Origin of the sequence: Sphingomonas sp. GC_Shp_5, from assembly GCF_026540855.1 — a bacterium.
In the GTDB taxonomy this organism is placed as follows: Bacteria; Pseudomonadota; Alphaproteobacteria; order Sphingomonadales; family Sphingomonadaceae; genus Sphingomonas.
Genome location: NZ_JALNUP010000009.1, coordinates 52728 through 140013, shown reverse-complemented (window position 1 = coordinate 140013; position 87286 = coordinate 52728). Strand labels below are relative to the sequence as shown.

At 66.3% G+C, this 87286-nt stretch carries 89 protein-coding genes; 30 read left to right on the top strand and 59 right to left on the bottom strand.

Annotated elements, in window-relative coordinates:
• Window positions 1–97: 97 nt before the first annotated feature.
• From OXR60_RS09560 to OXR60_RS09545, 4 genes are read right to left on the bottom strand one after another with little or no spacing between them, the layout of a single operon-like run.
• A complete protein-coding gene (locus OXR60_RS09560) occupies window positions 98–1405 on the bottom strand; it encodes an MFS transporter (protein ID WP_267395645.1) in 1308 nt (435 codons plus the stop codon).
• Window positions 1406–1425: 20 nt separating this feature from the next.
• Window positions 1426–2220 (bottom strand): fumarylacetoacetate hydrolase family protein, encoded by a 795-nt coding sequence (locus OXR60_RS09555; protein WP_267395644.1) that lies wholly within the window; start codon window positions 2218–2220, stop codon window positions 1426–1428.
• Between the two features lie 51 nt (window positions 2221–2271).
• A complete protein-coding gene (locus OXR60_RS09550; RefSeq protein ID WP_267395643.1) occupies window positions 2272–3720 on the bottom strand; it encodes a mannitol dehydrogenase family protein in 1449 nt (482 codons plus the stop codon).
• Window positions 3717–5186, bottom strand: a complete 1470-nt coding sequence (locus OXR60_RS09545; protein WP_267395642.1) for an altronate dehydratase family protein — start codon at window positions 5184–5186, stop codon at window positions 3717–3719. Before OXR60_RS09545 ends, OXR60_RS09550 begins: the two co-directional genes overlap by 4 nt.
• Window positions 5187–5303: 117 nt before the next feature.
• Here OXR60_RS09545 and OXR60_RS09540 point away from each other — a divergent pair, with 117 nt between their 5' ends.
• From OXR60_RS09540 to OXR60_RS09515, 6 genes are all read left to right on the top strand, one after another.
• Window positions 5304–6329 (top strand): LacI family DNA-binding transcriptional regulator, encoded by a 1026-nt coding sequence (locus OXR60_RS09540; RefSeq protein ID WP_267395641.1) that lies wholly within the window; start codon window positions 5304–5306, stop codon window positions 6327–6329.
• A gap of 83 nt (window positions 6330–6412) precedes the next feature.
• Window positions 6413–7855 (top strand): glucuronate isomerase, encoded by a 1443-nt coding sequence (gene uxaC / locus OXR60_RS09535; protein ID WP_267395640.1) that lies wholly within the window; start codon window positions 6413–6415, stop codon window positions 7853–7855.
• Between the two features lie 23 nt (window positions 7856–7878).
• Complete coding sequence (gene kduI / locus OXR60_RS09530) at window positions 7879–8721, top strand: 5-dehydro-4-deoxy-D-glucuronate isomerase (RefSeq protein WP_267395639.1); 843 nt, start codon at window positions 7879–7881, stop codon at window positions 8719–8721.
• Between the two features lie 94 nt (window positions 8722–8815).
• On the top strand, window positions 8816–9586 hold the full coding sequence (gene kduD / locus OXR60_RS09525; RefSeq protein WP_267395638.1) for a 2-dehydro-3-deoxy-D-gluconate 5-dehydrogenase KduD: 771 nt from the start codon (window positions 8816–8818) through the stop codon (window positions 9584–9586).
• A 68-nt stretch (window positions 9587–9654) separates the two neighbouring features.
• The gene (locus tag OXR60_RS09520; protein WP_267395637.1) at window positions 9655–10662 is read left to right on the top strand and encodes a sugar kinase; all 1008 of its coding nucleotides are present in this window, start codon (window positions 9655–9657) and stop codon (window positions 10660–10662) included.
• Between the two features lie 48 nt (window positions 10663–10710).
• The gene (locus OXR60_RS09515) at window positions 10711–12300 is read left to right on the top strand and encodes a carboxylesterase/lipase family protein (RefSeq protein WP_267395636.1); all 1590 of its coding nucleotides are present in this window, start codon (window positions 10711–10713) and stop codon (window positions 12298–12300) included.
• On the opposite strand, the gene OXR60_RS09510 is transcribed toward OXR60_RS09515, so the two are convergent.
• The gene (locus OXR60_RS09510; RefSeq protein WP_267395653.1) at window positions 12297–12701 is read right to left on the bottom strand and encodes a cupin domain-containing protein; all 405 of its coding nucleotides are present in this window, start codon (window positions 12699–12701) and stop codon (window positions 12297–12299) included. The genes OXR60_RS09515 and OXR60_RS09510 overlap by 4 nt on opposite strands.
• Window positions 12702–12994: 293 nt before the next feature.
• Here OXR60_RS09510 and OXR60_RS09505 point away from each other — a divergent pair, with 293 nt between their 5' ends.
• Both OXR60_RS09505 and OXR60_RS09500 read left to right on the top strand, forming a co-directional pair.
• Window positions 12995–16009 (top strand): TonB-dependent receptor, encoded by a 3015-nt coding sequence (locus OXR60_RS09505; protein WP_267395635.1) that lies wholly within the window; start codon window positions 12995–12997, stop codon window positions 16007–16009.
• Between the two features lie 75 nt (window positions 16010–16084).
• Window positions 16085–17077: an alpha/beta hydrolase gene (locus OXR60_RS09500; protein WP_267395652.1), complete on the top strand. Its 993-nt coding sequence runs from the start codon at window positions 16085–16087 to the stop codon at window positions 17075–17077.
• 16 nt (window positions 17078–17093) lie between these two features.
• Here the strand turns inward: OXR60_RS09500 and OXR60_RS09495 are convergent, their stop codons facing one another.
• The 3 genes from OXR60_RS09495 to OXR60_RS09485 are packed head-to-tail and all read right to left on the bottom strand — an operon-like array spanning window position 17094 to window position 22864.
• On the bottom strand, window positions 17094–18500 hold the full coding sequence (locus tag OXR60_RS09495; protein ID WP_267395634.1) for an efflux transporter outer membrane subunit: 1407 nt from the start codon (window positions 18498–18500) through the stop codon (window positions 17094–17096).
• Window positions 18487–19668, bottom strand: coding sequence for an efflux RND transporter periplasmic adaptor subunit (locus OXR60_RS09490; RefSeq protein WP_267395633.1), 1182 nt, complete (start codon window positions 19666–19668; stop codon window positions 18487–18489). Before OXR60_RS09490 ends, OXR60_RS09495 begins: the two co-directional genes overlap by 14 nt.
• Entirely contained in the window at window positions 19661–22864 is a 3204-nt protein-coding gene (locus tag OXR60_RS09485; RefSeq protein WP_267395632.1) for an efflux RND transporter permease subunit, read from the bottom strand. Before OXR60_RS09485 ends, OXR60_RS09490 begins: the two co-directional genes overlap by 8 nt.
• Before the next feature lie 192 nt (window positions 22865–23056).
• Between OXR60_RS09485 and OXR60_RS09480 the strand changes: the two genes are divergently transcribed.
• Entirely contained in the window at window positions 23057–23944 is an 888-nt protein-coding gene (locus OXR60_RS09480; RefSeq protein ID WP_267395631.1) for a LysR substrate-binding domain-containing protein, read from the top strand.
• Between the two features lie 51 nt (window positions 23945–23995).
• Here OXR60_RS09480 and paoC read toward each other — a convergent pair whose 3' ends face one another.
• The 4 genes from paoC to OXR60_RS09460 form a co-directional block, all read right to left on the bottom strand.
• Window positions 23996–26227, bottom strand: a complete 2232-nt coding sequence (gene paoC, locus OXR60_RS09475; protein ID WP_267395630.1) for an aldehyde oxidoreductase molybdenum-binding subunit PaoC — start codon at window positions 26225–26227, stop codon at window positions 23996–23998.
• Window positions 26224–27174 (bottom strand): xanthine dehydrogenase family protein subunit M, encoded by a 951-nt coding sequence (locus OXR60_RS09470; protein WP_267395629.1) that lies wholly within the window; start codon window positions 27172–27174, stop codon window positions 26224–26226. Before OXR60_RS09470 ends, paoC begins: the two co-directional genes overlap by 4 nt.
• Window positions 27171–27806 carry an aldehyde dehydrogenase iron-sulfur subunit PaoA gene (paoA, locus tag OXR60_RS09465; RefSeq protein ID WP_267395628.1) on the bottom strand — a complete coding sequence of 212 codons (636 nt, stop codon included), beginning with the start codon at window positions 27804–27806 and terminating at the stop codon, window positions 27171–27173. Before paoA ends, OXR60_RS09470 begins: the two co-directional genes overlap by 4 nt.
• Before the next feature lie 378 nt (window positions 27807–28184).
• Complete coding sequence (locus OXR60_RS09460) at window positions 28185–29246, bottom strand: SDR family oxidoreductase (protein ID WP_267395651.1); 1062 nt, start codon at window positions 29244–29246, stop codon at window positions 28185–28187.
• 104 nt (window positions 29247–29350) lie between these two features.
• On the opposite strand from OXR60_RS09460, the gene OXR60_RS09455 reads away from it, so the two are divergent.
• The gene (locus OXR60_RS09455; RefSeq protein WP_267395627.1) at window positions 29351–29743 is read left to right on the top strand and encodes a helix-turn-helix domain-containing protein; all 393 of its coding nucleotides are present in this window, start codon (window positions 29351–29353) and stop codon (window positions 29741–29743) included.
• A gap of 21 nt (window positions 29744–29764) precedes the next feature.
• Here the strand turns inward: OXR60_RS09455 and OXR60_RS09450 are convergent, their stop codons facing one another.
• Both OXR60_RS09450 and OXR60_RS09445 read right to left on the bottom strand, forming a co-directional pair.
• Window positions 29765–30637, bottom strand: coding sequence for a gamma-glutamyl-gamma-aminobutyrate hydrolase family protein (locus tag OXR60_RS09450; RefSeq protein ID WP_267395626.1), 873 nt, complete (start codon window positions 30635–30637; stop codon window positions 29765–29767).
• Window positions 30638–30671: 34 nt separating this feature from the next.
• Window positions 30672–31019, bottom strand: coding sequence for a hypothetical protein (locus OXR60_RS09445; RefSeq protein WP_267395625.1), 348 nt, complete (start codon window positions 31017–31019; stop codon window positions 30672–30674).
• 234 nt (window positions 31020–31253) lie between these two features.
• Between OXR60_RS09445 and OXR60_RS09440 the strand changes: the two genes are divergently transcribed.
• A complete protein-coding gene (locus OXR60_RS09440; protein ID WP_267395624.1) occupies window positions 31254–31769 on the top strand; it encodes a MucR family transcriptional regulator in 516 nt (171 codons plus the stop codon).
• A gap of 68 nt (window positions 31770–31837) precedes the next feature.
• On the opposite strand, the gene OXR60_RS09435 is transcribed toward OXR60_RS09440, so the two are convergent.
• A complete protein-coding gene (locus OXR60_RS09435) occupies window positions 31838–32587 on the bottom strand; it encodes a dienelactone hydrolase family protein (RefSeq protein WP_267395623.1) in 750 nt (249 codons plus the stop codon).
• Here OXR60_RS09435 and OXR60_RS09430 point away from each other — a divergent pair.
• On the top strand, window positions 32576–32704 hold the full coding sequence (locus tag OXR60_RS09430; RefSeq protein WP_267395622.1) for a hypothetical protein: 129 nt from the start codon (window positions 32576–32578) through the stop codon (window positions 32702–32704). The two genes, OXR60_RS09435 and OXR60_RS09430, sit on opposite strands and share 12 nt — an antisense overlap.
• Window positions 32705–32747: 43 nt before the next feature.
• Here the strand turns inward: OXR60_RS09430 and OXR60_RS09425 are convergent, their stop codons facing one another.
• Genes OXR60_RS09425 through epsC form a run of 3 tightly spaced genes read right to left on the bottom strand, consistent with a single transcriptional unit; the run spans window position 32748 to window position 34727 of the window.
• Window positions 32748–32990: a hypothetical protein gene (locus OXR60_RS09425; protein ID WP_267395621.1), complete on the bottom strand. Its 243-nt coding sequence runs from the start codon at window positions 32988–32990 to the stop codon at window positions 32748–32750.
• Complete coding sequence (locus tag OXR60_RS09420) at window positions 32893–33753, bottom strand: gamma-glutamyl-gamma-aminobutyrate hydrolase family protein (RefSeq protein ID WP_267395620.1); 861 nt, start codon at window positions 33751–33753, stop codon at window positions 32893–32895. Before OXR60_RS09420 ends, OXR60_RS09425 begins: the two co-directional genes overlap by 98 nt.
• Entirely contained in the window at window positions 33753–34727 is a 975-nt protein-coding gene (gene epsC / locus OXR60_RS09415) for a serine O-acetyltransferase EpsC (protein WP_267395619.1), read from the bottom strand. The genes OXR60_RS09420 and epsC overlap by 1 nt, the downstream gene beginning before the upstream one ends.
• Window positions 34728–34897: 170 nt before the next feature.
• Here epsC and OXR60_RS09410 point away from each other — a divergent pair, with 170 nt between their 5' ends.
• The 8 genes from OXR60_RS09410 to OXR60_RS09375 all read left to right on the top strand — a co-directional run bounded on the left by OXR60_RS09410 (window position 34898) and on the right by OXR60_RS09375 (window position 48625).
• Entirely contained in the window at window positions 34898–35476 is a 579-nt protein-coding gene (locus tag OXR60_RS09410; protein ID WP_267395618.1) for an alpha/beta hydrolase, read from the top strand.
• A gap of 76 nt (window positions 35477–35552) precedes the next feature.
• On the top strand, window positions 35553–37934 hold the full coding sequence (locus OXR60_RS09405) for a PAS domain S-box protein (RefSeq protein ID WP_267395617.1): 2382 nt from the start codon (window positions 35553–35555) through the stop codon (window positions 37932–37934).
• Between the two features lie 153 nt (window positions 37935–38087).
• Window positions 38088–40943: a TonB-dependent receptor gene (locus OXR60_RS09400; RefSeq protein ID WP_267395616.1), complete on the top strand. Its 2856-nt coding sequence runs from the start codon at window positions 38088–38090 to the stop codon at window positions 40941–40943.
• A 109-nt stretch (window positions 40944–41052) separates the two neighbouring features.
• Window positions 41053–41790 carry a ThuA domain-containing protein gene (locus OXR60_RS09395; protein WP_276046466.1) on the top strand — a complete coding sequence of 246 codons (738 nt, stop codon included), beginning with the start codon at window positions 41053–41055 and terminating at the stop codon, window positions 41788–41790.
• 191 nt (window positions 41791–41981) lie between these two features.
• Window positions 41982–45332, top strand: coding sequence for a TonB-dependent receptor (locus tag OXR60_RS09390; RefSeq protein WP_267395614.1), 3351 nt, complete (start codon window positions 41982–41984; stop codon window positions 45330–45332).
• A gap of 62 nt (window positions 45333–45394) precedes the next feature.
• Window positions 45395–46102, top strand: a complete 708-nt coding sequence (locus OXR60_RS09385; RefSeq protein WP_267395613.1) for a SapC family protein — start codon at window positions 45395–45397, stop codon at window positions 46100–46102.
• Window positions 46086–47129, top strand: coding sequence for a cupin-like domain-containing protein (locus OXR60_RS09380; RefSeq protein WP_267395612.1), 1044 nt, complete (start codon window positions 46086–46088; stop codon window positions 47127–47129). The genes OXR60_RS09385 and OXR60_RS09380 overlap by 17 nt, the downstream gene beginning before the upstream one ends.
• Complete coding sequence (locus OXR60_RS09375) at window positions 47126–48625, top strand: tryptophan halogenase family protein (protein WP_267395611.1); 1500 nt, start codon at window positions 47126–47128, stop codon at window positions 48623–48625. Before OXR60_RS09380 ends, OXR60_RS09375 begins: the two co-directional genes overlap by 4 nt.
• On the opposite strand, the gene OXR60_RS09370 is transcribed toward OXR60_RS09375, so the two are convergent.
• On the bottom strand, window positions 48613–48972 hold the full coding sequence (locus OXR60_RS09370; protein ID WP_267395610.1) for a VOC family protein: 360 nt from the start codon (window positions 48970–48972) through the stop codon (window positions 48613–48615). The genes OXR60_RS09375 and OXR60_RS09370 overlap by 13 nt on opposite strands.
• A 235-nt stretch (window positions 48973–49207) precedes the next feature.
• Here OXR60_RS09370 and OXR60_RS09365 point away from each other — a divergent pair, with 235 nt between their 5' ends.
• Window positions 49208–49633 carry a GAF domain-containing protein gene (locus OXR60_RS09365; protein ID WP_267395609.1) on the top strand — a complete coding sequence of 142 codons (426 nt, stop codon included), beginning with the start codon at window positions 49208–49210 and terminating at the stop codon, window positions 49631–49633.
• Here the strand turns inward: OXR60_RS09365 and OXR60_RS09360 are convergent.
• Window positions 49595–50035, bottom strand: coding sequence for a response regulator (locus OXR60_RS09360; protein WP_267395608.1), 441 nt, complete (start codon window positions 50033–50035; stop codon window positions 49595–49597). The two genes, OXR60_RS09365 and OXR60_RS09360, sit on opposite strands and share 39 nt — an antisense overlap.
• 8 nt (window positions 50036–50043) lie before the next feature.
• On the bottom strand, window positions 50044–50415 hold the full coding sequence (locus OXR60_RS09355; protein ID WP_267395607.1) for a response regulator: 372 nt from the start codon (window positions 50413–50415) through the stop codon (window positions 50044–50046).
• Between the two features lie 208 nt (window positions 50416–50623).
• Here OXR60_RS09355 and OXR60_RS09350 point away from each other — a divergent pair, with 208 nt between their 5' ends.
• The gene (locus OXR60_RS09350) at window positions 50624–53116 is read left to right on the top strand and encodes an ATP-binding protein (RefSeq protein ID WP_267395606.1); all 2493 of its coding nucleotides are present in this window, start codon (window positions 50624–50626) and stop codon (window positions 53114–53116) included.
• 177 nt (window positions 53117–53293) lie between these two features.
• Window positions 53294–53734 carry a hypothetical protein gene (locus OXR60_RS09345; protein ID WP_267395605.1) on the top strand — a complete coding sequence of 147 codons (441 nt, stop codon included), beginning with the start codon at window positions 53294–53296 and terminating at the stop codon, window positions 53732–53734.
• A gap of 57 nt (window positions 53735–53791) precedes the next feature.
• Here the strand turns inward: OXR60_RS09345 and OXR60_RS09340 are convergent, their stop codons facing one another.
• Window positions 53792–54133: a DUF6481 family protein gene (locus OXR60_RS09340; protein ID WP_267395604.1), complete on the bottom strand. Its 342-nt coding sequence runs from the start codon at window positions 54131–54133 to the stop codon at window positions 53792–53794.
• A 286-nt stretch (window positions 54134–54419) separates the two neighbouring features.
• Here OXR60_RS09340 and OXR60_RS09335 point away from each other — a divergent pair, with 286 nt between their 5' ends.
• The 4 genes from OXR60_RS09335 to OXR60_RS09320 all read left to right on the top strand — a co-directional run bounded on the left by OXR60_RS09335 (window position 54420) and on the right by OXR60_RS09320 (window position 56602).
• A complete protein-coding gene (locus OXR60_RS09335) occupies window positions 54420–54683 on the top strand; it encodes a hypothetical protein (RefSeq protein ID WP_267395603.1) in 264 nt (87 codons plus the stop codon).
• On the top strand, window positions 54680–54805 hold the full coding sequence (locus tag OXR60_RS09330) for a hypothetical protein (protein ID WP_267395602.1): 126 nt from the start codon (window positions 54680–54682) through the stop codon (window positions 54803–54805). The genes OXR60_RS09335 and OXR60_RS09330 overlap by 4 nt, the downstream gene beginning before the upstream one ends.
• A 17-nt stretch (window positions 54806–54822) precedes the next feature.
• Window positions 54823–55044 (top strand): hypothetical protein, encoded by a 222-nt coding sequence (locus OXR60_RS09325; protein ID WP_267395601.1) that lies wholly within the window; start codon window positions 54823–54825, stop codon window positions 55042–55044.
• Window positions 55045–56386: 1342 nt separating this feature from the next.
• A complete protein-coding gene (locus tag OXR60_RS09320; protein WP_267395600.1) occupies window positions 56387–56602 on the top strand; it encodes a hypothetical protein in 216 nt (71 codons plus the stop codon).
• A gap of 5 nt (window positions 56603–56607) precedes the next feature.
• On the opposite strand, the gene OXR60_RS09315 is transcribed toward OXR60_RS09320, so the two are convergent.
• On the bottom strand, window positions 56608–57588 hold the full coding sequence (locus OXR60_RS09315) for a glycosyltransferase (protein ID WP_267395650.1): 981 nt from the start codon (window positions 57586–57588) through the stop codon (window positions 56608–56610).
• A 72-nt stretch (window positions 57589–57660) separates the two neighbouring features.
• On the opposite strand from OXR60_RS09315, the gene OXR60_RS09310 reads away from it, so the two are divergent.
• Window positions 57661–57882: a hypothetical protein gene (locus tag OXR60_RS09310; protein ID WP_267395654.1), complete on the top strand. Its 222-nt coding sequence runs from the start codon at window positions 57661–57663 to the stop codon at window positions 57880–57882.
• Between the two features lie 5 nt (window positions 57883–57887).
• Here OXR60_RS09310 and OXR60_RS09305 read toward each other — a convergent pair whose 3' ends face one another.
• The 32 genes from OXR60_RS09305 to OXR60_RS09150 all read right to left on the bottom strand — a co-directional run bounded on the left by OXR60_RS09305 (window position 57888) and on the right by OXR60_RS09150 (window position 82407).
• A complete protein-coding gene (locus OXR60_RS09305; protein WP_267395599.1) occupies window positions 57888–58163 on the bottom strand; it encodes a hypothetical protein in 276 nt (91 codons plus the stop codon).
• 4 nt (window positions 58164–58167) lie between these two features.
• Complete coding sequence (locus OXR60_RS09300; protein WP_267395598.1) at window positions 58168–59538, bottom strand: hypothetical protein; 1371 nt, start codon at window positions 59536–59538, stop codon at window positions 58168–58170.
• Window positions 59539–59628: 90 nt separating this feature from the next.
• Window positions 59629–60150 (bottom strand): hypothetical protein, encoded by a 522-nt coding sequence (locus OXR60_RS09295; protein WP_267395597.1) that lies wholly within the window; start codon window positions 60148–60150, stop codon window positions 59629–59631.
• A 48-nt stretch (window positions 60151–60198) separates the two neighbouring features.
• Window positions 60199–60441, bottom strand: coding sequence for a hypothetical protein (locus OXR60_RS09290; RefSeq protein WP_267395596.1), 243 nt, complete (start codon window positions 60439–60441; stop codon window positions 60199–60201).
• Window positions 60438–60794 carry a hypothetical protein gene (locus OXR60_RS09285; protein WP_267395595.1) on the bottom strand — a complete coding sequence of 119 codons (357 nt, stop codon included), beginning with the start codon at window positions 60792–60794 and terminating at the stop codon, window positions 60438–60440. Before OXR60_RS09285 ends, OXR60_RS09290 begins: the two co-directional genes overlap by 4 nt.
• A gap of 24 nt (window positions 60795–60818) precedes the next feature.
• Window positions 60819–61130, bottom strand: coding sequence for a hypothetical protein (locus tag OXR60_RS09280; protein WP_267395594.1), 312 nt, complete (start codon window positions 61128–61130; stop codon window positions 60819–60821).
• A complete protein-coding gene (locus OXR60_RS09275; RefSeq protein WP_267395593.1) occupies window positions 61127–61657 on the bottom strand; it encodes a lysozyme in 531 nt (176 codons plus the stop codon). The genes OXR60_RS09280 and OXR60_RS09275 overlap by 4 nt, the downstream gene beginning before the upstream one ends.
• 23 nt (window positions 61658–61680) lie before the next feature.
• Window positions 61681–62166, bottom strand: coding sequence for a hypothetical protein (locus tag OXR60_RS09270; RefSeq protein ID WP_267395592.1), 486 nt, complete (start codon window positions 62164–62166; stop codon window positions 61681–61683).
• Window positions 62159–62593, bottom strand: coding sequence for a hypothetical protein (locus OXR60_RS09265; protein ID WP_267395591.1), 435 nt, complete (start codon window positions 62591–62593; stop codon window positions 62159–62161). Before OXR60_RS09265 ends, OXR60_RS09270 begins: the two co-directional genes overlap by 8 nt.
• Before the next feature lie 15 nt (window positions 62594–62608).
• The gene (locus OXR60_RS09260) at window positions 62609–64603 is read right to left on the bottom strand and encodes a hypothetical protein (RefSeq protein ID WP_267395590.1); all 1995 of its coding nucleotides are present in this window, start codon (window positions 64601–64603) and stop codon (window positions 62609–62611) included.
• Window positions 64596–65012: a hypothetical protein gene (locus tag OXR60_RS09255; protein ID WP_267395589.1), complete on the bottom strand. Its 417-nt coding sequence runs from the start codon at window positions 65010–65012 to the stop codon at window positions 64596–64598. The genes OXR60_RS09260 and OXR60_RS09255 overlap by 8 nt, the downstream gene beginning before the upstream one ends.
• Window positions 65013–65032: 20 nt before the next feature.
• Complete coding sequence (locus OXR60_RS09250) at window positions 65033–65701, bottom strand: hypothetical protein (protein WP_267395588.1); 669 nt, start codon at window positions 65699–65701, stop codon at window positions 65033–65035.
• Window positions 65702–65763: 62 nt separating this feature from the next.
• Window positions 65764–67434 carry a hypothetical protein gene (locus tag OXR60_RS09245; protein ID WP_267395587.1) on the bottom strand — a complete coding sequence of 557 codons (1671 nt, stop codon included), beginning with the start codon at window positions 67432–67434 and terminating at the stop codon, window positions 65764–65766.
• The gene (locus tag OXR60_RS09240) at window positions 67434–67868 is read right to left on the bottom strand and encodes a hypothetical protein (protein ID WP_267395586.1); all 435 of its coding nucleotides are present in this window, start codon (window positions 67866–67868) and stop codon (window positions 67434–67436) included. The genes OXR60_RS09245 and OXR60_RS09240 overlap by 1 nt, the downstream gene beginning before the upstream one ends.
• Entirely contained in the window at window positions 67865–68470 is a 606-nt protein-coding gene (locus OXR60_RS09235; protein WP_267395585.1) for a hypothetical protein, read from the bottom strand. Before OXR60_RS09235 ends, OXR60_RS09240 begins: the two co-directional genes overlap by 4 nt.
• Window positions 68470–68937, bottom strand: a complete 468-nt coding sequence (locus tag OXR60_RS09230) for a hypothetical protein (protein WP_267395584.1) — start codon at window positions 68935–68937, stop codon at window positions 68470–68472. The genes OXR60_RS09235 and OXR60_RS09230 overlap by 1 nt, the downstream gene beginning before the upstream one ends.
• A gap of 128 nt (window positions 68938–69065) precedes the next feature.
• The gene (locus OXR60_RS09225) at window positions 69066–71699 is read right to left on the bottom strand and encodes a hypothetical protein (protein WP_267395583.1); all 2634 of its coding nucleotides are present in this window, start codon (window positions 71697–71699) and stop codon (window positions 69066–69068) included.
• A complete protein-coding gene (locus OXR60_RS09220; RefSeq protein WP_267395582.1) occupies window positions 71686–71892 on the bottom strand; it encodes a hypothetical protein in 207 nt (68 codons plus the stop codon). Before OXR60_RS09220 ends, OXR60_RS09225 begins: the two co-directional genes overlap by 14 nt.
• Before the next feature lie 8 nt (window positions 71893–71900).
• Window positions 71901–72494, bottom strand: a complete 594-nt coding sequence (locus tag OXR60_RS09215) for a hypothetical protein (protein WP_267395581.1) — start codon at window positions 72492–72494, stop codon at window positions 71901–71903.
• Window positions 72494–72790: a hypothetical protein gene (locus OXR60_RS09210; protein ID WP_267395580.1), complete on the bottom strand. Its 297-nt coding sequence runs from the start codon at window positions 72788–72790 to the stop codon at window positions 72494–72496. Before OXR60_RS09210 ends, OXR60_RS09215 begins: the two co-directional genes overlap by 1 nt.
• 26 nt (window positions 72791–72816) lie before the next feature.
• Window positions 72817–73761, bottom strand: coding sequence for a phage tail tube protein (locus tag OXR60_RS09205; protein ID WP_267395579.1), 945 nt, complete (start codon window positions 73759–73761; stop codon window positions 72817–72819).
• 30 nt (window positions 73762–73791) lie between these two features.
• On the bottom strand, window positions 73792–74232 hold the full coding sequence (locus tag OXR60_RS09200) for a hypothetical protein (protein WP_267395578.1): 441 nt from the start codon (window positions 74230–74232) through the stop codon (window positions 73792–73794).
• Between the two features lie 2 nt (window positions 74233–74234).
• The gene (locus tag OXR60_RS09195; RefSeq protein ID WP_267395577.1) at window positions 74235–74942 is read right to left on the bottom strand and encodes a DUF6441 family protein; all 708 of its coding nucleotides are present in this window, start codon (window positions 74940–74942) and stop codon (window positions 74235–74237) included.
• Window positions 74923–75282, bottom strand: coding sequence for a hypothetical protein (locus OXR60_RS09190; protein ID WP_267395576.1), 360 nt, complete (start codon window positions 75280–75282; stop codon window positions 74923–74925). Before OXR60_RS09190 ends, OXR60_RS09195 begins: the two co-directional genes overlap by 20 nt.
• A gap of 1 nt (window position 75283) precedes the next feature.
• Window positions 75284–75607 carry a DUF2190 family protein gene (locus tag OXR60_RS09185; RefSeq protein ID WP_267395575.1) on the bottom strand — a complete coding sequence of 108 codons (324 nt, stop codon included), beginning with the start codon at window positions 75605–75607 and terminating at the stop codon, window positions 75284–75286.
• A gap of 12 nt (window positions 75608–75619) precedes the next feature.
• Entirely contained in the window at window positions 75620–75922 is a 303-nt protein-coding gene (locus OXR60_RS09180; RefSeq protein ID WP_267395574.1) for a hypothetical protein, read from the bottom strand.
• A 57-nt stretch (window positions 75923–75979) separates the two neighbouring features.
• Window positions 75980–78181 (bottom strand): prohead protease/major capsid protein fusion protein, encoded by a 2202-nt coding sequence (locus OXR60_RS09175; protein WP_267395573.1) that lies wholly within the window; start codon window positions 78179–78181, stop codon window positions 75980–75982.
• A gap of 11 nt (window positions 78182–78192) precedes the next feature.
• The gene (locus OXR60_RS09170) at window positions 78193–79647 is read right to left on the bottom strand and encodes a phage portal protein (protein ID WP_267395572.1); all 1455 of its coding nucleotides are present in this window, start codon (window positions 79645–79647) and stop codon (window positions 78193–78195) included.
• A complete protein-coding gene (locus OXR60_RS09165) occupies window positions 79644–79850 on the bottom strand; it encodes a hypothetical protein (RefSeq protein WP_267395571.1) in 207 nt (68 codons plus the stop codon). Before OXR60_RS09165 ends, OXR60_RS09170 begins: the two co-directional genes overlap by 4 nt.
• Window positions 79850–80830, bottom strand: a complete 981-nt coding sequence (locus OXR60_RS09160; RefSeq protein WP_267395649.1) for a terminase gpA endonuclease subunit — start codon at window positions 80828–80830, stop codon at window positions 79850–79852. Before OXR60_RS09160 ends, OXR60_RS09165 begins: the two co-directional genes overlap by 1 nt.
• A 26-nt stretch (window positions 80831–80856) precedes the next feature.
• Window positions 80857–82041, bottom strand: coding sequence for a site-specific integrase (locus OXR60_RS09155; RefSeq protein WP_267395570.1), 1185 nt, complete (start codon window positions 82039–82041; stop codon window positions 80857–80859).
• A gap of 75 nt (window positions 82042–82116) precedes the next feature.
• Window positions 82117–82407, bottom strand: coding sequence for a hypothetical protein (locus tag OXR60_RS09150; protein ID WP_267395569.1), 291 nt, complete (start codon window positions 82405–82407; stop codon window positions 82117–82119).
• 644 nt (window positions 82408–83051) lie between these two features.
• Between OXR60_RS09150 and OXR60_RS09145 the strand changes: the two genes are divergently transcribed.
• The gene (locus OXR60_RS09145) at window positions 83052–83237 is read left to right on the top strand and encodes a hypothetical protein (protein ID WP_267395568.1); all 186 of its coding nucleotides are present in this window, start codon (window positions 83052–83054) and stop codon (window positions 83235–83237) included.
• Window positions 83238–83708: 471 nt separating this feature from the next.
• Here OXR60_RS09145 and OXR60_RS09140 read toward each other — a convergent pair whose 3' ends face one another.
• Complete coding sequence (locus tag OXR60_RS09140) at window positions 83709–84212, bottom strand: hypothetical protein (RefSeq protein WP_267395567.1); 504 nt, start codon at window positions 84210–84212, stop codon at window positions 83709–83711.
• Between the two features lie 35 nt (window positions 84213–84247).
• Window positions 84248–84898, bottom strand: a complete 651-nt coding sequence (locus OXR60_RS09135; protein ID WP_267395566.1) for a hypothetical protein — start codon at window positions 84896–84898, stop codon at window positions 84248–84250.
• Window positions 84899–85333: 435 nt separating this feature from the next.
• On the opposite strand from OXR60_RS09135, the gene OXR60_RS09130 reads away from it, so the two are divergent.
• Window positions 85334–85813, top strand: coding sequence for a hypothetical protein (locus OXR60_RS09130; protein WP_267395565.1), 480 nt, complete (start codon window positions 85334–85336; stop codon window positions 85811–85813).
• A 139-nt stretch (window positions 85814–85952) separates the two neighbouring features.
• Here OXR60_RS09130 and OXR60_RS09125 read toward each other — a convergent pair whose 3' ends face one another.
• The gene (locus OXR60_RS09125) at window positions 85953–86180 is read right to left on the bottom strand and encodes a hypothetical protein (protein WP_267395564.1); all 228 of its coding nucleotides are present in this window, start codon (window positions 86178–86180) and stop codon (window positions 85953–85955) included.
• Window positions 86170–86673 carry a hypothetical protein gene (locus OXR60_RS09120; RefSeq protein WP_267395563.1) on the bottom strand — a complete coding sequence of 168 codons (504 nt, stop codon included), beginning with the start codon at window positions 86671–86673 and terminating at the stop codon, window positions 86170–86172. Before OXR60_RS09120 ends, OXR60_RS09125 begins: the two co-directional genes overlap by 11 nt.
• Window positions 86674–87286: the final 613 nt, after the last annotated feature.

Below are 87286 nucleotides of genomic sequence, written 5' to 3'. Positions count from 1 at the left end.
TAGGTCAAGCAGGCTCTCCCTGAAGCTCCCTCGACCTTCGGCGGCATGACCGCTGCGCAAGGACAAGGGGCTACGGTTGGGGCGTGATGGTCGAGCGTCAGGCCGCGTCAACCCGGGTCAGCCGGGGGCTGAGCAGGTGGATGACGACCACCGCGATCAGATAGGTGCTGCCCGCCACCGCGAAGATCGGTGCGTAGCTGCCGGTGGTATCGAGGATGTAGCCGGTGAACTTGGCCATCATCATGCCGCCGATGGCGCCGACGGTGCCGCCGATCCCGATCACCGAACCCACCGCGGCACGCGGAAACATGTCCGACGGCAAGGTGTAGAGGTTGGCCGAGAACGCCTGGTGGGCCGCGGTGGCGAGCCCGACGACGGCGACCGCCAACCACAAACTGCTGATATATTGCGCGGTGAAGATCGGCATCACCAGGATTGCGCAGACCAGCATGGTGATCTTGCGAGCGGCGTTGGCGGACAGCCCGCGCCGCATCAGCCGCGACGACGACCAGCCTCCCGCGACGCTGCCGAGATCGGAGATCACGTAGATCACCACCAGCGGGGGCCCGAAGCTCTTGAGATCGAGGTGGTAGGTCTTGGCGAGGAAATCGGGCGTCCAGAACAGGAACAGCCACCAAATGGGATCGATCAGGAACTTGCCGAGCGCATAGGCCCAGGTCTCGCGATAGCGGATCAGCCGGCCCCAGCTGATCGGCTCGACCGGATCGGCCGGATCGCTCTCGATATGGGCCAGCTCGGCGGGGGACACCCGGTCGCTCTCGCGCGGGCGGCGGTAGACGGCGATCCAGGCAACCAGCCACAGCAGGCTGGCGGCCCCAGTGACGATAAACGCCATCCGCCAGCCGAACGCGATGGTGAGGGCGGGCACGATCAGCGGCGTTACCACCGCGCCGATGTTGGCACCGGCGTTGAACACGCCGGTCGCGAGCGCGCGTTCCTTGGCGGGGAACCACTCGGTCACCGCCTTGATCCCGGCGGGGAAGTTGCCGCTCTCGCCGATGCCGAGGATAAATCGCGCGACCGAGAACTGGAAGGCCGAGCCGACGAAGCCGCACAGCGTGTGGCCGAGCGTCCAGATCACGAAGGCGATGGTGTAGCCGATCCGCGCGCCGACCAGATCGACGATCCGCCCGAAGCTCAGATAGCCGATCGCATAGGCCGCCTGAAACCAGAAGATAACATCGGCATAGGTCGTTTCCGACCAGCCGAGTTCGGCGGAGATGGTCGGTTTGAGCACGCCGATCATCTGCCGATCGACATAATTGATTGCGGTCGCGGCAAACAGCAGGCTGCAGATCACCCAGCGATAGCGACCGATCCGTGGCGGGGGCGCCGCCGCCTGCGGCTGTGCGGCGAGGGCGTCCCTCAATTCCTGTGTGGCCATGTTGTCCTCTCCCTCGGCCTCTAGCGGGCCTTGATCGTGCACCTGACGGTGAGCCGGCCGTCGAACGCCGCTTCCACGGTATCGCCGACCGCCACCTTATGGACCCCGGTGACGGCGCCGGTCGATATCCATTGCCCTGCGGTGAGCGGGATGCCGCGCGCCGCCATATGCTCGAACAGGTAGCGCGCGGCGCCGAACGGTCCGTCGAGCATCGCCGCCGCGGTGGCGGCGCCTATCTCTTCGCCGTTGATCGTCAGCGTCACCGCCCATTGGTTGATGTCGCCCTCGCGCCAGCCATCCGCCTCGGCACCGACGATCAGGCCATTGTTGTTGCCGAAATCGGCGACGGTGACACCGGGGCCATGGCTGTTGATGCCGGGGAAGGGCGAACTCGCGATCTCGATGCCGACGTGCACCGCATCGATCAGCGCGCGCGCCTGTTCGAGCGTGAAGCTGGTCTGTGCGGGATCGGGCGCGGCACCGATGCGCAGCAGGAATTCCGCTTCCGCGGCACCGAAGCCGTCGGCAAAGATCGGCATGGCGACGGGGTCGTCTGCGGCATCGACCACCTGGTCGGCGAAGATTGGGCCGGTCAGCCGGTCGACGCCGTCCTCGGGCGGGTTGATCCGGCCGACCTTCCAGCCGGCGACGGTGCCGCCGGCGATCGCCAGCGCCGCGTCTTGAACCTGATAGCCATCGGCAAGGCTCACGGGCATCGCGCCTGGAAATTCTGCGAGCGCGCTGCCGGTGCGTCGCGCCTCGACAAAGGCATGCGCGATGCGCTCTGCCGGCCTGCTGGATTCGCTCTGCTGCACCCGCCCCTCATCATCTTATGATTGTTGATTCCGGCGTATGGGAAACCGGTGTCATTGGCAAGCCGACAGCAGCTTGTCCCAGTCGTTATCGAGCGCCGCGTTCGCAGCCAGGTCGATCGCCGCGAGCAGCGGTGCATCGTCGAGAAGGGCCGCGGGCAGGGCGATGCGGCGTTCGGCAAGCCAGCGGATCACCGTTGCCGGCGTGCCGTCCGCCGCGGCGGCGGTGAGCATCGATGCCGCCGGATCGATCACCGCTAAGCCGGTGCGAATGCGGGTGATCACGAAGGCGACCCAGCTGCCGAGCGCGGCCACGACATGGCCCGGCATGCGCCCGGCATGGCGGTTCGCCGCCAGCGTGTCGCCGAGCCGGTAGGGTAGCTTCTGCGAGCCGTCCTGCGCGATCTGCTCGAGCCGATGAAGGATCGCGGGGTTGCGGAAGCGCTGGAGCACTGTCGCGCGATAGGTGGCGAGATCGAGCCCGGCGACCGGAGCGAGCATCGGAATGATGTCGCGACTGATCATTGCGTCGACAAAGGCGGCGAGCGGCGCGTCCGCCATCGCCGCGGCGACGCTGGCATGGCCGCGGAGCAGGCCTATATAGGCTAGCGTCGAATGGGCGCCGTTGAGGATGCGGAGCTTGGCCTGTTCATAGCCGCTGACGTTGGCGGTGAGGATCGCGCCGGCACCCGCCAGATCGGGGCCGAGCGGCACGCCGCAGTCCTCGATCACCCACTGGCTGAACGCCTCGCGCTGGACCGCGGCGCGGTCGTCCAGCCCCAGCGCCGCAGCGACATCGCCGTAGAACGGCTCATCGGACGCCGGCGTGATCGAATCGACCATGGTCGAGGGTATCCGAACCTCGCCGGTGATCCATGCGGCTAGCTCAGGATCGCGCACCCGGGCGAAGGCGACCAGCGCTGCGTGGAGCTTGGCGCCGTTGTCGGCGAGATTGTCGCACGGCAGCGGCACGAACGGTGCCACGCGGGCGGCGCGGCGCGCCGCGAGGCCGCCGACCAGCCAGCCGATCACGCTCGTCGGCGCGCCACTGCCGGCAAGATCCGCGGCGATATCTTCGTGGTCGAGGTCGAGCGTGCCATCGGCCCGGAGGCAATAGCCCTTCTCGGTGACGGAGGTGGTGACCAGACGGACCGCTGGATCGGCCAGCAGCGTGGCGGTGCGCGCGGCATCATCCGGGCCGAGGAAGGCGCGATGCGCGTCGATCACCCGCCAGGATGGTTCGGCGTCGCGGATCGCGAGGGTATAGAGCCCGTCCTGCTCGGCGAGCGTTGCGACGGTGCCGCGGCTGCGTAGCGAGACGGCGGCGATGCTCCAGCGCGGATCGTGATCCAGCACCCTGTCGATATAGCTCGCCTGATGGGCTCGGTGGAACGCGCCGGGGCCAAAATGGACCACGCCGACGCCGGGCGCGACGCGGCGGCGGCGGGGAACGTGGATGCCCGCCGGCACCTGTCCGAGCGTGTTGCGCGACAGGCGGCTCACAGCGTTACCCCACGCTTCCAAATCGCGATCTCGCGTTCGCCGTTGCGCTCGGCCGCGGTGCTGGCGCCGGACGCCGTGGCGGCAACCAGCCCCAGCAGCCGCTCTTCGGCGGTCGCAAAGCCGCCATCGAGCACCTGCCCGGCATCGAAGTCGATCCACCCGGGCTTGCGCTCGGCGAGCGCGGTATTGGAGGCGATCTTGATCGTCGGCACCGGGAAGCCCATCGGCGTGCCGCGGCCGGTGGTAAACAGGATCGCGGTGGCGCCCGCCGCAGCGAGGGCGGTGCACGATACCGCGTCGTTGCCCGGCGCCTCGAGCAAGCTCAGCCCGCTGGCTGCGACCCGCTCGCCATAGCGCAGCACCGCGGTAACGGCCGCGCGACCGCCTTTCTGCACCGCACCCAGCGATTTCTCCTCGAGCGTGGTGATGCCGCCGGCGACGTTGCCCGGTGAGGGGTTCTCCGACACCGGCTCGCCATGGTCGACGAAATATTGCTTAAAGCTGCTCACCAGCGCGACGACCTCGCCGAACACCCGCTCGTCCGCGGCGCGATCCATCAGCAGCTGTTCGGCGCCAAACATCTCGGGGATTTCGGTGAGGATCACCTGGCCGCCGGCCGCGTCGATCGCATCGCTGATCCGGCCGACCAGCGGGTTGGCGGTGAGCCCGGACAGGCCGTCCGAGCCGCCGCATTTTACGCCGAGCACCAGCCGATCGAGCCCGACCTGCTGGCGGCGCGTCGTCGCCAGCGCGGCCAGTTCGGCGACCTTGGCGACGCCGTCTTCCACCTCGTCGGCGCTGGCCTGGGCCGTCACCGTACGGATCGCCGGATGACGCCACGACGGGATCGCCGCCATCAAGGCATCGAGCTGATTTTCCTCACACCCCAGCCCGACCAGCAGCACGCCGCCGGCATTGGGATGGCAGGCGAGGCTCGCAAGGATAGCACGGGTGCCGGCGAGGTCCTGGCCAAGCTGCGAGCAGCCGTGCGGATGGTTGAAGGCGTGGACGCCATCCACCTGATTGCCGAGCATCGCCGCCGCTCTTGTCGCGATCCGCTCGGCGGTGCGGCCAACACAGCCGACGGTAGGCAGGATCCAGATCTCGTTGCGGGTGCCAACCCGGCCATCGGCGCGGACGTAGCCGTCAAACCCTGGCAGCGCCGCCAGCGAGGAGATCTCGTTGGCCGGTGCCGGGCGGTAGACATAGGCGCCGGCACCACGCAGCGCGGTCGCGAGATTGTGGCTGTGGACGTGCTCGCCGGCGGCGACGTCACGCGTGGCATGGCCGATCGGGAAGCCGAACTTGATCACCGGCTCACCCGCCGCGATGGCGCGCAAAGCAACCTTCTGACCGCGCCCGATCGGTTCGCGAAGAACGACCTCCTCCACCCGCTCGCCCGCCGTCGCATCCACCAGCAACGTGGCGACGGTATCGGCCGGGACGATCGTCAAGCCTGTACGCATCACATCCTCTTCGTCCGGTGCCTTGCCAACTGCGCCGGTAACCGGTGTCAGCATAGCGGCTGGTGAAGCTCATGTGCAAGGCTAGTGCTGCCGCCGCCATCCGGCTATGCCTGATCGATGCGCAAGACCGGACAGCCGACGATCAACGATGTGGCACGGATCGCCGGGGTGTCCAAGAAGACGGTAAGCCGGGTGATCAACCGCTCGCCGCTGCTCAATGACGACACCCGCAAGCGGGTGGAGGAGGTGATCGGCGGGCTCGGCTATGTGCCCAACCCGCAGGCGCGCGCGCTGGCGCTGCGGCGTAACTTCCTGATCGGGCTGGTCCACGACAATCCCAATGCGCAGACGGTGATGAACGTCCAGCAGGGCATGCTCGAGGCGCTGCACGATACCGAGTTCGAGATGGTGGTGCGGCCGGTCGACCGCGGCTCGGCGACGATGCTGGAGGATCTGCGGCACTTCCTGGAGCGCCAGCGCCTGTTCGGCGTGTTGCTGATGCCGCCGATCAGCGAGAATGAGATGGTCGCCAAATTGTGTGAGGATGCCGGCTGTCGCTATGTGCGGATGGGCTCGGTGGTTCTCGACGATGCCGAGCATATGGTCGCCTCCAACGATCGCGAGGCGGTGCGCAACGCCACCGATTATCTGATCGCGCAGGGGCATCGGCGCATCGGACTGGTCGGCGGCCCGCACGGCTTCCGTTCGGCGCGGGAGCGGCGGGCGGGATTTGAGGAGGCGCTGTCGGCAGCGGGCATCGCGCTGCCGCGAAGCATGGTTGCCGAGGGCAATTACACGTTCGAATCGGGCATGGTCGCCGCCGAACGGCTGCTCGACCTGACGCCGCGGCCGACCGCGATCTTCTCGTGCAACGACGAGATGGCGGCGGGCGTGATCCACGCTGCCTCGCAGCGCGGGCTGGCGGTGCCCCGCGACCTGTCGATCATCGGATTCGACGACACGCCGATCGCCGCCCATGTCTGGCCACCGCTGACTACGGTGCGCTGGCCGATCGCCTCGATGGCGCGCTCGGCGGCACTCAAGCTGATTGCCGACGAGGGCGAGGCGGAAGTCGAGGAACCGTCGCTGTTCCTGTCGACGTTGATCCGCCGCGGTTCGGTGGCCGCGCCGCCGCACGAGTGACGAACACAGTGGTTGCGCGACGTGCTGACACCGGTTACCAACGACGCGGCGCTCAACAGAAGCGATGACGGAGGAGGATAGCGATGGCGGTGCGACTTGAACTCCATCCCGATCGCCTGTTCCCCGCCGATCCGACCATGCGCGACATCGCGCGCGCCCTCTATGCGCAAGTGGCGACGCTACCGATCGTCAGCCCGCACGGCCACACCGACCCTGCCTGGTTCGCGGACAACCGGCCCTGGACCGACGCGACGACGCTGCTGCTCGCGCCCGACCATTATCTTTACCGGATGCTGTACAGTCAGGGCATCGACCTCGACGCGCTGGCCACCCCCCGTCGCGACGGCACGCCGGCGACCGACCGTCGCGCCGCGTGGCGGCTGTTCGCCAGTCACTATCATCTGTTCCGCGGCACGCCGTCGCGGCTGTGGCTCGACCATGTCTTTGCCGACCTGTTCGGGCTCAACGTGACGCTCGATGCGACGACCGCGGATCATTATTTCGATGCGATCGCCGAGCATCTCGCCACCGATGCCTTCCGCCCGCGGGCATTGTTCGATCGCTTCCGGATCGATTTCCTCGCCACCACCGAGGGCGCGCACGACGATCTTGCCGCGCATGCTGCGATCCAGCGCTCCGGCTGGCGCGGCCGGGTGGTGACCACCTACCGCCCGGACGGCGTGATCGACGTCGAGCATGAGGCATTCGCGCCGGCGATGGCACGGTTCGCCGCGCTCACCGGCGAGGATGTGCACAGCTGGCGAGGCTATCTCGCCGCACACCGCCGCCGCCGCGCCGATTTCCGCGCCGCCGGCGCCACCGCGACCGATCATGGCCATCCTACCGCCGCCACCGCTAATCTGTCGACCACCGAGGCCGAGGCGCTGTTCGCGCGGATCGTCGGCGGTCGCTGGTCGGCGGCGGATGCGGAACTGTTCCGCGCGCAGATGCTCACCGAAATGGCGGCGATGTCCGCCGACGACGGCATGGTGATGCAGATCCATCCTGGGGCCTATCGCAACCACAACGCCGGCCTATTCGCGAGCCACGGCCGCGACAAGGGTGCCGACATCCCGACGCGCACCGACTATGTCGGCGCGCTCAAGCCGCTGCTCGACCGGTTCGGCACCGACACGCGGTTGTCGATCATCCTCTTCACGCTCGACGAGAGCGCCTATGCCCGCGAGCTGGCGCCGCTCGCCGGCCATTACCCGTGCCTCAAGCTCGGGCCGGCGTGGTGGTTTCACGACAGCCCGGAGGGCATGCGCCGCTTCCGCGAGATGACCACCGAAACGGCGGGCTTCTACAATACCGTCGGCTTCAACGACGACACCCGCGCCTTCCTGTCGATCCCGGCGCGGCATGACGTCGCGCGGCGCGTCGATTGCGGCTTCCTCGCGCGGCTGGTTGCCGAGCACCGGCTTGCCGACTGGGAGGCGGCCGAGCTTGCCCACGAGCTGACCGACGGCCTGGTGCGCCGCGCCTATCGCATCGACGACACCCCCTCGGCTGCCGCCGCAGCCTGATCCAGCCCCGAACGGAGCCTGCCATGTTCGACCGTACCTATTACGCCACCCACCCCGACATGATGGAGTGCGTGTCCAATGAGGAGCTGCGCGATCGCTATTTGATCGGCGATCTGTTCCGCAGCGGCGAGTGCGTGCTCAACTATACCCATGCCGACCGGTTCGTGATCGGCGGGGTTGCGGTCGGAAGCGGCACGGTGAAGCTGCCCGACCAGACCGAGCCGGCAGCGGCGGCGGGCCATCCGTTTCTCGAGCGGCGCGAGCTCGCGGTGGTCAACGTCGGTCGCGTCGACGGCACCGTCACCGTCGATGGCGAGAGCTTCACACTCGGCAACAAGGATTGCCTCTACGTCACCATGGGCGCGAAGGACGTCCAGTTCGCCGGCGACGGCGCGCGCTTCTATCTCGCCTCCTGCCCGGCGCACCAGGGGTTCGCCACGCGCAAGCTGTCGATCGCCGATGCCAATGCGCTCGATCGCGGCAGCTTGGAGGAATCCAACGAGCGGACGATCTACCAGCTGGTGATCCCCGGTGTGTGCGACAGCGCGCAGCTGGTGATGGGCCTGACGGTGCTGAAGCCCGGCAGCGTCTGGAACACCATGCCGCCACACATCCACGAGCGGCGCAGCGAGATCTATTTCTACTTCGAGCTCGACAATCTCGACAAGGATCGGGTGATGCACTTCATGGGCGAGGGCGAGGCTACCCGTCACATCGTCATGCAGAACGAGGAAGCGGTGATCAGCCCGCCCTGGTCGATCCACATGGGGGCAGGGACCAAATCATACGCCTTCATCTGGGCAATGGCCGGCGAGAACCAGGATTATACCGACATGAAAGTGCTGGATATCTGCCAGCTGGCGTGACGGCTTTTTCCTGCCACGGCGGGGAGGGCGCGGGGGAGGGCCTGTCCCCGCGCGACGCTCGGTCGATCAGGCCTATCTGGGCATTGGAGCCATGATGATCTCTCCCTTCGATCTTACCGGCAAGGTTGCCGTGGTCACCGGCGCCAACACCGGCATCGGCCAGGCGATCGCGCTGGCACTGGCCGCGGCAGGCGCCGATATCGCCTGTGTCGGCCGTACCCGGGCCGACGACACGCTGGCGCAGGTGCAGGCACTCGGCCGCCAGGCAGCGATCATCACCGCCGACTTGTCGACGATCGAGCCGGTACAGCGGGTCGTCGACGAGGCGGTGGCGGCGCTCGGTGGCCTCGACATTCTGGTCAACAACGCCGGCATCATCCGCCGTGCCGATGCGGTCGATTTCAGCGAAGAGGATTGGGACGCGGTGATCGACACCAATCTCAAGAGCGTCTTCTTCCTGTGCCAGGCGGCAGGGCGGCACATGATCGCGGCGCACCAACAGGGACACGGTGGCGGCAAGATCATCAACATTGCCTCCATGCTGACCTTCCAGGGCGGCATCCGCGTGCCGAGCTACACCGCCGCGAAGTCGGGGATCGGTGGCCTCACCAAGCTGCTTGCCAACGAATGGGCGGGCAAGGGCATCAACGTCAACGCAATCGCGCCGGGCTACATCGCCACCAACAATACCACCGCTCTCCAGGCGGACGAGACGCGCAACCGCGCGATCCTCGACCGCATTCCGGCAGCGCGCTGGGGCGACCCGGCCGATCTCGGCGGCGCCGCGGTATTCCTCGCCAGCCGGGCGGCGGACTATGTGCAGGGGCACATCCTGGCAGTGGATGGCGGCTGGCTGGCACGCTAGGCGGTGTCATCCCGAGCCGTCGCCTTGGCGCGGCAGGCGTGACGGGGTGACGAGGGGGAAGAAGCGCAATGGCCAAGTTCCTGGCATTTGGTGAGATCATGCTGCGGCTGTCGCCGCCGGGGCGCGAGCTGTTGCTGCAGACGCCCAAGCTCGACGTGTGGGTGGCGGGTGCCGAGGCGAACGTCGCGACCGCGCTGGCGCGGCTTGGCCACACCTCCGGGATCGCCAGCCGGGTGCCGGACAACGACCTCGGCCGCGGGGCGATCACCACCTTGCGTGGCCACGGCGTCGACACCGGCGGGATCGGCCTCGGCGGCGAGCGGATGGGCCTATATCTGGTTACGTCTGGTGCCGGCATGCGCGCCACCGAGGTGATCTACGACCGCGCCGGCTCATCCTTTGCCGAAGCGCCAATCGATGCATGGGATTGGGATGCGTTGCTGGCGGGCGTCGATCGCCTGCACTTGTCGGGGATCACCCCGGCGCTGGGCCCGGTGCCGGCGGCGAGCGCGATTGCGGCGGCCGAGGCGGCCGTCGCCCGCGGCATCGCGGTGTCGTTCGACGGCAATTGGCGCGGCAAATTGTGGGAGCGCTGGGACAGCGATCCGCGGGCCATTCTTACCCAGTTGGTGGCGCATGCCGACCTGATGTTCGGCAACCATCGCGATATCGCGCTGCTGCTCGGGCGCGAGTTCGACGAGAGCGGCGGCGAGCGGCGCCGGGCGGCGGCCGAGGCGGCGTTTGCCGCTTTCCCCCGGCTCCAGCTGATCGCGTCCACCGCGCGGCATGTCGAGCATGTCGATCTCCACCGCCTGTCGGCGCGGATCGATGCGCGCGACGGCCATGTCGAAACCGACGAGGTGGTGCTGGCGGGGATCGTCGACCGGATCGGCGGCGGCGACGCCTTTGCCGCCGGCGTGCTGCACGCGCTGCGCTCGGACGCCGACATCGGCGAGGCGGCACGCACCGGTCTGGCGCTGGCGGCGCTGAAACACTCGCTACCGGGCGACGCCAGCCTGTTCCGCCAGGCCGATATCGACGCGTACCTTGCCGGAGGGCTCGACGTCCGGCGCTGACGACCATGGCCGAGGCGGAACACCGCCCGGCCCGATGAGGAGAGAGGGATGAGCCTGAATACCGATCGCCGCAGCGTTCTCGTCGGCGGCGCCGCCGCGATGATGCCGTTGTTGCTGCCCGCGGCGGCGCGCGGGCAGGGCGGCGAGCCGATCGCGCATTGTGCCGCCGGCACCTTCATCGGCGCGCGTGACCGCGCCGGCGTCGTCAGCTTCAAGGGCATCCGCTATGGCCGGGCGCAGCGGTTCATGGCGCCGACCCGCGAACCCACCGTCACCACACCGGTGCGCGCGCTCGCCTTCGGTCCGTCGAGCCCGCAGCGCGGTGCAGCCGGGCGCGACGACGAGGGGCTGCATTATGGCGAGGACTGCCTGGTTCTCAACGTGTGGAGCAGCGACCTCCATCCGGGCGCGAATAAGCCGGTGATGGTCTATATCCACGGTGGCGCCTATTCTTCGGGCAGCGCCAATCTGGCGCGGCAGGACGGTCGTCACCTTGCCGCGCGCGGCGACGTGGTGGTGGTCTCGGTCAATCATCGGCTCAACGCGCTCGGCTATCTGTATTTGGCGCGACTCGATCCGCGCTTCGCCGACAGCGGCAATGCCGGGCAGCTCGACCTGATCCTGGCGTTGCAATGGGTGCGCGACAATATCGCCGGCTTCGGCGGCGATCCTGGCCGGGTGATGGTGTTTGGCCAATCCGGCGGCGGCGCCAAGATCGCGACGATGATGGGGATGCCGGCCGCCGCCGGCTTGTTCCACCGCGCGGCGACGATGAGCGGCCAGCAGGTGACGGCGTCGGGCCCGCTCAACGCCACCGCACGCGCACGCGCCTATCTCGCCAAGCTCGGCGTCGCCGACAACGACCTGTCGCCGCTGACGACGATGCCGGCGGAGCGGTTGATGGCGGCGCTGGATGCGGTCGATCCGGTGATCGGCGGCGGCGTCTACATGGGGCCGGTGGTCGACATGAAGTGGCTCGTCCGCCACCCGTTCTGGCCCGACGCCAATCCGCAGTCGCTCGGCATCCCGATGATGCTGGGCAATACCGCAGGCGAGACGCGCGCGTTCATCGCGCCCGATTCGGCCAAGGTGCAGGGGCTCGACTGGAGCAACCTCGCCGCCCGGCTGGCGCCCGAGCTGCGGATCGACATCCTGCCCGAATGGGTGGTGGAGGAATATCGGCTGCGCTTTCCCGACTGGTCGCCGACCGACGTGTTCTACGATGCCACCACCACCGGCCGCAGCTGGCGTGGGCAGGTGATCGAGGCGGAAGAGCGCGCCCGGGCGGGGGCGCCGGCCTATGTCTATCAGGTCGATTACCGCGCGCGGACCGAGCCGCGCCGGGGTGCGTTCCACTCGATCGACATCGGCCTGGTGTTCGGTACGCTCGACACCGCTGATGCGCTGACCGGCACCGGCGCCGAGGCGCAGGCTGCGAGCCGGGCGATGCAGGAGAGCTTCGTCGCCTTCGCGCGCACCGGTGACCCCAACAATCCGGCGATCCCGCACTGGCCGCGCTACGAACTGGCGGCACGCTCGACCATGGTGTTCGATGCGCGGGCGCGGGTGGAGGATGATCCGCGCGCCTGGCAGCGAGCGCTGTTCGCGCGCGTGCCTTACATCCAGCCGGGAACTTAAGCGGCGGGCTGGCGCATCGTCGGCACCGGATAGGCGATGATCAGCGCCAGCGGCGCGGTGCCGTTCTGGCGGATGCCGACGGTGGCGCCATCGTAAAGATAGGCGGCCATGCCGGCGCGCAGAGCGCGAGCGTCTGCACCCGAGGTGACGATGCCCTCGCCGCCGAGCACATAATAGACCTCGTCATGCGCGATGGGGTGTGCGCCGATGGCCGCGCCCGGGTGCAGCACGCGCTTGCGGAATTCGAGGGTGCGCGCCGGGACGGCATCGCTGATGCGATAGGCGGTGCTCATGCCGATCGCGCCGTGCGGCGGTGCTTCCTCTGCTCTTACCGTGGTTTCGTCGATCACGATCATCGCCCGCGGCGCCGACGCGCCGGGCAGCGCTAGGATCATCGGCAGGGCCGCGGCGGATATCATGTAGAGCTTCATTTCGACTCTCCTCGGATCACCATATTGACAGCCGGCAGGGGCCGCGACATGTTGCTGACACCGGTTACCTACCGCAAGGGGGTGAGCGGAGCGAGACCATGAGACATGGCCGCTGCGGGAGGGTAGCTGATCGCGCCGGTGGCGCAGCGGCACAACATCATCACCCCGTCGACGACGTCCATGGCACGTTCGGGCTCACACAGCCCGGATACCGGTGTCATGCGGGCACAACAAGGGCCGCAAAGGCCATGTGTGGGGAGTGGATGACGATGGAATGCAACACCAAGGCGGCTCTGCGCCGGCGCGCGCGGCTCGGCGGGATCTCGGTCGGCGCGCTGACGCTGGCGATGCTGCTGCCCGCTGCGGCGATGGCGCAGGCGGCGCAGATCCCCGACACCACCACGCCGGGGGCCCCTGCCCAAACCGACCCCGCCCCGGCGCAGACCGGCATCGCGCCCGCGGCTGCGCCCGACAATGGCGCGACGGTGACGCAGCGTGCCGGCGATGCCCAGGTCGACACGTCGACACAGATCGCCAGCCCCGAGCCCGACATCATCGTCACCGGCTTCCGCCGCTCGCTCGATGCGGCACTCAACGTCAAGCGCGAGTCGGTCGCCTCGGTGGATGCGATCGTCGCCGAGGATATCGCCAAATTCCCCGATCAGAACCTTGCCGAATCGCTGCAGCGCATCCCCGGCATCTCGATCCAGCGTGACGCCGGCGAGGGCCGCGCGATCACGGTGCGCGGGCTGGGCGCGCAATTCACCCGGGTGCGGGTGAACGGGCTGGAGACGGTGGCGACCTCCACCGACGGCGCCTCGTCGAACCGCGACCGCGCGTTCGATTTCAACGTGTTCGCCTCCGAGCTGTTCAACTCGATCGTGGTCCACAAGACCGCCGAAGCCTCGCTCGACGAAGGCTCGCTCGGCGCGGTCGTGGATCTCAACACCGGCAATCCGCTGGGCGGCAAGGAAGGCTTCACCTTTGTCGCCTCGGGCCAGGCGAGCTTCAACGACCTGTCGAAGAACTGGGGGCCGCGACTCGCCGGGCTGCTGTCGTGGAAGAACGCCGATGGCACCTTCGGGGTCGCCGTGTCGGCCGCCTATCAGTCGACCAACAATTTCGAACTCGGCAACAACACCACCCGCTTCGCCCAGGCGCGGTTCGACTCGGTCAACGGGACGCGCTGCTTCACCACCCAGAATGCGGGCGGCGCCTATATTCCGGGCGCGGCGTGCGACCAGGCGGCGCTCGCCTTCCACCCGCGCATTCCCCGCTATGGCTCGGTCCGCCATGATCGTGACCGGCTGGGGATCACCGCCAGCATCCAATGGGCGCCGACCGATGCGACCAAGGTGTCGATCGACGGGCTTTATTCGAAGTTCAAGGAAACCCGCGAGGAGAAGTGGGGCGAGGTGCTGCTGCGCTCGAACGAGCGCTCGATCGACCTCGTTAACCCGACCTACGATGCCAACAACAACCTCGTCTCGGGCACGCTCAACGATGCCTGGGTCCGCACCGAACACTATCTGCGCCAGTCAAAGACCGAATTCTACCAGCTCGGCGGCAGCTGGGACCAGGACGTGACGGACAAGTTCCGCTTCACCCTGCTCGGCGGCTTCTCCAAGTCCGACGCGACGATTCCGATCGAAACCACCTTCGTGTTCGATGATCGCGACGCACAGGGCTACAGCTTCGATTACACCAACTCGCGCAGCCCGGTGCTGAGCTTCGGCACCAGAGTCACCGATCCGGCCAACTTCCAGCTCGCCGAAATCCGCGACCGGCCGTCCGAGACGGTGAACACCTTCCGCACCGGGCAGCTACGCACCGAGTGGGACGTCACCGACGGCTTCCAGATCAAGGCGGGCGGGCTCTACCGGCGGTTCGAGTTCGATACGCAAGGCTATACCCGAGACGCGGTGGTCTGCCCGACCGCGACCGCAGCGGCGCGCGACGCGGTGCTTGGCCAGATCACCTGCACGCCGTCATCGGTGTTCGGCGCCAACGCGGTCTACGGCTTCCCGGCCGGCACGCTGGGCGAGACCTTCAACCTCGGCAACGCCGGCCAGCCATCCGGCACCACCACCAGCTTCCTGATCCCCAACATCGATGCGTCGGCAGCCTATACCGGACTGTACGGTCGCGCGTTGGCGCCCGATGCCGGCAACATCCGCAACGTCGTCGAGGAAGTCTCGGGCGGCTATGCCGAATTCGACGTCAAGGGTGACCTGCTCGGGCTGAAATATGCCGCCAATGCGGGCATGCGCTACGTCCATACCCACCAGACCTCGACCGGCCTCAACAATGGCGCGGCGGTGACGGTGGAGCGCAGCTACGACGACTGGCTGCCCGCGATGAACGTCGCCTTCTTCCCGACCAGTGACGTGATCCTGCGCGCCGCCGTGGCCAAGGTGATCACCCGGCCGTCACTGGGCAATCTTACGCCAGGTGGCTCGGTGGACGGCTTCAACTATCGGATCAGCTTCGGCAACCCGCAGCTCGATCCGTTCCGCGCCACCTCCTACGATCTGTCGGCCGAATGGTATTTCGCGCCGCAGTCGATCCTGTCGGTCGCGGTGTTCAAGAAGGACGTCGAGAGCTTCCCGGTGTCGGTGACCACCACGGGCACCTACGCCTCCACCGGGCTGCCGACCTCGATCATCCCGCCGAGCTCGCCGGCCGCTTCCAATCCCGAGGGCCAGCTGTGGACGATCAACTCGATCACCAATGGTACCGGCGCATCGCTGAAGGGGCTGGAGGTCGCCTTCCAGACCTCGTTCCGCTTCCTGCCGGGATTCCTCAAGAACTTCGGCATCATCACCAACGCGACCTTCATCGATTCGACCGCGAGCTACAGCGTCAGTGGGCCGACCGTGGCCGCCTGCGTCCGCGCCACGCCGACCGCCGCCTGCACCTTCGGTCCCAACGTTCCCGCGACCCGCACCGCGACACTGTTCGGTCTGTCCAAGCGCGCCTACAACGGCACGCTTTACTACGAGGACAGCAAGTTCAGCGCGCGCGGCTCGATCAGCTATCGCGGGCCGTACATCGATGCGAACAGCGGCACCGGCAACGTTTTCGAGGGCTATAACTCGACGATCAACGTCGATGCCTCGCTGCGCTATAAGCTGACGCCGTCGGTAGAGATCTCGCTTGAGGGCACCAACCTCACCGACGAATATCGCGATCGCTACACCGATTTCGATGCCAACCGGAATTACGAGAACAATCACTTCGGCCGCACCTTCCTGATGGGCGCGCGCTTCAAGATGTGATCCGGCCTGCCGGTTTCCTCTCCTCCCTGGGCGCGTTCCGTCGGAGCGCGCCCATCTTGTCGGAGCGACCCCGTGATGATCGATCGTCGCCATGCCATCCTCGGCAGCTTGGCTGCCGGCCTTTCTGTTGGAGTCGCGGCGCAGACCAGACCGCCGGCCACGGGTGGCCCGCCAACGCCGGGGCTGGCCGATCCTAGCGAGACGATCGACCTGTGGCCCGCCGGCGCGCCGGGGATGCCCGCGACGCCGCTGATCGAGACGGTGGATGAGCGCAGCAAGGATCCCCAGCTCACCGACCGCGCCGTCCACGGTATCAGCCGGCCGCGGCTGGTGGTGTTCCGCCCTGCCATTCCCAACGGGTCGGCGGTGCTGGTCACGCCGGGCGGCGGCTATCGCTGGGTGGTGATCGACAAGGAAGGCTATGAGATCGGCCGCTGGCTGGCCGCACGTGGCTGGACGGTGTTCGTGCTCTTCTATCGGTTGCCAGGCGACGGCTGGGCCGCAGGCCCCGATGTCGCACTCGCGGATGCCCAGCGTGCGATGCGACTGATCCGATCGCGCGCACGCGATTACGGCGTGCTCCCGGAGCGGGTAGCGGCAATGGGCTCCTCCGCCGGCGGGCATGTCTGCGGCGATCTTGCCACGCGTTTCGCAGCGTCCACCTATGCACCGGTCGATGCGGCAGACAGGCTCAGCGCCCGGCCGGACATTGCGGCGCCGATCTACGCGGTGCAATCGATGAGCCTGCCGCTGGCGCACCCCGGGTCGCGCGAGCTGTTGATCGGCAAGGCTGCGCCGCCGGCACTGGAGCGGCGGCACAGCACCGCCGCCAACGTGTCATCGGCGACGCCGCCCTGCTTTCTGGTTCATGCCGAGGACGATCCAACCGTGCCGGTCGACAATACGCTGGAATTCCGCGCGGCGCTGAAGAGAGCCGGTGTCGCGGTCGAGACGCATCTGTTCACCCATGGCGGCCATGGCTTCGGCATCCGCCGCGCCGCGGGCAAGCCCGCCGAGGCGTGGCCGGCGCTGTTCGCCGCCTGGGCGCAAAGCCAGGGGCTGGGATGACGGCGGATGGGCGCCGTTAGTACTGCCCGCCAAGCGCACGGATGGTGTCGGTGGCGGTCTGCAGCTGCTGGCTGCGGACGGTGAGCAGCGCCCGTTCGGCATCCAGCGCCGCAGTCTGCGCGGTGACGACCTCGAGGTAATCGGCGGCGCCATCGCGGTAGCGGATCAGCGCCAGCTCGCGGGTGCGCTCGGCGGCGGCCGCGGCCACGCTCTGATCGCGCTCCTGGCTGGCGAGCAGGCGCTGGCTGGCCAGATCGTCCTCGACTTCCCGAAAGGCGGTGAGCACGGTCTGGCGGTAGGAGGCGGCGGCCTCGTCATATTCGGCGCGCGCGATGCGCACTCCCGCCCGGCGTCGTCCACCATCGAAGATCGATACCGCGGCGGCGAGCGGGCCCAACGCCCAAAAGCCGTTGGACGCCGTCAGCAGCGCTCCGCTGGCGGCCTCGAAGCCTCCTGAGGCACCGAGCGTGACGCTCGGGAACAGCGCGGCGCGGGCGACGCCGATCCGCGCGTTGGCGGCGGCAACCCGGCGCTCTGCCGCGGCGATGTCGGGGCGACGCTCGAGCAGTGTCGAGGGCAAGCCGGCGGGGATCGTCGGCGGCGCGAACTGTGAATCGACCACGGCGATCGAGAAACCGGCCGGCGCCTCGCCGAGCAGCACGGCGATGGCATGCTCGTCACGCTGGCGGTCGATCGCCACCGCCGACAGCTCGGCGCGCGCGCTCGACAGCTGGTTCTGCGAGCGGCTGACGTCGATTCCCGAAGCAATGCCCCCGGTGTGGCGGGTGTCGGTGAGGGTGAAGGCGCGGTTGTAGGCATCCACCGTCTGGCGAAGCAGAACGATGCGCGCGTCGAGCCCGCGCATGTCGAAATAGACGCTCGCCAGCTGCGCCTGCAGGCCGAGGCGGACTCCCGCGAGATCCGCGGCGCTGGTAGCGACATCGGCGCGGCTGGCGCGGATCAAGTTGCGGACCCTGCCGAACAGATCGAGCTCATAGGAGAGCGACGGCCCGACGGTGGCAACAGTATAGGTGGCGGCGCTCCCTGACGTCAGCGGGCGGCCGGCGGACACGCGGTCGCGCGACACGTCGGTGCCAAGGCCGATCTGGGGCGAGCGATCGGCACGCGCCTGGCGGAGCAAGCCTTGTGCCTGATCATAGCGCGCCACCGCTGCGGCGAGGTCGGCATTACCGGCCTCGATCCGCTCCTCCATCGCGCTCAGCGTAGGATCGGCGAACGCCTGCCACCATTTGCCCGCGGGTGGCACGGTGGTGCCCGCCGTCTGCCAGCCCTTGGCTTCCTTATAGGCCTCGGGCGTCGGCACCGCGGGGCGGACATAATTGGGGGCGGTGGAGCAGGCTGCCGTCGTCACCAGCCAGCCCAGGACGGCCGCACGCAGCAGCGGCGACTTAATGTGGGGCATCGGTCGTCGCCGCGGTGCGCGCGATCTGCACGGCATCGCCATCCGCCAAGGAGTCCGGTGGGTTGTCGATGACGCGATCGCTCGTCGCGATCCCGGCGCTGATCTCGAAGGTTGCGCCACGATCCTGCGCGATCTTGATCGTCTTGAGGTGCGCCTTGCCGTCACCGCCGACGGTGGCGACCTGGGTGCCGCGCTCGCCGATGATCAGTGCGCTGGCCGGCAGTGACACGGCGCCGCTGCTACCGGCAACCGGGAAGCTCGCCTGAGCATAGGCGCCGGGCTTGAGCGCACGATCGCCGTTGGCGGCCTGCAGCTCGACGAGCACCGTGCCCGAATTCTGTTCGACCGCACCGGCGGTGCGGGTCAGCGTCGCATCGAACGAGCGGCCGGCATATTCGGGCAGGGTGAGCGCGACGTGCATGCCGGGATGGATCTGCGCCGAATAGGATTGCGGCACGCGTACATAGGCGCGCATCCGGCCGACGTCCGAAACGGTGAATAGCGGCGTCGATGCGGCGGTGCCGGCCGTGACGAGCGCGCCGATATCGGTCGAGCGGCTGGTGACGACGCCGCTGAACGGCGCGACGAGGCGGGTGAAGCCTTGCGTATAGGTGAGCCGCGAAACGTTGGCGCGCGCAGCGTTGGTGACCGCGGTCTTGGCGGCGAGGTCACCGACCTTCTCGTCGGTCTCCTGCTTCGACACCGCGTCCTTGGCGAGCATGTTCCGCCAGCGCGTCGCGGTGGAGGCGGCAAGCTGCTGGTTGGCGCGCGCAGTCTCGAGATCGGCGCGGGCGCCGGCGAGCTGCTGCTCCACCTCGGGCGCGTCGAGCACCGCAAGTGTCTGCCCGGCGCGGACGTTGTCGCCGATGTCGACATACCATTTGCGCACATAGCCGCTGGTCCGCGCGAAGATTGGCGCGCTGTTGAGCGCCTGCAACGTTGCGGGAAGCGTCAGCGCGGCGGTGGAAGCCGCCGGTTTGGGCTGGATCACCGTCACCGTCGGTGTCGCCTGCGCGGCTGTCCAGCCGGCGAGTTGGCGGTCGGAATGCGACCGCGTCGCGATTCCTGCGCCGACCACGCCGACGGCGACCACCGCCGCGACGATGCCGACCGTCTTCATCGACCGGCCTGCGCTGTTGTCGGGAGAGACCTGGTGGCCCTCAGACATGAACTTCCTCCAGATGGCTGGCCTCGGGCGTGGTGCTTGCCGCGCCGTGGCGGCGGTGCACGAGGCTGAAGATAACGGGCACGAACATCAGCGTGGCGAAGGTCGCAACCAGCAGGCCGCCGATCACCGCGCGGCCGAGCGGGGCGTTCTGCTCGCCGCCTTCGCCCATGCCCAATGCCATCGGCAGCATGCCGATGATCATCGCCAGCGCGGTCATCAGCACCGGGCGGAACCGGGTCATCCCGGCCTCCAGTGCGGCGAGGGTGGCGTTGCCGACCTCGGCGAGCCGCTCACGGGCGAAGCTGACGACAAGGATCGCGTTGGCGGTGGCGACGCCCATGCACATGATCGCGCCGGTGAGCGCCGGCACCGACAGCGTGGTGCCGGTGGTGAACAGCATCCAGATGATGCCGGCAAGCGCACCGGGCAGCGCGGTGATGATCACGAACGGATCGAGCCAGCTCTGGAAGTTGACCACGATCAGCAGATAGATCAGCACGATCGCGCCGATCAGGCCGAAGCCGAGGCCGGAGAACGCGCCGTTCATCGTCGCATATTGCCCGCGTAGCGTGACCGTCGCGCCCTTCGGCGTCTGCGCCTTGAGATCGGCCAGCACCTTCTTGATGTCGCCCGCGACTGCGCCGAGATCGCGCCCGGCCGGCGTCGCGTAGATGTCGGTTACCGGTGCGATGTTGTAGTGCGAGACCACCGCCGCCGAGTTGGACCGGACGATGGTGCCAAGCCCGCCGAGCACCTGCGAGCGGCCATCGGATCCGGTGACGGGGATGCTCGACAGGTCGCTCATCGATCCGACCTGATACTCGGGCGCCTGGGCGACGACGGGGTAGGACACCCCATTGTCCGGGTTGAGGAAGAACACCGGCGCGGTCTGCGAGGTGCCGGCGAGCGAACTCGCCAGGCTGCTGGTGACGTCCCGCTCGGTGAGGCCATATTGACCGATACGGCTGCGATCGACCGCGACGTTGAGCTGCGGATAGCGATCGCTCTGCTGGATGCGCGCGTCGGTGACGCCGGCGATCTTGGTCATCCGCCGCATGATCTTTTGCGCATAAGCGGCGTTGGCCGCGGCATCCTTGCCGGCGATCTGGATGTCGATCGGGGCAGGAGCACCGAAGTTCAGGATCTGGCTGGTGATGTCGGCGGGCAGGAAGGAGAAGGTCGAGCCGGAGAAGTTGCGCGGCAGCTGCTCGCGCAGCGTGCGGACGTAATCGGCGGTCGGCTTATGCTCCTTGGCGAGCTGGATCAGGATGTCGCCATCCTGCGGGCCGACCGTGCCCGAGTTGTTATAGGTGGTGTTGATCGAGCTCACCGGCAAGCCGATGTTGTCGACCACCGAGACGAGCTCGCTCGCCGGGATGATTTCGCGGATGCGACGCTCGATGCGGTCGAACTCGGCCGAGGTCTCCTCAATCCGGCTGCCGACGGGCGCGCGGACGTGGAGCGCCATTTGACCAGCGTCGACCGCGGGGAAGAAGTTCTGGCCAAGGATCGGCACGAGCCCGAACGACAACAGCACGACGATCAGGAAGCCGATCACGAAGCCTTTGGGCGCGGCCAACACGCGTTCAAGCATGCCGCCGTAGCTGGTCCTAATCCGCTCGAAGCGGCTCTCGAAACCGCGCTGAAAACGGACCAATGGGTTGCGCGTGGCGGGGTTGCCGGCGCTGTGCTGGTCGTGATCGTCGCCATGCCCGTGCGGCTTGAGCAGGTACATCGCCATCGTCGGCACCAGGGTGCGCGACAGGATGAACGAGGCGATTATCGCGAACACCACCGCGAGCGCGAGCGGCACGAACAGGAAGCCGGCGACGCCGGGCAGGAAGAACATCGGCACGAACACGATGCAGATGCACAGCAGCGACACGAACGCCGGGGTGACGATCTGCGCGGCGCCGTCGAGGATCGCCTGGTTGACCGGCTTGCCCTGTTCGAGATGCCAGTTGATGTTCTCGATCGTCACCGTCGCGTCGTCGACGAGAATGCCGACTGCGAGGCTGAGGCCGCCAAGCGTCATGGTGTTGAGCGTGTTGCCGGTGATCGACAGGCCGATGATCGCGGCGAGGATCGCGAGCGGGATCGAGATCGCGATGATCACCGTCGAGCGCCACGAGCCAAGGAACAGCAGGATCATCAGGCTGGTCAGCGCCGCCGCGATCGCGCCTTCCTTGATCACGCCCTCGACCGCGGCCTTCACGAACAGCGACTGGTCCCCGATCGGCACGATCTTGAGCGCGGCGGGCAGCGTCTCCTGGATCTTGGGCAGCGCGTCCTTGATGCCCTGGACGATCGACAGGGTGGAGGTGGCGCCGTTCTTGAGCACCGTCATCGTCACTGAGCGCGCGCCGTCGACATGGACGACGTTGGTCTGCGGCGCCGAGCCGTCGCGGACATGGGCGACGTCGCGCATGTAGATGGTGGCGCCGCCGACCACCTTGATCGGGATCGCGTTGAGTTCTTCGACCGTGCCGGGTGCGTTGTTGAGGCGCACGGCATATTGGAAGCCGCCGATCTTGGCGAAGCCGGCGGGGTTGATCTGGTTCTGCGCCGCGATCGCGTTGCCGACGTCCTGCGCACTCAGCCCCTTGGACTGGAGCGCCTGCGGATCGAGATCGATCTGGATCTGGCGGGTGCGGCCGCCCGACGGCAGCGGAATGGCGGCGCCAGGCACGGTGACCAGGCCCGGGCGGATCTGGTTCTGCGCGAGATCCAGCATCTGGCCTTCGGACATACCCTTGCCGGACAAGGCGAGCTGCACGATCGGCACCGTCGAAGCGCTGTAGTTGAGCACCAGCGGCGGGGTGACGCCGGGAGGAAGCTGCTTGAGCACGGTCTGCGACACCGAGGCGACCTGCGCGGTCGCGGTACGGATGTCGGCGCCCGGCTGGAAATAGATCTTCACCACGCCGATGCCCGGCAACGACTGGCTTTCGATATGATCGATGTCGTTGACGGTGGTGGTCAGCACGCGCTCGAACGGCGTGATGATCCGGCCGGACATCTCGTCCGGCGACAGACCGCTATATTGCCAGGCGGTGGCGATCACCGGCACCCGGATGTCGGGAAAGATGTCCACCGGCGTGCGCATCGCCGCGAGCACGCCCACGATCGCGATCAGGATGGCCATGACGATGAACGTCAACGGCCGGGCCAAAGCTGTGCGTACGATCCCGATCATGGGGCGGTGTTTTCCGATCCCGAGGCCGACGGCGCGAACGGCCGACGGTACCGAACAAGGTGGTGACAAGGGCTAATTGTTATCGCGGGCGATGCAATCCAGAAGGATGCCGCGGCGCAGCATCTCTTCCTTTGTTGCGCTCGTGTCTAATATCATTTCCAGCTTGATTGATATGTGCAACGTATCAATCCCATGGAGCTGAGGCATCTTCGCTACTTCGTCCAGGTCGCCGAGGACCTGCACTTCGCCAGAGCGGCGGCGCGGCTCGGCATATCGCAGCCGCCGCTGAGCCAGCAGATCCGGCTGCTCGAGGAGGAGCTGGAGGTGCAATTGTTCGAGCGTACCAGTCGCCGCGTCACGCTCACCGCGGCGGGAACGGCGTTTCTCGAGGCGGCGCGGGCGACATTGGCGCAGGCCGAGCGCGCGATCACCGTGGCGCGGCGGGCGGGGCGGGGCGAATTGGGCGACCTTCGGATCGGCTTCAACCCGTCGGCGCCGTTCATCGCGCGGGTGGCGACCGCGGTGAACGACTTCCGCCGACGCTTTCCGGACGTGCGCCTGTCGCTGTCGGAGATGATCGGCTCGGCACAAATCGCCGCGATCGAGGATCGCTCGCTCGACATCGGCTTCATGCGCAGCGCGTCGCCCCCGGCGCTGCCGGCCAACCTATCGTCGACGCTGATCCTCGAAGAGCGGCTGGTGGTGGCGATGCGGCCCGATCATCCGCTGGCCGTGCGGGAAACCTTGTGGCTGGCCGACCTCGCCGAGCATCCGCTGGTGATCTATTCCAGCCAGCGCAGCGGCGGTTTTACCGAGGAAGTGTTCGCGCTGATGCGCAGGGCGGGCGCCGAGCCGGTGGTCGCGCAGTCCGTGCACGAGGTGACGACGCTGCTGGGGCTCGCCGCGGCCGGCGTGGGCATGACGATCATCGCGGAGTCGTTGCGCGCGATCCAGTCCGCCGGGCTGGTCTATGTGCCGCTGGCGGACGAGGGGACCAGCACCTCGATGTGGCTGGTGCATCTGCGCGAGGGCGGCACGCTGCCGTGCGCGAACTTCCTCGGCATCATGCAGGGGGCCTAGCGCCGCCCGCGGCCGTCACCCCGGGGCAGCGCCCGGGATGACGGGGACGCGTCAGACCAGCTGCGGCAGCTTGGCGAGATGCTTGTCGAGCGTGATCGGATAATCGCGCACGCGCACGCCGGTGGCATTGTAGATCGCGTTGGCGATCGCCGCGGCGACACCGCATAGGCCAAGCTCGCCGACGCCCTTCGCCTTCATCGGCGAGGAGAGCGGATCGGTTTCGTCGAGGAAGATCACTTCCTGGTGTGGGATGTCGGCGTGGACCGGCACCTCGTAGCTGGCGAGATCGTGGTTGACGAAGAAGCCGAACCGCTTGTCGACCGCGAGTTCCTCCATCAGCGCGCCGCCGGCGCCCATGGTCATCGCCCCGATCACCTGGCTACGCGCCGATTTGGGGTTGAGGATGCGCCCCGCGGCACAGACCGCGAGCATCCGCCTGATCCGGGTTTCGCCGGTATAGGCGTTGACCGCGACCTCGACGAAATGGCCGGCGAAGGTCGATTGCTGGAACTGCTTGTCCAGATCGCCATATTCGATCTGGTCCTCGGCGGAGAGGCCGGCGCTGCCCGCCGCCTCGGCGAGGCTGACGCTGCGATTGCCGCTCTTGACCTTGCCGTCGGCGAACTCGACCTCGGCCGAGTTGAAGCCGAGCTTCTGCGCCACCGCCTCGCGCAGCTTGACGCAGGCGGCATAGACGCCCGCGGTGGAGTTGTTGGCGCCCCATTGCCCGCCCGAACCCGCCGAGGCGGGGAAGGACGAGTCGCCGAGCAGCACCACGACCTTGTCCATGTCGACGCCCATCATCTCCGCCGCGGTCTGGGCGATGATGGTGTAGGTGCCGGTACCGATATCGGTCATGTCGGTGGCGACGGTGATCACGCCCTTGGCATCGAGCCCGACGCGCGCCGCCGACTTCATCAGCAGGTTGTTGCGGAAGCCGGAGGCGACCCCCATGCCGATCAGCCACTGGCCGTCGCGGACCTGGCCGGGCTTGGCGTTCCGCTTCGACCAGCCGAACCGGTCCGCCCCCTGCTGGAGGCATTCGACCAGCTGGCGCTGCGAGAATTTGCGCGTCGGCTTCTCGGGATCGACCTGGGTGTCATTGGCGATGCGGAAGGCGACGGGATCCATGCCGAGCTTCTCGGCCATCTCGTCCATCGCGATTTCGAGCGCCATCAGGCCGGGGGCCTCGCCGGGTGCGCGCATGGCATTGCCTTCGGGCAGATCGAGCACGGCGAGGCGCATCGCGGTCAGCCGATTGGCGCCGGCATAGAGCAGCTTGGTCTGCGACACCGCGGTTTCGGGACCACCGCCGGGCAGATCGCCCGAGCCGCTCTCATGCGCGATCGCGGTGAGCTTGCCGTCGCGCGTCGCGCCGAGGCGGATGCGCTGCTCGGTCGCCGGGCGGTGAGTGGTGTTGTTGAACATCAGCGGCCGCTGCAGCGCGACCTTGACCGGCCGGCCGGCCGCCTTGGCACCGAGCGCCGCCATGATCGCATCGGTGCGGACGAACAGCTTACCGCCGAACCCACCGCCGATATAGGGCGAGATCAGGCGGACATTGTCCTTGGGCAGACCGAGGGTGAGCGCGACATCGCCCTTGCCCCAGGCGATCATCTGATTCGACGTCCACAGCGTCAGCTTGTCGCCGTCCCAGCGCGCGATCGAGGCATGCGGCTCCATCATCGCATGGCTCTGATCGGGCGTGGTGTAATGCGCATCGAGCGTGACCGGCGCCGCGGCGAACGCCTTGTCGAAATCGCCGACGCGATCGACCGGCGGCGCGCTGCTGCCCTCGCCGCTGCTGTTGCCCTTGAGCGGCGCGCGCTTGAGCTCGGCGGCGAGATCGAAGCGGCCCTGGGTGCGGGCATAATCGACCTGCACCAGCGATGCGGCGGCGCGGGCCTGTTCGAAGGTCTCGGCGACGACCACGGCGATCGCCTGGTGATAATGCTCGATCTCGGGCCCGCCGAGCAGCTTGGCGGTGTTCATCTTGCCCTTGCCGAGCTTGGGCACCAGCGAGCCGGCATTATCGGCGGTGACGATGGCAAGAACGCCCGGCGCCGCCCTGGCAGCGGACAGGTCGATCGCGTTGATCCGCCCCTTGGCGATCGCCGAGCCGACGACGAAGCCATAGGCCGGGTTGGCGACGGCATCGTGGCGCTCATAGGCATAAGGCGCGGTGCCGGTGGTCTTGAACTTGCCGTCGATCCGGTCGTGCGGCTTGCCGACCACCTTGAGCTGGTCGATCGGATTGGTGCCCGCAGGCGTGGTGAACTTCATGCGGTCCTCGCTTCGGCGATGGCGGCAGCGAGCGTACGCTCGACCAGCGGCACCTTGAAGGCATTGTCGTGGGTGGGGGTGGCGCCGGCGAGCAGCCGGCTGGCCACGGCCTTGGACCCCTGCGGCATCGCTGCCTCGGCCGCCTCGACGCGCCACGGCTTGTGCGCGATCCCGCCGATTGCGGCGCGGCCGGTGCCGTCCTGCTGGATCACCGCGGCGACCGAGACCAGCGCGAAGGCGTAGGACGCGCGGTCACGCACCTTGTGGTAGATGTGGGTGCCGCCGAGTGGCTGGGGTAGGGTGACGGCGGTGATCAGCTCGCCACGCGCGAGATTGGTGTCGATGTGCGGCGTGTCGCCCGGGAGCCGATGGAAATCGGCGATCGGGATGACGCGGGTCTCGCCGGCGGCATTGACCGTCTCGACCTTGGCGTCGAGCAGCCGCAGCGCCACCGCCATGTCGCCGGGGTAGGTGGCGATGCAGGCATTGCTGGTGCCGATCACCGCGAGCTGGCGCGAATAGCCGCCGATCGCCGCGCAGCCCGAGCCGGGCTTGCGCTTGTTGCACGCCTGGTTGGTGTCGTAGAAATATGGGCAACGGGTGCGCTGGAGCAGATTGCCCGCGGTGGTCGCCTTGTTGCGGAGCTGGCCGCTCGCGCCGGCGACGATCGCGCGGCTGAGCACGCCATAGTCGCGGCGGACCCGGGCATCGGCCGCAAGATCGGTGTTGGAGACCAACGCGCCGATCCGCAGGCCGCCGTCGGCCGCCTCGATCCGGTCCAGCTTGAGGTCCTGCACGTCGACCAGATGGGTCGGCGTCTCGATCTGCAGCTTCATCAGATCGAGCAGGTTGGTGCCGCCGGCGATGAACTTGGCCGTCGGCGAGCCGACGACCGCGGCGGCGGCCTGGGCCGGCGTCTTGGCGCGCTCGTAGGTAAAGGGCTTCATGCTCGGGTCCCCGCAACGTCGGCCATCGCCTCGGCGATGTTGGAATAGGCGCCGCAGCGGCAGATGTTGCCGCTCATCCGCTCGCGCATCTCGATGTTGGTCGGCTGCGGGCGGGCGGAGAGATCGCCGGTGACGTGGCTCGGCACGCCGGCCTTGATCTCGTCGAGCACCGCCACCGCCGAGCAGATCTGCCCCGGAGTGCAATAGCCGCACTGATAGCCGTCATGCTTGATGAAGGCCGCCTGCATCGGGTGGAGATGATCGGGCGTGCCGAGGCCCTCGATGGTGGTGACCTTGTCACCCTGGTGCATCACCGCGAGGCTGAGGCAGGAATTGATCCGCTTGCCCTCGACGATCACGGTGCAGGCGCCGCACTGGCCGTGATCGCAGCCCTTCTTGGTGCCGGTCAGGTGGAGATGCTCGCGCAGCGCATCGAGCAACGTGGTGCGGGTGTCGAGCTCGAGCGACTGGCGCTTGCCGTTCACCTCGAGCGACACCGTCGCCATCGCCGGCGGCGCCTTGGCAGCGGGGGTCTGCGCGTCGGCGACCGGCACGGCCGTGAGCGCTGCCGAGGCCGCGGTGCCGACCAATACGCCGCGCCGTGACATGCCTGCCTCACCTGGGCTGTTCATGCTCGTGATCCTTTCGGGCGCATCGCTGCCGCCGCTTGCCGAATGTGATGATAAGCCTGTCGAACCGGTGAGCCGCAGGTCTTGTTCCTGACGGCAAGAGTAACAACGTTTTTCGCGGCAGAATACAGGGCTCATTTTGCATGACGCGATGACCGCTGCTCATGAATGGTGAGTTGTTGCGCTTAGTGCGAGTGATTATCATCTAGCGACATAGCCGCAATTACGGCGCCGAGCGTCGCTATGTTTGGGTGAATACATCGACCGCGGTGGGCAGGACGACGGTCTGTTCGCCTGCCAGGCCGGATTGTCGCTCGGACGGCAACCGGCGGGGCGCTGCTGCACCCCGCCGCCCGCGTCGCCGTCAGATCAGCGCCGCCGTCAGGGAATGAGGCGGTCGGCGCGGAGCTGCGCGAACAGGTCGAAGAAGGCGTCGTCGGTCGGCTGATAGGCGGTAAAGCCCAGCCGGCGGCTCTTACCCATGTCGGTGATCACTTCGATCGGGCGACCGAGGTCGGCGTCGGTGTGCCAGGGGGAGGCGAGGCGGGCGAGATCGGGCTCGGCCAGGCCGTCGCGCTCGGCGATCTGGCGCCACAGCGCGGCATCGCCGGCCATCTGCTGCTCGAGCGGCTGGACGGTGCCGTCGAACGGTGCCGCCTCGATCCCGAACCAGTCGGTGATCCGCGACCACATCCACTGCCAGCGGAAGACGTCGCCGTTGACGATGTTGAACGCCTCGTTCGCCGCCACCGGGGTGGTCGCCGCCCACAGCAATTGCTCGGCGAGGATGCGCGCGCTCGTCATGTCGTTAAGCCCGCTCCATTGCGCCGCGGAGCCGGGGAAGCGGAACGGCCGCCCGGTCTCGCGGCACAGCGTCGCGTAGACGGCGAGCGTGGTGCCCATGTTCATCGCATTGCCGATCGCCTTGCCGATCACCGTGTGCGGGCGGTGGACGCTCCAGGTGAAGCCGTCGCGCGCCGCGGCGGCGAACACCTCGTCCTCCTGGGCGTAATAGAAATTGGCGACATCGAGCCGGCCCTGCTCCTCGCGAAACGGGGTCTGCGGCAGCGTGCCCTTGCCGTAGGATTCGAACGGCCCGAGATAGTGCTTGAGGCCGGTGACCAGCGCGACATGGCGCGGCCCGGTCGCCGTCGGCAGGCCGTCGAGCAGGTTGCGGACCATCGCCGAGTTGACCCTGACGTTCTCGGCCTCGCTGTCCTGCCGCGCCCAGGTGGTGATGAACACCGCGTCGGGGTTGACCCCGGCGAGCGCGGCGGCGGTACCGGCGGCGTCCTGCAGATCGGCCGCGACCGGCAGGATGCCGTGCTGGGTGCTGCGGCGGCGGGCCAGACCGTGGACGGTCCAGCCCTGTTCAACCAGCAGCGCCGCGGTCGCGCTGCCGACGATCCCGCTCGCGCCGACCACCAATGCGGTTCTTGCCATCATCATGCTCCGTTTATCCGTTGATGATCATGCAGCTAGTCACCCGGGCAGGCAGCTTCTAGACGGCACCATTTGGGGTCATAGGCACCAGGAGGTACCCAGTCATGCAGCCTGCCGACATCGACACGGACTGGCGCGAGGATTGCGCGCCGCGCCGCGTGCTGGCGCTGTTCGCGACCAAATGGACGAGCATGATCCTGCACACGCTCCACGCCCGTCACGGCGGCGCGGCGCGGGCGGGGGTGCTGCTGCGCAGCCTGCCGGGCATTTCCAAGAAGATGCTGACCCAGACGCTGCGCGAGATGGAAGCAAGCGGGCTGATCAGCCGCCATGTCCAGGGTACCATCCCGCCGGCGGTCGACTATCGCCTCACCGCGCTCGGCTATCGGTTCGTGGAGCCGGTTGAGCTGCTCTACGCCTGGGGTCGCGACAATGCCGATGCGCTCGACGAGCTGCGCCACCGCCCCGGCTCGCGCCGTGCGGCCGAGGCGGCCTAACCTCCGGCCTTTGCGCGGCCGCTATGCCGCGGCCGCGAGATCCTCGGCCTTGTCGGGATCGAGCAGCGGCAGATGGGCGATGAAGTTGCGGATCTCGGTGCGGCGCCGGCCTTCATCGGCGAGTTCGTCGTCGATGCCGAGTAGCCAGCGTGCCGACTGGTGATCGGGGTCGCGGTGGAGCTGGTCGAGGCGATCGGCGTGGATGTCCACATCGCTGGTCGTGGTGGCCAGACCCGCGTCAACCAGCGACTCGGCCTGGCGGCGGAGGGCGACCGCGATCTCGCCCAGTGCCAGCTCGGGATGATATTGGACGCCCCAGAACACGCCGCGATCGTGGCGGATCTCGACCGCCTGGATTTGGGCGGCGGCGTTGCGCGCGAGGATCATCCCGCCCGGCGGCAGCGTCTCGACCTCGTCACCGTGGATCGCCGGCGCGTCCCAGCTTGGCGGCCGGCCAGCGAGCAGCGGATGATCGCGACCCGCCGCGGTGGCGGTGATCCGTCGCGCGATGCCGGCCTCCATCCGCCGCGGCATCTTGCGCACCGTACCACCGGCGGCCGCCGCGGCGGCCTGCAGGCCGGCGCAGGAGCCGAACGACGGCGTCCCCGCGGCATAGACGGTGCGCATAAATTCGAGCTGGCGGCGAACCTCGGGGGTGTCGTCATAGACGTGGAGCGGCGATCCCGAGAGGAACACCGCGTCGAACGCGCGCACGGCCGCGGTGGTGAGCACCGGCGCGTCGCCATCGGCGGGGGAGATGATGGTGATCTCCACCCCCGGGTGGAGCTGGCGCAGCGTCGCGGCATAGGTTTCGCCGGCACTCTTGCCGGCGCTGTCCCGGCGCGCCTCGCGCTCGTCGGGAGTCTCGCTGTCGGCGATCAGAAAGTGAAGCAATCTACTGGTGTCCCGAATGGGCGGGGGGGAAGGCTCAGGGTGTGACGGTCAGCCCCGAATCGCCGCCCTCGCGCGCGGCGAGATCGTCGCGGGAGACATAGACGGTGGTCCATTCGGGTTGGCCGTTGGCGTTGAGGGTGATGTCCGGCAAGCCGATCAGATCGCTGCCGGTCTCGATCCAGCCGGCGCCCAGGCAGTGGCCACAGATCGCACGCTGGCAGCGGAAGCTCACCAGGTCGATCTCGGTGTTCCACTGGCCATGGCCCTTGCATACCGGGCACATCGCATCGAGCGTGCCGTTGCGCGGCAGCACCGGGACGATGTCGAACGCGTGAGGGCTGTCGGGGCCGTCGCAATAAACGATGTTGCTGGCGTGGGGCATGGGGGTGCTTTCGTCGAGAGCGGGGTCAACGTGCGCGGGCCCGATCAGGTCCCGATCAAAGCGCCACGCTCGCTCGACCCGCCGTTGCCGCGACTTTTACGCAGTTGATCGATGTAAACGCCGGCAATCAATTGGAAAGTATACGCGGCTATGATGTTCGTGCCGACTATTCAGGCGCGATCAGCTGTTCTAATGGTCTGATCGTATACCGGGCCGAACAGCTAAGGAAATCGCGTGACCGAATCATTCAACGCCGTCGAACTCGCCGCCGAATTGACCGCCGCCTGGCTGGCGAACCCCAATACCCGTACGTCGGCGGACGATGTTCCCTCGTTCCTGCTGTCGATGCATGCCGCCGTCACCAAGCTCGCCGCCGGACCGGACGCGGAAGCCGACACCGAGGTGGCGCCGAGCTTCGAGCCGGCAGTATCGGCGCGCAAGTCTCTTGCCTCGCCCGATCACATCATCTCGATGATCGATGGCAAGAAGTACAAGACGCTGCGTCGTCATCTTTCCACCAACGGCCTCACCCCCGAGGAATATCGCCAGCGTTACAATCTGCGCGCCGATTATCCGATGGTCGCGGCGACCTATTCGGAAGCGCGCCGGGCGATGGCCAAGACAATCGGGCTCGGTCGCAAGGCCGGCACCAAGATCGAGCGGACCGCCGACAAGGCGGTGAAGACCGCGCGCAAGAGCGGCAAGGCGGCGATCGACGCGGCCAAGAAGACGCTCGGCGCCGAGGAATAATGCGACCGCAGGGGGTGCCGGACGGTTCCGGCATCCCCTCCGCCAAGGCCGCTCGAGACGACGCCCGCTCAGGGTATGGTGCGCAGGGTCCTGCGGAACAGGTCGATCATCCAGCCGGTCGCCTGGACGAACAGCGCAGGGTCAAAGCGCGGACCTTCGTCGCGCAGGAACGCATGGGCGGCGTTCACCTCATGCCATTCATAGCGCGCGCCCACTTCTTCAAGCCGCTCGCGGATCGCCTGTCTTCCGGCGAACGGAACATGCGGGTCCTGGCGGCCCCAGACGAACAGCGTGTCGGCGGCGAGCTCGCCCATCCGCGCCAGGCTGTCGTCCTGCTTGCCCGCGCCAAGCGTGGCTGAGTGGATGTCGGTCGGGTAGAAACAGGCCGCTGCCGTCACGCGCGGGTCGAGCGCGGCGCGATAGGCAAGATGGCCCCCGAGGCAGACGCCGGCAGTGGCAAGGCCGCCGCTGCACGCGGGGTGCTCTGCGAGGTAGTCCAGCACCGCAGCGGCGTCGGCATCAAAGGCGGCGACCGGCTTGGTGAACTTCAGTTCGTTGCCGCGATCGGTGCCGGGCTGGTCGTAGCGCAGCACCACGCCGGGCTCTTCATATTCGTGGTAGACCTCGGGCACCGCCACGCAAAAGCCGTGGCCGGCGATGAACGCCGCGAGCCGGCGAATCGGCGCGGTGACCTGGTAGATCTCCGAGAACAGCAGCACCCCCGGATAGCGTCCCTCGATCGCGGGGCGGAACAGGTGGGTGCGCATCACGCCATTGGGCGTGGCGAGGTCCTCGAAGGCGTCGGCATGGATGATCATGCGGCCTTCTATGTCGGCGAAGGCGACCCGGTGGCAAGATGCACCGCGGGTACCGCTGCCGTCCATGCAAAGGGACGGCCCGACACCAGCAATGTCGAGCCGCCAGTCTACGCCTAGGGAGCTTACCTGGCGTGTTCGGGTAAAGATCGACGCGTCGGCGTCAGCCGCCGTTGCCAGGCGCTGCGGTGACGGTGTCGTCGGTGCTGGCGTTGTCGAGCGGCGCGATGTCGTTGCCGAGCGCGGGTGACTCGAGCGTCGCAGAATTGTCGAGGCCGGCATCGCTCTCGTCGTTGAGCGTTACCGTGTCAGTGGCCGCGGCGTTGGTCGCCTCGTCGTGCTTGGCACAGGCCGACAGGCTCAGGGTGGCGGCGGCGAGCGTCGCGAGCAGGATCGATGTCTTCATTAAGTCCTCCGTGGTGAAAGCTTGCGGTGCCGCCGCGCAGGCCGGCACCGATCAGGGAAAAGAACGCCTGGCTGGCTGGGGTGAAGGCCGCATCCCATTCGGGGTGCCATTGCACCGCCAGCACATCGGCCCCGCACGGGCGCGCCGACACCGCCTCGACCAGCCCGTCGTGCGAGGCCAGCGCCTCGACGGTCAGGCCGCCGCCGAGCCGGTCGATGCCCTGCTGGTGGACGGAGTTGACGCGCAGGCGGCGAACCCCGGTGGCATCGGCGAGCCGGCCGCGCGCGGCAAGCTCCACCTCATGGCCATGGCCAAACAGCGCGTCATAATCACCGCCCCAGTGGCCGCGGTGGTGATGCGCCGCATCCGCCGCCGGTGCCAGAGTGCCGCCGAACAGTACGTTGATCTCTTGCAAGCCGCGGCAGATGCCGAACACCGGCTTACCCGCCTCGATCATCGCGCCGGCGAGCGCGAGCGCGACCTCGTCGCGATCCTCGTCCTGCAGCTGCCCTGCGGGTAGCGGCGCGCCATCGTAGCGATGCGGCGCGACATGCGATCGCGAGCCGGTCAGCAACAGGCCGTCGAGCACCGTCACCAGCGTTGCGACATCGGTGGTGTCGGGGAGCGCGGGCACCAGCAGCACCGCGGCATCCGCCCAGCGCGCCAGCGGCGCCACGAAGCGGCTGGCGACCGCCTGGACCGGGCGCTCCGCCACTTCGTTGCAGCACAGGACGCCGATCACCGGCCGCGCGCGCGTCGCCATCAGGCTGCGGCCGCGACGAGCGAGTCGCGCAACTCTTCGCCCACCGTCGGCGCCAGCAGGACCGCTTCGGGCTGGACCACCACGCCACCGCGCGGCACGTCGCTGAGCAGCCAGACATTGCCGCCGATGGTCGCGCCGGCCCCGATCGTCACCCGGCCGAGGATCGTCGCACCGGCATAGATGACGACATCGTCCTCGACGATCGGGTGACGCGCGTAGCGATCGCGCGGGCCGGGATGGGCGGCGCCGAGCGGGCTGCGCGCGCCGAGCGTGACGTGCTGGTAGAGCCGGACCCGGTCGCCGACGATCGCGGTCTCGCCGATCACCACGCCGGTGCCGTGATCGATGAAGAAATGGCTGCCGATGGTCGCGCCGGGATGAATATCGATGCCGGTGCGCTCATTGGCGAGTTCGGAGATCATCCGCGCGACGATGGGGGCGCCGAGGCCGTGCAGCGCATGGGCGATGCGATGATGCACGCTGGCGATCGCGCCCGGATAGGAGACCAGGATCTCGTCGAGGCTGCCGGCGGCGGGATCACCCAGGAACGCGGCCTCGACATCGCCATCGATCTGGCGGCGGATGGTGCCGAGCCCCTGGGCGAAGATGCGCACGATGGTGCCGGCCTGGCCGGCGTCGAAGGCGCGGCCCGCCGCCTCTTCCTCCCAATAGCCGAGCTCGGCCGCGATCTCGCGCTCCAGCTCGCCGGTCGCGGCGAGCAGCTTGGCGACGACATAGGCTTCCTCGTCCGCATCGCTGCCGCGGAAGCGGCCGAGGCGGCGGGGGTACATGGCGGCGGCGAGCGTCTCGACCACGCGCTCAAGCGCCTCGCGGGCGGGGAAGCTCCTGGCGGTGCGGCCGCCCGGCTGGCGTTCGCGCCAAGCCTGGCGTGCGGCGCGCAGCCCGTCCGCAGCGTCGGCGATCAGCGATGAGCTGCCGGGCCCGGTAAAGAGGCTGTTGTCGTTGTGGATCATCTCCACCTCCTGGCGGCAATGATGAAATTCCTCCGCACCGATGGGAATTAAGAAAACTTCCGCGGCGGCGAAGATTGTCTGTCAGGCGCAAGCCGCTGCGCTTGACCACTATGCGGTGACGTCGCGCGGTCCGGCCGTTGAGGTCGCGGCGGACGGACGAGGAGACCAGGATGCCGCTCGCAGCCAATCCCGACCGTTTCGCGATCGTGACCATCAGCGACGCCGACGCGCTGCCGCCGTGGCAGGCGCTGTTCGGCTGGCCCGGCGCCAGCGAGGTGATGATCGCCGCCGACATCCGCAGCAGCGCCGAGCGCCGCGCCTGGGCCGCCCGGCTCGACCAGGTGGTGCACCGGGCGGATCGGTCGATCCTGCTGGTGGTCGATGGCATCGGCTGCGCGGCCGCGGCCTGGTGGGCGCGGTTGTCGCCGGCTCACGATGTCGCGCGGATCGGCGGCGCGATCTTCTTTCCCGGCGCGGCGGTGGCGGCGGATCCGGCAAAGCTGTTCGCGTCGCCGGGCAGCCGGCTGCCGTTCCCGTCGTTGGTGATCCACCCTCGCGACGACGCCGCGGCTGCCGACCGCGCGATCGCCTCATGGGGCAGCCGGATCGTGTCGTGCCGTCGCGAGCGGGACCGGGCATCGAGCCTGGGTTCGTGGCAGCAGGCGCAGCGCCTGTTCCTGCGGCTGACCGGCCATGTCGTCGATCACGATCTCGCGCGCGCCGGGGTGTTGCCGTTCGCCCGATCATGAGGGGCCTCCCGCTGATCGCAAACACGCGTTAAAGCCCGTCGCAATCACAGGTATAGATGACGGAGCGGGCTGCACTATGGGGATCGAGCGAGACCAGGATCGCGCCTTCCTTCATGGCGGAGGCGAACTGGGCGAGCTGATCGCGCGCTTCGACTGGAGCAGCACCAGCCTGGGACCGATCGAAGGCTGGTCGGCGGCGATGAAGACCGCGCTCGCCTTCATGCTCCGCTCGCCGGTGCCGATCGTCACCTTGTGGGGTGAGCGCGGCGTGATGATCTACAATGACGCCTATCGCGGGTTCGCCGGGGGGCGCCACCCGGCGCTGCTCGGCACCAATGTGCTGGAAGGCTGGCACGAGGTCGCCGACTTCAACGCCCATGTCATGCAAAAGGTGTTCCGCGAGGGCGGAACGCTGAGCTACAAGGATCAGGAACTCACCCTGACACGCGACGGCACGCCGCGGCTGCTGTGGACCGACCTCGAATATTCACCGGCGTTCGACGAGCATGGCACGCCGATCGGGGTGGTCGCGATCGTGATCGAGACCACCGAGAAGGTGCTCGCCAGCCGACAGTTGCAGGATGATCGCAACCGATTGTGGGCGATGTCGCAGGATCTGCTGCTGGTATGCACCTTTGAGGGCATGATCACTGCGGTGAACCCCTCGGCGACGCGGATGCTGGGCTGGTCGGAAGACGAGATGGTCGGGCACCTGCTGGTCGATTTCCTCCATCCCGACGATCTCGCCAGCACGGCTGCCGAGGTCGACAAGCTCAGCCATGGTGTCACCACGCTGGCGTTTGAGAACCGCTATCGCACCAATCAGGGAAATTACCGGCTGCTCGCATGGACCGCCGGGCCGGATGAGGGGCGGATCCACGCGGTGGGGCGCGACATCACCGACGAGCGGCGGCTGGCGGGGGACCGCGAGCGGATCTGGTCGCTGTCGCCGGTGCTCAAGGTAGTGACCGACCGGCGCGGCACCATCGTCGACGTCAATCCCTCCTGGAGCGCGACGCTCGGCTGGAGCCGCGAGGAGACGGTGGGGCGCCGCAGCGCCGACTTCATCGTCGACGACGACGGCGCCTTCGCCACCAGGGTGCGGCTGCTGCAGGCTGGCGAATCTCTGCCGGACTATCGCACCACCTTGCGGACCAAGACCGGCGAGACGCGAGTGGTCTCCTGGTCCACCGTGCCCGAGAACGGCAGCTTCTACGGTTTCGGTCGCGACGTCACCGCAGAAGTGGCGACAGCAGCCGCGCTGGCAGAGGCCGAGGCGGCGCTGCGCCAGTCGCAGAAGATGGAGGCGGTCGGCCAGTTGACCGGCGGCATTGCCCATGATTTCAACAACTTGCTGCAGGGGATCACCGGCAGCCTCGAGATCGTCCAGCGCCGTATCGTCCAGGGGCGGACGGCCGAGCTCGAACGGTTCATCACCGGCGCCTCGACCGCGGCGCAGCGCGCGGCGGCGCTGACCCATCGCCTGCTCGCCTTCTCGCGGCGCCAGCCGCTCGACCCGCGACCGGTGCGCGCGAACATGCTGCTCGCCTCGATGGAGGATCTGATGCGCCGCACGATCGGCGAGCGGATTGAGCTGGAACTGGTGCTCGCGGGCGGGCTGTGGGTCACCCGCTGCGACGCCAATCAGCTGGAAAGTGCGGTGCTCAACCTGGTGATCAACGCCCGGGACGCGATGCCGGATGGTGGCAAGCTGATCATCGAGACCTGCAACGCCCACCTCGACAGCGCCTATGCGGCGCAGCAGCGCGGGGTGGAGCCGGGGCAATATGTGTGCATCTGCGTCACCGACACCGGCACCGGCATGTCCGCCGACACCATCGCCAAGGCGTTCGAGCCCTTTTTTACCACCAAGCCGATCGGGCAGGGGACGGGGCTGGGGCTGTCGATGATCTACGGCTTTGCGCAACAGTCCGAAGGCTATGCCAGGATCTACAGCGAGATCGGCGAAGGGACGACCTTCAAGCTTTACCTGCCGCGTCACCATGGTGCGGCGGCGGAGGAGGAGGCGCTGCCGCAGGTGAGTGCCGCCCATCAAGCCCATGATGGCGAGGTGGTGCTGGTGGTGGAGGACGAGACGGTGGTCCGCGGGCTGATCGTCGATGTGCTCGAGGAACTGGGCTATACCGCGCTCGAGGCGGTGGATGGCCTCAAGGGGCTCGAGGTGCTCCAGTCGCGCCGGCGGATCGATCTGCTGATCACCGACATCGGCTTGCCCGGGCTCAATGGCCGCCAGGTCGCCGATGCGGCGCGACAGCTGCGGCCTGGGCTGAAAGTGTTATTCATGACCGGCTATGCCGAGAATGCCGCGCTGGCCGCCGGCTTTCTCGAGCATGGCATGGAGATGGTGACCAAGCCATTCGCGATGGAGGCACTGGCGACCCGCATCCGCCGTATGATTACGGGCAGCGACGTCGTTGCGGGGGCGACCGGCCGGTAACCGCTACTGGTCCGCGCTATGGCAGAAAAACCACAGCGCACCATCAATGTTGCGACCTGGTAACAATCCGTCTTGAAACGTTACAGATGTTGCGCATCCTGCAGTCACGGCGGTCAGCGATGAACGTTGTCGCCCATGACGGGGGTAATGATCATGCGCGTATCGACACGCTCTATACTCATCGGCGTCGCCTCCTCGGCACTCGCCGTTGCCCTCGCGGCGCCAGCCGCAGCCCAGATCACCGACACCGCGACGACCCCGGCCGCCGCGACCGGCGCGGCAGACATCGTCGTGACCGGATCGCGCATCCGTCGCGATCCGGCCGACCAGCCGTCGCCGGTGATCACCGTCGACGAAGCCGCCATCGCGCAGACCGGTCTCACCTCGGTCGCCGACGTGCTCCAGCGGCTGCCGAGCGCCGCCGGGGGGCTCAACACCAAGGTCAACAACGCCGGCAACATCGGCGGTCCGCCGGACGGCACCGGGGTCAGCTCGGGTTCGGCCGAGATCGATCTGCGCTATCTCGGCGCCAAGCGAACGCTCGTGCTCGTCGACGGGCTTCGCTACGTCAACGGTTCCGCGGCGGGCGGCATCCCTGCCTCGGTCGATCTCAACTCGATCCCGATCAACATGATCAGCCGCGTCGAAGTGCTGCAATCCGGCGCGTCGCCGCTGTACGGATCCGACGCCGTCGCCGGCGTGGTCAACATCATCACCAAGCAGAGCCAGGACGGGCTCAAGGCCTCGGGACAGTTTGGCACCTATCGGCAGGGCGATGGCGAGACCTACAATCTAACGCTCGATTATGGCGTCCAGTCGCCAACCACCGGCACTTCGGTGGTGTTCGGCGGCTATTATACCAAGCAGCAGTCGGTCCGCACGGCGGATCGGTCGATCTCGCAATTTCCCACCCCGGGGGCTGACAGCTGCGCCGCGGGCGGCTGCTCGAGTGCGACGCCGAACGGTCGCTACGACGTGCTAGGCCAGAGCCTGACGCTGATCGCGCCGGTGATCGGACGCAATGCCGTCTACCCGACCGACTTCAAGCCCTACAGCTCGACCGCGGACTCGTTCAACTTCGCGCCCTATAATTATCTGCTGACGCCGTCGGAGCGCTACGGCGGCTGGCTGTCGTTCAAGCAGGACCTCGGCCATGACGTGAACCTGCGGGTCAAGACGGTTTATAACCGTCGCAATTCGACCACGCTGGCCGCGTTCCTGCCGTTGTTCATCGGGCCCGACGGCGGCAACGGCAATCTGCTCGACACGATCTCGGTGGATGCGACCAACCCGTACAATCCGTTCGGGGTGACCTTGTCATCGGGCGCGGACGGCACCCCCGCCAATTATTCCACGATCCGCCGCCGCTTCGTCGAGGCCGGACAGCGCACCTTCTCGCAGCAGGTGGATACCTTTTCGGTCACCGGCACGCTCGACGGTTCGTTCAACGTCGGCAGCAGCAAATGGTATTGGGACGTGAACGGCGTCTACGGCCTCAACGATGCGCACCAACTGTTCACCGGCAACGTCAACGCCGCCAATCTGGCGCGCGCGCTGGGCCCGGTCGCGCAATGCACCGGTGGCTGCGTGCCGTTCAACATCTTCGGCGGCGCCGGCTCGGTGACGCAGCCGATGCTCGATTATGTGACCTTCGACGAGCGCGACAAGAGCCAGCAGGAGCTGTGGGACTTCCAGGCCAACCTGTCGGGCGATCTGTTCGATCTGCCGGGCGGCGCGGTCGGCTTCGCGCTCGGTTATGAGCATCGCAACCAGCGCGCGAGCTACGATCCCGATCCGCTGATCGTCGCCGGGCTCGGCGCCGACGTGCCGACCAGCCCGGCGCGTGGGGCATTCAACGTCGACGAATTCTACGGCGAGCTTCGCGTGCCGCTGATCACCGACAAGCCGTTCTTCAACCGGCTCGAGCTCGGCGGCGCGGTCCGCCATTCCAACTATTCGACGTTCGGCAGCAACACCACGTTCACCGGCACCGGGCTGTGGAAGCCGGTGGCCGACCTGCTGCTGCGCGGCGGCTATGCCGAGAGCCTGCGCGCGCCGAGCATCGGCGAACTCTATGCCGGCCTGTCGCGCTTCGATGCCACCATCGACGATCCCTGCACCAGCGCGGCGGGCGGGTCGTTCACCAGCAACGCCACGGTGCGCGCCAACTGCATTGCCAACGGCGTGCCCGCCAGCGGCAGCTATGCCGAGCCGACCGGCGGGCAGCTCGGCGTGTTCTCGCAAGGCTCCACCAGCCTGCGGCCGGAAACGTCGCGGACCTGGACCGCCGGCGCGGTGTACAGCCCTGCCTGGGCGCGTCGCGGCTTTGCCAGCGCGCTGAGCCTCGAGGTCAATTTCTACGACATCGACCTGCAGAACGCGATCGACTCGGTGCCCGCCAATTACACGCTGAGCCGCTGTGCGTTCGATGGCGATCCGGCGAGCTGCGCTGCGATCCAGCGCACCGCGAGCGGCACCATCGCCGGCATCAGCGGCCGGCTGCTCAACCTCAACGGGATTAAGACCCAGGGGATCGACACCAGCTTCGTGTTCCGCTCGGTGCCGGTGGGGCCCGGGACGGTCGGGCTCAACGTCAACGCCGCCTTCCTGTTCAAATATGACGTCGTCACGCCGGACGTGACCGGCGCCACCGTGATCCACCGCAAGGGTACCGAGCGCGGCAGCCCCGACCAGGCCTATCCCTCGTTCAAGCTCAACGGCACGCTCGACTATTCGACGCCAGCGGCCGGAGCGTCGTTCACCGGGCGCTATATCAGCGGCGTGCGCGAGGGCGATGGCAACCGGCTGGGCAGCACCTTCTACGGCGACGTCCAGGTCTATGTCTCGCCCGGCTGGCTGGACCATCGGGTGCGCCTCACCGCCGGCGTCAACAACGTCTTCGACAAGGATCCGCCGGCCTGCTTCACCTGCGACAGCGCCAATTTCGATCCCACCACCTATGACGTGCCCGGCCAGTTCGGCTATCTACGCTTGTCCTACGGGCTGTGACTTTCAGCGCCGGGCGGATCAACGCCCGGCTGCCGGCCACGCATCGCCCCGAGGCCGCAACAGGAGACAGTCGGACGTGAAACCCCTTGCCCTGGCGACGATCGCGGTTATGGCGCTGGTGCAGCCGTCGCGCAGCGCCGCCGACGACCACCAGTTCAAGCTGCTCGTGCTCGCGATCCCCAACAAATATCATTACGAATACATCCCCGTCGCGCGCGACAGCCTGGAACACCTCGCCAAGCTCCACGCCTTCGAGCTGACCTGGACCAATAAGACCGAGGCGTTCGATGGCGACCTGCGCCAATATGCCGCGGTAATGTTTCTCAACACGCCGGGCGAGGAGCTGAACCCGGCGCAGCGCGCGAAGTTCGAAGCCTATATGCGCGGCGGCGGCAATGCCATCGTGGTCCATCGCGCCGCGATCACCCCGCCGGGCAACTGGCCGTGGTACGAGAAGCTCGTCGGCCGCTCGTTCGTGATCCACCCGATGCTGCAGACCGGGGTGGTGACGGTGGCGGACAAGGGCTTCCCGGCGACCTTCGGCTTGCCCAGCCGCTGGATCTGGAGCGACGAATTCTACGTCACCAACAATCCCTATCGGGTGACGATCAATCCCGTGCTCAACGTCGACGAGACCAGCTACGATCCCACCAAGATCTGGCCGGGCCAGGTCGCCAAGCCGATGGGGCGCGATCATCCCGTAGCCTGGTACCATCGCTACGAGCATGGCCGCGTCTTCGTCACCACGTTGGGCCACAATGTCGAGATGTATCGTGACCAGCATTATCTCGATCATCTGCTAGGCGGCATCTACTGGACAGCGACAGGTCTGGGACAGGAACACTGACTAAAGACGCGGCTGCTACTTCTGGTGAACTCTGTCAGTGCCGTGAGCGATGCATGAATGTAACAGCAGGAAACAAACCGTAACTAAGTTGGTTGACTTCGTAAGAGGCCAATCTACCCTCCACCTTCAAGCGGGATCACACCGCTGAGGATGGGATCCGGCGCTTGCGCACCGGATGAGTAGGAGGGATGATGAGGGGATTTCACCTGTCGTCGGTGCTTGTGCGCACCACGTCCGCTGCCGCGCTTGCGGCTGGGCTGATCGCGCCGGGCGTGGCGGTCGCGCAAAGCGTACCGGAAGCGAGCACGGGGAGCACGGCGCCGGTCGATCCGCAGCAGGGAACCCCGCAGGCCGATACCGCGCCGGGACCGGTCCAAGCCGAGGCCGGCTCGGTCGCCAGCAACGCTCAGCCGGACACCCGCCCGGACATCGTCGTCACCGGCGTGCGCGCCTCGCTGGAGCGGTCGATCGCGATCAAGCGCGACTCGTTCGGCGTGGTGGACGCGATCGCCGCCGAAGACATCGGCAAATTTGCCAATACCAACCTCGCGGAATCGCTTCAGCGCATCACCGGCGTGTCGATCGACCGCGTCAACGGCGAGGGCTCGACCGTCACCGTGCGGGGCTTCGGCGGCCAGTATAATCTCGTCACGCTCAACGGCCGCCAGCTCGCGACCTCGAACATCGTCGCGGTCGGCGGCGATCAGGGTGGTGACGGCGCCGGCGGGTTCGGCCGTTCGTTCGATTTCGCCAACCTCGCTTCCGAAGGCGTCAAGACGCTGGAGGTCTACAAGACCGGTCGCGCCGCCGTGCCCTCGGGCGGGATCGGCGCGTCGATCAACATCGTCGGGCTGCGCCCGCTCGATCGCAACGAGAGCGGCTTCACCGGCTCGATCGGCGCGAAGGGCGTGTACGACAACAGCGTCGATCAATGTATCGATTGCGGCAGCAAGGTAACCCCCGAGGTATCCGGCGTCGCCAGCTGGAGCGATCCCAACCAGCGCTTCGGCGTGTCGCTGTTCGGCAGCTACCAGAAGCGCAACTTCAGCGTGCCGAGCGTCGCCAACGACGACTGGAATATCCGCACGCTGACCGACTTCCTCAATCCCGGCAACGGTTTCATCCGCAACACCCCAGGCGCGACGGACAATACCAAGCTCAACAACGTGCCGACCGACGGCAACACGCTGGTCGCGGTGCCGAACGATCACCGCTATCATTTCTCCGAATCCGATCGCGAGCGGATCAACGGCCAGGCGGTGCTGCAGTTCAAGCCGACCGACACGCTGACGCTGACCGCGGACGCGCTATTCGCGCAGCAGCGCTCGTCCGAGCGTCGCTCCACCCAGTCCAACTGGTTCAACCGTCCGTTCGACGAGGTGACGTTCGACGACGCCAGCGATGGCATCGCCACGACCAGCTACCTCCACGAGACGATCAACGGCGCCAAGGATGCCGCGTTCGAACAGGCCTATCGCGCCCAGAAGAACCGGCTGTACGATTTCGGTGGCAACGCCAAATGGCAGGTCACCGACAATTTCACGCTCGCGCTGGATGGCCATATCGGCAAGGCGGAAAGCTTGCCCGACAATCCCAACGGCCAGACCTCGACCACCGTCGCGTTCAACGCTCCCGTGGTGGCGGCGCATTCGGTGACGTGGAGCGAAAGCGGCTTCCCGTCGCAGACGCTGACCGTGAACGACGGCGTCGCCAGCACGACGCCGAGTTCGACCGCCAATCCTGGCGGATTGCCGTTCATCAAGGGCAACAACAACGGCGTGCTCGATAACGGCGATCTGTCCAGCGCGATCCAGCGCCAGTTCGCCTCCACCCAGACGCAGCGGGTGAAGGAGCTGCGGCTCGATGCCGGTTGGGACTGGGGAGAGGGCAACCGCCTCGACTTTGGTGGCGACTATCGCACCACCACCACGCGTCAGACGCAGGTCAACACCCGCCAGGTGCTCGGCGACTGGGGCAACTCACTGCCGCCGGACATCGAGCGTGTCGCCCCGGGGCAGGTGTTCCAGTTCTGCGCGGTGTGCAAGTTCACGCACAACGACCCCAATCCCGACGCGAACAGCCGGATCGCGTTTCGCACCGAGGACGCGACCAAGCTCTACAACACGCTGTACAACTACTACAGCACCCTGCCGCTCGACCCCAACCAGACGGCGTTTCCCGGCAGGTCGATCGACGGCGTCGACCATCGCAACAACCTCGATGCGAACACCGACAATCGCGTCAAGGAAGACATTTGGGCGATCTACGGCCAGGCGACGTGGAAGGGCGATATCTTCGGCAAGCGCGCGAGCATGGTCGCAGGGATGCGCTTCGAGAGCACGCGGGTTCGGGCGCAGTCGCTGCAGCAGATCCCGACCGCGCTGGTCTGGCAGGCGGACAACGATTTCAATGTCCAATATTCACCCGATCGCCAGCCCGTTACCGATCGCGGCAGCTACAGCAACCTGTTGCCCTCGATGGATTTCCAGATCGAGCTGGTGGACAATCTGATCAGCCGCTTCTCGTTCAGCCGCACGATCTCGCGCGCGCCTTATGGCAGCCTGTTCGCCTCGACCAGCGTCGGTACGCCGCCGCGGCCGACCGCGATCGGCGGCATCGCCGGCGGCAATGCCAACAACACCGATCTCGATCCGCTGTCGTCGAACAATTTCGATCTGTCGCTGGAATGGTATCCCAACAAGGACACCTTCTTCTCGGTTGGTGTGTTCGACAAGCAGGTGAAGAACTTCATCGGCAACACGCTGGTCAACCGCAATCTGTTCGGTTTGCGCGATCCGACCTCCGGCCAGGCCGGCACACGGTCGGGAACGGCCCGGCAGAATCTGACCACGCTCGGCGCCGATATCACCGACGTCAATCTGTTCACCTACACCGCGCTGATCCAGCAGAACAACGGCAATGTCGCTGCGGCCGACGCCCAGTTCCGCGCGCAATATAATGCCGCGACGCGCCAGCTGAACCAGGGCTTCGTCGACCAAACGTTGGCGGCGATCGACGTGCTGGCGGATGCCAACGATCCGCTGGTCAACTTCTCGGTCAATACGCCGATCAACAATCGCAATGCTGAGATCTATGGCGTCGAGATCGCGGGCCAATATTTCCTCGGCCAGACGGGCATCGGCGTTGCCGGGAGCTACACGCTGGTGCGCGGCAACGTCGGCATCGACGTCGCAGCGCCCACCGACGTCGATCAGTTCGCGCTAGTCGGGCTGTCCGATACCGCCAATGCGACGCTGATCTACGACAAGCACGGCATTTCGGCGCGGCTCTCCTACAATTGGCGCGCCAAGTTCCTCAGCCAGCTCAACCGCGATACCTACCACAACCCGGTGTTCACCGCGCCGTACAGCCAGGTCGATGTCAACATCAGCTACGACATCACGCCCAACATCGGCATCAGCTTCGAAGGCATCAACCTGTTCGAAGAGGGTGTGCGGACCTATGGTCGTGACAAGATCAACACCTGGTTCGAGACCGAGGGCTCGGTGCGTTACCTGATCGGGGCCCGCTATCGCTTCTGATCCTTGGACAAGGCGGCAAGGCCGGTGCAACCACCGGCCTTGTTGCGCTAGACGTTGACGCCATGACCAGACCGATGCTGCTCAACAACGTCGACCATCAGCATCTGCGGGTGGCCACCGGCCATGGCGCGCGTTTTGGCGACGCGGTGAACCAGGCGGTGGTGTTCCCGAGCGAGTTCGAGACGCTGCAACGCGAATATGCCATCCTGTTGCGGCGCAGTGACGAGGGTGCGTTTCGTGCCACCGTGCTGCTCGGGCTGGATCGCGACGAAAATCTGTTCCTCGACGGCGAGCGCTGGGATGCGCGCTACGTGCCGGCGCTTCATGCGCGCGGGCCGTTCTCGATCGGGATGGCGGCACCCGACGCCGAGCCGATGGTCCACATCGATCTCGATCACCCGCGGGTCGGCGCGAGCGGCGAGCCGATCTTCCGCGAGCATGGCGGCAACGCGCCGCTGCTGGACCATGCCGCTGAGGTGCTGCGCACCATCTACGCCGGCGCGCAGGCGGGCGAGGCGCTGATCGCCGCCTGGCTGTCGCTCGACCTAATCGTGCCGGTGGCCCTCGAACTCATGCTCGACGAGACGCGGCGCGTCACTGTGCCCGACTGTTTCACCATCGATGCGGCGCGACTGGCGGCGCTCGATGGTACCGCGCTCGACCGGCTCCATCGGGACGATCATCTCCGCCCTGCCTTCTGGTTGGCATCGTCGCTCGGCAACATCCGCCATCTGCTCGATCGCAAGCTGCGTCATGACGCCGCCCGCTGAGCCGTTCGGCCACCCGGTGCGGGTGCTGGATCGTCCTCCGGATGACGCACCCGATTTGCACGCCCTGATCGCAGAGGGCGTGCCGGTCATCCTCCGTGGCCTGGCCCGGGAGTGGCCGCTGGTGCAGGCAGGGCTGTCCTCACCCGCCGATGCGGCGGCGATGCTGCGCAGGTTCGATGCCGGCCATGAGGTGGTCGGCTATGTCGGCGACCCCGACATACGTGGCCGCTTCCACTATGACGCCGCGGTCACCGGGATGAACTTTACCGCCGAGCGGATGCGGCTCGAGCGGTTCTTGGCGCGCGTCCTCGACACCGTCGACCAGCCGGACGCGCCGTCGCTGTATCTCGGCTCGACCGACATCGACACCTATCTCCCGGGCCTGCGCGAGACCAACGACATCGTGGCCGCGGACGGCTTCTTCACGCGCCACCCGCCGCTCGCGAGCATCTGGATCGGCAATCGCACGATCGCTTCGACCCATTACGACATGTCGAACAACATGGCGGTGTGCGTCGCGGGCCGACGGCGCTTCACGCTCTTTCCGCCCCGGCAGATCGACAACCTTTACCCGGGCCCGATTGCACCCACCCCGGGGGGGCAGGTGGTGAGCATGGTCGATCTCGCTGAACCGGATCTCGCGCGCTACCCCCGGTTTGCGACCGCAATGGCCGCGGCTCAGGTCGCGGATCTCAAGCCGGGCGACGTGCTCGTCTACCCGGCCTTGTGGTGGCACCATGTCGAGGCGCTCGACGCCTTCAACATCCTCGTCAATTATTGGTGGAACGAGGCGCCGGCGTTCCTCGACACGCCGATGGATGCGCTGCTGCACGCGATACTCAGCCTGCGTGATCGGTCGGCCGGCGAGAAGGAGGGGTGGCGCGCGATGTTCGACTATTACATCTTCGGCGAGGCCGAGCGCGCCGCGGTGCATCTGCCCGCCGCGGCGCAGGGGCCGCTCGCGCCACTCGACGAGCGTGGCGCGCGGCAGCTGCGCGCCTATCTGCTCCAGCGGCTCAACCGATGAGCGAGGCAAGGCCGCGGACCCGGGTCGTCATCGCGGGCGGCGGCACGGCGGGCTGGCTCGCCGCCGCGGCGCTGGTGGCGCAGCTCGGTGAACTAATCGATGTCATCCTGGTGGAATCCGATGAGATCGGGATCGTCGGCGTCGGCGAATCGACCATCCCCACCACACGCGCCTTCCACGGCCTGCTCGGGGTGGACGAAGCCGCGTTCATGCGGGCGACCCACGCCACCTTCAAGCTCGGCATCTCGTTCGAGAATTGGGACCGAATCGGCGAACGCTATTTCCACCCGTTCGGCTCGGTCGGCCGATCGGTGGTGATGGCCGACTTCCAGCATTTCTGGCTCGAGGCGCGCGACCGCGGGATCGCATCGGCCTACACCGACTATTCATTGGAAGCATCGGCGGCTGCCGCAGAGCGGTTCGCACTCGGTGGCGAGCCGGCGCTGGCCTATGCCTATCATCTCGATGCGACCACCTATGCCCGCTTCCTGCGATCGCGCGCAGAGCCCGCCGGCGTCACGCGGGTGGAAGGGCGGATCGAGCGGGTGGAACTAGCCGAGGGAAGCGGCGACATCGCTGCGCTGCATTTGGCCTCGGGCGAGCGCGTTGCGGGCGATCTGTTCATCGATTGCACGGGTTTTCGCGCGCTGCTGACCGGCGAGGCGCTCGGTACCGGCTTTGTCGATTGGCGCGAGTGGCTCGCGACCGACAGCGCGCTGGCGGTGCAGACCGAAGCGAGTGGACCGCCTGTCCCCTACACTCGCGCCATAGCTCATGGCGCCGGCTGGCGTTGGCGCATCCCGCTGCAGCATCGGGTAGGGAACGGGCTGGTGTTCGCCAGCGAGTTCATGAGCGAGGACGAGGCCCGCGCGACCTTGCTCGGGGCGCTGGATGGCGCGCCGTTGTTCGAGCCGCGACTGATCCGCTATCGCACGGGCATGCGCGAGCACGCGTGGAGTCGAAACTGCATCGCGCTGGGCCTCGCGGCCGGGTTCATCGAGCCGCTCGAATCGACCAGCATCCACCTGGTGATGTCAGCAGTGACGCGGCTGATCCAGGCCTTTCCGTTTGCCGGCGCCAGCGACGCGCTGCGCAATCGCTACAATGCTCAGGCGCGGGAGGAATGGGAGCATGTCCGCGACTTCATCATCCTCCATTATGCGCTGACGCATCGCGACGACGCGCCTTTCTGGCGGCGATGCGCTGCTATGGCGCTGCCCGACACACTGAACAGCCGGATTGCGCTGTTCCGCGAGAGCGCGGCCGCCTATCAGGCGCAGGACGAGCTGTTCCGCGTCGACTCCTGGGCATCGGTGATGCTGGGGCAGGGGGTGGTGCCCGCGACGCATCATCGGATCGCCAACCTATTGCCGGCCGACGCGATGCGCACGGCTTTTGCCGATCTGCGCCAGGGGATCGTACGCACCGTCGCTGGCCTGCCTTCGCACGCGCAGGCGGTGGCGGGCTATGTCGGTAGCGTGTCTCAGCCAGCCTGATCGGGTTGCCACAGCTCGAGGGGATTGCCCTCGGGATCGTTGAGGCGTGCAAACCGGCCGACACCCGGCATGTCCCACGCTGGATTGGTCGTGACGGTGATCCCTGCCGCGGCAAGACCCGCGCAGAGCGCATCGAGATCGTCGACCCTGAGGTTTAGCATCCATGGGCGATCGGCGGTGAAATAGTCGGTGTCGCTGGCAAAGGGCGCGAACACGCTCGGCCCCGCTGCGGTGTCCCACGCCCCATAAGGCGCCGAACCGACGCCGAGATGCTCGACATACCAGGCGCGCAAGCCGTCGGGATCCCTAGCGCGAAAGAAGAAGCCACCTATACCGGTCACGCCCATGCTTGCCTCCTGTCGTGCCATCATTTGGAGGAGGCCAGCCTTATCAGCATTGGCACGGCAACGCACCTTGCGACATCCTGGATGGGGCAATTGTGACCGACGTCGTTTACCGATTGGTCAAGATCTTCCGCTAGCGAACGCGCTCAGGCGAAAGGCAGCGACCGTGACTTTCTTTGCGTTAGCCCCTCGGCTGTCCCTCCAGCGCGACCAGATGGCGCAGCGCGTCAGCGCGGGCGTGACCGACGAACGTGCGCGCGACGTTGGCGTTCATGTGCGCGAGGCGGCGGCGCTGTTCGGCTCCGCCACGGGCCTCGCGACGGTGATCACGGCGCGGCGCATGCGGGTGGTCGCCGGGATCGGCTTCGATCACGATGAGATCGACCGCGACATATCATTCTGCAGCCATGTCGTCGCCCAGCCTCATGGACTAACCTGCGTGCTCGATGCCGCGGCAGACCCGCGGTTTGCCGGCAACCCGTTGGTGGTGGGTGTCCCCCACATCCGCTTTTACGTGGGTGCGCCGCTGGTGAGCCCGTGCGGCACCGCGCTCGGCGCCTTGTGCGCGATCGACACCGCGCCGCGCGCCGCGATCACCGCCGATCAGGAAACAGGCTTGATTGACCTAGCCGAGCGGGTCACGCGTCGGCTGCTCGACGACTGACCCGGATGCCGCGGCCGGCGCGGGGCGATGGAAGCTGTTCTCGCGCAGCACGGTTTCGACCCGGACGATCAAGTCCGCCGCATCAAACGGCTTGACCAAATAATCGTTCGCGCCGGCGCCCATCGCTGCGTCCCAATGCTGCTCCTCTCCCTTGGCGGTGAGCATGATGATTGGGGTGAGGTAGAGTTGCGGTAGCGCGCGCAGCGCCTTGAGGATCTCGAGGCCCTGCATTCCCGGCAGCGCCTGATCGAGGATCACCAGATCGGGCTTCTTGAACGCGATCGTCTCGAAGCCAAGCGTGCCGTGGCTCACCACGCCGATCAGATGCCCGGCGTTGGTCAGCACCTGCTGGACCAGCTTGCCGACCAGATCGTCGTCTTCCACATAGATGATACGTGCCATCGCGCCGCTCAGCCTTTTGCCAGCAACTGCTCGACCCGGAACACCAACTCGTCGGGATCGAACGGTTTTTTCATATAATCGTCGGCGCCGGCGAAACGGGCGAGCTCCTCGTCGCGCTGGCCTTTGCGGCCGGTCAGCATCAACACCGGCAGACGGGCGAAGTCGGGCATACGCCGGAGTTCCTGGACGAGTAGTACGCCGGACAGACCGGGCATGTTGCAATCGAGCACCACCGCATCGGGCTTGCGCGCCTTGATCACCTTGAGCGCCTCGTCGCCATCAGCCAGCAAGCCGGCGCCATGGCCGGCGGCGATCAGCGCATCACGAGCGATTTCTCCAACGATCTCGTCGTCGTCGGCGATAATGATCCGGGCCATCATACCTCTCTGTCCGCATCGGTGAGCATCACGAAGCCCGTCAGGGCTCCAGGCAACAACGCGGAAACACACGCAATTGGTGCATCGCCCGCGCGACTTTTCGGCTCCTGAATGCCGTAATTAGCTCAACAACCTGTTAACCAGTCGGCCATATTGCCGGAAGTGCAGGAGGCCGGCCGTGTACGGGAAATGGATCAGATCGCAGGCGGTGATGATCATCGCCTTCTTGCTGTTGAGCTGTTGCGCAGGATCCGGCCTGTGGCTCGCCGCGCGCAAGCAGGCGGCGGACAGCTGGGTTCGCCATACCTTCGAAGTCAGGGAGAGCCTGGCCCAAGTTCGCATCACCTTGCTGCGCGCGGAGGTCTATCGCCGTAGCTATTTGCTGACCGGTAACCCCAAGGCGCGCACGACGTTGGAGGAGAGCCGTCACGCGCTGATTCCGGCGCTGATCACGCTGCGCCAGGTGACGGCCGACAATCCCACTCAACAGGCGCGCATCGCCGTGCTGGCACGCTTGGTGGCAACGCGGCTGAGGGACGCGACCGAGACGATCAGGTTGCACGACACCGGCCACGCCGATCAGGCGACGGCGGCGCTCGGCAGCAAGGAGAACGACCGATCGACCGCGGCGACCATTGCCGTGATCAAGCAGATCGACGCCGAGGAGAGCGGCCTGCTCGCGGTTCGCCTGGCCCGCGCCGAGAACCTGCAGCGCCCAATGGTCGCCGTGCTCGTCTGCTGCGGGCTTCTCGTCCTGCTGCTTGGCCTGCTCGTCTGGCGGGACCGCCGCGAGCGGATGCTGGCGCTTAGCGAGGCCAATCGGCGGCTCGAGGCGGACATTGTTCGTCGTGAACACGCCGAGCGTGAACTCGCCCTGCTGGCCGCCAATGCCACCGACGCCGTGCTCCGCATCGATCTGGATGGCCGCTGCACCTATGCCTCGCCATCGGTGCGCGAGGTGCTCGGCGTCGAGGCCGAGACACTGGTGGGGGGCTCGATCGCCGAGTGGGTCCATGAGGACGATCGTGACGAGATGCTCACCTTCCACGATCTATTTGTGTCGGGGGAGATCGAGCGTGGCGTGATCACCTATCGCAGCCATCGTGCCGATGAGCCAGACCACGAGTTGTGGATCGAGGCGCATTCAGGGCTCGTGCGCGACGCCGCAACCGGGGCGCCCCAGGAACTGATCGCGTCGCTGCGCGACGTCACCGAGCGCAAGCGGCTCGAGCTGGAACTGGATTCCGCGCGGGTCCATGCCGAGGCGGCGGCGCGCGCCAAATCCAGCTTCCTTGCCAACATGAGCCATGAAATCAGGACGCCGATGAACGGCGTGCTCGGCTTTGCCGATCTGCTGCTCAACAGCGATATTGGTGCCGAGCAGCGCCACCATGCCCAGTTGATCGTCGATTCGGGTCGGGCGATGATGCGGCTGCTCAACGACATCCTCGATCTGTCGAAGATCGAGGCGGGGCAGATGCAGGTCTCGCCCGAAGCGATCGATCTGCGGCACGCGCTGCGCAATTGCGCCAAGCTGATCCAGCCGGCCGCCTCGCAGAAAGAATTGCCGCTGGTAGTCCGCATCGACGAGGCGCTGCCGGTCTGCGTCCTCCTCGATGGCCTGCGACTGCGCCAGATCACGCTCAATCTGCTCGGCAATGCCGTAAAGTTCACCCAGCAGGGCAGCATCTGCCTCAGCGCCGCGATCGTGGCCGATGGGGCGGGGCAAGCATTCGAGGTCAAAGTGGAGGATACCGGCATCGGCATCCCCGCGCATCGCCAGGCGGCGGTGTTCGAGCAATTCACCCAGGCGGAGCAGTCCACCGCGAGCCGGTTCGGCGGCACCGGGCTCGGCCTCGCGATCAGCCGCCAGCTGGCGGCGCTGATGGGGGGCAGCCTGGAGCTCGCCAGCCGCGAAGGGGTCGGTACTACCTTCACGCTGCGGCTGCCGCTGATCGAAGCTACGTCTCACGCGACGACGTCCGGCACCAGGGAAGCCGAGACGGTGCCGGCACGACCGCTGCGCGTGCTGGTCGCCGAAGACCACGACGTCAATCAGGCGCTGATGACGGCGATGCTGGGCCGGTTGGGTCATGAAGCGGTGATTGCGGCCAACGGCCTGCAGGCGCTGCAGGCGGCGGTGAAGGCCGACCAGTCCGGAGCGGGATTCGACCTGGTGCTGATGGACATGCAGATGCCGGTCATGGACGGCCTGGAGGCGGCACGGAAGATCCGTGCGGCAGGGATCGCTGCCGCACGGCTGCCGATCCTGGCGCTGACCGCCAACGCCTATGCCGACGACGTCACGGCGTGCCTTGCCGCAGGCATGCAGGCCCATCTCACCAAGCCGGTGCAGCTCGCCGACCTCGCCGCCGCGATCCAGGCCTGGACGGCGGCGGCGCGCGGCACGGTGGTTGCAGCGCCGGCCTTCTCGATCAGCCCGGCGCTGCAGGCAAAGTTCGACGCACGCAAGGCCGAACTGGCGACGTTCGCGCGTGGGTTGACGGCGTCGGATCAGCTCGACGAAGACGCTGTCGCGCAGCTTGCCAGCCTGCTGCACAAGCTCGCGGGGTCGGCGGCGATGTTCAACGAGCGCGATCTCGGTGCACGGGCGTCGGCGTTGGAAACTCAGCTGGAACATGCCGCGGACGAGGATCGTGGCGCTGTCATCCTGGCGGTAGTGGCGGCGATGGAGGCCGCTTGAATGCCCTCAGGTCGGCTGGCTGTAACTGTTAAGCATATGTAATGTCGAGCAAAGTGTCGGGCGTGGAACAATCATGCTACCCGGTAATTGGAGCTAGATGTATGTCAGAATTGCATCGCTCGCTCCATCATGCCGGACTGATCGTTCGTGAAGCATCGAACGAGCGAAAGCCCTGCTATGCTTGCGCGGCAGTTGGATGAGCATCAGCAACGGTTGCTGGCAATCCTGGCGTGGGCCAAGCCGATGTTGGCGCGAACGCAACCGTCCGACGCCTTCGTAGCGTCACTTGCCGACAAGCGGATGGAAATGTCGCGATTGTCGATGGAGTACGCGCTGTTCAAGCACCGCGATATCTTCGCCGTGGCGATTGCCGCCGGCGGTGAACGCGGCCGTATCGGTTTGCGGCTCAAAACGGCGTGCGTCGCAGCGGCAGAGGAGTATCGCGACTTCATCAGGTCCGCGCGCCACCTCGATCTTCATGCCCGGTGGGACTGGTATCGCGTCGGCGCTGCGGCGATGGCTGAAACCATGAAGGAGCACCTCGCCGGGGAGCGCGCCGCTATCCGTGATCTGCTTGGCGTGTCCGCGCGGCCCGTCGCCCGGGCAGTCTGCGCCTGACGGCAGTCACGGCCAGCCCGCCGATCGGCAGCGCCAGCGTTTCGTCTGCATCCGGCGTTAGCGCGCCCGTGCCTTGCGGGCGGCGTAGCGTGCGTCGCGAGCGGCCTTGAGCTCGGCTGCGGTAGGCAGCGTCACCGGCTTGGGCTTGGCGGCCTCCTTAGCAGCCTCAGCTGCAGCCTTGGCCTCGGCCTTGGCAGCCTTCTCAGCTTCGATGGCGGCAGCCTTGGCGGCGCGGCGCTCCGCCTCGGCAGCCTCACGCGCGGCGCGGGCGGCCTGACGCTCGGCGACGACCGCCGGATCTTGCGCGGGCTTGTTGCGCAGCAGCTCTAGCGCGCGCTGCTTGGCGTCGCGTGCTGCCGCGGCGCGCTGGTTGAAATCGGGTGCCTTGAATGCTGCCATGGGTTAAAATCCGTTTGCCGAGCCTGTCACCCCGCGACGGGGAATAGCAGAGGACGCTTAATGCACAACGGCCCCACATCGCTGCGGAGCCGTTGGAGAAAATGGTGGACGCACTTGGGCTCGAACCAAGGACCCGCTGATTAAGAGTCAGTGGCTCGCTCTCGTGTGTTTCCGACTTGTTGCGCGTCTGTACCCATCAGACCCCCTCAGGGCAATTGGAAAATGTCGGAAAATGAACGGAGGCCAGAAATGATCAGCTGCACCATTGCGAATCGGGGAGCCGCCCGTGGCTGAGAACAGCGCGCCGCGGCTCGATGACGAGGCGCTCGACCCGTATCTGCCCGAGCATCTCCAGGCCGAACGTCGCCTCGGTATACAGCGGTCAGATTGGCTGACAGGCTGGTTCGTTCCTTGGTCGCCGAGGAACGACAATCAGAACGCCGAGGGGCCGTGGTCGCATTGGGTCGAGTTGGCCCACGCGATCCTTGCGGCTGACGAGAAGGCGCACGCCGCCGCCCAAGGCTCTGAGCACGACGGGGCGCCGGCATGAGCGGCGAGTTCACCGAGTTCGAGCGCTTCATGATTAGGTGCATCGTCTACAGCAATCTGGCGGCCGGGCTGTTCACCTGTTTCGCGCTCGTAGTGATGATCATGAGGAGGATCCTAGCGTGACAGATCACCCACCAGTCATGGTCCGCATCGAGGATGCGCTGATCCGCGCCGCCGACGTCTCCCACATGAAGTGGGATCGCGGGCATAGCTATACGAACCTGAGGGTCACGATGCGCGACGGCGCCGTGTACGTGGTGAAGGAATGGCAGGGTAGCGCCTATAATGCCGAAAGGCGTTTACTTGCCTCGATCGAGCATTCTGCTTCTTCGGGATCAAAGATGGAGCCAGACGCGACATAAAGACATCTTTATATGTGCATAGGTGAGCGATGTTTTTCAGTCACAGTAACGGGCCGCAGTTGCGGCTAACAGCCGAAGATCTGGGATACTGAGCCGGCCTGAAGCGTCGTGCCGGGCCTATGCCGTACCGACCAGGAATGAACTCCAGCCGGCGCTGGACCGGTGATGATGACGCCCGTCTCCGGGCTATGATCAACGAGGGCTACAAGGTGCCCGCCATAGCGACGGCGCTTGGTCGATCGAAGGCCGCGATCATGGGACGCAAGACGAAGCTGGGCTTGCGCCTGCGAACGCCGTAGCCTGAGCGGATGAACGGCATCAGGGACGCCGAAAAGGCGAAGGGTGCATCCTCCGGAGTGCTACTCACACGGCCAGTGGGTCAGTTATTCCGGATGTCCGATTGGTACATGCTCGAGCAAGGTAGCGCCGCTATGTCGCCGACCTGCAATCACGCAGGGAAGCGGATGTCGAAGCAAAGCCGTCACGGATCTCACGGCGACGACCACTCGGAAATAGAGCAACGCGAATGGCGGGTCGAGCTCGCCGTGTGCGGAGCGTTCATCCTTGCGATTGTTTGCTGTTTAACCTTCGGAGGCGGATAATTTGCCCTCGCCTGTTAGGAGGGGACTAGCAGCATCTTCTCAGGGGCCTAATGAAAGATGGTGCCGTTTGATCCAGATCCTCGTCCATTTAAACGGTGGACCCAAGACGATGACCATCGGCTTTGGGTCATGATCGGCGAGGGGGCGAAGGTGCCAGCGATCGCTACGGCGCTAGGACGCACGAAGGCGGCTGTCACAGCTCGCAAAGAAAAGCTGCGCTTGAGTTTGCGTCCGCTAAAAAGGAGCCTGCGTAAATGAACGACATTACCGATGCTGAGCAGGCGATAATCGACGCAGCAGAGCATGACGGGCAGGGTTGGGCCATACCTGAAGGTACGAGTGGGAGATTGCTAGACGGACTGGCAACCAAAGATCTCATCCGGCTGCGTGGGCGGTGGGAGCTTACGCAACGGGGCTTTGCGCGCGCTGCGAGGTTTTGAGCTAACTGCCGATGACAAGTCCAACGACCGCAAAGGACCTTCGAATACGCGCGCGTGGGTACCGCGATCTAGCTAGCCATCTTGAGCCATCCGGCGTCCGCGAGTCGATGCTTGAGGCAGCTGACGCGCTGGATGCCAAAGCCGATGAGCAGGACCGCATCATTGCTGAAGCAGAACGCCGCATAGCCGCTCTGCGCAAGGAAAAACCTGCGGCCGGCTAATGCGTTCGCCGAACTGGTCCATGGGCTCGCTTGTTCAATAACGCTTGCCGAATCTGTTCCCGTTGCGTTCTAAGGCGTTATGCCTCGCCTACCGGAACACTTCTCGCTCCACATAGAGGGCAGCATCTCGCGGGTGCGGTCGCTGTCGATCATCGTGCCGGAGCAGCTGCCCTATCTGTTGAAGCGGCTGATGGCCGGTCAGGACGTCGGGGAAGGTGCGCTCGAGCACTTCGGCCTGCGCGTGCTGATCGAAGAGGACATGGACCAGGGCGACGAACCGCCCGTTTCCTCGTGAGCGGACTAGAGCACCGCAGAGCGGTGATACCGACGCAACGACCTGACACGACGTAGCTGGCGAGTGTCGAGGAATTTTCTGACGAGCCGCACAGGCCCCTCGTACTGGCTGTTGTGGGCGGCAACTTCATGATCGCTCATGGAGCGCAGGGGCAGCCCCTTAGTCGGCAGCGACGCAAGTATCGAGCGCACTCGGTGCGAAACCTTCTTCCAAGGGCGGACTTCACCCATCCAAGGCTTGGCGGCTCCTGTGAAATGCAGGATTGCCGGCTTCGCAATCGGCTTCGCCCGCCACTGCACAAAGCGAGATTGATAGTTCCAGATCGGCGAAAGCGGGAAGCTGCGGTCACCGAGAACCGCATTGAGCGCGCTCTGATCATGGTACAGACACGCCTTCGAATGCTCGCTGAGATAAGCCAACGCTTCCGTCGCGATCACCTTCCAGTCATCGCGCTCGACGACGAAAACACCAGAGTTGGCGTAACGGGCATCCGGCGAAAGCCCGATCCCCTGCATATACGCTCGCGCGTCAGCGCCATTGGCAGATTGGTCATGCCGGTAGAAGGAGAGGGCATCCTCGACCATGCCGATTTTGCCCGCCGGCAGCGGTTGATCGAGCAGCGGCGATGGATCGCGCACGAACATCGTGTCACCGTCGACATATAGGATGCGCTTCACGCTATCCGGCAGCAGTTCGGGCAGGAAGAACCGGCCGAGCGCCGCTGTCGGCACGTGAGACTCGGCCCAGACATCGGCGACCGATTCAATTCGCTCGCGGTCGAAGGGAATGACCGTCACCGACAGGCGAGAGAGCAGTGGCTCCAGTGCTTTGATGTGATCGTCATCTGGGAAGATCGTGACCAGGTATATCGGCACACTGGACGGAACGAACCGACGAGCGGATTCGATCGATATCAACGTTGGGACTAGGAACCCGAGGTCGCATACGTAGCAGATGGCAGATCGGCTCACACCCAGATATCCCATTTTTACCGCAGGCTGAGCGGCAATCTCAGCCGCCTCTTGCCACAGCGATATGACAGAAATTAGGAAAACCGTATGAGCGCTCTTCCGGAAAAAGAACAAGCTGTGATCGACACAGCGAAGAAGGAAGGCGACGGATGGCCTCTGCCTGAGGCCACAGATCAAGAAATCATCAAAGCGCTCTTCGACAAAGGGTTGGTCAGGTACAATGAACGGTGGGAGTTGACCCCACTGGGCTTCAGCCAGTTGTCGTGGTTCCGGAACGCTATCGACAGGTTCAACTCGACGTCTCACTAATCCAATTAGCGAGCGATCGTGATCTGCACCGCCTCCTCGTGAACCCGACCCGAGGGCGTGGTTACGGTGACGTCGATGAAGCCGACGCCCTGTCGGCCGCCCTTGAGCCACACGGTCTGCACCGCGCCAGTGACTGCGGTGCCGCGCTCGATCTCGGCGATGCCGCCCCGGGCGACGGCCGTCGCCGACCGTGCCACAATCTCCTCGCCGTCGAGCCGGTCAGTCCAGTCAATCTGATAGTCGAGCACCTCGTCGACCCGCTTGGTCGGCCATATCAGCATGCGGTTATCCTCTGGCGAAAACGATACGGGGACGGGCAATGGCGCGGACTAGGCGCAGCTGCGCCGGCGCGGGGACGATCCGCTCGGGCGGGGTGATCACCGGCTCGCCGTCGCTGAGCGCGCTCGCGGCGAAGCCAATGGGGTCGAGGGTGACAAAAGCTGTCGCCCTGATCGGCATCCGGGCGTCGCTGGCGACGGTGATCGATCCGAGGATGACCGCCGTGACAGCGCGCAATGGCGCCGTGGCGGTTGCCGAGGCGGTGACGCCCCCCAGCTGCCCCGCCATGGTTGCTACGATCTGGGAGGCCCCAGCGCCGGTCGCTTGCACCGGCCGGAGCGTGGCGCCGGTCGCTGCGACGAGGCTCGCCGCACCTGTAGCTGCCGCGGTGACCGGCCCAAGGGTGGCCGCGGCAGTGCCGCTGGCGAGTTGGACCCCGCCGGCGCGAGCGTCGACGGTGACGGCGCCGAGCGTCGCCGCGGCAGCGCCGTGAATGTCGAGCTCGCCGGCTGACGAGGTGGCGATCTGATCGAGAGCCGCTGACGTCGCGCCGCGGATCGGCAGGGTGCCGGCCGCGGTGATGCCGATGTTGCCCAGCGACGCCGCTGCGGTCCCGGCGATCGGCAGCCGGCCATCCGCCTGGGCCGTGATCGGCTGGAGTGCCGGCGCCGCTGTCGCATGGATCGGAACCGAGCCTGCGGCTGTGACGCCAATGGCGCTCAACGAGATGCTGGCCGAGGCGGCGATCAGGAGCGCCGCCGATGCCGCAACGCCGATCGCGGCGAGAGTAGATGAGCTGGCCGCGCTGATCGATGCAGGCGCGTCCGTGTAAGCCCGGAAGCTGTCGATGTTGCCGCCGTTGCCCGCGAACCCGGCGTAGCCAGCCGCGGTCACCTTCGTGTCGGTGACGCTCAGCACAGTAGTGCCGTTGATGGCCGCACTGATTGTCGTACCCTTGACGGTGATCGACAGCGTTTCCCCGCCGACCAGCGTTCGGGACAGGTGGGCTAGTTCATAATAGCTGTTGCCACCGGTCTTGGCCGACAGGTAACAATCGCCTCCGCCATTGTAGAAGAAGAAATAGCAGTTGCCGATGGCGTTGTTCAGGATCGTCGCGCGAGCATAGACCTGCGGCGTGTTCTTGCCATTGGCCTTCGTCGTGAAGACACAGCTTACTGTGTAATCGGCAGAGGGCGGCACGGCGTAATTCAGCGCGCCGTTGTCGCCGCCCGTTCCTGTCGGCGATGCGGTGCCCGACGCAGCGATAACCGTCGCGCCCGCGCCAAACGACGCCCACACGCCGCCAACGTCCGGGGCGTGGTTCGCGATCGGCGTATCAGATGCGGCCGCGAACAGGTCGGTGACGAAATCGACCATCTGCCTACCGATCGAAATAGCGCGCGGAGTCGTTCCGCGTGACGGCGTTCCACGCTGCCTCAAGCAGCGTGGCGATGAACCACCGGATCATCAGGCTGCCGGCATCGTCAGGGCGAGGCTGTTGACGGTGATCCCGTCCTGCCCAACCGCGATATTGGTGTTGGTCAGCACCATCTCCTGGGGCCCGACATAGGCCCAGGTTACGCCGCCATCGACGATCGCCGCCCCGGTGCCCGCGGGTCCACCGTTGGCCGCGGACGTGCCGGCTGCGGTTGCCCGGTAGACGTTGCCGTTGAGGTTGACCTGTTGATTGACGACGTAGGCCTTCGACGCCGTCCAGTTCTCGGAGATGAGGCCCTGCATGTCGTAGGCGCCGTCAGCGGCCTTGATGCGGTAGTGGCCAGCATAGCCGGCTGCCACGGCGGCATCAGCCTTGGGCGTGCCGTTGAGGCTCTTCACGCCATTGGCGGCGTCGGCCATCCAGTCTGCCGGCAACGTACCGGACATCAGCAGGTTGCCGGCCGAAGCGCTTGCCGGCGAGGCGGGCGGCAAGCCGGTGCGGAACTCGATGACCGGGCTAGCGCCGATCGCGGTCTCGATCGCGTTGCCCATGGCATTGCGAACGCGGGTCGAAAGCTGAGGCATGATGATTTCCTGTGATCAGGTGAGGGGAGCGTCGGGGTCGATCTCGTTGCTGAGCTTCGCGACGCGCTGGCCAGCAAACTCCGCGTGATGCGGACCCCAGGTGATGGCGGCGCCGACGAGAGGATCGGTCCCGATGGGAATGAAGAAGAGCAGGCGCTTGCCGCCGCCGTCGGGATCTACCTGGACGGCGCGGGCGGCCTTGCCGGTGTTGGGAACCGTGCCGCCGTAGACCACGACGACACGGCCGGTGCCGCTCACTTGAGCCCGAGCAGCTTCAGCAGTGCGACCGCGATGCTGAGCAGGGAGGTCTGCTTGACCTTGCCCACCACCTCCTCGATCACCATGCCGGCGAACTGCTCGACGTCAGTGATCGCCGCCGACAGCCCGCCCTTGGCGACCTCGGACTTGATCAGGTCGACCACAGCGGCGAGCACCTGAGCTTTCTTCTCCGCGCCCGAGAGGTTGGTGTTTTCGGCCGCGGCGACTGCGGCGATCACCGCATCGCCGATGGGGTTGCCCGGCTGGGCGACTGCGGCAACTGCCTGGGTGAGCGCCGTAGCGGCGACGGCAATGACCGCCTTGGTGGTGATGGTGACGCCAAAGATCTTCATGGGTGTTCTCCGTTGGGGAAGGTGTCAGGCAGTCGGCGTGGTCGGAGCGACCTTGGCGACCTCGTCGGGCACGCGCTGGTCGCGAGCGACTGCGAGCCAGCGCGCGTGGTTGAGCCTGGCGCGGAACCACGACCAGGCAGCCGCACCCCCGACCATCGCCAGCCCAGCAAGGTAATCGACCGTCTGATCGTTGACCGCCCAGGCGGGCAGGACGTGCCGCAGCACCAGCGACCCGCCGATGGCGGCAATGCCGATGCGCAGCTGCGCCTTGAGCTGCTGGTTGAGCGCCGAAGGCGGGACGATGACAGGCTCTGCCGCAGGGACTTGCTCGGTCATGCCGGCAACTCCACTAAGCACTGCGCGCGCTCGCGCTCACGGCGTAGGGTGAGGCCCCGGACCACTTTCCCGCCCGCCTTATTCCAGACGAGGAACCGGTCGCAGGCGCGCTGCCAGTCGCCGCGGTTGAAGCGATCGGCTATGCTCGACCCACAATAGCCGGCGACGCCGATGTTGAAGGTGATGCGGGTGGCGGCCGCCAGCTGGTTGGGGTGGCTGGCCAGCACCGGCGTGCAGCGCAGGACGCCGACGAGGTGGGCCTGCGCATCCTTGGACAGAAGAGCCTCGCACTCGGCGTCCGTGCGGCGCGTCCCGACCTTCACGTCGGAACCGGTGTGCCCGTAGCAAGCGGTTGGCACCTTCACGATGTCGAGGTAATCGACGTTGCGCTTGCCCTCGTCGGGCTTCAGCCCGGCAACGGCGATCACGAGCGCCGCGGCGATGGCGGCCGCAATGCCACCACCAGCCGCGCCAGAGACGCGCGGCTGCTGCGCCGCGCCCGACCGGGGCGGCTTGATATCTGCCATGGGTGTTCTCCTGGGTGCGCCGATCAGGCGCGAGGGTAATCCGGCATGCTCGGGTCGAGCTGGCTTGCCATGCGCTCGGCGCTCTGCTCGCGCTGGGCTTCGTTCAGCAGGGTGCCGTGAGCGTCACCCAGGCGCCGCATGCGGGTGACGAAGGCCTTTGCTAGTCGCTCAGCCTGCGCGCGCTCCGGCGCATCGCGGCTGCCGAGCAGGGCCTCAAGATGGCCGAGAGCCTCCTCGAAGTGGGCGAGGCGTGCTTCGATGTGAGCGAGGCGGGTTTGCAGCGGCCGCAATTCGGCCACCTCGGCGCGCGCTGCGGCGAGTTCCGATCGAGCGGCCGAGAGCAGGTCGAAGGTGAGCTTGTCGCGGTGCTGCTCGAGGTCGATCTCAGCGCTCGCTCGCGCCTGGTCGCGTTCGCCCCGTGCCTTGGACCATTGCAGGATGGCATTGCCCGCCCACCCGGCGACACCGCTGGCACCTAGCATCGGGATAATCTGGATCAGTTCAGCCATGCTTGGTCACCAACTGGGCCGCCGTAAGGTGGCGGCATTCCTCGGCGATGCGCTCAGCCGCTTGGGGATTGACCCGGGCGAGGTCCACCATGGCCGTTGCCACGCCGAGGTGATCCCAGGTCGCGTAGAATTGCCGTGCCTCATAAGGCGCGCCGAGCACATGCCCCAAGCTGCCCAACGCCATAGTCGTTGTGAGGATCGTGTATGCGAAAAGACGCCACCCATCGGTCTGCCCGACGATGTAGGATGCTTGGAACACGAGCACGGCGACCGACATCCAGAACACGACTGCCAGATAGATCTCGGGAGGTCGGAGCTTACCTCGCATCAGCTCCAAGGCACCGCTCGCCGCCCACCTTACGTTCCAGAGGGCGAACGCGGTCGCGACAATGCGGAGGGCAATCACGCCCATGTGGGTCAGCGGCATCCTTGTTTGCTCCTGTCAGGCGATCCGCTCGACCTCGAAGGTAGCGCCAGGCTGGATCTCACCGGCGTTCCAGCCTTTGACCTGGAAGGAGTAAGCGCCGGTCGCGATGATGACCGCCTCCATGCGGAACGGGTACTTCTTCACGAACTCGCCGGGCTCGATCCTCACGGTCGAGAACTGGTCCTGCTCGGCGAAGCTCTGCAGGGCGACAATTCGCTCGGCCCCGCCGGTCGAGCCGGCATTGAGCGCGCTCATGATGCGGCCCTGGCCAGAGACCGTCAGCCCGCCATCACCGTAGGCGGCGAAGCCGACGCCCGGGCTCTCGCCCCCACCGTTCGAGACAGCGCGGATCTGGCCGGTAACGAGAACCCGGTAACTGGCGCCCGGCGTTGTGGTGAAGAGCATCGCCGCGGGGGTGCCATCGCCGATGATCGAGCCGAAGGCGTTGTTGTGAGGGGCGGTGAGGATCGTCCGGACCTTGCCGCCGATGCCGCCCGGTGCCGCGCCGCGGATCGGGCCACGACCGTAGGCATCTCGCCCGAAAGTGACGCCGGTCGTGTAGACACGGTTCGGGAAGGCGGTGACCTCGCTGCCGGCGTCACAGTCGTACCACAGGTGGCCGCCCGACATGTCGATAATGCTGGTCGCATCGGCCAGGAGCGGCGTCACGGAGGCGCCTGCGCCGGTAGCGGTGACCTTCACCTCGCAATCGATCAGCTCGATCTGGGTGTTGTTGACGCCGTTTACCCCGACATTGGCACGCGCATCGATCCGGCTGTTGATGAGCCGCACATCGGCGTAGGTCGCGAGGAGGCCGACCGAGGTGCCGCCCACATCACAGTCCTCGATCTCGATGTTCGTGCAGCGGCGCGTGTCACTACCGCCGTTGATGTGGGCCGCCAGCTGCCCGGTCGCGCCGAAGCCATCGCAGTTGAAGAAGCGGATGTTCTCCACGGTACTGTTCTCGTCGGACACCACGTAGAGGATGATTCCGCCGCCCGGCCCGATCTGCCGGCCGTTCTGGTAGGTAATGTTCCTCGATCCGGCGAGCGCGTGATAGACGCCCTCGGTGAACATCTCGTCATCGCCGCCGCTCCACTCCATGCCATCCCACAGGACGTTGAGCGCGTTGGAGCACTCGAAATGGACGTTGGCGTTGATCGAGCGGATATTCCGGAACAGCCCGGTCGGGCGCACGCTGTCCGCATCACCGAAGATGCCGACCGCCCAGAACGAGTAGCTGTTGATGTCGATGACCTCGACGTTCTCCACGACGAAGTTGATCGCGCGGTACATGACCACGCCCTTGATCTGGAGGGTCGACTGCGGGATCTTGGATCCGTCGCAGGTGAGATCGGACACGATCGGCGACACAGCGCCCATCGCGCTGGTGATCATGGCGGTGAAGAGGCCCGAGCTGCCCGACGCAGCGGCAAAGCCGGTCATGGCCTTGAGGATCGTGACCCCGCGCCCAGCACCGCGCAGGTACTTGCCGCTGGGCACCACGATCCCGCCCTGGATGGTCGCGATTCCGGCAGGCAGGATCACGCCCGCTACCAGCGGATCGGCCAGCGCGGCATTGATGGAGGGCGCATTATCCACGTCCGGCGTGATGGGAACGACACGGGCGATGCGGTCGGTCGCAGACATTCCCGGCAGCGAGTTGACCGGGACCGCAGCGCCGCTGACCTTCTGGTACAGGGTCACGGCCGTGTTGCCTGTGCTATAGACGCTGAAGGTCCCGCCCTCTGCGGTTGCGCTCAGCCCGTCTTGCGGCGTGCGAAACGATCCCTTGAGCGCCAGGATCTGCGCGAGCGCCGTGCCGATCGACTGGACCGCGTTATCGCGGGCGGTCTGAACCGGCGCGATCGCAGCTGTCGCCTTGGCTGCGGACGCAGCAGCCTGCTTCTCGGAGTTGGCCGCGCGCGTAGCCGACGCATCTGCCTCGTCAGCCTTGAGGCTGGCCATGCGCGCGCCGGGGCCGGATACGTCGATGGAGACGTCAGTCATTGATGCTTCCTTTGATGGTCAGGGTGCCGGTGAAGAGGGTCGTCTCGACGGGGGTCAGGCCGTCAGCGATCGGAAGGGCATCGACGCCGAGCTCGTGCGCGAGCGCGAAGTCGTCGCCGGGCTCCGCCGCCTTGGGCAACGCCGCAATCAGCCCCTTGCTCGCGATGATCTCGAACCGGGAGCTGGCCAGGCCGTCCCGATAGGTTACGCTCACCAGGCGGACGCCGTCGCCCCCCGGGACGGTGGTGGGGCCGAGCGTCAGGGAGCGAAATGCCGGATCGATGTCAGGGTAGAGGCCGACCGCGTAGCGGACGGGAACACTGCTCAGATCGACGCCGTCGATGTCGATGACGATGCGCAGCGGATCCCGCCGGAATGCGGCGAGATGGACAGGTTGCGAGATTTGCACGGGCGGCCTCCAGGCGGGGCTTAGGAAAGATTGGTGCCGAAGATGAACCAGTTGTCGCTGCCGACCTTGATCAGCGTCGCGGCGCTCCCCGACGGCAGCCCGTAATTCTTGACGCCGCCCGATCCGAACAGCTTCACGCCGCTGCCCTGCGCGATGGTCTGAGCACCTCCGCCGTTGTTCACGACCAGGATCTGGGCGCCGATCGGAAACGCCACGGAGGCGTTCGGCGGGATCGTTACCGTGTTGCCGCTGTTGGCCCCGAAATACAGATGCTTGCCGCGATCGGCGAGCGTCAGCGTGTAGCTGCCGGTCAGGTTGACCTGCGACAGATCGAGCGGTTGCAGCTGCGCAACCGGGACTTTCCCGTCGGCGCCAAGGCTCGCAACCCCATTGGCCGTCCCCTTATCGGCAGTGCCCAGTGCACCGAGGTTCGATCGCGCAGCAGCAGCCGAGGAAGCGCCAGTGCCGCCATGGGTGACCGGAAGGTCGGCGCCGCTCCAGTCGTTGCCGTTGACCGTGCTCCGACCGGCGAGGGCACCGAGGTCCGCCTGATCCGCCAAGTTGCCGGTGATCCGTCCCCAGCGGCTCCAGAACGCCTGATAGGGCAGCGCTGCCCAGGCCGTAACACCATCGCCCAGCTTGAATTTGCCCGTGTCCGTCTCGGCCGCGAACTCGCGATCGAGCAGCACCGGGTTGCCCGAGGTCCAATCAACCGCCCTGTGGCCGCCAAGCTGGAAGCGAACGGAGACCGTCATGCGAGTGGCACCTGGAAGTCAAAGGTTCCGTCCGCCGGCAGCGTGGCCAACTGCTCGCCTTGAGCCGCGACTGTGTCCTCCAGTTCAGCGAGACCCGGCACATCCCACTCCCATGCATTTGCTGGCAGTCCCGGGGAGACTGGCGGGGTAGCGGTCTGCCCAAGGGCAAATGCGTGCTTCGCCAATGTCTCCGACCGCGCCGTGATGGTTACCACACCGGTGCTGGCTTCCAGAGACCGGGTGAGAAGCATCACGGCCTGCCCTTCTAACCCGGCTTCAGGAATATCGAGGGTGACGACGTCCCCGGGCTTGTAGCCCATCCACCTGATCTTGAGCGGCAGCGTAATCGGCCCGAACTCGCGGCTGTTCTCGAGGTCATAGCGCGCCAGCTGTGCAGCCTGGGTTGGCTGCTGGCCAGCGAAGCACTGAACCAGCGGATAGGAAGCCTCCTTGCGGACCTGGCGTCCGTCGGCAGCGACGTAGTCGGCGACGACGATCGGCGCGGCAGGTACCTCGGCCCACGTCGTGGTGGTGACGCCGCTGCTCGCGTCGGTGCTGGTCTCCTCGCCCCAGTACCGGGGCACGATGGTATTGATCCGGTCTCGACGCGCCTGCATCGCCGCGATCGTGATGTCGCCCTGCGCCAGCGCGTTGCGGTCAATGGTGGCTAGGCTCACGCGCGGGCGCTGGACAATGCAGCCGAGCAGCGCGCCGAGGCGCAGCGGTTCGCCGGCGCCGGCTTGCAGAATGTCCTTCAGCACGTCCCACTTGTCGTCGGTTGTCGATTTCACCCCGCCGACGGTCCACCCCATCGCTGTCGCGACGTTGGCAGCCTCCACGAACTGGTCGACGAGGATCCCAGCGATCGGCAGCCCGACGCCAGCGACCAGCTTGCCGTTTTGCTTCCAGCCCAGGCACCAGGTCAGGCCGACCACATAGGGGTTGTTGCTCCACGCCCAGGTCGTCTGATCGCTCGCGCGCTGCGGGCCGGAGCCGCCCGGATAGGTGCTGTCTAGCCGTGGGTCGTAGCAGAGCACGCCCTTGCCGCGCCAACCGCAGGTCGGGATCGAGGTTTGCGTGTTCTTGCCCTTCGTGTCATATTCGAAGGTCATGATCGTCGCGGCCTTGCCGGAGAGCTTGTGCGCCGCGGTCCAGCCGTATGGCTGGGAAGGGGCGACCGTCAGCGCCGCAGGTTCCGGGCACAGGCCGCGCTGCCGTGCCTCGTGGATGAAGCCCTGGTTGGGCACGGTGACGACGCCGCCGACAGCCGGCCGAGCGATTTGGTCGATGTACAGGGTGTCGAGCGACTGGACCGGCCCGATCGACCACTCGGTAACGATGCTCTGGTACTTGTTCTTGTCGCCGTACGCCGTGCGGTAGATGATGTGACCGCCGTTGTAGGCGTCGCCGAAAACGATATCGATGCCTGCGTCTGGATCGGCTTTCCACTCGTCAGGAGAGCCACCGGCAGACCCCTTGGCCGCGGTAAGCGAGCTCGTCGCCATCAGGGCCGCAGCGGCGAAACCAGCTACCTTGGCGACCGTGGTTGCGGTAGCGAGGGTCGCTTGGCTGATGCCGATGCCAAGCGACGCAGCCGCGCCCACCCCTGTTGCAATGAGGGCGACACCGCCAACCACCATGGCCGCTGTGGCGAGAAACTTCGACATTAGCGGGACACCTCGACCCGCCACGCCGCGGCGAGGTCAACCTGCTGGAGAACCGCAGCACCATCAGCATGCTCATGATAGCCGACAAGGCGGCCATTATCGAGCAGCACGCCCAGCGCACCGAAGGCATCACCGGAGGCGCCCTGAACGATATCGCCCACCAAGGCGGCCGCGGGCGGAATTCGCTCTAAGCCCATTCCGTCGAGCGCGTCGGCCAGCGTGGCAAAGCCTCGGCCGCGCAGCTGCTTCATTGCCGCGCGCGCCGTGCCGTAGCTGCCCTTCGCGGGCAGCCGGACCTTGTAGCCCAACCGCCGGAGGTGAGCCGCGACCAGCCGCGAGCAATCGCTGTGGCCCCAGCGAAATGGCTCGCCGCGGAACTCGTCGAGCGTCGCCTGAGCGGCCGCCACTCGGCGCAGCATGTGGTGCTCGCTCATCGCTTCACTCCATCAGGGCTCGAGGTGCCCCAGTAGATCTGCTGCCCGACATAGGTGATGAAGGAGCAACCAAGCTCGCCCGGCCAAAGATACTGGTGGAAGGTGTCCGAGAGCCTGGCGCCGTCGTCGGAGAGGAAGAAATCCTCGAAGATGGAGGTCACCTCATAATCGACCGTCCGACCTGTGGTGCTCAGGTTCAGCGTCGCGACGTCGAGCAGGCCGTTGAACAGCAGCAGCGGGTCGCCAATTACCAACCCGGTTTGGATGTCGATGGCACCAAGCCAGAGCCGCACCGGCGATCCCTGCATCGAGACCGAGGCGAGCTGCGCGGCCGCGGCCTCGCCTTCGGGCATGAAGGTCAGAGATAAGGCTGGGGCCTCGTCCCCGAGCCCATCCGTCAGGGTGTCGATAGCTGAGAACACCCCAATGACTTCATCCTTGCCGGTGAACGTTTCAAGCACACCGTCGACCGTGAAATTCACCACGCCGGAGCCGACCAGCAGCCGCACGGTGCGCCCGGGCAGGTCCATGCGGATCGCGCCGAAGATGGTGGCCTGCGGCTGCTGAAGCGCAGCCTCCATGGCCGGTGAGAGGAGCGACATCAGGCGATCTCGCTGATGGTAAAGCTGAGCCCCTGGACGCGCGCTGGGATCATCGTCCAGCCCGCGGCGTCACCCGACAGCTTGCCCTCAATCATCGGGATAAATTCGCACACGTCACCGTCCGCCGGCGCGATCCGCAGCATGGGTCCGATCGGCAACGCGGCGCGACCGTCGGCCCCGACGACGATCTGGGCGCGGACATACTGGAGGTAGCGTCGCCCAGCGTGGACAACCGAAAAGAACTGCCGCCGGCGAAAGGCATATCCGGGCGTGAGGCCGCGCAGATTGAGCGTCATGCCCGATTGCCCCGCGCCGTCCACGACACCCGCGCCGGGCGCTCCAACCTTAAAGCCCGGCTGGGGAAAGCGGCAGGCGATCGTCTCGCCCGTCATCCACGCGTCCATCAGCGCCGCAGTCCATAGCCGGCTATCCGGCTCGGGCTTTAGATTTGGCGTCACGATCGCCATCGACATGCGCGAACCCATGAAGCCGAGCCACTGCTCAACGCCGCCGGTCGGAGGGGTCTGCCAACCCCCGAAAACGATCGGCGCTGGAGCGGCGGACTTGGGGAGCGGATGCTCGGGAAGGTAGATCGTCAACCACGCCTCCCGAGCTGCCGCCGCCGAGCTTTCGCCATTTCCATTTTTCCCATCTGCGCACCGCCAGCGGCAATGTTCGGGGCTGCGGCGCCGATGCGCTGATCAGCAGTGCCCGCGACAGTCGCCGTGAACAGGTCGGTGTTGAGGCCGATGTCGACCTTCACCCGACCGCCGCCGCTGTTCTCGTTGGCGGCGAGCATCCGGCGCGTCTCGGCCGCCGGGTAGATGCGCGTGCCGTTCGGCAGATCGGCGATTTCGGGCCCGTTCTCGTTGACCCAGGTCATGCCACCGGACCAGCTTTCCGTGCCGGTTGCGTTCTTGCCCACGCCGCCGCCGAACAGCTTGCCGATGTTGCCGATCGCAGAAGTAAGGGTCGGAAGGTTGCTGTTGCCGTTGATCAGGTTCTTCAGCGGGTTGAGCAGGGCCAGCTTGATGAACTCGCTCTTCAGCGAGTTGAGGATGGTTTTGCCGGCGTTACCCCAGCTGGTCCAAGTGTCTTCGTTAAGAACGGTGTCAACGAAGTCGCTGCCGTAGCCGCGCAGCTCGTCGAGATCGCGCGCGACCGCCTGAAGCTTGGCGTTATTCCGGGTGGCGAAGCCATCGGTCGCTTCGTCAACCGCGCCCTTCAATGGATCGTCAGAGCCGAACAGCGACTGAAACTTGGCAAGCTGCTCTTTCGCGAGGCGAGCACGCTCATTCTGATCCGCAACCGCCCGGTAGGCGCTTGCGTCCGCCCTAGATAAACGGCCAGCAGCGACCAGCGTGTTGATGCGCGCCAAGGCGTCGGCATATGCCTCGGCGCCCGCGCGCGCAGGGTCGTACGTCGCCACCACCTGCTTGAGGTCTTGGTCCAGCTCACGATTGGCCGCCGCGGCCTCACGCGCCTGCTTCGCGGCGTCCTGACGTTCTTGCGTTGCGGCCTGAGCCTCCGCGCCGGTCTTCTTCCAGGCGACATGATAGTGGTCGCCCTCGTGGAGCGCCTCAACCAGCTTCACGCCTGCCTGACGGTATGCGGCGACGAGCTTGGCGAGGGTGATGCCATTGCCTTTCGCGACGTCGAGCGCCTGGTCCAGCTCATGGTAGCTGGTGCCGGGCTTGGCCGCCAGATTGCCGGTGCCCGCCTTGTACTTGGCGTAAAGCACCGCCTGCTCGGCCGTGCTGCGGTGATCGCTGGTGACGCGCCCACCTACGCCTTCAGCGATCGAGCGCGCCTCCGATAGAGTGACGTTGCGACCTATCTGGTTCTGGGTCTGGTTCTGCGACTTGCGAGCCGCAGATTCCCGGTCTTGCTCAGCTTTCAGCGCCGCCTGACGGTTCCGTTCGATGTCGGCATATTCACGCTTCGAGATCGCGCCGATCGTCTCACCACGCGCGATTGCGGCCTCTTTCGACTTGTTGAGAGCCACGACCTGATCGTCGTAGAACTTGTTGATGCGGGCGTTCGGGTCACTCCGCAGTTTGGAGTCAGCTTTCGCCTGATCGGCGGCAAGAGCGATCCGCGAGCGCTCCAGGTCGGTCTGCGCTGCCTTCAGATCTGTGCGGGCTTTCTCCGCCGCCTTTTGAGCGTCACCGAGCTGCTTGGCATAGACCATCTGAGCGGCGCCGCCGCTCTGGTTCAGGATAGACGTGCTCGCCTTGTATTCGGCCTCCGCCTGTTCGAGGAGGGCCGCCGTTTTGGCGCGGATCGCCACTTGGTCGCGCAAATTCTGCTGCGAATTGATGTTGTTCTGCTCGGCTGCCGTGCGTTGCACCTCGATCGACTTCTTGGTCGCCTCGGTGTTGTCGCGGATCGCGGCCGAAACCCCCTCAGCGGTACGGGTGAAGGCAAGCTTGGCGAGACGGTTGTTCTCCGTCTCGGCCGCGTCCTTCCTCATCTTGTCGATCGCGCCTTCAGTCGCGTCGCTGAAATCGAGGATCTTGCCTACCAGGGGGGCGAGCACCAGCATGGCACCGGTGATCGCCAGCCCCCAAGGGCCGATCATGAAGCGGGCGACCGCGCCGGCCTTGTTCTCGATGTTGGCGAACTGACCGGCCAGCTGCCCGCCCTGGACGGCGAGAGCCTGCAACGGGTTGGTGCCCATGCTGATCTGCGTGAACAGATCCTGGATCTGGTAGGAGGCGCCCTGCATCGCCGCGCGCATCGCGCCGGCGCTGTTGGTAACCTTGCCGGCGCCGGTCGTCGACGCTTCGAACGCGCTGTGCGCGCGGGCATGGGCCGCCGCAAGCTCATCCGCTGATAGCACGCCGAGGCGCTCAATGGCGGCAAGCCGCTCTAGCTCGCGGTTCAGTGTCTGCGCTGCTGCCCAGAGCGGATCCAGTTCGGCCTTGAGTGCCGCCGCCGCCTTGAGCGCCGCCATGTCAGCGGCAGCCTGCCCGGGCGCGGTGTACTGCTGCGGCGCCGGCGTGTTGAGGCCGGTACCCTGCGCCAGCGCCGCAAGCTTGGCGTTGGCCTTGGCCTGGCGGTCGGCGAGCGCCTCGATCGAGCGCGCAGACCGCTCGCCGGCATTCTCTGCCGCGGTCGCGATGCCCGCCATGGCCGTCTCGCCGGCGGTCTGGACCTCGGCGAAGTCGTTCTTGACCTCGGCCTTGCCTTCCGATCGCAACTGGAAGCCGACGCTACGCATCACCATGGTCGGCCTCCTCGTTGCCCTCGGGCGGGTTGATGATGATGGCTTCGATCTGCGGCAGCAGGTCGGCGAGGAGGGGGCCGGCGACACCCGCGGCCTGGGCCACCAGCATCACCGCGCCGAAGTCGAGTCCAACCGGGCGGGTAATTACGCCCTCAGGGCCGGGGATAGTCGCCAGCCGCAGCTGCGAACCCATTCCGGCGATCAGCCGCCAGACGGCTTCGCCTTCGTCCGTTTGGGCTTCGTGCTTTTCGTATTCACAGGCGGGGCTGCCGTCGTCGTTCCGGCATCGTCCGTGCTTTCCGGCTTCACAGACGAGGTGGCAGTACCGTCGCCCTGCGTCGCCCCCGCCGAAGTGCCAGGCGGCGAGAGCGACAATCCGTTTTTTTCCGCGTCCAACTTGGCCCACGGGATCACGTATTCTTCGTCCGCCCGCTCGACGAGGCGAGGCTCGGCGAGGAAGCTGCTGATCGTGCCCGGCTCGATGGCGACCACGTTGCCGTCATCATCCCGCTGCTCGACGTCGGGGGTGGGCTCAACCGGCTGGTCGTTCTCGTCGCCGATGCCCGACCAGCTCAGGATGTTGTGCCGGAGGATTGCCGCGGAGAAGGCGTCGCCGGCGCGCTCCTGCGCATCGATACCGCCCTTCTGATACTCCTCCAGCACGGCGCGGCGCGCGGCACGCAAGGACAGGGGGGACGGCTGGGCGTTGAGGGTGATGGTCACCGCAGGCCGATCGCCGCTGGCGGGGATCAGCTCCTTGGTGACCGGCTTGGGGCTGCCGAGCTGATACGACATCAGGCCTCCGGCTCGTCAGCCTCGGGAGCAGCCGGCTCCTTGACCCATTCGATCCGGTGCGCGCGGTCTTCCTCGACGACCTTGAACGCATTGCCCTCACGGACGAGGTTGTTGTCGCTGTCGATGTCGTACCGGGTGACCTTGCCCGCCTCGGCATCGGCCTTGATCACCCGCTTGATCGTCTTGCCGGTGTCGGCATCGACGATGCGGAGGTTGTCGGCGATATCGCGCGGCGTGACGCCGATCTCCACCGAGGTGGGCGCGGCAACGGCCGGCGCCGGGGTGCTCTTCGTCATGATGATGCTCCTCTGCTGCCGGTCGATCAGGCGTAGCTGGTGACGTCGTTGGTCAGCACCGCCGTCAGCTGCGGCCCGTTTGCGCCAGAGGCCTGCCAGTTGAAGTCGGCCATGATGCCCTTCGGGCCGGTGATCGGCAGCTTGGGCTTGGGCAGGAACACGCGCGACAGTGTGAACACCAGGCTGTAGCCGCCGGTCAGCGTCCAGCCGAAGGTAAGGGCGACGGGCGCCTTGCTGGTCGCCTTGTCGAGCAGCGCGCGGCTGGAGAACCTGGTGCTGATCGCGCCGCTGGCCTTGGCGACACCGGGATCGATACCGCCGATGCGGCCGTCGGCGCGGATGACCTCCACCTTGTCGAGATTGTTGGTGTAGTTGACGTCGGCGCTGACAATATCGCCAGCCGCGACGCCATCGACCGTAATGGAGCCGGTCGCCTGGGCAAAGCGCGAGCCGGTGCGTGCCGTGAGGGTGCCGGCAGCCGACGCGGCCACGGGGTCGATCTGGCCCTGAGCGATCATGGACAGCGTGGCGTTGAGCATGCCCGACCGCGCCAGCGAGATCTTCAACTGGTTGACCATGGCACCGTAATGCATGGTGTAGAGCGGCATGTCGGGGCTGCCGATCTCGATCGACGTCGAGGGCAGGGCGGAAGCCCCCGAACTGAAGGTGTGGACGTATTTGCCCGTGGTCGGGCCGGTGGTGACCGGCGCGCCGAAGGTTTGCCGCAGCCAGAAGCCGATACCGCGCAGGTCGACGGGAACGACGATGTCACCATCGTTGGTGATCACGTCATATGTCGGATCCAGCCCCTCGCGCCCGAAGCCGAGCTGGTCGTCCTCGATCAGCGGCTGCTCTTCGCCAAGCGCGTGGCTGACGAACGGCAGCTTGTAGAAGGTCCCTGCCGGGGTCTGCCCATAGGTGGTCTCCACCGCGGCAGCCATGATGGCGTTAATCCCCAATGGACGGCCCATGGGTGTCTCCTGTGATACGAGAGGAAGGGATCAGCCGAGAGGGCTGGCGGTCGAATAGGTGGCGATGATCGCGAAGTCGGCCCAGCCGATCGCCTTAGCGCCGGTCTGATCGACCTCGCCGTCGGTCGGCGCCTCGGCCTCGGTCCAGAGCACCAAGCCGCCGAGGGTCCGGTCGGCTTCGATCAGTGCCCAGATCGAACGCGCCATGTCGTCGAGCGCGGCGCGCGCGTTGCCGCTGGCGGTCTGGTAGGCGGCCAGCTCGATGGGAATCCGATGCTCCCACCAATAGGTGGGGGGACAGAGATCGACCTCCGGGTCGCCGGGGTCGCCGGAGCGAACGATCACCATGCCGAGCGGCCCGACGCGTTCCGGCTTGGCCTCCTCGGTGTCCATGCCCCGAACGTCCACCGTTGGCAGCGCGAACTTGACGATCGCCTTGATCTTCTCCGGTACCTCGATCCGCTTGGACATGGTCACCTCCAGCGGGCGTCGAGGTTGGCGGGGAAGCGCTGCTCAGCGAGCGCCGCAGGGCCGGACAGGTCGACCGACTTCGGCTTGCGCACGGCGCGAACGAGAGTGAACATGATGACCGACTGCACCGGCCGGGGGTTGCGGGTTTTGCCAGCACGCTCGCGCTCCGAAGCGTTGCGCCAGCGGCCGGTCGCCTTGCGGATGACGAGGCTCTTCATCACCAGATAGCCGACGCCGCGTTTGCGGACGCTGGGGGTGCGGAAGCCCTTGTCGTCCGGCGAGATGAAGATCAGCCGACGCCCGAACTTCTGCTCGACCTCGTCGGGGGTGAGTGCGTTTCCCTGCCGCTTGCGGGGCACGTCGTCGGTCGGGATCGCCAGAAACCGCTTACCGTTGCGCGGCACGATCATCGCGCCATCGGCATAGCTCTCGATGATCGCAGCTGCGCCGCGGCCATCCTTTGAGGGCTGGGCATACACCCAGCCGGTGGGATCGAGGCTCTTACGGCCGCCTTTGTTCGGATAGGTCACACCGCGCACGGCATTGGCCAGGCGATCGCCGAGTCCAGCGGCGCGGACCTGCGCGCGAAACGCCTCCTTAACCTCGTCGGTGGTGTCGCGCATCGCGTCGGTCATGAAGCCGGCGACCTCGTCCTCCGCGCTGGTGAACAGGTCGTCGAGGCGCGCGGCCTTAATCTTGGGTCGTATCATCGTCCGCTCGGGCGATCTCGCAGGTCCATGTCAGGCCCTCGACGTCGAGCTTCGCCTCGGCGAGCACCTCGAACAGGATGCCGTCAGACACGACATCGTCGACGATTGCCGCGCCGATCGAGACGTAGGCGCCCTGCTGGGGCTCGGCGACCTCAGAGCGCCGGATCAGCACGATGTTGGAATCGGCCAACACCACCATGCCCGAGACCGGTGTCTCTTCGGTGGGGCGGCTCCGGATCACCCGGATAGGAACAGGCTCCCCTACAAGGGGGAGGTAGACCGCCGCCGCGGAGCCGGGCGCACTGAAAAGCGCGTCCAGCGCCGCGGCGAACGGGTCCATCTTAGATCGCGCTGACGAGCTTAACGGGCGCGCCGGCGCTCGCTGCTGCCGATGCCTGGAAGATGCCGATCTTGGTGTTGCCGGAAGCGACGTTGGTCACCAGTCGAGCGGTGTTATCCCAATAGGCGATCGTCTTCCGGGTGACCGCGACCGCAGCGGTCGGCAGCGTGAAAACGCCCTTGGTGACGCCGATGCCCGACGCACCCTGAGCGATATCGGTCGACGCCACCGAAAACTCGGCGCCATCAAGGAGGCCCTGACCGCTGGTCACGGCATAGGGGGCGACAACATCAACATTGTCGCCGGGCTGAACCAAGTTCTTCATCGTCGGTGCTCCTTATTCCGCCGACGCGCGGTGAGCGCGGATTGCGGCGATGATGTCGGCCTTCTTGGTCGCGCCGTTGAGCGGCACGCCTTCCTTGGTGACGAGCAGGCCGAGGTCGATAAGCGTCAGATCGTCGAGACCGTCGTCGGACTCGTGCTCATCGTCGGCTTCCTCGCCCTCTTCGCCGAGCTCGTCGGCGAGGCCGCTGCTGATCAGGTGATCGGCGAAATCGTCATCGACCATGACGGGACCCTCGGAAGGGTGATGAACGGGGCCGCCGATCGGGAGCGGCTGCCGCAGGCTGATGGTCTTCATGTGCTGTCTCCCGGCGGCGGGAGCGCTGCCCCGCCGCCTATGTGCTGGACGGGCGGCTTAGTAGGCCGGCGACTTGTAGAAGCCGCGGTAGTCGAGGGCGGCCGCGCCGACATCGAGGCGGGCCTTGTTCTCGACGCCATCGACGTCGAACCCGACACGCGTGTCGGTGAACAGCTCTTCCTGGCCGAGCAGGTGATCGAGCTCGATCGTGTCGAACGCGTTCGGGTCTGCCGACAGCATCCAGCTGTTGTCGGTGATGCGCGGCTCGACGATCACCTGCAGGCGACCGGCGAATGGGTTCACGGCGCTGTTCGTGTTGGCGGTGATCGCCGTCACGAACTGATCGGCCGCGGTCTCCTGCGCGGGCCCGACGATCAGGTAGGTCGCGCCGATGTTGAGGAAGCCGCCCTCGTTGCTCTTCTGCTGGCGCATCGCCTGGCGGCCCTTGCCGACGTTGACGACGTTGATGTCGCCGCCGGTCAGCGCAAGGTTGCCATGGCTCGCGTGGAAGAGCGGGATGCCATCCGACATGTTCGGGTTGGACAGCAGGATGCCCCAGACGAGATCGCTCTCGAGGTCCGCCGCCTTGCGACCGAACATCGTCGGCAGGCGACCGAAGAGGTTCTGATCGTCGTTGACGATCGCCTGGCGGGTGATCGCGATGATGCGGCCATAGGTGTACAGCCGGTAGGTCATCCCGGTGTCGGTGATCGCGCCCCGCTTGAACTCACCGTTCTCGGGCACGTTCAGCAGCGCCGGCGCATCGCCGAGGCCGATGATCTGCGCCGGCTTGAAGTCGGGCAGGGTGCCGATCGAGACGAGTGGGCGGAACGTCTGGGGAGCGGCCACGAACGCGGCGCGGACGCGGCGGCTGGTGACGGCGCCGAGCGCGTTGGCGAAGTCGCTGGTGGTCAGCGCACCGTAGCGCATGCCGAGGGCGGCGCCGGCGACGTCCAGCCGACCCATGCCGCGGGTGTTGATGCCGGTGCGGCCGAGATAATCGCGGGCCAGCTCCATCATGGTGAGGCCGCGGAACTCGCGCGCCGCCTCCATGCGCTGCGCCCGGGTCCGGCCCGGCTCGTCCGGCAGCTGGGTGTCGGGGTTCGCCCGAAGCATCACCGCGTCTTCGACCGCCTGCCGATAGCCTTCGGTCTCGGTGCCGCTGGCGCCAGCGCGCGCGTCGATCGTCGGGCGATCGCTGATCAGGCGCTCGTTGACCCGGCCGAGCAGGTCGGCCTCGCTCAGCGGCGTGGTCTCGTTGGCGCGGATCAGCTCGGCCGCGAACTCGTTGCCGAGCGATGCCGAACGGCCGCAGAGGTCCAGGATACGCGATGCCGACACGCCGGTGGCGCGCTGATCGGCAACCGGCGCGGGATTGGCGGGCTGGTTCGGCTCGGTGCGGGTCGTGCCGTTCGGCTCGACGACCACGGTGGTGTCAGCGGCAGGCTGCGCGGGAGCAGCGGCGCCACGGTTGGCATTCGGGTGGGCGACGCCGCCGCCCGGAAGGTTGCGGTGCATATCTTCTTCCTCTTGTGATCCGTGAGCGCTGGTGGTCCCTGGTGCGGATCGAACCACGGCGTTCGGATCGGCGGGAACTGGGACGAGACTGGCTTCGAGGAGCTCCCAGGCGACAGCGCGCCACGTCTCGTTATCGTTGTCGTCGGTGGCGGTGATCTGCCAGCGGGTGACGCGGTAGCCGATCGAGATCGCGCGCAGCTCGCCGCGGGCGACGCGGGCCTCGATCTCCTGGCCGGTCGCGGTCTGGTCGAATTGCAGGGTGCCGATGAGCTGGCCGCCATCGACCCGCACCGACGTGATGCGGCCGATCTGAGCGCCAAGTTCGTATTGATTGTGGGTATCGAGGAGCGGGCACACCCCGCCGGCGACGCGACCGAGGTCGATCGCAGCCTCGCTGATCTCCAGCTCTTCGGTGAAATAGTAGCGTGCGACCGCGGCGCCGGTGGACAGCACCGCCTCGACCGTATGCGCCTCGGCGTCGTAGCTGTCCGGCGCCAGCGTCAGGCTGCGCGTGCCCCGACCGCCTGCCTGAGGCTGGCGGCGCTCCTCGGGGTCGGCTCCCGGGCGCTGGCCGGGGGCGTCGCGCGTCAGCATGCCGGCAACCGCCGAGCCGAGCACAGCGCCCGCCACAATGGCGGCCTTGCGGCGACCGCGCGCGGGCGGCAGCGGAGCGTCGACGGTCTCGCCGACCTGGCGCGGCGCATCGTCGGCGCGGGGGCGCGCCGTGGTGGGCTTCGTCATAAGCTTGGCTCCTATTCGGCCGCCGCCGCGGGGGCGGGATCCGCCGGCGCATACTGGCTCGGGGGGGCGTCACCGGCGAACACCAGGTTGGCGGCGCGGTTGGCCGCGCGATCCTCGGCGATCTCGGTTCGCAGTTGCTCGGGGTCGTATCCGCGGGCGACGACCAGGTTCGGGCGGCTTTCCAGACCTGCCGCCATCTCCAGAATGTCGGCCGTGGCTTCCTTGGCTCGGTCGATGCTTTCGAACGGCGGGGGCGACCAGCCCATCTCATAGACCCGGTTCGGCATCAGGCCGGCGGTGAACGCGGCTTCCTGGAAGCGGGCGGCCACGCGGTCGAGGAACACGGGAATGAGCGTGTTGTATTGGATCCGCCCGGTCGACCGCTGGAACTCTAGGTTACCGGCCCGGTAGCTGGAATAGTTGACGTTCGAGAGGTCGCCGAAGTGCTCGTAGGTGATGCCTGCACCGGCCGCAGCCGACAGCAGCGCGAGCCGCAGGATATCGTTGAGGCCGCCGGATGCCTTCGGATCGCCGAACTTGACGCTCTCGCCTGGCGCTAGCCGGCTGATCATGCCGGGGGTCAGCCCCTCGCTCTGGATTCCGACCGGGCTGGCTTCAGCGTCGCCCTGCAGTTGCCCGAACACCACGCCGTCATCGTCGACGCCCTGGGTGATGAAGGCGGCAAAGCACGCCTCGATGTTCTTGCGGACCAGTTCAGCCTCGACGCTCTCGTCGATGTCGCCCAGCCGCTTGACGATGGTGTTGAACACGCTGTGGCCGCGCCGTTGGCCGACGAACTCTTGAACGAACAGGTGGATCACGTCCGCCGCGGGCACGCGAACCGTGCGATAGGACGCCCAGCGCTGGCTCGGGCGGCCCTCATAGAAGTGGTAGGCGACGATCCGCCCGCGCGCATCGCACTCGACGCCGTCGGACACATCATTACCGCCGTGGCTGTAGACCGACGTCGCCAGCATGCCGGCGTCGAGCAGCTGCAGCCGGAGCGGCACCGATCCAGCCGCCTCGGCCAGCGAGAGCGTCTGGAACACGATGAACACCTCGCCCTCGCGGAACATGGTGCGGATCGCGAGCTCCTGCAGGCCGTAGAACCCGAGCCGGCCGTACCAGTCACAGACCTTGAGCCAGTCGTTCCACAGCTTGCGGAAGGTGGTCGGCGCCTTCTTCGGGGCGCCGGTGATGCCCCACCCCACGGTGTTGTTGACGAGCGCGGACAACGCCTTGCGCGCGAACGGGTCAGAGGAGACCAGATCGATGACGCGCTTGCGGTCAACCGCGCGGGCCGGGCGAGCATCGTCGGGGTTGCCGGTGTTGCGATCCCAGTCGCCCGGCTTGCCGACGTACCGCTCGGACTGCTTGTTGAGGTGACCAAGCGCCCGCCGCGCCGCGGCGCGCTTGGCTCCCCAGACCGGCGAAACAGCGGCAATGGCGCGATCCACGACGTTCATCGGCGAATGATCCGCCCGACGGTGGTCCGAACCAGCCCCGCTCGCGCGCCAGCCGCGACCTCCTCCTTCATGTCGTTGCGCAGCGCTCGCATGTCGGCGAGCGTCTGATATTCAACCTTGCGCCCGTCGGCATAGGTGACGCTCTTGATGCCGGCGGTGATCGCCTTGCTGAGCGTTTCGAGATCGCTCTGGGTGTAGGCCATCAGCGCCTCCTGCGGTTCAGCCAATTGCTGGTCGGCTTTGGCGCCGGTGGGGTCGGTTTCTTGGTCGAGATGGCCTTTGGGGCAGGCTTCGCAGGCGCCGCCGGCTTCTTCGCCGCTGGCGCGGGCGGGGTTGGCTCCGGCTCTTTCTCCAGCAGCAACTGCCAGTGCGCCGGGGTCCAGCGGTCAACACCCAGCGAAAAGGCCACCGCTCGCGCGTAAACAGCGTTGTCGAGTGCCTCGTTGCGCTCGCGCACCTTGTGCCATTCGCGCCGGAAGCCGCCATTTCGCAGCCGAATCATTCGCAACTCTTCGGCGACCAGCTGCTTGATCCACTCGTCAGTCGTGCCGTCCGGCAGATAGACGTACCCTTCGGGGTAGGCCTCGCCGTCGACCGGCTTTTCCTTCTCCAGGTCGCCGAACAGCTCGAGCTTCAGCATCGAGGTGCCGACATTCCACAACCGGACGCCCTTCTTGAGCTTGCGCCCGCCGACCGTGACATCCTGCCAGCTGGGCGCGCCGATCGGCTGGTTCGCCGCGATCGCGTGGCGACCCTTCACCGCCATAGCGAAGCCCGGGTGGCGCCGAGCCCACGTGTAGACCTCCATTGTGCTCTCGCCGTCACCGGAATCGACCGCAACGCGAGCGAGCTTCATCGGTCGACCATCCGCGCTGGTCCAAGTCCGTGCGACCTGCTCGTCGAGCTTCTGCCAGGTCTTCTTGTCGGCGATCGGCCCAAAAACCTCGATGCGCTCGACAAATTCGCGCCGCCGCTCGGCACCAAAGGCCCAGATATCCAGATCAATGCGCCCGCCGCCGCCGCGCTGCACGTCGGCCGCGCCGACCAGCAAGCCCGCTTTAGCCGAGGGCGTTCCGAGCCGCATCGCCTTCTCCCGGCGATCATAGAGGCGCTGCCATTCCGGCGCTTCGCCGCGCTCGGCCCATGCCTCGCCGAGCACCTGGTTCACGAAGGTGCGGAGCAGGTTGAGCAGGCGGCGGTGTTCTGCGGCTAAGCGGCTATTTGCGTCACTCTTGCGTCAGGAATCGCGGCAAGTTTTGCCCCCATGGCCGTCAGCGCGGAATGTCGATCCTCGGGTTTGCTGATGACGTGAGCATAGATGCCCATCGTAATCGCGGGGCTCGCGTGGCCCATGAGGCGCGACACATCGGCGATTGCCAGACCGTTGTGCAACCACCAGCTGCCGGCGAAGTGACGTAGCGCATGAAAGTGGTGAGGGTCGCCGGCTACTAGCACGCCAGCGTCGCGGAGGAGGTCCGACCACGCCCGGTTCACGTTGCGGTTGAACACCTTCTTGCCCGCGGTGGTCGTAAACACGAGGTCCCATTCATTAGGCATGGCGTGCGCATCATGCCAGGTGCGAAGCATCGCGACGAGGTGCGCCGGCATTGGCACCTCGCGATTGCCGGCTCTCGATTTCGGCCCTTTGATCTCCAGTAGAGCATTAAGGCTGTGCCGTACCGTGAGAGTGGCCCGATCGAGGTCCACGTTGCCCCATGGAAGGGCCAGCATTTCGCCGATGCGGAGGCCGCAGCAGGCCGACATATGAACAAGGCAGGCGAACATGGCTGCGTGCCTGATCTTGCGGTTCTCGCGCTTCTCGAGCACTGTTCTCAACACGGCGCTGGCTTCGTCTAAGGTGAACTCTCGAATGCGAGGCTGCGGCGCTGCGCGGACGCCCGACAGAGCCGCCCGAACCGGGTTCGTAAGGCAGTAGCGATGTCGGTTGGCGAACTTTTCTACGGTCGCCAGGAAACCCAACACCTGCCGAGCACAATGTGGCTGCATCTTGGTGGAGAGGTGGTGGTGCAGCTTGTCGACGTCCGCCGCACGCAGATCCTTAAACACGACCCGGCCAATGGTCGGAACGATATGCAGGCGGATAAACCGGCCGACCTTAATGACGTGGAGGAGCGATATCTCTCCTCTGCTCTCCCGCCGCTCAGCGTCTGTGATGTAGCGTTTGCATACCTCCTCAACGGTGAGGCTGGCACTAGGTCCGACTAGTGTTCCGTCCTCCACCTCTCGCTCGATCTTGCGCTTGAAAGCATCAGCCTCCTTCTTTGTGTCGCACTGCTTGGACCGACGTGCGCCGGTGTCATCGAAGTAGCGGACGGCCCACGCGTCCTTCCGAACACCGTTGTACGTCCAGCTGCGCTTGCTCACGCTGGCCATAATCTGTTCTCCATGTGAAAGGCCCCGCCGCCAGGGGGGCGTTCCGTGGAACGACACCCGGGGGCGGGGCAGGGGTCAGGCGGCGAGCGGGTCGCGGCCGATTGGCTCAATAAGGGCACGCGCAAGGCAGAGCTGAGCGAGCTCCATTCGCTGGGCGTTCACCGCGGACCAGCGTGGTTGACGCCGCCGCCGTCGGGCGCCGCGGATCAGTCTTTGGGCGAAGTATAGCAACTCGCTTGGCTCGACCGCAGCCGCGATTGTCGGCAGCACCCCGGCAGGCGCCGGCAGGATCACGCCGTCTGCGTCCGTCGCCAACGACGGCGGGAAGTGGAGGCCCTTACCCTCCATGGAGCGGGTCGAGGTCATGGCCGCCCCTCCAGTAGCTCGATGTGAGCCTGAATAGCGGCACGGGTCGCCTTGCGCGGCTGGCGGCCGGCGCGAAGGTCAGCGACAAGGGAGGGATCCCCAACTGCGTCACGACCGAAGCGTGACGGCGACACGCCAGCGCGAGCGCAGGCCGCATCAACGATCATCGATATCCGGAGGGGGTGTAGGAGATTTCGCGCGGTCGGCAGAATCTGCCGGGCGCGGTCGTGCCTGAAGTGGATCATGGCTGGTCCTTGGTTTTCGGCTTTTCTAGGGCCGTTGTCAGCGACGGGCTGACAGCCGGGGCTAGAAAAACGGACCAAGAGACCGCCGAGCACGCCTTTACCCTTGCGGGCTGGACATACGCGTACTCACCCCGGCATAAGAGCCAGGTCGATGGCGCGCCGCCAAGCGCATCCGTCATGTTCGGCAGTCCTCCCGCGCCAACGGGACGACAAAGCCTATCTTGATTCCGGGTTTTCTAGGCCCACGGTCCAAGATGCCGATTTCCGATCTCAAGCGCAAGCCCCTCTCCCGCCAAGGAGGGGGCTTTCGCGCGTCAGTCACCTCGACTAGCCTTCGCTGAAGGGAGATTGCGAATGGCGTGGGCACGTCTTCGAGTGGTGAGTTGGTCGGGTGGACCGATGCTGGATCCTGATGGCCGGCCTCAAGAGCGGCTCTTCAACCTCGACCAGCTGCAATGGTGGATCGGGCGCGGCTCAGATCGGGTTGAGCTGCAATACGCCTCTCAGCCGCCGATCTTTGTAGAAGTCAGCGACGTTCAAATGGAACGATTGATAGGCACAACGGGCGATTACGGCGGCGCCTGAAGCTACTTCAAGCAGAACATTTGCCAAGGGATCGCTTCCACGCCTGGCTTCGACCGCCGTCGGCTTCGCTAGATATCGCAGAGCCGGCTACTGACCTCACTGACGAACCGACACAACCGGGCATCATGTTTAGGTGCGAGAGAGAGAAGTTTACATGATAACCGCAACCCGGTTCTACAGCGACTGCACGAAATGCGGCGGGTCGGGGACTTATGCTCCGCCTGCTGTGCAACGTGGCGGCGGTTGGTCGCAGCAGCTTCCCGGCCCCTGTCGCGATTGTTCGGGTACTGGAGCTATTCCTACGGCTGAAGGACGCCAAATTCTGGAGCTTGTCCAACGCTTCTCACGCAATGGCCGCATTGAGATACCAGGTTGAAAGCGATTGCAATCTAGATCAGCGCGATGAGCCTGAGGAGCCAGCGTTCGATAGAACACCACCACTGTCAAACATTCTTCAGCGCTAGCCCTACCTCAGCCGTTTGGGGCACGCGCTGCCCGAGCGGGCTCGGGCGTGCGCTCCCAGACCACAGTCGGTGCGGCTTCCGATCCCACGACGTAGCGCCAGCGGTGAAATCCAACGGCCTCTCCACCGCGAGTCGTATCACGCTCGGCGAGGAAAAACCGCATAGGGTCAGCCCATGAGCTAGAACCGTTCACGGCGACGATCGCCGCCATGCTGCCAACGATCACTAGGTCACCTAAGGCCTCGCCTCGCTCCGGATCAAAGCTACTGCTGTGATCGACTTCAATGCGGGCGTTCTGAAACGTGGTGCCGGTGATCCGCCCCCAGCTCTGCTCGATTGGGTAGAAGTGGAAGCGCTGCGGTCCTTCGTCCAAGAGGACGGCAAACCGGCCATCCTGGTCAGTGATGATCAGCATGCGGGCACCGGCCGGCGTAGGCTTGCCTGCGCAAAACAGCCCATCTTTGCTGGTGCGGAGGCTGGTAGCGGTGACCTGGTCGAGAGGAACGAACATCGGCTTATCCCTTTGACGCATGAGGCGGCCTCGCGTTAGCCGGCTCCGGCTCCGGCTTCTGCCAAGGCCGCCCGACCCTGACGAACGAACATCGATACCTCACTACGAAGCCGCTCGAGGTCGGCGATGCTGTTGTCTTCGCCAACACCCTCCAGCCGCTCTGCAATCCGCTCGGCTTTGTCAATCAAGCCTCCGTCGCTGGTGAGAAGAAAAGCCTTGTTCGCCCTCTCCAATGCCACAGCGCAATCGATCGACTTGGCCTCCATGGCGGTCTCTAGAAGGAAATCCTGAAAAGCGCCGGCCTCCTCGATCGTATCGAGCGCCTGGTTCAGCTTTGCCCGAAATCGGTCCTCGTTTCCTTCGTCGTACACCACCCAATCCGTCCGGGTGAAATCCGAAGGCGCCCTGGCCTCCTTCGACTTCACAATTATCAATGGCTTTCCGCACATAGCTGCGAAGCCAAGCTCCAGAGTTATATTTGCCATCGCGTTCGCCCGTGTCTTGTGTGAGAAGATCGCGACGGTGAAACCGGTAGCGCGGATCAGTCCTAAGATGCGTTCGAGGAAATCGCCGCCACCGGTGGATGCGTCAGCATCCTTGGTCGGGACATTACGGGCGGCGAAAACTTCCTGCACGATTTCCGCCATTCGGAGATCCACGGGCGGCGGATTGCCGATCTGACGCATTACGAACGCATGCCCGGGGTAAAGCCGCTTAGGCGGCGAGGAGAGAATGTCCTCCGATAAGGGCGAGAAGACGAGCGGCACTACTTCTTCCGCTTGGGCGGGATTGAAGCTTCGCGCACGCCCTTGTATGGCCCCGCGCTCTTTTTATGAGCGATGATCCGGCCGGTGTCGGTGTCGATCTTCACGTAGCGCTTTGTCACCGGGTTCAGTGCTTGGACTCGATCCCGGACGGCGCCCTTTCTACTTCCACTTCCAGTATTCTTGGCCACGTCGCGGTCCTAATCAGTTCCCGGTTCGGGGCGAACGGTTCCCAACGTTGCACCCAGCCGCTGATCGGGTACAACCCCCAAGTTCAAAAAAGTAGGGATGACCTTGATTGTCTCAATCAAGGCAGCGAGACGTTGGTGCGTTCCTCAACGTAGGATAAGGTGAGGCATGACATATGTCCCTGCCGAGTCGATTGACCTCATTGATCTGTTCAAGGCGGACGACGTTGAGCAGCCCGCGCTGTTCACCAGCGATCATGATGGGACGCGCATGATTCTCGCCGGCGGGCAAGCGGTATTCGTCGACGGCCGGGATCGCGGTCGAGCCCTCCAAGCTACTTCGCCGCAAACTTGGCGAGGCACCATCATTTCCGGCTTGTCGGTAGAAATTGATCCATGCTCAACTACGTTCGAGCGCCCTGTTCCGTCGGCGCTAAGCCTTCACCGCACAAGCAAGTCTCTTTTCCTCTACGGTGTCGCCAGCGACCGCGGTTTTTCGGATAGAATCAGCATCCCACTGAAGGAGGGACTCCCGGCTTCACCCGATCATCTAAGTGCTTACTTCACACGATGGCGGCTTGTTCTGGAAGTCAGAGGGGAGGCAATCTCCATCGTGGAGATTGATGCCGCTAAGGCCAGCGAAGCGTAATCAATGAGGCCCTGTGGGGCGTTGCCTATTTTCTTCACCGACCTGCTCGCGTTGGCTTGTGCCAAGCTGGCCGGAGCCTTCCGGCATCGAGGTGGGCGAGGTCGCGCTCTGCTCCTCCATCGCATCGTTCACGGCCGCCTCAATCCGCTTGCGAGGCTTCGCCCTCGGCGATCTCGCTTGACGGCGAGCCGATGAGATCGCCGTCCTTCGCCGGCTTGCCCGGCGCCGGTACGTTTCCGTTGCGGAACCGCGGGCGACAAGCTTGGAACCAACCTTTGGCGAGCGCGACACCGTGCTCGCCGGGAGCCGTGAACGGTGCGCGGATGCCGTTTCGGTCGCAGTTTTGCGGGCCGCGCTCATTGTTCATCGTCGATCTCCTCAAGGTCATTAAGTTGGCTTCCGTTCACGGCGGCGTCGACGTCGTCGAGGCTTATGGCGGCGAGTTCCTCCAGAGCGTCGTTCACTGCCGTCTCGATCCGCTTACGAAGCCGGTAGTCGGCACCGGCAATCCGAGCGCCCACAAGGCCAAGCCGCGATGTGACGAGCAAGACCATGGCCGTGATATTTGCGTCGACCTCGCTGCGGCTCACAACATCGCCACGCTCTTTGGCGTTCTTGCGCTCGAGCAGGTCGGCCTGCTCCTTTGCCAGACGGGCGCGTTCGGCCTCTAGGCTGCCGGGACGGGAACTATCACGCCCACCAGCTGCCGCTTGCAGATGCTCGATGTATGCCCCGCGGCAGGCATCCAGATCGTAGCCGCCGCGGCTGGCGGGCGCCGGCAGTATGCCCGCGTTCTTTAGTTTCGAGATGGTTTGCTGCGCGACGTAAAGATGCCGCGCAAGCTCAGCTTGCGTTGCCATAATAGCCTCCGATGATGAAGAAACTGGCGGATTTGTGCCAAATTGTCCGAATACTACCACGCCCCCCTATGGGTGGCTGTGGCTACGGACTTTCCGCGACTTCGCCTCCCGTACTGCTCAGACCGGCCGGAAGGACCCAAGGGCCGGTTCGGACTGATGCGGCAACGGTGCGCGTGTGTGCCGAATCGGAGCAACGGCCGATCAGCTCCGATTGCTGCTTGGCGAATCACCAGATCCGCGCAAGCGTCCTCTAGTTGCGAGACTCATCTCGCCTCACTGGAGGAAGTATGGCTTGGTACATCACCGGGACGAATGTCTCTGGAATCAGCAATAATGACGCCTTCGTTCCGCTTCATGGGCCCGGCGACCGCGTGGTCTACTCTGGGATATACAAGTGCCAAGGTTGCAATCGAGAGATAACCTCTAACAATGGCGACCCTTTCCCGCCTCAGAACCATCACCAACACACGCTCGGGCAAGGGGCAATCCGGTGGCGACTGCTGGTGATGACCAACACTGGCGGTCTTTGACCACGCTTTCGGCAAAGGCGCGACGAGTGCTGACCGGTCGGCTGCTGCGACGCCGCTCCTCAGTTTGCTTCGGATCACCAGCG

Bases quoted from the DNA above. Each gene is read 5' to 3' on its own strand.
- OXR60_RS09560 (WP_267395645.1), bottom strand. From the start codon at position 1,405: ATGGCCACACAGGAATTGAGGGACGCCCTCGCCGCACAGCCGCAGGCG.
- OXR60_RS09545 (WP_267395642.1), bottom strand. From the start codon at position 5,186: ATGCGTACAGGCTTGACGATCGTCCCGGCCGATACCGTCGCCACGTTG.
- OXR60_RS09540 (WP_267395641.1), top strand. From the start codon at position 5,304: ATGCGCAAGACCGGACAGCCGACGATCAACGATGTGGCACGGATCGCC.
- uxaC (WP_267395640.1), top strand. From the start codon at position 6,413: ATGGCGGTGCGACTTGAACTCCATCCCGATCGCCTGTTCCCCGCCGAT.
- kduI (WP_267395639.1), top strand. From the start codon at position 7,879: ATGTTCGACCGTACCTATTACGCCACCCACCCCGACATGATGGAGTGC.
- kduD (WP_267395638.1), top strand. From the start codon at position 8,816: ATGATCTCTCCCTTCGATCTTACCGGCAAGGTTGCCGTGGTCACCGGC.
- OXR60_RS09520 (WP_267395637.1), top strand. From the start codon at position 9,655: ATGGCCAAGTTCCTGGCATTTGGTGAGATCATGCTGCGGCTGTCGCCG.
- OXR60_RS09515 (WP_267395636.1), top strand. From the start codon at position 10,711: ATGAGCCTGAATACCGATCGCCGCAGCGTTCTCGTCGGCGGCGCCGCC.
- OXR60_RS09505 (WP_267395635.1), top strand. From the start codon at position 12,995: ATGACGATGGAATGCAACACCAAGGCGGCTCTGCGCCGGCGCGCGCGG.
- OXR60_RS09500 (WP_267395652.1), top strand. From the start codon at position 16,085: ATGATCGATCGTCGCCATGCCATCCTCGGCAGCTTGGCTGCCGGCCTT.
- OXR60_RS09495 (WP_267395634.1), bottom strand. From the start codon at position 18,500: ATGCCCCACATTAAGTCGCCGCTGCTGCGTGCGGCCGTCCTGGGCTGG.
- OXR60_RS09490 (WP_267395633.1), bottom strand. From the start codon at position 19,668: ATGTCTGAGGGCCACCAGGTCTCTCCCGACAACAGCGCAGGCCGGTCG.
- OXR60_RS09485 (WP_267395632.1), bottom strand. From the start codon at position 22,864: ATGATCGGGATCGTACGCACAGCTTTGGCCCGGCCGTTGACGTTCATC.
- OXR60_RS09480 (WP_267395631.1), top strand. From the start codon at position 23,057: ATGGAGCTGAGGCATCTTCGCTACTTCGTCCAGGTCGCCGAGGACCTG.
- paoC (WP_267395630.1), bottom strand. From the start codon at position 26,227: ATGAAGTTCACCACGCCTGCGGGCACCAATCCGATCGACCAGCTCAAG.
- OXR60_RS09470 (WP_267395629.1), bottom strand. From the start codon at position 27,174: ATGAAGCCCTTTACCTACGAGCGCGCCAAGACGCCGGCCCAGGCCGCC.
- paoA (WP_267395628.1), bottom strand. From the start codon at position 27,806: ATGAACAGCCCAGGTGAGGCAGGCATGTCACGGCGCGGCGTATTGGTC.
- OXR60_RS09460 (WP_267395651.1), bottom strand. From the start codon at position 29,246: ATGGCAAGAACCGCATTGGTGGTCGGCGCGAGCGGGATCGTCGGCAGC.
- OXR60_RS09455 (WP_267395627.1), top strand. From the start codon at position 29,351: ATGCAGCCTGCCGACATCGACACGGACTGGCGCGAGGATTGCGCGCCG.
- OXR60_RS09445 (WP_267395625.1), bottom strand. From the start codon at position 31,019: ATGCCCCACGCCAGCAACATCGTTTATTGCGACGGCCCCGACAGCCCT.
- OXR60_RS09430 (WP_267395622.1), top strand. From the start codon at position 32,576: ATGGATGATCATGCGGCCTTCTATGTCGGCGAAGGCGACCCGGTGGCA.
- OXR60_RS09435 (WP_267395623.1), bottom strand. From the start codon at position 32,587: ATGATCATCCATGCCGACGCCTTCGAGGACCTCGCCACGCCCAATGGC.
- OXR60_RS09425 (WP_267395621.1), bottom strand. From the start codon at position 32,990: ATGAAGACATCGATCCTGCTCGCGACGCTCGCCGCCGCCACCCTGAGC.
- OXR60_RS09420 (WP_267395620.1), bottom strand. From the start codon at position 33,753: ATGGCGACGCGCGCGCGGCCGGTGATCGGCGTCCTGTGCTGCAACGAA.
- epsC (WP_267395619.1), bottom strand. From the start codon at position 34,727: ATGATCCACAACGACAACAGCCTCTTTACCGGGCCCGGCAGCTCATCG.
- OXR60_RS09410 (WP_267395618.1), top strand. From the start codon at position 34,898: ATGCCGCTCGCAGCCAATCCCGACCGTTTCGCGATCGTGACCATCAGC.
- OXR60_RS09405 (WP_267395617.1), top strand. From the start codon at position 35,553: ATGGGGATCGAGCGAGACCAGGATCGCGCCTTCCTTCATGGCGGAGGC.
- OXR60_RS09400 (WP_267395616.1), top strand. From the start codon at position 38,088: ATGCGCGTATCGACACGCTCTATACTCATCGGCGTCGCCTCCTCGGCA.
- OXR60_RS09395 (WP_276046466.1), top strand. From the start codon at position 41,053: ATGGCGCTGGTGCAGCCGTCGCGCAGCGCCGCCGACGACCACCAGTTC.
- OXR60_RS09390 (WP_267395614.1), top strand. From the start codon at position 41,982: ATGAGGGGATTTCACCTGTCGTCGGTGCTTGTGCGCACCACGTCCGCT.
- OXR60_RS09385 (WP_267395613.1), top strand. From the start codon at position 45,395: ATGACCAGACCGATGCTGCTCAACAACGTCGACCATCAGCATCTGCGG.
- OXR60_RS09380 (WP_267395612.1), top strand. From the start codon at position 46,086: ATGACGCCGCCCGCTGAGCCGTTCGGCCACCCGGTGCGGGTGCTGGAT.
- OXR60_RS09375 (WP_267395611.1), top strand. From the start codon at position 47,126: ATGAGCGAGGCAAGGCCGCGGACCCGGGTCGTCATCGCGGGCGGCGGC.
- OXR60_RS09370 (WP_267395610.1), bottom strand. From the start codon at position 48,972: ATGGGCGTGACCGGTATAGGTGGCTTCTTCTTTCGCGCTAGGGATCCC.
- OXR60_RS09360 (WP_267395608.1), bottom strand. From the start codon at position 50,035: ATGGCACGTATCATCTATGTGGAAGACGACGATCTGGTCGGCAAGCTG.
- OXR60_RS09355 (WP_267395607.1), bottom strand. From the start codon at position 50,415: ATGATGGCCCGGATCATTATCGCCGACGACGACGAGATCGTTGGAGAA.
- OXR60_RS09350 (WP_267395606.1), top strand. From the start codon at position 50,624: ATGATCATCGCCTTCTTGCTGTTGAGCTGTTGCGCAGGATCCGGCCTG.
- OXR60_RS09345 (WP_267395605.1), top strand. From the start codon at position 53,294: ATGCTTGCGCGGCAGTTGGATGAGCATCAGCAACGGTTGCTGGCAATC.
- OXR60_RS09340 (WP_267395604.1), bottom strand. From the start codon at position 54,133: ATGGCAGCATTCAAGGCACCCGATTTCAACCAGCGCGCCGCGGCAGCA.
- OXR60_RS09330 (WP_267395602.1), top strand. From the start codon at position 54,680: ATGAGCGGCGAGTTCACCGAGTTCGAGCGCTTCATGATTAGGTGCATC.
- OXR60_RS09325 (WP_267395601.1), top strand. From the start codon at position 54,823: ATGGTCCGCATCGAGGATGCGCTGATCCGCGCCGCCGACGTCTCCCAC.
- OXR60_RS09320 (WP_267395600.1), top strand. From the start codon at position 56,387: ATGCCTCGCCTACCGGAACACTTCTCGCTCCACATAGAGGGCAGCATC.
- OXR60_RS09315 (WP_267395650.1), bottom strand. From the start codon at position 57,588: ATGGGATATCTGGGTGTGAGCCGATCTGCCATCTGCTACGTATGCGAC.
- OXR60_RS09310 (WP_267395654.1), top strand. From the start codon at position 57,661: ATGAGCGCTCTTCCGGAAAAAGAACAAGCTGTGATCGACACAGCGAAG.
- OXR60_RS09305 (WP_267395599.1), bottom strand. From the start codon at position 58,163: ATGCTGATATGGCCGACCAAGCGGGTCGACGAGGTGCTCGACTATCAG.
- OXR60_RS09300 (WP_267395598.1), bottom strand. From the start codon at position 59,538: ATGGTCGATTTCGTCACCGACCTGTTCGCGGCCGCATCTGATACGCCG.
- OXR60_RS09295 (WP_267395597.1), bottom strand. From the start codon at position 60,150: ATGGGCAACGCGATCGAGACCGCGATCGGCGCTAGCCCGGTCATCGAG.
- OXR60_RS09285 (WP_267395595.1), bottom strand. From the start codon at position 60,794: ATGAAGATCTTTGGCGTCACCATCACCACCAAGGCGGTCATTGCCGTC.
- OXR60_RS09280 (WP_267395594.1), bottom strand. From the start codon at position 61,130: ATGACCGAGCAAGTCCCTGCGGCAGAGCCTGTCATCGTCCCGCCTTCG.
- OXR60_RS09275 (WP_267395593.1), bottom strand. From the start codon at position 61,657: ATGGCAGATATCAAGCCGCCCCGGTCGGGCGCGGCGCAGCAGCCGCGC.
- OXR60_RS09270 (WP_267395592.1), bottom strand. From the start codon at position 62,166: ATGGCTGAACTGATCCAGATTATCCCGATGCTAGGTGCCAGCGGTGTC.
- OXR60_RS09265 (WP_267395591.1), bottom strand. From the start codon at position 62,593: ATGCCGCTGACCCACATGGGCGTGATTGCCCTCCGCATTGTCGCGACC.
- OXR60_RS09260 (WP_267395590.1), bottom strand. From the start codon at position 64,603: ATGACTGACGTCTCCATCGACGTATCCGGCCCCGGCGCGCGCATGGCC.
- OXR60_RS09245 (WP_267395587.1), bottom strand. From the start codon at position 67,434: ATGTCGAAGTTTCTCGCCACAGCGGCCATGGTGGTTGGCGGTGTCGCC.
- OXR60_RS09240 (WP_267395586.1), bottom strand. From the start codon at position 67,868: ATGAGCGAGCACCACATGCTGCGCCGAGTGGCGGCCGCTCAGGCGACG.
- OXR60_RS09235 (WP_267395585.1), bottom strand. From the start codon at position 68,470: ATGTCGCTCCTCTCACCGGCCATGGAGGCTGCGCTTCAGCAGCCGCAG.
- OXR60_RS09230 (WP_267395584.1), bottom strand. From the start codon at position 68,937: ATGGCGATCGTGACGCCAAATCTAAAGCCCGAGCCGGATAGCCGGCTA.
- OXR60_RS09225 (WP_267395583.1), bottom strand. From the start codon at position 71,699: ATGGTGATGCGTAGCGTCGGCTTCCAGTTGCGATCGGAAGGCAAGGCC.
- OXR60_RS09220 (WP_267395582.1), bottom strand. From the start codon at position 71,892: ATGGGTTCGCAGCTGCGGCTGGCGACTATCCCCGGCCCTGAGGGCGTA.
- OXR60_RS09215 (WP_267395581.1), bottom strand. From the start codon at position 72,494: ATGTCGTATCAGCTCGGCAGCCCCAAGCCGGTCACCAAGGAGCTGATC.
- OXR60_RS09210 (WP_267395580.1), bottom strand. From the start codon at position 72,790: ATGACGAAGAGCACCCCGGCGCCGGCCGTTGCCGCGCCCACCTCGGTG.
- OXR60_RS09205 (WP_267395579.1), bottom strand. From the start codon at position 73,761: ATGGGCCGTCCATTGGGGATTAACGCCATCATGGCTGCCGCGGTGGAG.
- OXR60_RS09200 (WP_267395578.1), bottom strand. From the start codon at position 74,232: ATGTCCAAGCGGATCGAGGTACCGGAGAAGATCAAGGCGATCGTCAAG.
- OXR60_RS09195 (WP_267395577.1), bottom strand. From the start codon at position 74,942: ATGATACGACCCAAGATTAAGGCCGCGCGCCTCGACGACCTGTTCACC.
- OXR60_RS09190 (WP_267395576.1), bottom strand. From the start codon at position 75,282: ATGGACCCGTTCGCCGCGGCGCTGGACGCGCTTTTCAGTGCGCCCGGC.
- OXR60_RS09185 (WP_267395575.1), bottom strand. From the start codon at position 75,607: ATGAAGAACTTGGTTCAGCCCGGCGACAATGTTGATGTTGTCGCCCCC.
- OXR60_RS09180 (WP_267395574.1), bottom strand. From the start codon at position 75,922: ATGAAGACCATCAGCCTGCGGCAGCCGCTCCCGATCGGCGGCCCCGTT.
- OXR60_RS09175 (WP_267395573.1), bottom strand. From the start codon at position 78,181: ATGACGAAGCCCACCACGGCGCGCCCCCGCGCCGACGATGCGCCGCGC.
- OXR60_RS09170 (WP_267395572.1), bottom strand. From the start codon at position 79,647: ATGAACGTCGTGGATCGCGCCATTGCCGCTGTTTCGCCGGTCTGGGGA.
- OXR60_RS09165 (WP_267395571.1), bottom strand. From the start codon at position 79,850: ATGGCCTACACCCAGAGCGATCTCGAAACGCTCAGCAAGGCGATCACC.
- OXR60_RS09155 (WP_267395570.1), bottom strand. From the start codon at position 82,041: ATGGCCAGCGTGAGCAAGCGCAGCTGGACGTACAACGGTGTTCGGAAG.
- OXR60_RS09150 (WP_267395569.1), bottom strand. From the start codon at position 82,407: ATGACCTCGACCCGCTCCATGGAGGGTAAGGGCCTCCACTTCCCGCCG.
- OXR60_RS09145 (WP_267395568.1), top strand. From the start codon at position 83,052: ATGCTGGATCCTGATGGCCGGCCTCAAGAGCGGCTCTTCAACCTCGAC.
- OXR60_RS09140 (WP_267395567.1), bottom strand. From the start codon at position 84,212: ATGTTCGTTCCTCTCGACCAGGTCACCGCTACCAGCCTCCGCACCAGC.
- OXR60_RS09135 (WP_267395566.1), bottom strand. From the start codon at position 84,898: ATGCGTCAGATCGGCAATCCGCCGCCCGTGGATCTCCGAATGGCGGAA.
- OXR60_RS09130 (WP_267395565.1), top strand. From the start codon at position 85,334: ATGACATATGTCCCTGCCGAGTCGATTGACCTCATTGATCTGTTCAAG.
- OXR60_RS09125 (WP_267395564.1), bottom strand. From the start codon at position 86,180: ATGAACAATGAGCGCGGCCCGCAAAACTGCGACCGAAACGGCATCCGC.
- OXR60_RS09120 (WP_267395563.1), bottom strand. From the start codon at position 86,673: ATGGCAACGCAAGCTGAGCTTGCGCGGCATCTTTACGTCGCGCAGCAA.